We start from the raw sequence: 115343 nt of genomic DNA, 5'->3' as shown, positions 1-115343 counted from the left end.
ATTAGACGCAGACCATTTACTTCTTTGACATCTTTGAAAACATCCCCTGCTTGCTGATTTGCTAACTTGCTGGCAAGAGCTTCGTTTTCTTTTTGCAATTCACGTAGCTGCGCTTGCAGTTGTTCTGTTTTGGCAACGACTTCTTTTAATTGGGCAGATTTAACAATTCCTGCGATTGCTTTTAATTGCGTTTCTTCTTCATGCAATAACGTATAGGCCTCTTGACTAGTCACGGCTTCGATCCGACGAACACCAGCACCGATCCCTGATTCAGAAACGATTTTGAAAATACCGATATCCTCCGTATTTGCCACATGGGTTCCCCCACATAATTCGATCGACCAATCGGCAACATTGACGACGCGAACGTCATGCCCATATTTTTCACCAAAGAGTGCCATCGCTCCCATGCCTTTTGCGGTATCGATATCCGTTTCGATCGTCACAACAGGGAGGGCTTCCCAAATTTTTTGGTTGACGATTTGTTCCATTTGGCTCAGTTCTTCGCTGGTCACTTGCCCGAAATGACTAAAGTCAAAGCGCAAATGTCCTGGAGCAACTAATGAACCTGCTTGGTTCGCATGGCTACCTAATACTTCTTTTAACGCTTTATGCAATAAGTGAGTCGCCGTATGATTTTTGATAATCTTATTGCGACGATGCTGATCCACTTGTAAGAAATAGTTCACGCCTTCTTGTAGTGGCGCTTTGACTGTAGCAGTATGCAAGAACTGACCGTTCGGTGCTTTTTTGACATCCGTCACTTCCGCTACGATCGTACCATCTTCTGCTACGATCGTGCCTGTATCCGCAACTTGTCCACCCATTTCTGCGTAAAATGGTGTTTCAGCAAAAATCAGTTTTGCTTCACCTGTCGAAACAGAATCGTGTAACGCTTCGTCTTGGATGATCACTAATAATTCACTGTTAGCTTCAAGTGAATCATAGCCAACGAAACGGCTGTCTACTTTGATATCCGTCAATAAAGCGGATTGTACGCCCATTGAAAGCTCCGTTTGTCGAGCCGCACGAGCGCGGGCACGTTGTGCATCCATTTCTTGTTCAAACCCTTGATGGTCCACTTTCAACCCTTCGTCTTCCGCCACTTCTTCTGTCAATTCAACTGGGAAGCCGTAAGTATCATACAATTTGAAAATATCTTGACCAGCTAACGTATCTTGGTTGTCTGCTTTTACTTGGGCGATCACTTGATTTAAAATATCTAACCCTTCATTGATGGTTTCATGGAAACGTTCTTCCTCGTTGCGGATCACTTTTTCAATAAATTCTTGCTGCTCTAGTACTTCAGGATAGTAGCTTTCCATGATCTCGCCAACGATCGGTACTAATTTGTATAAGAAGGCAGCATCGATCCCTAATTTTTTCCCATGCATGACTGCACGACGTAATAAACGACGTAAAACATAGCCACGGCCTTCATTTGAAGGAAGTGCCCCATCGCCGATCGCAAAAGAAAGCGCGCGGATATGGTCTGCAATCACTTTAAAGGAGATATCTGTCGTTTTGCTGTCGCCGTAGTTCACACGACCGCTTAAATCTGCCACTGCATTGATGATCGGCAGAAACAAGTCTGTTTCAAAATTGGTTGGTGCATTTTGAACGATGGAAACCATTCGTTCCAGCCCCATCCCCGTATCAATGTTTTTATGTGGTAGTGGTTCATAGGAGCCATCTGGTTGATGATTGAATTCTGAAAAGACCAGATTCCAGATTTCCAAATAGCGTTCATTTTCGCCACCAGGATAGTTTTCGGGATCATCTTCCGCTACGTCATTAAACTCAGGACCACGGTCATAGAAAATCTCCGAATCCGGTCCACATGGTCCTGCACCGATGTCCCAAAAGTTGTCTTCAATCTCAACGATATGCTCTGGTGTCAAGCCGACTTCTTCTGCCCAGATCCGTTTTGCTTCTGTGTCTTTTGGATAAACCGTGACATATAACTTTTCTGGATCAAAAGCCATCCATTCTGGGGAAGTCAAAAACTCCCATGCCCAATGAATCGCTTCATTTTTGAAATAATCGCCGATCGAAAAGTTTCCTAGCATTTCAAACATCGTATGGTGTCTTGCTGTTTTCCCAACGTTTTCGATGTCGTTGGTCCGAATTGATTTTTGCGCATTGGTCATTCTTGGGTTTTCAGGAACAACACTGCCGTCAAAATATTTTTTTAGCGTTGCCACCCCTGAATTGATCCATAATAGGGTTGGATCGTTGACTGGGACAAGGGACGCACTTGGTTCAATTGAATGACCTTTTGATTGAAAGAAGTCCAAAAACATTTGGCGTACTTCTGCACTGGATAATTGTTTCACGTTATTCTCCTACTTTCTTCTGTGTTCGCTTAAGATACAGGGGCTGACAAAATTGCTGGTAAGGCGCTCTTATGCCTGTAGAGTCATTTTGACGATAAAAAAACACCATTGCAGAGCAAGGACGTCGATACGCGGTACCACCTTGCTTGCAATGATGTGACTCATTACCTCTTAGACTCGTTAACGCGGAGTGGACGGCAACATTTCTGCTGCAGTTGAGCACCAAAGGGAGCAATCCGTCTGAATTCATGTTTTTCTCTCAGCAGTGAAAAACTTTCTGTAATGAATCATCAAACCGACCATATCCTTCGTCATTCAAAGTATAAGGAAATGTGTCGAAAAAGTCAATCCTCAAATCCGGTCTTTATTGATCAGAATCGCTTTGCGGTAACGATAGCTCTGCGGAGAAAGCTTTTGATCTGGCTGTAGCATTTTCCGTGAACGGTAATAACTGGCATAAGGCAAGGCATCGAATAAGGGATGCCCACAAATTTGCCAGTTCTCCATTTTTAAAGACAAGCCATCTGTCAGCTCCCACGCATCCGCAAGCCCATAGGTGCAGCCAAATAAATTCGGTTCAAGCAATTCAGCGGTTGGCAAAGAAACCCCATCGTCGCAAGACTTTTCATTGCCCCAGCGAAAAAGTCGCCGAGTAGCAGCACCGCAGACATATTCCCATTGATCCTCTGAAAGCAGCTGAAAGCCTTGTTTATCTAACTGCTGTTTCAATTCTGTTTGATTGACGGATTCGTGGGTAAATAACTGATAGGTTTCCGATAACGGCTCTAGTGCAGCAAAATAGCGATTCTCTTCGTGATAAAAAGCGGGTAATTCCCAACGCAAGCTTTCCTCAAAGGACGCTGGTGCTGTGAATTGTGCCTTTAGCTCTTTTTCGAAAACACTGAATTGATCGACTAACCCGTGAAACTCCCCAGTGATCGTATTTAACTGCCCGATATACCTTGCGCCAGCAGGCAGAGAACTTTTTTGGACTAGCATGGGATCAATCACAGCTTTACGCAAAGGGCTCGTCGACTCATTGACAAAAATCCCCCAATCCTGGCTGGTTTCTAACTCATAGATTGTTTCCAGTTGGCGAATGATCTCATTGGGTGGTGACTGCCAATTTTTACTCCAGCAAGTAGCCGGTAACCCTTGCACACCGAGATCCCAACCTAAGATCGCCTCAGAATTCCCTGGTATAAAGACAAAGTCTTCGCCATCGATCGTTAATTCAAAGGTAGCACATTTCAATCCTGCATACGTCAACTGACTAAAATGGACATCGGTGATCTCCTTTAAAGGACTGACAAAATACATTAAAATTTGCTGGATCAGCTGTTCTTTGATTTCAAAGGACAGTGTCTTCCAATTTGACCATTGTAACGCCTCAAAAAAATCCACGTCATTTCTCCTCTCATCTGCTACAATTACTATATAACGAGTATACCACGAAAAAGGAGGAAAACGGCTGATGCTTTATTTTGGACGCAGTCCGTGGATGCTACAAGCGGTTTTCGCCTTGCGGCAAGCCGTTTTTGTAGAAGAACAGCACATTCCGGCAGAATGGGAATTTGATGAAAAAGACCAAACCTGTCCATACTTTCTTTGGCTTGATGGAAACACACCGATCGCTACCATTCGCTATCAATTCTCTACACCGAACACTCTGCAACCTGATCGCTTTTGCGTAGCTAAGGCCTTTCGGCACCAAGGATACGGCACCAAATTATTGCATTATCTCGAAATGCGTGGTGTCCAAGAGGGTGCCCTCCAATCAGTGTTATCCGCAGAGATCGACGCTTGTGCGTTTTATGAATCCTGTGGGTATCAAAAAACATCTGAACCCTATGCTGAAGATGGCGTATTGTGTGTAGAAATGACCAAACAATTAAAAACAGCAGTCAAGGAAGAGTAGTTCTCTTCCTTGACTGCTGTTTTGGTAAGCATTAGCTATTCGAATTTTTCTTGTTTTTGCGGGCGGTTCGAGTCGTTTGACGACGTTCGATCTTCCGTTTTTCTTTGTTCTTCTTATCAACGGCCCATTGAATTTTTTTCTTGTAGCCAGGCTTGATTTTTTTCTTCTTTTTCTTGACTAAGCCAATCAAGGTTGGGTCTAATTCGTCACGAGATTTTTCCCGCTTTTGCCGACGATTCCGATCGTAAGTCGCAACGATCTCGCCATTTTTGATTTCCTTCGGTTGGAAAACAACCCCTAGATCTTCGATGGCTTGGATTGCCCCTTCATCGCTTGGATCATATAAAGTGATCGCGGTCCCATCCATTTGATTTCGACCGGTCCGACCAACACGGTGGATAAAGAAATCCAAATCAGCTGGAATCTCGGCATTGATGACATGAGAAACCCCTTCAATATCAATTCCTCGCGCAGCTAAATCTGTTGCGACAACATATTGGTAGTCCAAATTTTGCACTTGGCGCATGATCCGTTTTCTTTCACGAGGACTGATGTCGCCGTGGATCTTCGCTACTTTTAAGCCTTGTTCCTTTAAGTAATCCGTAATTTCATCCACACGGCTCTTCGTGTTGGCAAAAACGATGGCAAGATAGGGATGGCCTGTAGTCAATAATTGATAGATCAATTTATTGGTATTTTTCCCTTTGGTAGAAATCAACCAATTCTCGATCGTATCAGAGATGACTGCTTTCGATTTGATTTCTTCGATCAATGGATTGGCCATGTATTTTTTCAAGAATGGGCGCAATTTCTCTGGAATCGTTGCGGAGAAAACCAGCATTTGTAGTTTCTCAGGCAAACGCCCCGCAATTTGATCGACTTCTTCCAAAAAGCCCATATCCAAGGTCATGTCTGCTTCATCCACGACAAATACATTGGCAGTGTGAACCCCTAAGGCTTGTTCGTTGATCATATCCAAGATACGACCAGGTGTCCCAATCACGACATGGGGCTGTTGATTTTGCAGACGGCTCAATTGGCGCTGTTTATCCGTTCCTCCAACAAAATTTGACACACGAATCTCCGGATCATGAAACCCGCCGATCTGTTTTGCGGCTTGATAAATTTGTGTGGCTAATTCACGACTCGGTGCAGTAATCACGACTTGCACTTCATCTTTTTCGGCATCAATTTTATCCATCAATGGCAGTAAAAATGTATGGGTCTTACCACTCCCAGTCTGAGATTGTCCAACAACACTACGGCCTTTTTGGATAACAGGTATCAATTTTTCTTGCACTTCTGTTGGATTAGAGAACTTTTTATCAGCAAGTGCTTCATAAATAAATGGTTGAAATTTAAATGACTCAAAAGACATTCAAACACCTTCTTTCTTTTAGCATCCTTTGGATTATAGCATATGTTGCCTTGATTTCCTAACTTTCTTTTGTCACGGGTTTTGGATCAATCGTGCTAATTGTATACGTTGCACTGCGGCGTTCATAGAAAAAGCGGCTTTCTTTTTTTATTGCAGCCCAAAAGAGATTCATGTAAAAGCCAAACTGGATCAAGCCAAAAATGACCACCATCAATAAACTGACGACCAGAAGCAGCGTATTATCCGAATCAAGAAACGGTGCAAAAAAGATGTTGACCCGACTGATGCTGGCATAAATCAGATAAAACAAACCATAACGTTTCAATAACGCAACCAAGCTGACCCTCTGACGGGCTTCTTGCATGATTTTGATTCGTACGAGTTTTTTTCCAATCGTTTGTCCTTTGGCAAGATAAGCAAACAACACAAAGTACAGTAATACTTCAAGAGCAAAGTACCAATAGTCCCCACTAAAGTCTCGTACCGTCTGTTGAGTAAGCAAACGAACAGCGATCACCACAATGAAACTGACCACATTCAGTATTCCCCAATCGATCAACCAAGCAAATATCCTTCGGGTTACGGTTACCCGAGTACCTTTGGCGTATGAATCGGCATCCATCTCTTCTCTTGATGGCAATAAGAACGTAAATAGCGGGGCAATGCTCCACCCCAACAATCCTCCTAGTGTATTGACAAAGAGATCATTAACATCAAATAAGCGATAAGGACGGGGATAAATAAAATAAAGTCCTGTCAGCTGAGTCAATTCAAAAAACAACGTCAGACAAAACGTAATCGCCAGCGTTTTCAGAAAAGAACACTTGAAGTAATAACGTAAGTAAACGCCGAAAGGCAAGGTCAACAATAAATTAAAGAGTGGTTCGAGAAAGACCCCCTGCTTCATGGCAGGAAGATAGGTTTGCGGGTCGTGGATATTTAAGACCGTCTGTTGGACAAAATGGTGCCAGGATGCTCCTAGCTGCAATTCCATCTTAGGACCAGTCATATGAGCTACCTCTTCAATCGAGGGCAATGGCAGAATAACTAAAAAATAGGCGCATAATAAATAGAAGACAAACGAATAAAGAACCAGTGCACGAGAAAAGATAAAACGACCGTATTTTCGATATTGGATAACAAAAAAAATCATTGATATCGCCAATGCTAGAAATGGAAAAACCAGCAGAGCAACCTTTATTGGGGTAATATAAGCGGACATAAAGAACTCCTTCACGTTTTCTTTTTATCTTACACGCTATTTCCCAAAACGTAAATTTTGGAGTATCATAAAAGAAAAGGAGGTTAAAAAACCATGTTAAATCCCTATTTTGCCTTTGGCGTACCGGCATTCCTTTTGGTTTTATATGTACCTTTTGCTCTTTTTCGCCGGTCTTCCGATATACCCTACTTAGGATTTGCCCTATTCATCATTGCTGGTTTTCTGACTGGATTTAGTTTACAAGTCATTCAACAAGCCATCAATGAAGTGGAGAAAACTTCTCTTGAACACGTGCAAGAAACCCACCTTTACTCGCCCTACTTATTAGCGATTCCATTGATTGTGGGCATTCTTTTACTTATTCTCAACTTGATTCGCGGCTATCTAAAAGTCAAAAACGTTCGTCTGCGGACAAAATAAAAGCAACCTACCTAGAAATACGAAATGATCCTGTTCCTCTTAATGGGAAATGAGATCGCTTCGTATTTTTTTTGGTAAGCTGCCTAGATTGCTAAACCCCTTCAAAAGATCCAACCACCACTCCCGTAGTAAAACAGTTTATCAACCACAAAAAGCGTTTATTCGTCGGCTAGTTCTTCATCCAGGTCTGTCTCTGACGTATCAGCAAAAGATTCTTTTACATCATCATTGACTTGTTCCAATAAATATTGCCAGTCACTATTCGACACAACCACCACATCGATATTCTTTTCTTCATCGATCAGCTCGAGATTCGAAACATCCTCTCCTAACTGCTGGAATAGGTCAATCAATGTTTTGTCTTGGAGTGTTACGTATTCAGTCCGTTTCATTCTTCTTCCCCCCATGAATCAAAAAATTCATAAAACAAGATATCGAAACTAGTAAGATCGGTCATCTTTTGTAAAGTAGATAGATCTAAACGAATAAACGCTTTTTCCACTAATAAATAATGGTTTTCTTCCAACGCTTCTTCGATAAATGGTAAAATCTCTTCCTCGTCCCCTAATGTCTCACTAGAGATTTGTTCGATTTGATCAAACAAGCGATCATCTTGCAACAAAAAGAATTGATCGTCGTAAAGATAGACTGCGATTTGATATTGCCGGATGGGTAGCTCAGCCCGAATGACAAAAAAGCATTCCCCTGAATTGGAAATCGCTGGCAATAGTTCACTCGGTTGTAATGCCTGTTGGTAGTACATTTCCATCCCTCCTTTGTACTTACTATTATAAAGAACAATAAAGGAAAAAGGAAATAATCGAATTGCAGTTTAAAAAACTCTAAACAAAGTTAGACATCCCATTCTGCATAGAATTCTTCTAAAAAATCCTTCATGAAAGCCACGCGTCGCTGAGCTTCTTTTTTGCCATAATCCGTGGTCATCTTTTCAGGGAGCAAAAATAGTTTCTCATAAAAATGATTGATCACCGTCGTCCCTTTTCGGTAATCCTCATGATTTTGAAACGTCTTTGGGGCTAAGTCACTGACATGGATCGGGTGTTGATGACTGCCACCAAAATAGCTCGTCCGTAAAATACCGATCGCACCTAAAGCATCGAGACGATCTGCATCACGAACGACGCGGCCTTCTACTGAGACAACTTGTGCGCCTTGCAAAAGTTCTTTTGAAAAAGACAGATTTTCGATAATAGAAAAAATTTCTTTCGTTTGTGCTTCACTTGCCCCTGCTGCAGTCAAACAAACTCGCACTTCGGCATAAGCCGCTGTGACATCCGCCACAATTTTGTCATCCACCGTATCATGCAAGTAAGCTGCTGCCTGTACGACAAAACGATCAACCGCCAATTCGTCGGCATCGATGATAGCTTGACTTAAGCCCGCCACCCGTTTGACATGATCAAACCCATGTCCTGTGTAATCATTCCCCAAAATACTTTCGGCATAGGCAATTACTTTGCTAAGATCGGTAACATTGTTTTCTTCCTTCATCTTTCTCCTTCTTTCGATACGAAAGCAGCAAGCCTTCCTTTTTTCAGTGGTTATCGATACAAAAGGAAAAGAAGTTTAACAAAACGAGCACCCCACGAAACAGTTAGGGCGGCAACGTCTTGCGAAGCTTCTTTTCACTCGTTTCTTTTAAGCGAAATCTTGCGTCTCGCTGATTTTATAGACACTAAAATAGATCTTACGTAAATAGTCTAATAGATATTGAGGATTCAATAATTCATCCGTTGCATCTAAAATCAATTCATTTGGTTTCTTTGATGCCCCATATTGATGGATATTTTCAGTCAGCCATTTACGAATCGGTGAATAATCATCTGAAGCCAACACTTCATCGACATTGATTTCTTTTTCCATCGCATGCAGTAATTGCGCGGCATACATATACCCTAACGCATAGGATGGGAAGTAACCAAAGCTGGAACCTGACCAATGAACATCTTGTAAGATTCCTTCAAGGTCATTCTCTGGACGAATCCCTAAATATTCCTCGTATTTGTCATTCCAGATTTTCGGCAGTTCATCGATCGATACTGTTTCGTTAAAGATCATTTTTTCGATCTCGTAACGAATAATGATATGGATTACGTAGGTCAAACTGTCAGCTTCAATACGGATCAAGCTGGCTTTAGAATGCTTCAAAGAATCATAGAAGGTGTCAAAAGACACATCATCAAACGAGCCTTCCGCACATTCTTGGAAAAATGGGTATTGCTTGGCCCAGAAATTGCGATTACTGCCGATAATGATTTCATTAAAAAGCGATTGAGATTCGTGGATCCCCATAGACGCTCCTTCATGAACCGGTGTTCCTTCGTATTTTTCGTCAATATTTTGCTCGTACATTCCATGTCCGGCTTCATGAATTACACCGAATAGTCCCATTGAAAAATCGTTTTCGCTCCAACGAGTAGTCAAACGCACATCGTTGTGATTGATCCCCGTAGCAAATGGGTGGACCGTATTATCCAAGCGGCCGCGAGAAAAGTCATAGCCTAAGTCGGCAATCACTTTTGAGATAAATTTACGTTGCTGCGCTTCGGTCATCTTACGTGACAGGATCGAAGTATCTGGTGCTGTTCCTTTTTCAGCCAATTGACGACGAATATCCATGATACCGTCTCTCACTTGTGAGAAAACATTATCCAAGATCTCAACCGTCATATTTGGTTCGTATTGGTTTAACAACACATCATAGTTTGTCAGCTCATTCTTCTTCCAATAAGGAATCAATTCTTTCGTCAAGCGAATATTTTCAGAAAGTGCGTCTTTAAATAAAGAAAAATCTTTTTCTTTACGGGCTTTGAGCCAAGCAGTATGTGCTTTTGACGTTGCTGCGGAAGCCGCCATCGCCAACTCATTTGGTACATCTTTTTGCAATTCATACTCTTCTTTGACTAGCTGATAAGCCGCTTTCCCAACCTCTGATAATTCTTCTGGGTGTTTCCCAAAATAGCTGATTGCTTCTTGGATCGGCTCTCCAATTTTTTTGTCAAAATAGAGGCCATATAAATAGCTGTCAACTTCCGCCCGGTAATCACTGGCTTTTTCTGGCATCCCCGTTTGATTGTCCCAGCCTAAGATCCCCATTGCTTGTTGTAATAGATCGATTTCTTTTAATTCTTTCAGAAATTCTTGTTCTTTCATTCAGCAAACTCCTTTTTGCGTGGCGGACGTTGCCCCCAGTATTGGAAGAGATCGGTCCGAATCGCACCGTTGTATAATTTGCGTTTTTTTGTCGCTTTTTCGCCGTAATGGGTCTCAAAAGTCAAGTCACTGGTCAAAAAGTATTTACTCCAGGTTTTAAGCGGTCGAAACACTTGGCCCATTTCTTGATACAGTCGCTGAACAGACTCTTCTTCTCCTAAGCGTTCGCCATAAGGAGGGTTAGCCACAACGACACCATACTCTTTTTCTGTTTTAAAGTCTTTAACAGCTTGTTGTTTGAAGGTGATCGAGTCTCCAAGACCTATTTCTTCCGCATTCCGGCGGGCGATCTCAATCATTCGACCATTGATATCCGAACCGGTAATATCTAATTCGACATCATAATCTGCTGCTTCATCTGCTTCTTTCCGTACTTTTTCAAATACTTCTGCTGAGAACCAATCCCACGTTTCGCAAACAAATTCCCGATTAAATCCAGGGGCGATATTATGGCCGATCAAAGCTGCTTCAATACACAATGTGCCTGATCCACAAACGGGATCGACAAAAGGCTTGTCTTTGTACCAATTTGTCAGCATCACTAAAGCCGCAGCCATGTTTTCTTTCAGAGGTGCGCCCCCTTTTTCTAAACGATAGCCGCGTTTAAACAAACTAGGGCCAGTCGTATCCAATGTGATCATCGCATGGTCTTTCAATAAAGCGACTTCTAATTGGAAAAAAGCGCCAGTTTCAGTCAGCGGCACACTTGCCGGACGATGATATACTTCTCTTAAGCGATTGACGATTGCTTTTTTGGTAATCGCTTGGCAGTCAGGTACACTATACAATTTTGATTTGATTGATTTTCCGGCTACTGGAAATTCAGCGTCTAACGGTAAAAAGTCTTCCCACGGTAACGCTTTAACTTCTTCAAACAGCTGATCGAAAGTCAATACGTCAAATTCCCCAACGACGATTTTGATACGGTCGGCTGTACGGAGCCACAAGTTCGCGGTAGCAATGGTCTCCATTGTCCCTTTAAAGCGCGCTCGGCCGTTTTCAACCTCACACTCGATCCCTAAATCCCGTAATTCTTTGCCCACTAGTGCTTCTAAACCGCTCGCAGCGGTGGCAATACAATTAAATGTTTTTTCAGTCATAACGCTCTCCTTCTTGGTATAAAAAAACCTTCCGTTGCTGGAAGGATTCCCTGATAGGTTGTGATTTTCTATAAGCCATGTTTTGTCCGTATTTTCCTCAGGGAGAAGAAAACACTGGGTAATTATCTATCTGCAATTACTTGCCTTCTTGCTCCGTTCATTTCCGTGCAAAAAGTGCCCCTACCATTGTTTGGGTTGCTCGCTCGAGGGGTTTACCGCGTTCCACCAAGACGGTTTCCCGGCTTGCTTCGTCACTGTGGCACTTTCAAGGATACTTTGGCATAGCTTGCACCTTAGCCATTTTTCCTGCCGTTACTTTCTCAAGTACCCTAGCTTATGGTTTCGCTAGGCACGAACACTACAAGCGTCTCAGCTTGTGCGAGCATGGACTTTCCTCAGCATAATCGAGTTATGCCGCAATTACCCGAAAACCACAACTATCTTTTCTACATTAGAATTGACGGGTTTTTTCGTTGTCATCTTCAAAATCAGCATTTGTATAGTTGCTGTTGTATGAAGAAGAACGAGTGACAGGTTCTGATTCACGATCAAGCTTTTTGCCAAAAACTTCTTTTTCAAGATTAGACAAACGTTTTAAAATATCAAAATTTGTGACTGTTTGGCTTTTCGGTGCTTCTTGTTGAACACGAGAAGCGATTGCTTGGTTTTTCGACAATTGATCGATTTTCGCTGTCAGACGATCGTTTTCTTCTTGCAGGGCTAAGATCTCTTTATTGTAGCTTTCGTAGTCTTTAATGATATTATCTAAAAACTCGTCCACTTCCACTGGATCATATCCACGCATTTTTGTTTTGAATTCTTGTTGCAGAATATCTTTTGGACTATAAATTAAATTTGCCATTATTTACACCTCATTGTTTATTCCAAATGGTTTTCACTTTCTAGACCATTCTATCAAAAAATATACGAAAATCAAAGTAAATTACTATCAAATGTTGCGTTTTGTAAATCATCCATTGTTATTTGATGAATAAAGTAGGGATTTTGCTCACTATAGGCTTTCGCATCTCTTAAGAAATAATTAGGTTTTCCTGGAAATTCGTCATCATATAACACAAGTGCGCCTTCAGTATGCTCCAGTAAAAACGCTGTATGATTTCTTAATTGACTGGGGTCTTGGTAAGGCTTATGGCTGGTGGCATTGACATAATCGGCAAATGACTTCGCTGTTTGCAGTGCCTGCTGATTTGTTTCGTTCCAATTTTCACCAAACCCTTCAAAAGGAAAAATAATTCCTAGTTTCAGTTCCGGGTATGTTTGTTTTAATTGTTCAATGACTTCGGCACACCACAGCTCTGCTCCAAGATTCCCGCTGATCAAGAGCCATTCTAGCCCTTCTTCGACATAATTGGTCAATGCCGACATTATTACTTTCTTAATAACTGCAATCTTGGGATCTTTTGCTTGAAAGACACCTAATTCATAATTACGATAGCCAGTAAAGTATAAGGTTTTCATTGTTTCTCTGGTCATCTCTTTTCTTTCCAAACGACTTTTTGGTATAATGTTGCCTAGGAGTGTGAACAACATGGTTATTCGTTACCCGAATGGACAATCTACTACCTATGATGACGGCAAAAAACAAAAAATGCAAGAAAAACTAATAAAGCCAAAAACGTATGCCAATCGTGGGATGCGTTTTGAAGAAGCGATCAATGAAAGCAACCTTTATTATTTAAATCGCAAACTTGCGGTCATTCATAAGAAACCGACACCAGTTCAAATCGTCAAGGTAGATTATCCGAGAAGAAGCGCCGCAGTAATTAAAGAAGCCTACTTTCGAGAGGCCTCTACCACCGATTACAATGGGGTTTATCAAGGGCAATATATCGACTTTGAAGCGAAAGAGACTCAAAACAAAACGTCATTTCCCTTTAAAAATTTTCATCCACACCAAATCAAGCATATGGAAGACTGTTTGGAACAAGCGGGATTATGTTTTGTTCTTTTATGGTTTTCTAGTCTACAACGCTGCTTTTTTCTAGATAGCAAGTGCTTAGTTTCTCAGTGGCACCTGCAAAAGGAAACGGGAAAAAAATCAATGACACTGGCCTATATTGAAACGAATGGGATTGAAATTATCCCTTCAATTGCGCCGCGTATTCCCTATTTAAAAGCAGTTGATCAATTTTTAACGATGAAGGAGAATGATGAGTATGGCAAATGAATCACAATCGAGGACCTCTCGGCATGATTCTAAGAAAGGCACTGCTAAAAAAGCACCAAAGCCCCCTAAAGCCAAAGGCAAACGAAGTATTGGGAGTATTATTTTAAAAGTGTTTATGGGCCTATTTTTCTTAGGCTGTATCGGGATTTTATCAGGAATGGGGCTGTTTTGGTGGTACGCCAAAGATGCACCAGCACTTGATGAAACACGTTTGGATTCGACTGTTTCTTCGCGCTTTTATGCCTCCAACGGTGAATTGATCACTGAATTCGGAAGTGAAACGAGAGAAAAAATCACCGCAAGTGAGATTCCCCAACTGCTGGAAGATGCGATCGTCTCTGTCGAAGATCGTCGGTTCTATCAGCATATCGGGGTCGATCCGATCCGAATCGTTGGTTCTGCATTATCCAATGCCACAACCGGCGGTATGCAAGGCGGAAGTACGTTGACTCAGCAATTGATCAAGCTGTCCTTCTTTTCTACCAGCGCCGAAGATCAAACGTTACGAAGAAAAGCACAAGAAGCTTGGATGGCGGTTCGGCTTGAACAAACCAAATCAAAGCAGGAAATTTTGACTTACTATATTAATAAGGTATATATGTCCAACGGGGTTTATGGAATGCAAACAGCTGCTATGAAGTTTTACGGCAAACCTTTGGCTGAACTAGACCTAGCGCAAACCGCTTTGATTGCTGGTTTACCAAATGCCCCTTCTGCGTTTGATCCATTCGCTCATCCTGATAATGCGAAAAGTCGTCGAGATGTGGTTTTAGGCGCAATGCTTGAAAACGAGAAAATCACGCAAGCAGAATATGATGCCGCCGTTGCCGAGGATATTCAAGAAGGCTTGCAGAAAAACCCACGAGAAAATCAAGAGTGGAAATACTTTGATAATTACTTCAACGAAGTGATCGCAGAAGTCAAAGAAAAAACCGGCAAAGATGTTTATACCGATGGCTTAGATATTTACACCAATGTCGATATCGATGCGCAAAAACGGTTATATGACATCGTCAACAGCGATGATTATGTTAATTATCCAGACGACAAGATGCAAGTTGCCGCTACCTTAGTTGATGTCAATACGGGCAAAGTCACGGCTCAAATCGGTGCCCGCAACGTTGATGACGTTCTCGCAAACAACCTGGCTGTCAACGTCGCTCGGGACTTTGGATCGACCGTTAAACCGATCACAGACTACGGCCCTGCCTTCCAATTTCTACAAGACTCTACCGGTAGAATGATTTTAGATGAACCTTATACTTATAAAGGAACCGATATTCCTGTGTACAACTGGGATCGCCAATATATGGGCAATATCACGCTTCGAACTGCTTTAGCAGAATCCAGAAATGTACCAGCAGTGAAATTGTTTGATGAAGTTGGAGCGGATAATATCGCCGACTTTCTTAGCGGGTTGGGTATCGAATACCACACGATTACTCAATCTAATGCGATTTCTAGCAATACGGATAAATTAGATGGCACAAAATATGGGATCTCCAGCCTGAAAATGGCCGCTGCTTATGCTGCGTTTTCAAACGGTGGCACCTATTATGAACCTCAGTACGTCAACAAAATCGTCATGCAAGATGGGACCGAAGATGAAGAATCCTTTAAAGTTGATGGTCAAGAAGCAATGGATGATACGACGGCTTATATGGTGACCGATATTTTGAAAGATGTTATTTCTGTCGGTACTGGGACCAATGCGCAAATCGATGGGTTATACCAAGCAGGGAAAACGGGAACTTCCAATTACACCGATGACCAGCTAGCACAACTGGATACATCAAACGGTGCTTATCCGGATATAACTTTTGCCGGCTATACTCCCTCCTACTCATTGGCGGTATGGACCGGATACAACGACAAAATGACACCAATCACTGATAGTAGTACCCATGTGGCTTCAGATGTCTATCGTGAATTGATGCGCTATGTTTCTGCTTCTGTAGAAAACACGGACTGGACAATGCCTGACGGATTGACACGGATCGGAAGAGAGCTTTATCTTGAAGGGACATACACGCAGCCAAGCTATTCAGCACCAAGTTCTTCCAGCAGTAGTTCGTACGTTGAACCGACGACACCTTCTACAGAAAGTAGTGAAGCAACACCATCAAGTACAACAGAATCATCAAGCGAAGTGACACCCCCAGTGACAACACCTGATGAGGATGATTCATCTTCGGTCGTTACACCTCCTGCTTCTAGTCAGGATCCTGGCTCAACAACGCCTTCCAGCAGTGAAGAAAATCCTTCTTCACCGCCGGATCCACCAGAACCAAATGATGGTAACTCCGAATAACTGAGAATAGTGAAAAACAGTAGATCAGATTTTGATCTACTGTTTTTTTAATAACGACCATATAAATGTAGAAGCTTACTTTTCAAGCTCTTCAAAAAGCAATTTTTTATCTGAAAGCTGATAAACTTGATTATGCAGATCGTCAAACAAATGAATCACATTTTCTTTCGTCTCGTTCACTTCAAAAAGAATCTCCTTGGCACGATCATGAATGCCATCGATTCGCATTTCTGTCGTACGGATCATTCGTTCAGATTCGATCTTCGCTTCTTGAATCGTGCGATTTGCTTTTCTTCTAGCAAAGACTAAAACCTCACTGATTTCTGTTTGGAACTGCTCGTTTTCGATTTGTAGGGTTGCATTTTCTTCCCTTAGTGCTTCGATCTTCGCCTGAAGCTCTGCGACTTCTTCATTTGATTCGCTAGCTGAAACTTTTGCTGCAAGCTCTTCTTTTTCTGCCAATTGCTGTTTCAAATCAGCAATTACTTCTTGCAACTGCTGGATTTCTTGCCGCTTCAACGTCCATTCAGCGCGTTCCTTTTCGTAATTTTGTTTCTCTTTTTGCTCTTTTTCTTGCTGAACAGCTAACTTAGCTTCTAATTGCTGGATCTTTGCTTCAAGTTTTTCTGTATCTACTTTTGTAAGCTGTTCTTCTAGGTCTTTGACTTTCTTATTCGCTTCTACTAGCGAAGCTTTTAATTCTTTTGCCTCTGCTTCTTGTTGAGCCACTATCTTCTGCTGTTTTTTTAACTGTTTTTTTTCTTCCTGTAGTTGCTCATTTTCTAAAATCAATTCTTTAATTTCAAAAGATAAATTTTCAATCATATGATCCTTTTCTTGTTCTTCTGACTCTTGCTTATGTGTCTGGTTTATACTCAATTCTTTCTCCATACGTTCTCCTTTGTCTTCAACGAGTTGACTATCTTTGGCGTGGTTATCACGGTTACCAGAGGATTTTTGCTGCACTGCTATCTTTTTGACACTTTGATCTGTCTGTTGATCAACAGGCACTCTTTGGTGAGAAATCGGTTTTGCTAAAGTCTGTGCGACAGGTTTCGCTGTTTCTTTCTGGGTTTTAGGGGGTTCATTGTCCGCTTGTCGATTGGTTCCTTTCTCTTTTTTTTCAGGCGTAGCCTTTGCGGACCCTTGATCCTCAATGATTCCCTCTTCTTGATTTGTCTCCTCAAATTCATTCAGCTCTCCTATGGATAATTGATTTACTTCATCCATTAGCTTTTGGACAGAAAACAAACCTTTGTTTTTCTTTTTCATCATTAATTTTTCACACTGCCTTTTTGTTCATTTGTATTGATCGTTTCACTTTGATCCGTTTGAGGAGTAGAGGATATGCTTTCGCTCCCCTCGTTATTAGCTACTTCTTGAGCGTCAGTGTTTGGAAAGCTGCGTTCTAAAAGGGTCCAAACTCCATTCTCATCACGAATGATCGTCTGCTCAAAGGACTGATCAGAATCCTTGGAAAATTGAACAGAGAAGGTTCCTTGGGTGATCAAGGGAACGTTCTGCATATCATGTAGTAGACGAGAAAAATTTTCTTCCCATCCGTTTAAGTCATCAATTGATGGTAATTTGCTAGATAGAACAATCGAGATTTCTTGCAAGGGCTGATCAACAAAAATCATCGCTACGGTGCGACCTAGATATGGTGATAACTGATAGGCCAACTCATATTCAGCTGCAAACTGTGCTTCACGATCATTGGATACGAGTAAATGCTCCCAATCAATCGCTTCAAAAGCAAAGCCGTTCTCAGGATAAGCAAAAATCGGCATACGCATCCATTCCGTTTGCTCAGTTCTTAGCGCGAAGACTTCCTCTTTCAATTGACTGGTTTCTTCTTGCAGCTTTTGCAAATGAATGCCGCCTGTCAGTTGAAAAACTGTTAATAGCAAGACACTTACGATTATGGCACTACTGCATCCCAATACAATTAGCAAGTGCCCACTACGCAGGTTGTGCTTAAATAAACGCAGTTTCCTTTTGGCTAAAGCATCTGACGACAGCTGCTTTTCAACTTTTCTTAATAAATATTCTCGATACAATCGCCAACCGATGATACTACCTGCTCCAATGGCAAGTAGTATCATCCCAATATAAATAAAAATCACAGTCTCTTCCTTCCATCAAAACTAAAATTCGTTTTATTCATCCCTTTTGATACAAACTTAGTCTCGTTGATATGTTGCAAGAAATGAATCATCGCAAGCTTCCTTTCAAGAAGCTGATGTGTCAGAAGAACGTGATCACCACACCATAAAAGGTTTTACTTGAAATGATTCCAAATTCTCTACTATCACTTGAAGTGAGCAGTGCATCGCCAACGACATAGTACTCATCTTCTTTGAGGTACCCCCGAATCGGCAACGCCTCAAAGGCTTCATCCTTCACAGTGATCATAAATGAAAAATCAAAGTCAGTATCCTCCGCCCCAATCAATAAACGCTCCTGTGTACGAACGAAGGAATCTCCCGGCACACCAATCACTCTCTTGACCAAAAATTTCCCTTCCTGTTCGAAAGCGATCAGCTGATAGCGATTTGGCTGGCGCTTTTTATGGATCAGCACAACTTGTCGATCCTCGATCGTCGGCAGCATGGACGCTCCTCTGACTAACGCCAGTCGATACGGCTGAAGAAACGCAATAAGCAAAAGGACCATCAAAAAGATACCGCTGATAGGAAGACCTATTTGTCTATGCCTTTTACTCATATTGCCAGCCCTCCATCCTTATTTTGGCATAATATATGAAACACTTGATGAGTGCGCCAATTCATTGCTGATCACGCGATAAGAGATTGTGGTTCCACCATAGACATTTCCTTCTGAAACCAAAATACCATTTGGACCAACGGCTTCAACAAAAGCGACATGACCATAACGAGGATCAGATCCAGCTGTTCCAGGTGCAAAAGAGATCATACTGCCTGCTTTAGGTGTTTGACTGACGTTGTAACCTAAACGTCGTCCGGTATTGCCCCATTGACCACCATTTCCCATGTAGTCATCTACTTGACCGCCTAATTGACTCACGCGATTGAACACATACCAAGTACATTGTCCAACAGGATACGAACCAGAAAGATTGTAGTCACGACCGTTGTATTCTCGAAATGTCATGAGGGAGCGATACTCTTCTGGAATTTGTTCTTTTCGTTGGATAAACAAGCCTGTTTCTGTTGCGATCACTTGGTCATATTGCGTCAATCCATAGACCGCAATCAGTGAATTGATTTTTTTACTATAATTAACATCGGTCGCATAAGTGCCCGTCAAAGCATCTGCTGCCCGAAGATAGTTTTTTGATTCAGAGCGCCACACGTCTTGATAAAAGGTTGGATTTCCAGTGATTCCTCCGCGAATCAATTTGACATAATCAGCCATGGAATCTCGATAACTTGAATAGGAACGAAAGGCGGCTTGAATTTGGAATAGTTCTCCGTTGCCTTTATCTTCCATTGTTGGTAAAGTCACGCTGTTTCCTTGATAACTGCCTTTGATCCCAAAAAGGTTATAATGGGGACTGCTGGAAAGCCCGCTGTCGCCACTGCCGCTTTCAAGGATCGCTTGCGCGATCAATACAGAAGCAAAGACATCGTATTCTTGCCCTAAGCTTTGGGCTTCTTGTGCCAATGTTTCAATAAACGTCTAGGTCTTTTGATTCACTGTAAATTCGTAAGGGGCTGGATATTCAGTAACTAGCTTTTCGCCATATGTAGCCAATTCAGGATTTGATAGCCGTCTGATCGATAGCAGCTCTTCGATAGAAACCCGCTGAACTTCGATGGCAGTTTTCGTTGGCTCTTCTTGATTTGTCACTAAACTTGCTTGGTAACCATCTGCGAGGTAGATACCGATTAACTTATTTGCGTCATATAAAAGATCCCCCGGTTGTAATTGTTCAACCTGCTGTTCTTTTTCTATCCAGCTAGCTTCTCCTTTTATAACCGCTTTGATCCGTTCATTGATCCATTCGTCCATCGTCAATGGTTCTTCTAGTTCACCAATTTGCCCGATGATCTCGTAGACGAATGCCGCTTGCCATTGCGCATCATAATCAGCTAATATCGGCAAGGTGAAATCTAACAGATTCGAATCTGCGATCTTTGCTGCCCGAAAACTCTCTGGTATATCAATGGTACGTCCATCATAAAAAGAATTTTTCAAGTGAGAAGTAGCATCTGGTGATTGAACGACAGGGTTTATTACTTGCTCAGGTGCAATAATCGGAGGTGTTTTCGGCTCCTCTTTTTTTGCATTTTCAGTATTTTCGTTGCTCTCAGTTGAAATTTCATTTTCTTTTGGTGCCAATGACTCATCAATCAAGTCGGTCTCTTTTGGCTTGTTCTCTGTTTCTACTTCTAGATCGTCCGTTTCAGCATCTATTTTTTCCTCTTCCTCGGAAGGTTCCGCGGACTCTGATTCCTCTAGTTCGGTCGTTTCCGATGACTCGGTCGTTTGCGTTGAGTCTGCTTCTTCAGACGAATCAAGAGATTCTACAACGGTATCTGCTGTTTCTGAATCCATAAGCGGCTCATTTGATTCGGAGGATAACTCGGTCGAGCCCTCCGTTTGCTCTTTGCTGACGTCTTCTTGACTCTCTTGGGCTTCTGCTGCCGATGAATCTTGGTCATCAAGTTGCTGTTCGACATTTGTATTTTCTGAATAGTTATCAGGCTGAGGGCTTTCTTTCGCCAGTAATACGGGAGAAACAAAAAGTTGGCTTGCTAAAATCCCAGCACTGAATAATGTTAAATATGACTTCTTTTTTCTACTCTTCATACAGTTTCCTTTCTCTTGTTTCAGCCGGCATCATTGGTTTTGATCAAAACCTGACGAACTGATTCAAAGTTGCTTGAATAGTTTTTGCACGAGTTTAGGTGAACTCTGTATCTTCGCGATTATTTTTGAAGCAAACGATTGATTTAGCTAGCTTAAGCAGATTTTGCTCAGCAGCGTGATCTACCATAAAAAAGCGTTAAAATCCACTGCTTTTCAACCGATTTATTCACTGTCTTCCTATCAAGAATGGAAGCTGTCATAGGCGTCAACAGCTTCCATTTGATAAGATTGAGCATCGATCATTCGGTAGATGGGACAAAACTTAACTCCCATTCAATCGTTGCTTGATAGGTCATGTTACGCGGATTTGATCCAATGGGTACTTCAAGTTTGACACTATCCCCCATCGTCCCCATATCCCCGTAGCGCTGAATCCAGGTACCGCTTCCTTCATTTGCATCCGCTTCAGCGATCAAAGCGGGTACCCCAGGATCAAGGATCATTGATTCACTATAAGTGGGAGGAATTGCTGAATTGGCGGCATTCGTCAGCATAACTGCATTTTCTAAAATAATTCGTGCACCCCGAAGTTCTTCTCCTCGATCATTACGAAATCCTGCAGCGGATAATGTCGCGTTTAATTCCCAGCCGGTAAATTGAGCGCGCCGGTCAGAAATCTGCACGTAATTTGGTCGTTCCTCAGTTACTGAGCCATCAGCACTGCTAAGACGTTGTGGCAATGCCTTGTACTGTTTGGTATCTGCACTTATTGATACATCTCCAAAGCTATACTGGGAGATGAAATCGATACTGATAAACCCTAAATGTTCTGGTATATCCGGTTTATTTTCTGGATTCACTTCAATATCTGGCGCGATCGGATCTCGTGGATTCATTGTGGCAATCTCTTGAACAACTGTTTCAGCTGTATCAAATTTTCCATTTAAGAAAGCGTAAGCCGTCACCGTATTATGTTTTGTAAACCGCTCCCCCTCGGCTAAGGTCAAGCTGAAATCACCATTGGCATCTGCTTGAAGATGAAACAAGCTGTTATCATCAAAAGAGGGTGATTGCAGTTGCGGTGCGGGAATCGCTGGATCTCCGTCAAAACGAATCACACTATATGGTGTGGCTTTTCCCCTAATGATTCTTGAGCCTTCCAGTGCCGGATCTTCCGTTAATGGTTCTAAATGAACCTCGACATCTGGAATATATTCAAATAGAATACGTTGTGCTCTTGTGGTAAAATTCGCGCGAAAATGATCAACGATCTCTTGTGAGATGGAAGAAACATTCGAAATCGATGACAAGGTAGAGGCAAAATTCACTTTTAAATTGAAGATTGGACTCCAACTGAAGTCTGGTTCCTCCGTCAAGTTTCCATGCCGCCATTGCTTCGCTGCTTGAATATCCACATCTAATAGCCCGCCGCTGCCGGAAATCGAAATAAGGCTGCTATTTGCTGCATTTCCGGTAACCGCCCTTGTTTTCTCTAAATTGATGCGTTGTGCATCCGCAAAAGTGAAGGTTGAGGCCGAGCTCAAAAATGTCATCAAGGAATGAGAGGGATTGGTTCCGTCCGACTTAATATCCAAGACTCCTTCTTTAGCAACAATAAATGTGGCGGCACCGGCTACATGGATCACTCCGGAGGTGGTGGTCCCTTGATTCACTGCATCAATTTCGACACTGCTTTTATTTCCAATAAGCATCGTGCTTCCAGCACCCATGTAGATAATGTTATAGCCCCATCCATTGAGGCTTGTGGTACGTCCGTCAGCTCTGATTACCACTTTGCTATCCTCAGACATTTCAAAGTGGGCGCCGCTAGCATACATACTGATTGCGGGGGAGTTGGCTCGAGCGTTCAAATGAAGCTCTGATCGATTACCGATATCGATCCGACCATTTTGAATGTAAATATTTGCCCCAAAGGCTTCTCCTCCTGTACCAGCTGTTCGCAAGGTCATTTTCACATCATCGCCAATAATCATTCGCCCCGTTGCATAGTACAAATAAATATTTCCCGCATTAATCGTTGACATGTCAACTACTGCGTTATCGAGAACTTCTAATTGGGTTATTTCCATATTTACCTGATTCGTTGCGTTGATCGTTTGTACTCGTCCTGATCGGGACGTATACGTCGGTGATTGATGCGATGTTACCTCGCCAGACATAACGACAGGTGTTGCGTGCGAGTGAATCAATTGATTTCCCGCATTGGTCAAATTATGGTAGCGCATTCTGGATAGATTCTGTTGGGGAATGCTCATATTCGTAAAATTCATGAAGCCATAATAGTTGCCATGAACGATATCGATATTTTGGTACGTGATGTCCCACGGCGTTGCACTATTGACGGTACTATCATAAAATCCGACAGCAACAGCTCTAAAGTCGATTTGATACCCATTGCCTTCGATCACAAGCGTTCTTGAAATTCCAGAAGCATTGGTCCAAATATAGGCTAATCCATTTGTTGGGTTGGAAGTTGCACTTCCCGCAGCGACTCCAGAAACTCCTTGAGTAGGATTGTTTGATGATTCAAAGTCATTTACGATATTGATATAATTTACTTCTCTATTCACGATTGCCGCCATAAACTCTTGCCAGTTGGAAACATCCCGGTGACTGATTTCGTCTAACGGTGTGACTGGTTCTGTCAATTGGGCAATTGCTTCTGCTTGGTCAGCTTCTGTGTCTTGCTGATTCTCATTTAGGTTCGCGTCATTAGAAGGTTGCGTGGTTCGTTCCCCTTCCTGCGGCGTGTCTGATGGTGAGACCTCTGTCTCGATCGTTTCATTATCTGCATCATCATCCAAGTCCTCTTCCCCGTCATCTTCTGCCTGTACTTCGATCGTTAGTTCCGCTTCACCTATAAAAAGTCGATAATCGCCTATTTTATTAAAGACGATAGGAATCTCGAACTCCATTAGCTCTTCATCAAAGGTGAGCGTCCATTCCTGTTCTTCTTCAGACAGCTTCTTATTCTTCAATTCTGCAGCAAATTCTTCTTCCACGATCGCTGCTTCTTTCGCTACAACTAGCGTAATCTCATTTAAAGGTTGGCTTGATACGACGAAAACGTCGATCGGTTGATCCACGACACCTTCAATCACACTAACTGGAAACTGAAAAAAAGGTTGATGGATGTCAAATTCTTTTGTTTGGATCGGTTGTGTTGCTTTATCAAGCAAGGACATATTCTGCGTTTCGTCCAACGGTTCAATCGTGTGATCGATGGCGTGGATTTCCGGCAATAGGATACTGCTCAGACTTGGAAAAAAAGTTTGCACACTTAGTAATCCAATAATGATCGCAATTATTACCTTGTGCGGGGTATTCTTCATTTCAACTTTTCCCACCTTCCTTTGCATTTTTTTTCTTATGAACAATTAGGATGATCGCAATAATTAGAAGCAAGCTGATTAGACCAGCCGTGGCGATCATCCACCAATTGAGTGACGTATCTACAGTGACATCGAGTTCATTTAAGCGGCGAGCATCTTCTGCCTCTACGCTAAATGTCTGTTCCCAAGACCACTCTTCCTCTCCTGACCGAGCAGTAAGATTCAATACATACTCCCCATTACGAAAACGATCACCGTTCAAGGGAATTGGGAAATGCATATGTGAATTAGGAGCCATTTGCATAGATGATTGACTTGTTTCATATAAGATCGTCTCACCACCAACAGAACGAATTTCAGCTGTTACTTCCAATTGATTGACAAATGTTGAAGTATAATTTTGGATAACAGCGCTAAATACGTTTCGGAAGTTTACTTGATCGGCAAAAACATCAAGCAGTTCCAATCCCGGATCCGTTGCGGACCGATTGTTGCTTACTACCACACCAATGACATAGGAAAATGCATTCCGAATGCCTAATCCTTCTTCAGCAGATTGTGTTTGCTCCTCTTCAGAAATAACCTCTTTGATTCGAATGCCACCTGCCAAAACCCCTTTAAATTCCTCTTCTGGCATCGTAATCGGTAAAGAAATGATTCGTTTTTCTAATGGATCGAACGATACGGTTTCAGGCACCTCTACCAGTTCATCAATTGATGCAGGTAAAGTCGGATCAGGGGATTCTGCATCCCTGCCATATTCCACAACACCATTCACATTCGTAAATGCCGTATGGGCAGAAATTTCTATTTCGATCGCTTGATCAGAACCATTTTCGATCTCTAAAGCCAATTCATCACGTTCTCCTGCCCCAAGATTTAAATCGAAATACCCCAACGCCCCTCCTTCCAGCTGACTTTCCGGTAAGATAGGCGTCACATAAAAGTTTAATTCTGATTCTGTCTGAGCATAGCTCATTCTTGGTGAAAAAAAGAATGATAGTAGGATGACCGCACAGGTAACCGTTTTTATCCATTTCATTCTCATACGTTGTTCAGTCAAAAGTGGTTCTCCTTCCAAAAAAGGCAGGAATAATTTACTATTCCTGCCAGTTGTTTCTTGTTGCAAGCTATGATCCTTCTTACGGATTTACTGTTTCGCCGCCACTATCAACAGAAGCAGTTAGCGTCCATGTCATTTCCGCAGTATAGTTAGTTGCTAGCTGCGTGGTAGAGCCTGGTACAAATAGTTGAATATCATCATTTCTGATAATTTCGCCTTCTTGTTTATTAAGGTTTTGTTCCGTCAATTTTTCTTGATCTCCCCAGTAAATCGATGAAGCGCCCGCACCTTGACCGACCGAAGCACGCATGACAGGAATGTCTTGATCGTTGACATCTAGGATCAACGCATTTTGTTCTTCATTATTGATAACGGCACTTGGCTGTAAGTCTCGATTACCCTCGCCTTTGTTGAACACGATTTCAGGGTTTGCCAACTTGATTTTTGCCCCAGTCAAGACATCTCCTGATTCGGAAGTAAAATCAGTTAGACTAACATTTAATGTCCAACCAGCATGCGTTCCTCGGGTATCTTGCACTTGGGCAAACGATACATACGGTGTCGTACCTGATTGATCAGCCAAATTACGCTCATCAGCAACGATTGAATACCAACGATCACTGGTAGAAATAGCATTCTGACCAAAATCGAAAGTTTGTGGTGCATAAGCAATGGTAAATGGCCCAGTTTGTCCTGGCGGTGTTGGTTCGATTGTATCTACTTCTGGGTACACGACTGGCGGTTGTACCACTGTTAGATCGCTTCCGTCTGAGGTAAACCCTACAACGTTATCGGTAGTCGTTTCTAATGAAGATTGGGCAAAGGCTTGAACGCCTCCTGCTAGTAAAGTGGTGGATAATACAGCGACCGTAGCTAAACGAATCTTTTTCATTTCTAGTTCCCTCTTTCTTTTTTTATTCAGTACAAAACCAAGTTACTGAACCGTTTCTCCGTCCGGTCCAGCTGTTGCAGCCAAAGTCCAAGTAAGAGTTGCTTCATAAAGAGCAGCGTCTTTTGCTGTTGATCCAGGAACAAGTAACTCGATTCCAGCATTTTCAACAACCTCTGCACCTGCTTCTACTTGTCGATTGATTTCTTCCTGATCGCCCCAAACGACTGACGATACGCCAGCACCTTTTGTTTGAGCAGCGGTCAGAACCGAACGTTCACTATTTGTAGCATCTAAAATCAATCCATCCGCATGAATTTGTGGCTCATTTTCTTGGTTGCTTCCGTTATATTCCAATTTTGGCGAATTAAAACGAATTCTTGCTCCAGTCAGTTCATTATTCTGTGTTCCTGATTCAAAAGCACTTAAGGAAACTTTTAAATCCCAACCAGCATTTGTCCCACGCGTATCTTGGACTTGGGCAAATGAAACATAAGGAACTCTTTCTTCACTATCTTCCGCGTCTTTTAGCTTGTGTAATTCAGCCACTAGCTTATATTCTTGATCGGTATTAGAAATCACTTGCTCACCGAAATTAAGCGTAGGTGCGTAAGCAATGGTCAATGGTCCCGTTTGTCCTTCCGGGCCGACTGGATTGATCTCTACATCTGGACCATTAGGACCAGGATTTGGTGGTTGAACTACTGTCGCTTCGCTATCGTTTGGTACAAAGAGAACTTTCCCTTCTGTATCATGGTTTGTTACACTTTCAGTAGCGAAGGCTTCCGCGCTAATAGTAAATAAAGTTGCAGCTAAAACAGCTGCCGATGCAAATCGTACGAATTTCAAATTCATCCCTGCTTTCAAATTATTTGTCTTTTCTTTTTAACCATCACAAATTTTGATCGATGTTTGGTATATTGCACAAACAATACAACCAGTACAAGCAGTAATCCAAGAAAGATTACGCCGTAAGTTCTTGTCTCGTTGGTCTTTGGTAAAATACCACCTGGTTTTGCTACCTTGTTTGGTGGCGAGATATTCTTTGTAGGGCCTGCTGGCGGTGCTGGTTCGGGTTGCCCAATAGGCTCATAAACACCGGTAAAGAGCACAGAGCTTTCTGTTTCAACCGACTGCACTTCCTGAGCATTCACCGCTACCGTAGAAATAGTTATCCCATAAAAAAGAGTGCAAAACAGAACCATACGAACTAATTTCCATACCTTTTCTCCTTTCATTCTCCCTCCTCCTCTATACTTGCCACGTCTTATAAGTGATCTTTTCAAAACAGCGTTTGCCTAAGACCCGTTAACAAAAATGATTTTGAGATCGCTTCAGAATCATTTGAACTGTGCAACGCTTTTTCTGTCATTCGTAAAATAGCAGAGAAAGACTTATAACCTTTGACAAAGATCACTATACTGATGATTTTCACAGATTTGAAATATTATTTTTCACCAATGGGTGAATTTTATTATTAATTTTACGTTTTATTGACCAATAATAAGCATTTTTATAAAAAGAAAGGGTAAAAATTTTGCGAAAGAAGCCCATCATACTAAGCTTACAAATAGTTTCAAAAAAAAGGCGTATTGGAAGGTTCATTTCGCATCGAGCATCACCCCTCACACGATCTATTTGTGAAAAAACACCTGATTTTGAGTGGTGTAATCAAAAAAATTCAGTAAGCTTATGTTTTTCCAGTTACTTGAAAGGGCTTTAATAAAGGGTATTACGTTAATTACCTGTTTTTTTATCAATTTGTGCAAAAAAAAAAAAAACGCTAAGCGATTTCGCTTAGCGTCTTGATCCTAGTTACTTTTGGTTTATGTTCACCATTAGATGGTTTTCTTCCCCTTCATGCGAAGTTTTCCTTCTTGGCACATCGCCAACAACGGGCAAATCTCACACTTTGGCGCCCTCGCGGTACAATGATAACGGCCAAAGAAAATCATCGTATGGTGGGTTTTGACCCATAATGGTTCGGGAATCTTTTTCATCAACGTTTGTTCAACTTCTAGTACATTGGCATCTAATTTACAAATGCGCAATCTTTTTGACACCCGTTCGACGTGGGTATCGACAGCGATTGCCGGTATCCCATAGGCATCACCAAGTACCACATTCGCAGTTTTTCTGCCGACACCTGGCAAAGAAACCAAATCTTCTCTTGTTTTCGGCACTTCACCACCAAAACGTAGCAATAGTTCCGAAGCACAAGCTTTGATATTTTTTGCCTTGTTTCGATACAGACCGATCGACTTGATTTTTGCAATCACATCTTCTAAAGGTGCTTCGCTCAAAGCTTGCGGTGTAGGATAAGCCTCAAAAAGTGCCGGGGTGACTTTATTTACCGAGACATCTGTTGCTTGCGCACTTAAAATGACTGCGATCAATAATTCAAATGCATTTTTGGATACCAATTCACCATGCGCTTCGGGAAACATCTCGTACATTGTTTCGATGGCGATCATTGTTTTTTCTTTGCTGATCATAGGACTATTTGAACTCCTTGTCTGTTACTCTCCTTCTAACCAATTATGCATAGGGATTTTGGGCATTGGCCCTTCTTCCTGTGAAATATTCTCATTTTGAAGAAATTGTTTTTTTCTTCTTTTTTGTTCTTCCTCAACTTGCGCTTTCGACGTGATATTCTTACGTTCCCAAGAAAGTAAGATACGATCGATGTAATTTAAGCTATAAGCCTGATTCAAAACCGCTTCTCGCAAAGCAAACTGAATCAGTTCCGGATCGTAATGGTCCTCATCCAACCACTGCCCGATCCGCTGGTATTCGATTGCTGACAATGGCCGACCAAACTCGCCTTCAAACAAGCGATATAACCCACGGATTTTTTCTTCATTTGATTCTACTGCCTCATTTTTCGATTGCTGTGTCAAGAGAAATTCTAAACGGTCATAGATTCCTGTGAAATCATAATAATCAACCATTTTTCCGGCAGCATCTTTTTTTGATTCCATTCGCAGTACATCTTTTTTAAGTAATTGATTTAACCAATGATAAATTTCTTTTTGATCACTCCCCATCACAGAGGCAATCTCACGTAAATCAGGGAAATCATTTCCTTGCTCATGACTGCGATACAACTGCAGCCATAACAAAAATTCGTCATTTGTCAATCCAAGATGATGGTAATTTTCTAAAAGCAAATTTGATATCGTTGTTTGCCCTTTTGCTAAATAGTCCTTTAACGAAACCATACTGTATCCTCTTCTCCTTGATTCACCTGAAACTCTATGATCCTTTGGTCCAGGATCGATCCAATAAAAAGGGGACGACGCAAAGGCGGACGTCCCACGATTCATTCTTGGTTACGCTTTTTCTTTGACTGCTGCGATGATCTCAACTTCAACCAAAACATCTTTTGGCAAGCGGGCAACTTCTACAGCAGAACGTGCAGGTAACTCTTCATTGAACAATGTGCTATAGGTATTATTGAAAGGAACGAAATCATTCATATTTTTTAAAAAACATGTCGTCTTAACGATGTCATCTGGCGTAAGTTCCGCCGCTTCAAGAATCGCGTTGATATTTTTCAATACTTGCTGAGTCTGTACTTCAATCGTCGTACCGACAACTTCCCCCGAAACAGGATCTAATGGAACTTGACCAGAAGCAAACAAAAAGCCGTTTGCGATTTTTGCTTGAACATAAGGACCGATTGCTTGTGGTGCTTGATCTGTAGAAATTATCTTCATTTTGTTTCCTCCTCTTTCACTTGGCATTCGGGACATAGACCATAAACTTCTAGTCGATGGTTATTTATTTGATACCCAGTTAATTTCGAAGCCGCCATTTCGACATCTTCCAATCCTGGATAGTAAAAATCAGCGATCTTTCCACACTTTTGGCAGATAGCATGATAATGAGGCTCCGTTGTAAAATCAAAACGACTGGAGGCATCTCCATAATTCATTTCTTTTACAAAGCCAATTTCTGTGAACAAACGTAAGTTATTGTATACCGTTGCGACACTAATACCAGGAAAATGAACTTCAATCGCTCGATAAATCTCTTCAGCGGTCGGATGGGCATCGTGACTGGCTAAAAACTCTAATATCGCTACTCGCTGCGGTGTAATACGAATATTTTCATGTTTTAATCGTTTGATCGCTTCATCGTAGATCGTACTCACAGGAGTTCCTCCATTTCTCTTATCTCACCTATCATACTATGTAAAACCTAAAAATTCAAACAGCTTTCCTTATTTTTTCAAAGGCAAAACGCTTTTTTCAGCCCGCTTCCGTCCCCTTTTTTCGAGAAAGAAAAGCAGACATTTCAATGCCTGCTTTCTCTCGATTGTTAGTCTTCAAACTGATACAGTGCTGTGGACAAATAACGTTCGCCATTGTCAGGCACGATTGCTAAAACTTTTTTGCCTTTGCCTAGTTCTTTTGCTACCTGTAAAGCAGCTTGGATCGCAGCCCCTGAAGAGATTCCAACTAAAATCCCTTCTTTCATCCCAACTTGCCGTGCAGTTTTCATCGCATCGTCACTGGCAATTGCAATGACTTGATCATAAATTTCGGTATCTAATACTTTAGGGACAAATCCAGTACCGATCCCTTGAATCTTATGCGGTCCTGGCTTACCACCTTCTAAAATCGCAGATTCAGCAGGCTCAACACCAACTATTTTCAAATTAGGATAGACGCGCTTCAGTTCTTTGCCCGCTCCAGTGATCGTTCCACCAGTGCCGATTCCAGCGACAAAAGCATCTAAACCTTTTGATTCAAATGCATCCTCAATTTCTTTTCCTGTCGTTTTTTCATGAATTTCTGGGTTAGCTGGATTTTCAAATTGTAATGGCATATAGTAGCCGTCTTGCTCCGCTAATTCTTTTGCTTTGTTAATGGATCCTGTGATCCCTTCAGACCCAGGCGTCAAAATCAACTCTGCACCATAAGCTTGTACGATTTTCCGTCTTTCGATACTCATCGTTTCTGGCATAACCAACACAACCCGATAGCCTTTTGCCGTACCGATCATGGCTAAACCGATCCCCGTATTTCCTGAGGTTGGCTCGATAATCGTATCGCCGGCTTTCAATAAGCCGCTTTTTTCGGCTTTTTCAATCATGGCTAAAGCAATTCTGTCCTTTACGCTACCCCCAGGATTGAAAAACTCTAATTTCACATACACATCAGCAGAACCTTCTTCTACGATATGATTTAATTTGACGATTGGCGTATGACCAACTAATTCATTGACCGATTGATAGATTTTTGTCATTGAAAATCCCTCCCGTTCTTATTCTTCCATTCTACCTAAAATACCTCGGAGTTGCGAATAAAAAGTAAGCAATTTCAAATTTTTTTTCATATAGTTTTATACTTTGTTCTATTTCCACTGACCAGAGTTTGATTGCCACGTCAAAAAAACCTTAAGATTGGCTGCAATTGTAGCAATCCATCTTAAGGTTTTTAACTTACTTATACGATCAACTCTTGTCCGATAACGATGATCTCACTGGATAATCCATTCGATGCCATCAACGCATCAACGGTTGTTCCAAATCGGTTGGCGATATCCCAAAGCGTATCCCCAGAAGCAACTTGATAGCTCTGTGCTGAAGATGTACTACCTGAATACGTGGTCGTCGTTGTTTCGCTGGTCGTTGTGCTAGTTGTGTTTGTCCAGGCTGTATTTTGTGTCGTTCCTGTATCGAACCGTGTAAGCTGATAGGTTTCGATCAACCAGTTCAGTTTTTGTGCGTAACCTGGATCGGTAGCATAACGTCCCGTCAAGTAATTCGTTGCATCATAAAATGAGGTTGTTTGGCTTTTCCAGACACCACTGTAATGAGCAGTCCCTGTCGCGAAACTTGTACTTCGCAAGACGTTCGCATGATCCTGAAACGATTCCCAATAAGAGTTATATTGACGAAACGGTTCATTCATCTCTACCCACTGACCATTCAAATACTCTTGGGTAGGCATATACACACTTTGTCCGTTGTAACTGCCTTTGACCCCAAATAAATTGTAATAGGGGGCATTGGATAATGCGGAAGAACCATAGCCGCTTTCCAAAATCGCTTGAGCGATCATCACAGAAGCATATAGATCATTGTTGGCAGCAACATCTTGTGCTGACCAGCCAATTTGTTCGATGAACCCTGAGATGTCCTGCGTCGCATATTGATTCTCAGCAGCTTGTACCTGTTGAGGAACGAAAGTGACCGTCATTGGCGCTAACATCATTCCTGCACCCATCAAAGAGACCACCACCTTTTTACTAGGTCTTTTCATCGTCTTCTTTGGTTGATGATGTCTTTCACTTCTTGTTTGATAACTTCCCATCTTTTTCCTCCAGTAACTGTACGTTTTTTCAAATAAATCAATACAGCTATTATACGGAAAAATGCCTAGCAGTGCAAACAATGTTCACTTCCGACCCGACAAAAGACTTTTAAAAAACTTTCTGGACATCCCTCTCAGTTTGTTAATTACTGAGAAGTTTTTAAAAAAACTATTAGAATGGAATTGTATTGCTTCTCTCTTACTATTAAAAGAGTCTATATCTTGTGGTGAAACCATTTTTCAGAAATCTTAGCCACTACTACCTTAAATAAGTCACTCTGGCACTTTCAGAGTGAGCAGTACTCGAAAAAAACACGCTCGAAAATCGAAAAGATTCTCGAACGTGCTAGCTTTGATTGATTGTCGATCAATTAATCGATTGATTTAAAAGTATTCACAACATTTTCAACACTAAAGCCGAATTCTGCTAATACTTTGTCGCCAGGTGCTGATGCACCGAAGTGATCGATCGCGATCACTTTTCCATGGCAACCGGTGTAACGTTCCCAACCAAATGGGGAAGCCGCTTCAATCGCTACCCGTTTCTTCACTGCTTTTGGCAAGACGCTTTCTTTGTATTCTGAGCTTTGCGCTTCAAACAGATCAAAGCTTGGTAAGGAGACCACCGATACATCGATGCCTTCTTCTGCCAATTTAGCTTGTGCTTGAACCGCAAGATTCACTTCAGAACCTGTGGCGATCAAAATCCCCGCTGGTGTTTCACCAGCTTGTTTTGAAATCACGTAGCCACCTTTTGCGACATTTTCATCCGCACCGGTTTGCGTGCCTTCGATCACTGGTAGATTTTGTCGGCTTAAGACTAAGACCGTTGGTTTATCCGTTGTCGTCATGGCCAATTTCCAGGCAGCACGGGTTTCATTGCCGTCTGCTGGACGAATCACTTGGACATTTGGCATGCACCGGACGCTGGCTAATTGCTCGATTGGCTCATGCGTCGGTCCATCTTCTCCCACCGCCACGGAGTCATGCGTCAAGACATAGATCACAGGTGCATGCTGGATCGCAGACAAGCGCACCGCTGGACGCAAGTAATCAACGAAGACGAAGAAGGTTCCGCCATAGATTCGCGTACCGCCATGCAATTGGATGCCGTTCATCGCTGCCGCCATCGCAAATTCTCGGACACCAAACCAAATGTTGCGGCCTTCGTATTGGCCAGGTTCAAAGTCTTTTTCTGCTGCCACCATCGTGTTGTTGGATCCAGAAAGGTCAGCCGATCCACCCCAGAGACTAGGGACGGCTTTGGATAAGGCTTGGATCATCTCTTTGCTGGATACTCGACTAGCTTGTGAGCTGCCAACTTCGTAGCTTGGTAATGCTGCATCCCAATCTGCTGGCAATTCACCCGCAAAGGCTTGTTTGAATTGCGCCGCAAGTTCTGGGTAGGCTGCTTCATAGGCATGGAAAGTTTCGTTCCAAGCGGCTTCAGCTTTTTGTCCTTCATCGATCATGGTTTCTTTGAAGCGCGCGGCAACTTCTTCAGGTACGGTAAATTCTGGGTATTCCCAACCATAAATCGCTTTGGCTGCAGAAATGCCTTCGGCACCGATCGGCGCACCATGAACGGCAGAGGTGCCTTGATTTGGCGCACCGTATCCGATCACAGTCTTGATTTCGATCAAGGTTGGTTTGTCGCTTTCAGCTTTTGCTTCGTCGATCGCTTTCGAGATCGCTTCTAAATCATTGCCGTCTTCAACGAGAATGTGTTGCCAGCCATACGCTTCAAAACGCGCACCGACATTTTCTGTAAAGGCTTTTGAAGTTGGGCCATCTAGGGAGATGTCATTTGAATCGTACAAGACGATCAGTTTGTCTAATTTCATGTGACCAGCCATGGATGCAGCTTCTTGCGAAACACCTTCCATCAAGTCGCCATCGCCACATAAAGCGTAGGTATAGTGATCGATGACTTGATACTTTTCGCGATTATAGGTTGCAGCCAAGTGGGCTTCGGCCATTGCCATACCGACTGCCATGGCGATCCCTTGTCCTAAAGGTCCAGTGGTTGCTTCCACGCCGTCTGTGTGATCGACTTCTGGATGTCCTGGCGTGCGGCTATCCCATTGACGGAAGTTTTTTAGATCCTCAATGGTCACATCGTAACCAGACACATGCAACAAGCTGTACAATAGCGCCGAACCGTGTCCAGCAGACAAAACAAAGCGGTCACGATCCACCCAGTTGCGAGAAGTCGTTGGATTGACTTTCAAGTGTTTCGTCCACAAGGCATAGGCCATGGGTGCTGCCCCCATCGGTAATCCTGGATGTCCTGAATTGGCTTTTTGTACGGCTTCGATACTTAATGTACGAAGGGTGTTCACTCCTAATTGATCGATTTTATCAAACAATGGTAGTTCCTCCTAATTTAGGTTTTTTTTACCTTTATTACATCTTTTATTATACGTGATTCAGATGCTTATTTCAATAGCAATGAAAAGGAATTCACAATTATCTGCCGTGGAGACCTTTTTTCTTTTGAATCTCTTTTAATTTCTCTGGTGTCACATCAGCACCTTCAGGATCAACGATCTTCATTCCTTCGATATGGTGACGCATTCCTCCACGAAAGGCGGTTAAATACTCGTCACGTAGAACTTTTTGTTCGTTCGTTTCTGCCTCAGTCAAACCCTCTGTTTTTTTCTTGTTGGCAAGTTCATTGATTCGAGCTAATTTTTCTTGAGATAGCATATTCGTTCCTCCTTTTCCCTCTTGATTTTACTACAAACTAGCGAATAAAAACAATAGTGTAAAAAGCGAACATTTGTTTGAATATTCGATATACCTATGGTACACTAATGTTATCAAATGAAAGAAGGTGTCAGTTTTGGCAAAACGAACAGAAAATCGACAAATCGAAATTCTTAAGTTCATTCATACCCGTGTCACTGAAAAAGGCTATCCGCCGACTGTTCGCGAAATTGGCGAAGCCGTTCAGTTATCTTCTACCTCAACTGTTCATGGCCATTTGTCCCGACTTGAAAAAAAGGGGTTGATCTTGCGAGATCCTACAAAACCCAGAGCCATTGAATTAACTTCTTCCGGTCTTGAAAAAATCGATGTTCAGCCAGCATCCATTCCGATGCTTGGTGTCGTAACTGCGGGAGAACCGATTTTAGCAGTGGAAGATGCATCCGATTTCTTTCCGATTCCGCCAGATTTAGCAAATAGTACCGGTAGTTTGTTTATGTTGACGATCCGAGGAGAAAGTATGATCAATGCTGGCATCCTTGACGGCGATCAAGTGATCGTTCGCAAACAACAAAGTGCGCAAAATGGTGATATTGTGATCGCTATGACAGATGAAGATGAAGCTACTTGCAAACGATTCTATAAAGAAAAGAATTACATTCGTTTACAACCGGAAAATGATTACTTAGAACCAATCATTTTGCCTGACGTAACGATTTTAGGATTGGTTGTTGGGTTGTATCGACATCTGCTTTGATGCTCAACGAGCTGACTAGGAAATCTTCGTTTTTACGAAGATTTTTTTTCTTTCCTCTTTACAAACCGAACAAACATTCGTATAATAAGCATACAAACATAAGTTCGTATTATTTAAGGAGTGAATGAGATGAAAGCAGTTCGTCGATTTGGTTTTATGTTATGGGTTTTATTGATGGGTATTGTTATTGGCTATTTTGGCGTTCTAAGTGCTGTTCTGATTTTTTGTCCTCTAATGATGCTTTGGTTCATGCTATGGGATGAAAAGAAATTCCGCCAAGCAGAGCGCAAACGTAACCGCCATTATTATCACGATCATGATTTTTATCGTTACGAACCATGATCCTTCCCCTACATACGCCATAAGGCAGAAGAAACAAAAAAGGACTCCTGCGAGTCCTTTTTTGTTTCTTCTTTTTTAGTATTCCATTAACGTCTTGATTTCAACACCTTGGATTTTATCTCTTCCATGTAAATCCATTAGTTCGATCAAAAAGGCACAGCCCACAACGATACCGCCTAGTTTTTCTACGAGTTCAATCGTTGCTTTGATCGTTCCGCCAGTTGCTAGTAGATCGTCACAAATCAAGACACGTTGTCCTGGTTTGATAGCATCGGCATGCAACGTCAAAACATCCACGCCATACTCTTTTTCATACTCTGCTTCAATGGTTTCCCGTGGCAATTTGCCTTTTTTACGTACTGGGGCAAAGCCGACACCTAACTGGTACGCAACTGGGCAACCAACGATAAATCCGCGGGCTTCTGGTCCTACCACCATATCGATGCCTTTTTCTTGTGCATACTCAACGATCTGCTGTGTCGCATAACGATACGCTTCTCCATCAGCCATTAGCGGCGAGATGTCCCGAAAAATAATTCCCTCTTGGGGATAATCCGGAATACTAGCAATATACTCTTTTAAATCCATTTTTTTTCCTCCTAGACTGTCAACCACTGACGTAGGGTTGATAAATCACTCATTAATAAAAATTCTTCTGTTTTGATCATTTTTTGTCGTTGCTGATACAAATGACTCTCTGTCAGCGGACGAGAAACAGGATCAGCCGTTTTATTCAAAACACCATCTTGTATTGTAACAAATTCCAGCTCAGAAAACACCTGAATCATAAAAATAAGTAATTTTTCTGGAATTTTTAGATAGTTAGCGACCATCTTTAATTTGTAGCGAATATCCAAACGAGGCTGCTGCTTGATCAATTGAAAAAGCCGACCATATTGCTCTCTGGTTCCTACCCCGTCTAAATAGGCATCTTCCGTCGAGTAAAACACAAACGCAATTCTTGAAGCATGAAGCGCTTGAACGACCTCTTTGATCACAGCAATATCAGCAGGACAATCTAAAAACGCGATCTCTTGGAACGGACCAGCACAAAATGTATCTTTCACAGCAGCCACCGAGTCGAATAAGATCGTTTGTCCACAAAATCCTTGCAGCTCTCGAGGCAGTTTCTTATTGAAAACGACCCCTAATGTTTCATTTCCCAGAGAGACACCTTGCCGACTCCTTTTCGAACGATAATCAAACAACTGCAGCCCTTCCACTGCAAAGTCATCCAACATCAGCTGCGGTTTTTTGTTGCCATTCCATTCATTGATTGAAAGCTGACCGACGATCGATAGTCGATCATTTTCAAACTCTACTGAGTCTTTTCCAAAACCAAAGCCAATCACATCTAGCTGTAGATTGGACTCATCTGTCATCACTAACTTCAAGTGCTGGTTTTCGGTACCAATCTGGCGGGCATTTTGAGTCGATAAATTGGAAAACAGAAATTTCGGTAACGGATTGTCCGTTCCGAAAGGCGCTAAAACGTTTAAAGACTCAATAAAGTTGATCGATACTTCCGCCAATGGCAGTTCCTCATCGATCGCTAAGGGGATTCCCTGACTAAGATCAATTCCATTTTCTTCCACATAGCGATTCATCTGAGCTTGTAGCATGTCCAAATGATCAATCGGGATACTTAAGCCAACCGCCGCATGATGACCACCAAAACTGGTAAACATGTCTTTCATCGTAGCCAACATTTCAAATAGATTCAACGCAGCGACACTTCTACCTGACCCTTTTGCTAACCCATTTTCTTTTTTGGTCAAAACAATCACGGGCTGTCCGGTACTTTGCATGATACGTCCAGCTACGATTCCTAAAACCCCTTCGTGCCAGTTATCACCTACGACCAGATGAACATGATTGGCAGGGTCGATTTTTTCTTGCGCTTCTTTCATGATTTCTTCAACGAAAGTTTTTCGCTGCTGATTGATCGTATCTAATGTCTTGGCTAAGGTTACTGCTTCTTCTTCATCAAATGTGGTTAACAAACGAACAGCAGGATTAGGATCTTCCAACCGACCAATTGCATTGAGGCGGGGGCCAACAGCAAAACCAATATCGATTTCGTTGACTGTTCGTTTTTTCAATCCACTGACCGTCAACAACTCATTCAAACCAAGCCGATCAGTTTGTTGGATCATTTTCAGGCCATTGCTGACTAGTAGTCGATTCTCATCTGTCAAAGAAACCATATCAGCAATCGTCCCAATTGCAACAAGGTCCAGCAGTTCGACGGGCACTTCTTCTAATAGGGCACAAGCCACTTTAAATGCGACACCGACTCCCGCTAAATCACCAAACGGATAGTTTCCTTCAGGGTGACGGGGATGAACGATGGCAAAGGCTTCTGGGAGTTCTGCAGGAAGTTCATGGTGATCCGTCACGATCACATCGACCCCTTGCCCTTGAGCATAAGCAATTGCCTCATGTCCAGATACCCCATTATCAACGGTGATGATCAATTGAGTCCCTGCCGCAATTTTATCTTGATAGACAGTTATGTTGGGACCATACCCATCTGAAAAGCGATTGGGCAGATAATATTCAGCTTCAGCCCCTAGCAACTCCAGTGTTTCTTTTAATACGGTGGTGCTCGTAATCCCATCTGCGTCATAGTCGCCATAAATCAAGATCCGCTCACCATTTAAAATGGCTTCATGGATCCGTTCCACGGCCTTATCCATATCATGAAAGAGAAACGGATCATGAAGGTATTGCAGATCCGTTGATAAAAAAGCGGCTAGCGCTTCTGCTGTTCGAATATTTCTTTGCCATAGCAACGCGCCGATGCGCTCAGGAATCTTTCTTGCTTGGATCAATTCTTTAAATACAGGGGTAGCTTCGCTATCTTGCGGTCGCACCCAATGAAAATTTGCACGTTTCACCAAATCACTCCTAACTAGGTTATTATAGCAAAGTTTATGTAAAAAGGAAAAACAACGAAAGAAACAATTTATTTTTTCATATCACAAAAAAGAGCTTGCAGCGAACGATGCGCCGGCAAACTCTTTTCTTAATTGCTCTCATGTATTCTAGGCTTGCGATTCAAAAGACTTCATTTCTTCATCAATCGTTGGCGGCGTTGAGGCGCCTGCAGCACGTGACGAAAGTTGCGCTTCTTGATCGTCGAGTTGTTGCTGCCTAGCTGCTAACTCCGCCTGCTTGTTGGTATATTCTCGTTCCAAGGCTTCTCGTTCATCTTGCAGAACTTTCTCGTTATTCGTGCGATAATCCGAGAGCTCTTTTCTCAATTGTTTTAGTTCTTTTTTTTGACGGAACATTGCACTTGTGGAAACCAGCAACAAAATCAATGCGCCTAACAAAGCAGAACCAATAATGACTAAGATCAGTGGCGATTGAATCGTTGTGAAGCCAAAATTGATCGGAACAGTCATATTGTTTGCAACCGCAAATAAAACGATCACTAAAATCAGTAAAATACCAACGATAACACGCCATTGATTTTTCATGGGTTTCAACTCCTATTTTTTGTTGAACATCGTTCCTGCCATATAATCCCCGATTGCAGGAAACAGTGTATACAGTTTTGCTGCCGCCCCTAAAATATGTGGGCGATTGATTTCTCGTTTTGGATGAATCATGGCTTTGACGATCGTTTGTGCCAATTTGTTTGGTTCAAGGACAAGGCTGCCCACCGATGATAAGTAACTACCGCTAGGATCTGCTTGGTCAAAGAATGCCGTTTCGATCGGCCCTGGGTTGACCGTTGTTACGTTGATCCCCAGTGGTTTTAGTTCTAAACGTAAGGCGTTAGAAAAACCAAGTACAGCAAATTTCGTTGCAGAGTAAACTGCGGTCTTCGGCGTAGCGATCTTACCCGCAATTGAAGCAACGTTTATGATATGACCATGCTTTTGTTCAGCCATTTGAATCGCAACTTGCTGAGTCAAAACCATCATCCCAAGTACATTGACTTCAAACATATTACGGATGACCGCAGGATCCATCTCTGTAAACTCTTGAAAGATCCCATAGCCAGCATTATTGACAAAGACATCGATCTTTCCGACTTTCTCACTGATTTTTTCTAATAAGCGCTCCACGCTTTCAGGATTTGCTACGTCCAATTGAAACGCATACGCTTCTTTGCCGCTTAATTCCATACATTGCTCTTTGACTTTCCCAATCAAATTCGTCCTCCGGGCACAAGTCACGACGATCGCACCACGTTTTGCGGCTTCATAACAGATTTGTTCTCCAAGTCCGGCAGAACCTCCTGTTACAACGACAACTTTATTCTCCAAGTTCATCTGATTCTTCCTCTCCGGCAAAAGGGATCTCGACAACATCAAAATCTTTGACGATCAACGTATTCGGAAATACTTCTTTTGCTTCATTTACTAAATTTGTAATATCTTTGCCAACATAGCGCGCGCTGATATGGGTCAATAGCAAACGCTTGGCGTGAGCTTCTTGGGCAACTTCAGCAGCTTGTCGCGTCGTCGAATGAAAATAAGCGCGAGCCAACTTGGCTTCTTCTTTGTTGAAGGTACTTTCATGTACCAAAACATCCGCATCTTTCGCTAAAAGCACGGCGTTTTGACATTTACGGGTGTCACCTAATATTGTCACGATCCGTCCTTTTTTGGCTTGACCTAAAAAATCAGCCCCATTGATTTGACGACCATCATCGAGGGTAACTACTTCACCTTTTTTCAAACGTCCGAAGACAGGACCAGGTTTCAGCCCAAGTTCAAGCAATGCTTGCACTTGCAACTCCCCTTGATGGCTTGCTTCGACAATACGATAGCCAAAACTATCAATCCCGTGATCAAGGCGCAGACAAGATACTTCAAATTGCTGATCTTTAAAAAGAATCCCTTCTTCTTCAATCTCAAAAAAATGCAATGGATAGCTGACTTTCGTCTGAGAAATCCGCAAAACGGTTTGAATGTATGCTTTGATCCCCTTGGGTCCATAAATCTCTAGAGGTGTGTCTCCGCCTTGAAAGGAGCGGCTGCTGATCAATCCTGGCAATCCATAAATATGATCACCATGAAGATGGGTAATAAAGATTTTTTCAATCTTTCTCGGTCTAATCGTAGAATGCAAGATCTGCATTTGTGTCCCTTCGCCACAATCAAAAAGCCAAACGGCATTACGTTCATCTAATAATCGTAACGCAGTGCTGGTCACGTTTCGATGTTTCGCAGGCACTCCAGCACCTGTTCCTAAAAATTCTAATTCCATAAGCTTCTTTCCTTTCATCTCTTTCCAATTTTAGCGGAAAAGAAATCAAGTTGCAATTGAAGCTTGCGGTTTTTATTTCTCGGATTGGCTATCGGATTCATCGTTATGGGAATTTTTCCAATCCTCTTGAACACGTGCCTTGGTGGATTCTTCGACTTTTTTGGCCGTCTCGATCTCTGCCTCGACATCATCGTAGTCAAAACGAGTGATGTCACCGCCTAATTCATTCATGATCAGTTGGTTCAAAGGACGATTGTCCTCTTCATCGGCAATCAATAATAACCCCGTATCGCCTACACCAATTTGGTTTCCGACGTGTTCGAAGAGCATTTGCGCATTTTGGATCTCTTTTGCGTCACGAGTAGCACCGATCATACTACCGCCAAACCAGCCCAGCATGATTCCCAAAGGCCCACCTAACACACCAACGAGCATCCCGATCAAACCACCAGTTGATGTCTTATTGTTTCCAGTAAAATCAAGAAAATCCTCGACTTTAAATTGATGTACGCCTTCATTGGTATGGGTAAGAACCGCCATTTGCTCTCCTTTGATCTTTCGTTCCATATGCATCCGTTTCACTTCAGAAAAGGCTTGATACGCTTTGGCACTAGCATCAAAGTTCATTACAATGACTCGTTTTGACATAAAAATCGCTCCCTTTGGTTTATTTGTTCTTTTCTTTATTTTAACAGTAAATCATTTAAATGAAAAAAGAAACCAAAAAGACTGCTGATCATTGATTTCTTAGAGAAAATCAATGATCAGCAGTCAAAACCAATTCAACTATGAAGGATTTTTTTAAAAAAATGATGTTCTTTTAAACGCTTATTCGACAAACTCAAATTCAAAATTACCGATACGCACAATATCACCGTCTTTGGCACCTCTCGCACGCAATGCTTCATCGACACCCAATCCACGTAATTGACGAGCAAAACGCATCACAGTCTCATCGTGATCAAAGTTCGTCATTTGGAATAGTTTTTCGATTTTCTCACCGCTCAAGATCCAAGTTGCATCAGGATCGCGATCGATTGCAAACTCCGGTTCATCCGATTGGAAGCCGTAATGAACCACATCTTCTTCGATTTCTTCATCGTACAAGAGGAACTCAGGAGTGACTTCCAATAGATCCGCTGTCGCATTCAGCAAGGCATCGATTCCCTTACGAGTGACACCAGAGATTGGGAAAATCATTGGTTCATCCGCGAACTCATCCGTTTTTTCTTTTGCCAGCTGCTCTTTGAAAAGGGCTAGGTTTTCTTCAGCATCCGGCATATCCATCTTATTGGCAACGATGATCTGTGGGCGCTCTAGTAAGCGCAAGTTATGGGTCGACAATTCATTGTTGATGGATAAATAGTCTTCATATGGATCGCGCCCTTCCATGCCGCTCATATCGATCACATGTAAAATGACCCGCGTCCGTTCGATATGACGTAAAAACTGAGTCCCTAAACCAACGCCTTGCGAAGCACCTTCGATCAAGCCAGGCAGATCGGCTACTGCAAAACTACGACCATCAGTGGTCGTTACCATGCCTAAATTTGGCACCAGTGTTGTAAAATGATACGCGCCGATTTTTGGCCGAGCAGAGGAAATCACAGAGAGTAATGTGGACTTCCCAACCGAAGGGAAACCAACTAAACCAACATCTGCTAAGACTTTTAATTCGAGCTCGATTTTTCTTTCTTGACCGGGTTCACCGTTCTCAGCTAATTCTGGTGCTGGGTTTTTAGGAGAGGCAAACCGAATGTTCCCACGGCCGCCCCGCCCGCCTTTTGCGATTACTAATGTTTGACCTTGCTCAATCAAATCACCTAATAAGGCACCTGTTTCAGCATCACGAACGGTGGTGCCTTGAGGTACTTTGATGTAAGTATCATCTGAGCCACGGCCGTGCATTCCTTTACTCATGCCATTTTCCCCGGGTTGCGCTTTAAAATGACGATTAAAGCGGAAATCCATTAATGTACGCAAACCTTCGTCTACGACTAAAATGACATCACCGCCACGTCCCCCGTCCCCACCTGCGGGTCCGCCGTCTGGGACATATTTCTCTCGGCGAAAAGCAACCATTCCGTCGCCGCCTTTTCCTGCTTTGACATCGATTGTCACTTGATCTAAAAACATGGACATTATTTGTCCTCCATTCTTTTTTTACTACCTTCTATACTTTTTGATTATCAGTTATCTCACTTTAAGTGGTTACTATTTCTCTAATAAGAAAGTCTATTTTATTGTAACGACCGAAACGCCTTTTGTCTATCTTTTCTCATGGGTTTCCGTAAGAAATCGCGAATTCTTAAGGGTTATTCTTTGACAGTCACAGGAAATCGTAGCAAACTTTTAAGTGTACCAGTACACAATCAAAGGAGGAAACAAGAAATGACAGTAAAAGTTGGAATCAATGGTTTTGGACGAATTGGACGTTTAGCTTTTCGTAGGATCAGAGAAGTTTCTGCCGATATTGAAGTTGTGGCAATCAATGATTTAACAAGCCCCGTAATGTTAGCACATCTATTGCAATTTGACTCGACCCACGGCACGTACCCTGGAACTGTTACTGCAACGGATAATGCTATCGTTGTCGATGGCAAAGAGACCCGAGTGTACGCTGAACCAGACGCAAGCAAAATCCCCTGGGCAAAAGAAAATGGCGTCGATATCGTATTAGAATGTACGGGTTTTTACACTTCCGCAGAAAAAGCCCAGGCCCATCTTGATGCAGGTGTCAAACGAGTCGTTATCTCCGCACCAGCTGGTAATATGAAAACGATCGTTTACAATGTCAACTCAGACACGTTAACACCGGATGATACTATCATATCCGCAGGTTCTTGTACGACCAACTGCTTAGCTCCAATGGCCTACTTTTTAAATGAGGAATTCGGGATCGAAGTTGGCACGATGACGACGGTTCATGCGTATACTTCTACTCAAATGCTATTGGATGGTCCTGTAAAAGGCGGAAACTTAAGAGCCGCTCGTTCCGCTGCTGACAACACGATCCCTCACTCAACGGGTGCCGCCAAAGCAATCGGTTTGGTTATCCCAGAATTAAATGGCAAATTACAAGGCCACGCCCAACGGGTTCCTGTCGTCGATGGTTCTTTAACAGAATTAGTCTCAATTTTGAAAACCAAAGTAACCGCCGATGAAGTCAATGAAGCGATCAGAAAACACACCGTCGATAATCCGTCATTCGGTTACGATGACCGTGAAATCGTCTCTGGAGATGTGATTGGTACCACTCAAGGGTCTATCTTTGATCCGACACAAACAGAAGTAACCACTGCTGGCGATTTCCAACTGGTGAAAACCGTCGCTTGGTATGATAATGAATACGGCTTTACTTGCCAAATGATTCGCTTGCTAGAAGAATTTGCTCGTTTATAAGCTAAAGGTCAAGCAAAAAGTGCCGGTTCTTTTTTAGAACCGGCACTTTTTTATTCATTTGCTGGATGATCGTATTTGTCCAAAAAAGCTGCAATTTTTTCTTTATAAAGGTCTGGATCTGTTTTGTAGCTTTTCGCATGCTCGGCACCTGAAACAACCCACTTTTCTTTTGGTGCATCGGTCGCGTTATACAAAATATCCAGCATCGAATAAGGAACAAACGTATCCGCATCGCCATGGATAAAAAAGATCGGACGCGTATTCTTTTGCAGTTGTTTGACTGCATCTGCTTCACCGAAGAAATACCCCGCTCGGATTTTTGTGACAAGACTAGTGACATTCATCAATGGAAAGGCCGGTAGACCAAACAATTGATCGAGTTGATAACCCAATTCTTCATTGACGTTGGTATACCCACAATCTTCAATAATAGAAGTGACATTTTTCGGTAAGTCTTCCCCACTGGTCATCATTACCGTGGCAGCCCCCATACTGATGCCATACAAAGTGATCGTTTCTTCAGAACCATTTTTTGCGAGTACCTCATCGATCCATTGCAAATAATCCTTACGTTCGTGCCACCCAAAACCAATATAATCTCCTTCGCTTTGACCATGCCCTCGAGCGTCTGGAACCAAGACATTATAGCCTAAATCATGATACATCTTAGCGTAGTCCGCCATCGTTTCTGCGTTCCCCATATAGCCATGCGCGATGATCGCCGTTTTCCCACGATTCTTCTCCTCCGCCGGTAGATGAATGGCGGATAATTTTAAATCATCTTCAGAAGTTAGCTGCCACATCTCACGATTTGCTGGATCTGTAAACCAATTTTGCGATTCATTTCCCGTCTGATTTTCATCAGTACCAGGGGTATCTCCTTCCAAGAAATCTTTTTCTGAAGGAACCACCGCATAATCATAAAAATAGTTTCCTGCATACCCTAACCCCGCAATTGCTAATACAGCCACTCCGATGGCAATCTTCCAGCGCAATTTCACACTTGTCACGTCCTCTTGTTATATAGTTTACATAATATTATTATGGTTTCATCATTCCTCAAGGAAAGAACCCACTACATAAATTACCGTTTTTTGCTCATGTTTGTCAATCGCAAGCGCCCAAAAAGAAAACCATTGCCAACAATCTTTGTTGGCAATGGTTGATTTTCGTGGTAATTAGTTATTTTCGACCAATTTAAAACTTGACCAAGGTTTCAAAAATTCTAATAAGAATAGTTCCTCATCAGCGATCTTACCAACGACATTGACTCGACCATCATTTTTCATTGCTTTCAAGGCGATTTGCGTCTCCCCTTTGTATTGTCCATAGCCAGCATTATCGATCAAGACATCCCCTCTTACCATATCACGGGTATCATGAGGTGGAAATTCCTTGTCTTTATAATAGATCCGCGTCATCGTTGAACGCAAGATGTATTCCGAACGATCTCCTCGATAGCTGTGCAGATTATCGAAGAGACAAATTCGTTCATCTTCAGTGATTCCGTCAACGACATCGACTCTTAATGTCGGATAATCCGCGTGAAACGCTTCAGCCATTGCTGCCAATTCTGCTTCTGAAGCATAGGCATTTCCAACAGAGATATCATCGATCAAACCCGTCAACACTAAATGTTTGACTTGCGTAGCTAGTGGCAGATCACGATGATCTTCCAAAGAGCATAAACCATCTTGTGTTGGCCATGGACCGAAATCAGCTTCGTGAGAATTCACGAAAGCCATCGTATTTAAATTGTATTTGCGGAATTTTTCCGAACAAAAAACGAAATGGTCGTAGCCTAACCCTGAATAGCGATGAGGATAGAAGTTATGCGAGCCTAGTAAATTTTCAGTATTAGGTGAATAACTCATGATGTTATCCACGTAGCTCGTACCACTGCTCATATTGATTTCGATTTTGATCCCGTAAGGATTACGCGTCATTTTGGCTTCTTCTGAACCAGTAAAACCAATATCTAACCGAACACCGTAAGCCCCCATCTCATCAAAGAAGGATAAATCATCATAAGAAATACCTAGCTGTTCGAATAAACCAGGATTGATATCTACCATGACTTCCATTTCTAACTGATTGGCATAATCCACGACTTGTTTAAAGTCTGCCAAGACTTTTTCTTTGTCATCGTTGATTTGCAGCAAACTGGTAAATACCCGTTTAAAGCCGTATTTGTGTGCCAAGTCTAAATACGCTTTGTCCTTTTCAAACGTTGAGCGCTCTGGATAAATCGATATCCCTAATTTTCCCATCAAAAAAACCTCCTGTAAATTCTATCCGTTTATTATAATGAATCCTCTTTCATTATAGCAAACATCTAAAAAGTGGTCTACACCTTTCCACCTGTTTCTTTCTCATTCCACAAAATCTGCGCTTTCTTCTATGTCTCTTTTTTGTTATGATTATCATTAAGAAAACTGGAAGGAATGAAAGAATGAAAAAAATCCTATTCACACTGACAGCAGCTGCTAGCCTTTTATTATTAGCTGCTTGTACAGGTTCAAGTACCACCGATCCCTCATCAAGCAATTCGGCAGAAAGCACGTCAAACTCAGAATCCGTTGACTTGAATGCCCTGGAATTGCCGCAATTATCAACGGATGTGCAAGAGAATGAAGCCTTAGTTGAAATGGTGACGGAAGAAGGCTCGATCAAAATCAAACTTTTCCCAGAGATCGCGCCCAAAGCAGTCGAAAACTTTTTGACCCATGCCAAAGATGGTTATTATGACGGCTTGACTTTCCATCGTGTCGTAGAAGAGTTTATGATCCAAGGGGGCGACCCTAATGGTGATGGGACTGGCGGAGAAAGCATTTGGGGTGAAGGATTCGGCGAAGAATACTCGAACCAGCTTTATCACTTGCGAGGCGCATTGGCAATGGCAAAATCAAGTGCGCCAAACAGCCAAGGCAGTCAATTCTACATCGTTCAAAATGATCAAGATGTATCCGACGGTCTAGCGATCCAACACTATCCTGAAAAAATCATCGAAGCCTACAAAAATGGTGGAACACCACGATTGGACGGTAGCTATACCGTATTTGGTCAAGTGATCGAAGGCATGGATGTCGTAGATAAAATTGCGCAAGCAGAAACCCAAGACTCTGGCAATGGTGAGAATTCTCAACCGGTTGAGCCAGTGAAGATCGAAACGATCAAGGTCTTACAAGAAGCCAAAGAATAAATAAAAAAAACCGCTGAAGTCTCCGATACTCGGGAATTTCAGCGGTTTTCTTTTACATTTGGTCGCCTACGATAAAGGTAAATTCGCACTCAGCAGCTTTTTTGCCATCCACTGTCGCTACCGCATCAGCAGTTCCAACGGAGCCTTTGATTTTGGTGATCTCAAAAACAAGTTTCATAGTATCTCCCGGAACAACTTTTTGACGGAATTTGGCTTTGTTTATGCCGCCGATATACGCCGTTCTACCTTGGAATTCCTCGGATTTCAAGATCAGGATCGATCCTGCTTGTGCCAATGTTTCTAAAATCAAGGCACCCGGCATTACTGGATTTCCCGGAAAATGACCTTGGAAAAAGTCTTCGTTGATGGTAACATTTTTCGTTGCGATAATCTTTTTGCCAGACTCGATTTCATCGACATAATCAATATATATAATTGGGTAGCGATTTGGAATCAAATCCATGACTTCTGTTTCAGTCAATAGTTTTTTCATGGTTTCCCTTCCTTGCTTAAGAATTTATTATAGTTTGATTATCAAAGTATCATAGTTCAACGGAATTCGCAACTAAATATTTATTAAGAAAAAAATAGTTTGACAATCAAACAATTATGCTTAATAATTAGAAATCAAGATAGTTTGATTTACTATTTGTCATTATACGTATTTTATTATTGTTGAATTAATTAAGGAGTGGAATTATGAGTTTTTTAACCGGTAAAAAAGTTGTCGTCATGGGCGTTGCCAACAAACGCAGTATCGCTTGGGGCTGTGCACAAGCATTAAAAGCACAAGGAGCCGAAGTGATCTACACGTATCAAAACGACCGCATGAAGAAGCCTTTAGAGCGCTTATTGGAATCTGATGAATTTGTAGTGGAGTGTGACGTCGCTAATGACGAAAGCATTGCTGCCGCCTTTGATACAATCAAAGAATATGCTGGAGAGATCCATGGTGTCGTCCATGCCGTCGCTTATGCTAATAAAGAAGATCTTTCTGGCGACATTTTGAATATTTCTCGTGACGGTTATGCTTTGGCGCAAGACATCAGCAGTTATTCATTGATTGCCGTCACTAAATATGCCAAACCAATCTTAGCTGAAAATGCTGGAATCGTTACCCTTTCCTACTTAGGTGCCGAACGGGCAGTACCAAACTACAACATGATGGGTATTGCGAAAGCTGCTTTGGAATCAAGTGTTCGCTATTTAGCTGCCGAACTTTCACCGCAAAAGATCCGTGTCAATGCGATTTCAGCTGGCGCCATCAAGACGCTGGCAGTAACTGGTGTAAAAGACTATCAAAAACTGATCCAATTGTCAGAGGATCGAACACCAGATCATATTGGTGTAACGATCGAAGAAGTCGGCAATGCTTGTGCCTTCTTGATCAGTCCTTTATCAAGCGGGATTATCGGCGAAGTGATTTTTGTTGATAAAGGCGTTCATTTATCTTAATCAATGATAGTCATAGAAAAGTCTGCTATTTGCCTACCCGTTGGCTGAGCAGGCTTTTTCTGAAAAAAACAGGTATTTCAGAAAACCTCCTTTGCATTTCTATTTTATCTTCGTTAAAATAGATGCAGTAAGACTTGGAGGGATTTTATGAAACAACTGCTACTCGCAGCTAGCACGACCGATTCAAGTGGTTCCAGCATTACTGAACCAGCAGCTGCTCAGCTCAATGCATTGCAAAAATGGTGGGCGTCCATCGACTGGGAATCGATCATTGGCCTACTGATTCAAAAAGCATTGATGTTGCTTTTTTTATGTATCCTATTCGGTATTTTATTGAAAATAAGCAATATGATCATCGATCGGATCTATCGTTCCTATGAAAAAAAAGCCAGTTTCAATGTGAGTCGAATCAACACGATCCATACCCTGATCCGCAATACGGTTCATTACACATTAGGCTTCTTTTTTGTCTATGCACTCCTTTCAACCATCGGCGTACCTGTAGGCTCTCTATTAGCAGGTGCCGGAGTCGTCGGTGTCGCACTTGGTTTAGGCGCCCAAGGTTTTATGAACGACTTGATTACTGGCTTCTTTATTATTACCGAGCAACAAATCAATGTTGGTGATTACGTCCGCTTGACCAATCTGACGCTTGAAGGTACGGTGACGGCAGTCGGTATTCGGACTGTTCAATTAAAATCCGTTGATGGAACCGTTCATTATATCCCAAATCGTAACATCACGACCATCAGTAATACATCAAGAGCCAATATGCAAGTCGTGGTCGACGTACGTATCTTACCATCTGAAGGCTTAGATGAAATACGTGCCATCATTGAAGAAGTCAATGAACAGATTGCTCAGCAGCATGAAGAAGAGATTCAAACGGCCCCTACGGTCTTCGGTTTAGTGGATCTGGGGAACAACAACTTTGCAATTCGTACGACCATGTATGTGACCAACGGTACGCAATGGAAAATCAAAGAGGAATTTTTGGCCGCATCGATCGATGCTTTAACTGCCAAAGGCTATACGATCCCCAATGCGCCGATCGTCGGTATTTAAAAAAGGTTATCCCGAAGCTGGGATAACCTTTTTTCTATACCACATGCAGTTCATCTGTCATCTTTGGGGCATCCTCTTTAGAAATCAGCAAATAGCGTCTTTCAATTTCGTGCGCCAAATGATTGACGGATTTTAAAATCTCTTTGCGGGTGATAATCCCAACAAAGACATTGTCATCATCAACGATCGGCAAGAATGCTTGATCTACTAACAAATGCAGCATACTTTCCAACTCATCGCTTTCTTTGATGCAATTCACATTGACTTCCATGACATCTGCCACAGTCAGCCCTTCAATATTTTCCATACTGAAGCCAGTGAGATCCATCATGCGTTCTACGATGTTTGAGAGGCTGATTAAGCCGACTAAATGGTCCTCACTATCTAGTACAGGGATCTTTGAATAGCCCACTTTTGATAAAACAAGCAATGCGTGACTCAAAGGGTGGTTATAAAATACCGATGCCACATTTTCTGCCGGCACCAAGAAATTTTCTTGGTTCTCGAGTAATATTTTTTCTACGGTCTGTCCTATCAATCTAATTGCCTCCATTTCACAGCTACTCTTCTATTTTACTTGAAAATGAGAATAGAAAGTTGAAACCTGCAAAATTATAATGAAATTTTTACTTTTTGATTCCGCTTACTTAGCGTGTGAAAACAAAAGCTAGCTCAGGGACTTTATGAAAGGAACGATCATAGTATTGGATTGCCCATTGTTCTGGCGTACTTTCGATAATCGCAAAGCTTTTGATTTGAATTTGCCCTCGCGGTTGGGAAATACTGCCGGGATTCAAGAAAAGCCGATTCCCAACTTTCTCACAAGCAATTTGATGCGTGTGACCAAACAGTGCGATCGAGGCATCGGCTTGTTGCGCTTGCAGCCCTAATTTCGTTACACCAAAACGGACATCTGCTAAGTGGCCATGAGTCATATAGATGGTGTCCAGCGGCGTTTTGATGATACGCTCATTGGGAAAACCACCGCCATAATCGCAATTGCCGCAAACGACTTGAAAAGTATCCCACAAAGGGTCTGTGTCAGGTAGTTCGGAGTCCCCACAGTGCAGGAATAAATCGACTTGATTTTCGAATTCATTTTTAAGATCAACAAGAATCTCACGATCTGAATGATTGTCACTGACAACTAAATATTTCATGCATTTTCTCCTTCTAACCACTCCTGCCACTGTTCCTGCAGCTTTTTGATTGCTAGACCACGGTGGCTGACTCGGTTCTTTTCTTCTTGACTCATTTGGGCTGCGCTTTGCTCTGAACCATCAGGAATAAACAATGGATCGTAACCGAACCCATTTTCTCCACGAGGGATACGGCCGATTCTTCCCGGCCATTGAGCTTCAACCACCAAACTCTCTTTTCCTGGCGCTGCGAAAACTAACGTACAGTGAAATTGAGCACTGCGCTTGTCATCTTCGACATCCGTCAATTCGTAAAGTAATTTTGCATTATTAGCAGCGTCACTTTTTTGCTCACCAGCAAATCGAGCAGAGTACACCCCTGGTCGACCCCCTAATGCATCGACTTTCAGTCCTGAGTCATCAGCTAACACCGGTCTTCCCAAAATTCTGGCGATGGTTTCCGCTTTAAGGCGGGCATTTTCTTCAAAGGTGGTGCCGGTTTCTTCAACATCCGGCAAGGAAGGATAGTCTTTTAAGGTGCGGACATCGTAACCTGCTGCGCCAAATACGGCTTTAAACTCCTTGGCTTTTCCTGGATTGCCTGTAGCAATGACAATCGTTTTTTCGGGAATCTCATAAGGGGGTTCATCTGGTAAAAACAGTGCCTCTTTTTGATAGGCAATCAATTCTTCGATAGCTGTTTTTCCGTAGAACAGCATCTCATTCAACTGCTGGCCATCAAAGGTTGCTTCTTCCCCAGTTCCTTGCAATTCGACAAATCGACCAGATTCCGTCATCACCAAATTCATGTCAACAGCAGCTGAAGAATCTTCTTGATAATCGAGATCAGTCACACAGGTACCATCTGGTAAGATTCCGACACTAATTGCTGCCAAATGCTCCTTGATTGGATCTTCCGTCAATGCTTTGTCACGCAACAAGGTATCGATAGCTAAACGCAACGCGACAAAAGCGCCGGTAATACTGGCTGTTCTGGTACCGCCATCCGCTTGGACGACATCACAATCGACGACGATACTACGTTCCCCTAATTTTTCTAAATCGACTACGGCTCGTAAGGAACGAGCGATCAGCCGTTGGATCTCCATCGTACGACCAGAAAGCTTGCCTTTGGCACTTTCTCGACGATTACGAGTGTTGGTCGCTCGTGGGAGCATACTGTATTCGGCTGTGACCCAGCCTTTTCCCGTATCTCGTAAAAACGGAGGGACCCGATCTTCAATCGTTGCCGAACAAATCACGGTTGTGTCACCAAAAGAGATCACAACCGATCCTTCGGGGTGTTTGTAGACGTTGGTTTGAATGTTGACTGGTCTTAACATTGTTTCTTTTCTGCCATCATGTCGCATTTAAAAGCCTCCTAAATCAGTGTGAATCGATGAGATCGTGTCTAAATCAAGCCAATCATTGGCAATCTCATCAAATATTTTCGGTGAACCAGTAGTAAAAAATGCATGTTGCGGATGCGGATCGTCCTGACTCGTTGCTGCAATGGAAAAATAGTCCAACAAGGTACTGACTTCCCCCACCGTTTCTGCCCCTGAATCAATCAGCTGGATATGGGCGCCTAATTCATTTTGGATCAAAGGGCGCAATAGAGGATAATGAGTACAGCCCAGAATCACTGTATCTAACCGCTTGTTTTTCAATGGACGCAACGTTTCTGCCACGATTTTCTTGGCGACCGAGCTATGGTATTGTTTGCTTTCTACGATCGGCACAAACTTTGGGCAAGCCAAACTGACGACTGACGCATGGGGCGCTTTGCCATGAAGAGCGCGCTTGTAAGAGTCGCTTTTGATCGTTCCATTTGTTCCGATGACACCGATTCGCTGGTTTTTGCTTGCTTTGACTGCTGCTCGACTACCGGGCAGGATCACGCCAATCACCGGGATCGCTAGTTTTTCTTTGATTTCTTCAAGGGCGACCGCTGTCGCTGTATTACAAGCGATCACCAACATTTTAATGTTTTTTTCTAATAAAAAACGGGTCATTTGCCACGTATACGCGATAACTTGCTCAGCAGGTCTCGGACCATACGGGCATCTGGCTGTATCTCCCAGATAAAGAATCGATTCGTTGGGTAATTGCTTGATTGCTTCTTTGACGACCGTCAACCCACCAACACCAGAATCGATAAAACCAATTGGTCTGTTGTTTGTCATAGTTTCCATCCTTTACATGAAAAAAAGAGTTTGGTGCGTTTTTCTCTCTTATTCATTTTGGACTTTTTTTGTCTATTTTTCAAGTATTCCTTTCGTTTGCTAAAAAAGCTTTCCCAAAAAATACGAAACGGTCAAAAAGAAAAAAGCCCCAACGATTGGCTTACACCCCACAAGTTGCACTTGCATGGGTAAAAGACCGATCGTGGGGATGTTTTTGTCGATTATTCTTTTTAGTAATCGTACTGACGTTTTTCCAAAAAGCCAGAAAGCAATGACAATGCATAACAAACCAAAAAGTATAAAACAGTCATTGCCAAAAACATAGGCAAAACATAGTTTGTATTTTGACCATAAATGATTCGAGCATGATGAGTCAGCTCTGGTAAAGAAATAATCACGGCTAATGACGTATCTTTGATCAAAGAGATCAACTGACTGACGATCGCTGGCAACATCGCTTTAAATGCCTGTGGCACGACGATACTCCGCAATACTTCGACATAGCTTAGCCCTGTTGACAAACCAGCTTCCATCTGCCCTTTTGGCACAGCATTCAAACCAGCACGAAAGATTTCAGAGAGCATCGCTGATTCAAAAATCGTCAACGCCACAACCGCTGACCAAAAAATATTAAAGCGGATACCGATCTGCGGCAATGCAAAGTAAGTGAAAAAGATGATCAAGAGCAAAGGCAAGTTACGAATAACATCGATCACGACACCTAATACTTTAGAAAAGACCGGGATCGAGCTGAAGCGCAAAATGCCGGCGATCCCTCCGATAATAAAGCTAAATAAAATCGATAGGATCGACACTTCAACTGTTACCCGCAAGCCATCGATCAAGAAGCGAATGTTAATCGCTGAAAAAGCTTCAAAAAAATCCATAGTTCGTTAGCTCCTTTCTATGAGCGGACAGCCCAACGCCGTTCCAAGTAAACCATCAAATAAGACAATGGTAGGGTAATGATCAAATAGAAAAGACCAACAATGATATACGTATCGAATGTATTGAAGGTCTCACTTGCGATCAAATCCCCTTGATACATAATATCTAATCCTGCGACCATCGCCAAAATTGATGAGTTTTTAACAAGATTGATAAATTGATTGCCTAACGGCGGTACGACGATCTTAAAAGCCTGAGGCAAAATAATGTAACGCATCGCTTGGCTGTACGTAAAACCAGAAGACAAGGAAGCTTCCATCTGGCCTTTAGGAACCGTTTGAATCCCTGACCGGATCGTCTCAGCGATAAATGCCGATGTATAGATCGTTAAGCCAATCGTTCCCGCTTGAAAACCGTCAAAAGAAACCCAATACATTGGCACAACGACATAAAAGAACATCACGATGATCAATAAGGGAATATTTCTAAAAAACTCAACATACGCTTTGGCAATCCCTTTGATGAGGCGATTGTCTGACAACTGAAAAATTGCCATTAAGGTTCCGATCAAAAGACTAAAAAACAGTGCGATCAAACTCGCCATGACTGTGTATTTAAAGCCTTCAATAAACTGACCGGTATACGTTTGAAATAATTCAACCATTCAGTTTCCTCCTACTCTACTTTTCCTGATTCGTCTTCAGGGAACCACTTGTTGTATATCTCATCATAGGTTCCATCTTCACGCATTTCCCGCAAGGCTTGATTCACTGCATCAAGAAACGGCTTTTGTCCTTTATTGATGGCAATCCCATAAGGTTCTTCTGTAAAAGTTTCGCCAACTAAATGGTAATTGGGATTTTCACTCGCCATCCCTAATAAGATCGCATTATCCGTGGTCATAGCATCCCCTTGACCAGATTGTAAAGCAGTAAAGGCTTCCGCATAATTCTCAAGTTCTAAAATTTGCGCTTCTGGTGCTGCTTCACGGATGTTCACAGCTGAGGTAGAGCCTTTAACGACCAATACAGTGGTGTCTGCGGTCAAATCTTCGATCCCTTGAATAGGACTGTCTTTGGCAACTAATAAAGATTGACCTGCATCAAAGTAGACATCGGAAAAATCGACCTGTTTTTTACGTTCTTCTGTGATAGTCATCGTGGCGATGATTGCATCGATGTTGCCGTTTTTCAAAAGAGGAATCCGGGTTTTTGAGGTAACTTCAACAAAGATGGCATTGCCATCACGACCTAAAATTTTCTCAGTGATTGCACGAGCGATATCAATATCGAATCCCCGTACTTCTCTAGTCGCGATATCCATCAATCCAAAAAGACGGGTATCGTTTTTTACGCCCCAAACGATCTGATTCGTCTCTTTGCTGTTTTCTAAAATATCGATATCTGCGGCACTTTGTCCTTTACAACCTGAGAAAGTCACAAGGGCAAAGGCTAAGACTAGAAAGGAAAATATTTTCTTTCTCATAAGGGTTCCTCCTATTGCTTAATGATTTGTGACTTTACTCAAGAATTGTTTTGCACGTTCGTCTCTTGGTGCATCAAAGAATCCATCGACATCGCGCCGGTCTTCTAAGACTTGTCCTTCCGCCATAAAGACGATTCGATCTGCTACTTCACGGGCAAAGCTCATTTCATGGGTAACAACGATCATGGACATACCTTCACTGGCAATTTTTTTCATGACATCCAATACATCACCAATCATTTCTGGATCCAATGCTGACGTTGGCTCATCAAAAAGCAGCATCTCTGGTTTCATCGCAAGCCCTCTGGCAATTGCGACCCGCTGCTGTTGTCCGCCGGATAACATGGAAGGATAGGAATCTTTTTTATCTAACATCCCTACCCGATCAAGAAGTTTTTCCGCCAAATTGATGGCTTCTTGCTCATTTTGTTTTAATACTTTAATCGGTGCCAACGTAATATTTTCTAACACGGTTTTATTTGGATACAAGTTGAAATGTTGAAACACCATGCCGATGTTTTTTCTAATTTCTGTCATTTTGACATCTTTGTCAAACAAGTTCTTACCATTGACCAATAATTGACCACCTGAAATGGTTTCTAGACCATTAATCGTACGGAGCATTGTACTTTTACCAGATCCTGAAGGCCCGATAACAACAACGACCTCACCTTTTTCAAATTCAAGGTTGATGTTTTTTAATGCATGGAACTTTCCGTAATATTTCTCTACGTTCTTAAATTCGATCATTGCCATTGATTCACACTCCTAGTTTTTTTTAAAATTAAATGAGTAATTGGAAAGATTTGATTCATATTATAGCTCAATCTTTTTTCATTTGTAAAGGTTCTTTTCCAATGTTCCCCCCTTATTTCTGAAAAGACAAGTGCTATTTTACTTTGATGTGAGGTTTTTGTCCATGAAAATTTTTCTCACCCCATCAGATCACAAGGAGAACCGGTTGTTTCTTTTGCTAAAAAAAGGTAAGATAAACCATATAACAAAGGAAAAGGTGGAAAAAAAGTGAATACGATTTTAACTGGCGACCGCCCAACTGGCAAATTGCATCTTGGCCATTATGTGGGGTCTTTAAAAAAACGGGTCGAAATGCAAGCTGACCCTGAAAATCAGCTTTATATCATGGTCGCTGACATGCAGGCACTAACAGATAATGCGAAAACACCTGAGAAGGTCTCAGCGAATATTTTAGAAGTTGCTTTGGATTATTTAGCCGTTGGATTGGATCCAGCAAAAACAACGATGTTTATTCAATCGCAAATCCCTCAGCTCTCTGAATTGACGATGTATTATCTCAATCTAGTCAGTGTTGCTCGAGTACGACGCAATCCAACCGTTAAAGCCGAAATTGAACAAAAAAAATTTGGTGAAGGCGTTCCTTCTGGTTTCTTCATCTATCCTGTCTCTCAAGCAGCGGATATCACCGCTTTTAAAGCAAATTTAGTCCCAGTCGGCGAAGATCAAAAACCAATGCTGGAACAAACGCAAGAAATCGTGCATAGTTTTAATTCTACGTATAGTGAAGTATTAGTCGAACCAAAAGCGGTTTTACCGCCAAAAGGCATGGGACGTTTAGCGGGGATCGATGGGAACGGGAAAATGAGCAAATCATTGAACAACGGCATTTACTTAGCTGATCCAGCCGATGTATTACAAAAGAAAGTGATGAGCATGTACACGGACCCAAATCACATTCATGTCAACGACCCCGGACAAGTTGAAGGCAATATGGTCTTCACTTATCTTGATGTATTTGGTACCGAAAAAGAAAAAATTGCTGAATTAAAAGAACATTACACCCGTGGTGGATTAGGCGATGTCAAAATCAAACGCTATTTGATCGATGTTCTAGAAGCCGAATTTGCACCGATTCGTGAACGCCGTGAAGCTTTTGCAAAAGATCCCGGTGAAGTGATGAACTTACTAAAACTTGGTAGTGAAAAAGCTGAACAAGTTGCCGCTCAGACGTTAGCTGAAGTCAAAAATGCAATGGGCATCAATTACTTTGCTTAAAAAAACAAGCCTTTACGGCTTGTTTTTTTGTTTACAAATCGGAATGAATTCTTTCATGCAAAACCTATGTACAAACTCTGTGTTAGATTTCACGAGAACACTTCCTCCCCAGACTGACACTTTGTGTATTTTGATTTGATGCTGTTTCTTGCGCAAAAATCGAGGAGCTGTCCTAAAAAATAACTTCATAAAACGCTGATTAGAAAATGCATTTTTTCAGCCTAGCCAGTGTTTAAAAAAGGTTGTACCAAAAAAGCTGGAATGCCTTCTATAGAGAAATCTTTTAAGCCTTTCACTCAACTCCTAACATTCTTGTGTCATCTGAGCATCTATTATAATAGTAGAAAACGTTCCCCACCCAACTTCTTTGTATGGTGGAGAACGTTTTTCTACTTATTTGATTAGCGGATTTCTGCTTGAACGTTTTCTTCTAAGTTACGAGTAATTTTCGCTATTGCTTGATTGATCTCTTCATCCGTCAGGGTAGCTTCCGGATTGCTAAAGGTCAGACTGTACCCTAGAGATTTTTTACCTGATTCAATGTTTTTCCCTTGATAAACATCGAATAAACGAATATCACTTAAGAAGCGACCTGCACTTTCACGAATGATTTCCATCACGGATTGGTTATCGATCGTTTCATCGAGCAAGAGTGCCATATCTCGGGTCACTGATGGGAACTTAGAAACTGGTTGATAGACCAATTGTTCTGTTTTAGCTGCTAACAACTGATCTAAGTTCAATTCAGCAACATAGGTTTCACTCACTTCGTAGGCTTTGGCGATCGATGGGTGGACTTGTCCCAAGAAGCCGATTTCTAGGTCATCTAGCAAGATCATTGCCGTACGCCCAGGATGCATCTCTTTGATATCTGCCGTTTTTTGATAACGAATACGGTCGGTTAATGCCAACGAATCAAAAAGATTTTCTAAAATGCCTTTCAAATGGAAGAAATCAACTTTTTGAGCTTGAGTTTGCCAGTCTTTCTCATGGATATTTCCTGTCAATGCTAGCCCTAAGTGATTGACTTCTGTTGGCAGTTCGTGTTTACTGTCGCCCGTTTGATAGAAGACGCGACCAATTTCATATAAAGCAACACGATTGTTTTTACGTGCCAAATTGTACGCAACGTCGTCTAACAAACCTGAAATCAGATTCAAGCGCAAGACGGCACGCTCTTCGGTCATTGGCCAATCCAATCGAGTCACTTGGCTCGATTTATCCGTAAATTGTTGCGCCTTCTCTTCCGTTGTCAAAGCATAGCTGATGGCTTCACTGACCCCGTTGCCTTCCAAAAGAGTCCGAACTTCTCTAGTCAGACGTTGCGCTTTGGTTAAATGACCGGCAACCGTTTCTCCTTGCGGTAAAGTCGATGGCAAACGATCATAACCGTAAATACGCGCCACTTCTTCAATGATATCTGCTTCGATCGTAATATCCCAACGACGAGGTGGGACTGAAACAATATAGCTGTCTGCTTCTTGACGATGACCAAAGCCTAATGCATCAAAGATTTCTTGCACTTCTTCATCAGTGATTTCTGTGCCTAAATAGCTATTGATCCGTGCTAAAGTAATCGCAACCTCCACAGGTTCTACTGCTACTTGGGAACCTATTACTGCCTCTTTTAAGACCGTTCCGCCAGCAAGTTCCGCAATCAGTGCTGCTGCTGCATCACAAGCTTTTGCAACCGTTGCTTGGTTGATCCCTTTTTCAAAACGAGCGGATGATTCGCTTCTTAAATTGAATTTTTTCGAAGTCAAACGAATCGCTAATGGATCGAACAAGGCCGCTTCTAAAGCGACTGTGGTCGTCGTTTCCGTGATTTCAGAATCAAGACCTCCCATGACGCCTGCGAGCGCAACTGGTGTCGTTCCGTTGGTGATAACGATGTCTTCTGGGGAAAGCTGACGAGTTTCTCCATCTAAGGTAACCAGGCTTTCATTTTCTTTGCCGCGACGTACCAGTATTTCCTTGCTGTCTAGCTTTTGATAATCAAAAGCATGCAATGGTTGACCAAATAACAGTAAGATATAATTCGTCACGTCCACGACATTATTGATTGGACGAATGCCTTCATTCATCAAGCGATTTTGCAGCCATTGTGGACTTGGGGCGATCGTTACGCCATCAATGATTCGAATTTGGTAGGCGGGTGCATCCGTTACTTCAGTGACCTTCACCTGAATTTTATCGGCAGCAGCTACTTCACTTTCGGTAAGCGCAATTTCAGGAAACTTCGGTGTTTGCCGATAGATTGCACCGACTTCATAAGCAACCCCCCGCATGCTCAACGCATCCGCACGATTCGGAGTGATCGATAATTCGATAATGTGATCATCCATATCAAGATAAGGAAAAACCGGTGATCCTGGTTCTGCTTCTGCTGGTAAATAATAAATTCCTTCTGCGTATTCTTTGGGAATCACGCTATCGGCATATCCCAACTCTTGCAACGAACAAATCATGCCGTTGGAAACTTCTCCCCGCATCTTGCCCTTTTTGATTTTTACGTTGCCCGCGATTCGAGAGCCTGGTAATGCCACGATGACTTTGATGCCGCTTTTGACATTCGGCGCACCACAAACGATCTGTGAGTCTTCATCCTCGCCAATATTTACTTGGCAAATTGATAGATGATCAGAATCTGGATGTGGTCGGCAGTCGGTCACTTCTCCGACAACGATTTTTTTTAAACCCTCTTCAGGCACGTCAATACCTTCGACTTCGATCCCCGTCACTGACATTTTATCCGCCAGCTCTTTGGGTGTGATCTCAGACAGATCAAGGTATTCATTTAACCATTTGTATGATACTAACATTTATTGTTCCCCCTTGAACTGGCGAATGAAACGCACATCATTTTGATAGAATTGGCGAATGTCGTTCACGCCGTAGCGCAGCATTGCCACTCGATCAGGACCTAAACCAAAAGCAAATCCTGAATATTGGGTTGGATCGATCCCTGACATTTCTAAGACGTTAGGATGCACCATTCCAGCACCGAGGATCTCGATCCAGCCAGTTTGTTTACAAACATTACAACCGGCACCACCGCACTTGAAGCAGCTGACATCGACTTCGACCGATGGTTCTGTGAAAGGGAAATAGCTTGGTCGCAAGCGAATTTGGCGATCTTCCCCAAACATTTTTTGCATCATGACTTCTAAGGTTCCTTTTAAGTCACCCATCGTAATATTCTTATCGATTACCAAACCTTCAATTTGATGGAATTGGTGGCTATGGGTCGCATCATCTGTGTCACGACGGAAAACTTTCCCGGGTGAGATCATCCGCAGCGGCCCTTTAGAAAAATCATGAGTCTCCATTGTTCTCGCTTGCACTGGTGACGTATGGGTTCGAATCAGCACTTCCTCTGAAATATAAAAAGTATCTTGCATGTCTCTGGCTGGATGATCCTTTGGCAGATTCATCCGTTCGAAGTTGTAATGATCTTTTTCCACTTCGTAACCTTCGACTACTTGGTAGCCCATACCAACAAAGATATCTTCGATTTCTTCCATGATTTGCGTTAGCACATGGCGTGTTCCTCGGTTCATCTTTTTACCAGGCAACGTCACGTCGATGGATTCTTCAGCAAGAGCTTTTTCCAAGTTTGCTGCTTCGATAGACGTCTTGGCTTCTTCGATCGCTTCTGTCAAGATATCACGAATCTCGTTGGCATAGCTCCCCACCTTCGGCCGTTCTTCCGCAGAAAGATCTTTCATTCCCCGCAGAACTTCTGTGATAGGGCCTTTTTTCCCAAGCACTTCCACTCGAATTTGATTCAAGTCATTCATGGTTGGACTTTCTTTGATTTTAAGCAATGTCGTTTCCTTCAATGCTTCTAATTTCTCTTGTAAAGACATGTGTTTCCTCCTTCTATGCTGTGAATAGTGTAAGAATAAAAAGACTGGATTGACTGAATAAAGTGAGTATCATTCATATAAAGACAAAAAAAGACATCATCCCTTAAAAAAGGAACGACGTCTCGTGTTACCATCCTCATTCGCGAAAAAAACCGCGCACTCACTTCGGCTAACGACAGCAAAACTGCCGACTGACTGTAATCAGCAAGCTCCAGAAGTGAAATTCATTTTTCGAATACAGGACTTGCTTTCAGTCTGTGACAAGTCTCCCTTTTTCTGATTCAGCCAAATTACTAGTTTCTATCAACGCTTTTTATCTATTCATTTAAGCTTAGTTTACCTAATTTCCGGTGAGAAATCAACTGCATTCTTCCTCACGCACCCAGGTTTCTGCCCAACGCTTCACACTCATCATACTCTTTTCAAGAGCAATACCTCTTGGCGTCAAGCAGTAAAGATTGTTTTCTTTGCAGACAATTTCTTCCCGCTCTAATTCTTTCAAGCGTTCGACTAACACCCGATCACTCACTTGAGGAATCTTGTTTGCTAACTCAACAAATCTTTGTTTGCCGTCTTCAAGAAGGACATCAATGATCAAGCCGTTCCACTTTTTGCCTAAAATAGAAAAAGCTTTTTCAAATTTAGGACAAAGGGCATAATCCGATTCTACTTTTATCATTCTCCATCACCTCTTTTACCTATTATAGCATATGACTTACGAATTGTAAGAAACTAGGATCGATCAGCTAGAATGCCACGATCATTTTAGGTTTTAACAGCACTAAATAGGTCTGTTTCACTGGTTTGCTCAATGCTTTCTCCAATGCTTGGCAGTAGAGTTTCAATTGACCATAATATCGTTCGCGCATTTTCTTTTCAATCTGAGCCTGACTGCCGAAAACATCATCTGTTTTAAAGTCATATAAAATGATTTCATCCGCCAATTCAATATAGCCGTCGATAATACCATGGATCAAAAGCGGCGCATCTGGTTCGTCAAACCCTTCAAAGATCGTATCAGCCTCTTTTAGCATCGAAAACGGCTGCTCCCGCTTCACCACATCAGAGGATCGGTTCAGCAGTTCACCTAGTTCAGTTTGATAAAACCACAAAATGCTCGATCGGTCAATTTTTTTGGCGATTTCTTCAGAAAAAAATTGCTTTTTCACGAGTTCAGCAATCAGGAGCTCCAAAGTATCTTGTGTTGGCGTCATTCCTAATGGAATCATTTGCAAAACCGTATGTGTTGCTGTCCCGATACTGCTGGCGAGAGGCTTCGTTTCCTGCAGAAATTTTGGTTTCGCCAATTCATCCTGTACGTAGCGATATTGCTGAGGATTCGTCTTCTCGGAAACCGACCGCCATTCCAACAAAGTGGTCTGTTGATCATCGGGATCGTTATAGAGTCTTTTCAATTCTGATACAGATTGATAACTAGTCGTTTGGGTCGCTTTTTGATAAGGATAGCGATATGCTAGGCGTTTCAAAAGATCATCGATATTGCTATCTGGCGCAAGCAATCGTTTAGACTCCTCGACTGGCACAAGGGTCTCTTGGACTTGTTGCGTGATCGTTTCTTGATTCCACCATGACAGACGAAAATGAGCAGGATGATCGATCGTCCGCTTGCGCTCTGACGCTTCAGAGAATACTGCTTCCATATCTGGATGGCGCATCAGGGTCCGTCCGACCCAATCCATCAAGCTCCCCCGGGCAACAAGCCGTAATGCAGGATCAAGAACCATCTCGGCTTGTGTCAGGCCAGATTGCCAAGTCTTAAAGGCATCCGCTTGATTTTTATAGGAGCCCACTAAGAAAAGCTTCTGCTCTGCTCGTGTCAATGCTACGTATAATTTTCGCATTTCTTCTGACAAGGCTTTTTTCAAACGAACTTGCTTGATGGCTTGAAACGGCAGTGTCTCAAATTTAAGGTTTTCTGCTGGATTCACATATTGGATCCCAGCTCCCAGCTGTTCTTCAAAGATATAGCGTTTTTGAAAATCTTGGTAGTTAAAGAATTTTGTTGTATCCAGTAAGAACACAACAGGGAATTCCAAGCCTTTACTTGCATGAACGGTCATCACTCGAACGGCATCTTCTACAGGAGTAGCCACAGGCTCCGCCAAATCTTTGTTTTTTTCTTGCATTTTTTCGATGAAGCGAATGAATTGGTACAAACCACGGAAACTGCTCTTTTCGTATTTTTCAGCTCTGTGTATCAATGCCACTAAATTTGCATAACGCTGCTGTCCTGCAGGAAGTCCCACAACATAATCCAAGTAAGCAGTATCTTCATAGATTTGCCATAATAAGGTTGGGATCGGTAATCTGCGTGCTTCTTCGCGCCATTGATTTAGTTTGGCTAAAAACCCATCCAACGTTTGCCACAAGGGTGACTCTTCTTGTTGAACATGATAATCCAATACTGCATCATAGTAGTCGCTGGAACGATTCGCTAAACGGATCTCAGCCAATTGATCTTCTGTTAGGCCGACGATTGGCGAACGCAAGACCGCCACAAGGGGGATATCTTGGTACGGATTGTCAATGATTTGCAGCAAAGAAACGACGGTTTGGATTTCCGTTGCCTGAAAATAGTTTTGAGCATCATTGACCGCCATCGGAATCCCAAACTGCTTAAAGACATCCAAAATGACAAGATTGTTTTTACGTGTAGGGGTCAATAAGACGATATCGTTGTAAGTGATTGGTCGATTTGTTTTGGCTTTTTTGTCATAGATCATGAATTTTGATTCAATCAACTCTCGAATCTTCAATGCAGTAATCTGCATTTCACCCTCTGTTTTGTCATCGATCAATTGTTCTTCGGATTCATGCTCTTTTTCATATAACAAGAGCTCTGTGGCAAAGGCGTCGCTTTCTGGAAAATGAGGAAAACCGGTAATCAAGGCTGCCGCCTCATCATAAGGGATTTGTCCAACCCGTTCATCCATCAGCTGTTGAAAAACTAGATTCGTAAAATCCAATACGTCGGAGCGAGAACGGAAATTTTCTGCTAAGACGATTCTCCGCCCACCATTCTCCGTTTCAAATGCCAAGTATTTTTCGATAAATAGCGTCGGATCTGCTAGTCGAAACGAATAGATCGACTGCTTTACATCCCCCACCATAAACATATTGCCGGGGTTATGATCGACTTGTCTCACCCAATATAAAATTGCCTCTTGCAGCCGATTGACGTCTTGATATTCATCGACTAAAACTTCTTCAAAGCGATCACGATAATAGGTCGACGCTTCACTTCCGCTACCGTCTCCTTGTAAAATCTGCAAGGTGAAATGTTCCAAATCATTAAAGTCTAAACGGCCTTTTGAAAGTTTCCTTTCTTGGAATGCTTTCATAAACGCTTCGGTCATAGCTGCCATTTTTTCAACGACAGGTGCGGACCGATGAAGCAGCTCCATCATTTCAGCCGGTGGGTATGGAAAGGCCGCTTTCAATTGCTCAACCAATTTTTTCGCATCATCTCGCAAAGGTTTAATTTCTTGAGAGAGTTCCTTTTGTTCTGGTTTGCGAAAAGCTGGGTAGCGAGCAAAACGCAACACTTGGATTTGCTCATAGAAGCCATCAACATCGTCTGAATCAAGCAGAGCCTTTAAGGTTTCCACCATTCCTAATTCGGTATCGATCAATAGTGCCGCTTTTTCCATCGCTTCATCAGAACGGGCATAGTCTTGCGCCGCCTGCAGCAAATGCGCCGCTGTCTTCAAGTTTTCTTGCAAAGTCGGCTTGATTTGCGATTGGTACAGGGTATTTTCAGCAAAGGTTTCTTTGCCGATATAGTGATCACTTAGATGAGCTAACCAGTTTACTGGATCCGGATTTGCTCGGGCAAAGTCATAAAGAGACAGGATCAGATCCCCGACGCCTTCATCGGAACGATCACTAGAAAAATTTTCCGTCAAACGAAAGAACGCTTCATCATTGGCTTCATATTGTTGATCTCTCAGCTGTGTCCAGATTTCTTCTTTCATCAATAAAATTTCGGTTTCATCAGTCATCATGCGGAAATTTGGATCTAAATCGATCAAATAATAAAAACGCCGAATCACAGTTAAACAAAACGCATGCAAGGTAGAAATGTTAGCTGTCGGCAATAGCTGCAGCTGACGGACGAAGTGCTGGCGCTTTTGCTCGTCACTTTCTTGATTGATGGCCTGCTGCAATGCCGCTTGAATCCGTTCTTTCATTTCTCGAGCAGCTGCTTCGGTAAAGGTCACGATCAGTAAAGAATCGATCGTCGTTCCTGCTTTTAGCTTTTCAATCACTCGCCGAACCAAAACGGTGGTTTTGCCTGAACCCGCTGAAGCGGAAACGAGGATATTATCCCCTTTATCAAAAATGGCTTGCCATTGGGTATCCGTAAAGGTTTCATTTTGCGGTTTTAAAGGGATCTTACTCATCTTCTTCCTCCCTTAAGCGATGGATAATCTCATCTTTAGATAAGTTTTCTAAACGGTGGTACTCATTTTCTTTCAACAATACATCAAAGTCACAGATGCTGCGAAACGGACAAAACTCACACGCCCTTTTTTTGTCTTTTAATTTATAAGACGGGTTTAAGGCGATTTCACCGCTCAACAGCTTCTCACCACTTTGTTGCATATTTTTCCGATTGTGTTTTCTTAATAGTTCAAGCTCTTCTTCTGTATAAAACTTGTTTTTCGCCTGTGTTGTTTTTTGATAATTGCCGTTTTTGTCTTTCCGAACAGGAAATACCGGCGAATTTTTGCTGGCTTCAACTTCCTCATCGAGTAACGGGAAAACAGCCGGTTCGTCAATAAACAACCCGTCATACTTGAAACGTTTTAAACGTTCTTCTTCACTGGCTTCTTGTCCGTCCAAAAGCGGATTATGCACATGCAGATAATATGCCCCCGCTGGTCGAACCTTTGGCGAACCAACCAGTTGGACAGCATCCGTCAATGCGACGTCGAGATACGTGATCAACTGCATCGCAAGTCCGTAGTAGGCTTCAGAAAGGTCAAAATCTCGGCTGCTAGATTTATAGTCAACAACGGAAAGCCATTGTTCTTCTTCCGTTTTCGCCGTATCGACACGATCAATCTTCCCCCGCACATGTAGTTTCCCGCCAGAACTTAATGGTAATTCGATCCCGTTAATCCCATTTGAGCCAGCGATCTGGCCGAACAGCACCTCCGTCTTTTCAGGACTAAAATGCATTTTTTGTCCTTGTTTCGCTAATGCCCACGCTACTCGCTGAATCGTCTTGCCTAATTGATACCGAATAAAATTCATCCGAGCAGAACTCGTCAGTAAGCGATAACGGCTTTCGCCAAAAATTTCCTGCAAAACGACTTCCACAAATTGCACGCGTTGGTCAGCAGTTAACTGGGTCAAGGAAATATTTTCAGCAATTAGGACTTTGACAAAGCGGTCCAACGCATCATGGAAAAACTCACCGGTCATTGCTGGATTTAAGCCATAAACTTCCCGTTCTTTTAACCGTAATCCGTAGCTGACGAAATACTTGTATTCACACTGATAGAACGTCTCCATCTGAGAAATGGAGCTGTAGATCGACGGGCCATATAGCGCCGCAGCTTGTGCTTGAGACAAAGGAATCGGAATATTTTGATGGGTTTGGCTTTCAAATACTTGGGCAGCTAAATCTGTCCATTCCGAACGTAACAGCGCTTGTTTCAGTTGCTCCCACACTCGAGGCAAATTCTCTTTGTTTTTTTGCGCTTGCTGACTGAGATTATTGATTTGGTAGATCAGGCCACGATAACTGCCAACATAGTCTCTCGGGTCACTGACTAGCGTCAAGATCCCCCGCTCTTGCAGTGGTACATCCAAATGCTTGACCACGCGGTCTAAATAAGGCGACATCTTGATGTTTTGCTGTGTATCAAAATTAACGGCATAGGACAGTGATAAGTGCTCTGTCGCTGAAAGCAAGACAGAATAAAAGGCAAATGGTTCTTTGACACTGCCTTCCACCACTGTATCTCTAAGGTATTTTTCACCATTAAATAACTGATTGAAATGCTGACGTTCTTCATTCGTCAACAATGTTTTATTTTCCATTTTTCTTGGCAAAGCCGTTTCATTCAATCCCGGTGCAAATGTGATCTTCGCTTGTTTCGGACGTGCCAAATCAAGGCGGTTGATGTTGACTTGGTCGATCGCTGTTGGGATCTTTCCGAATGTGACATTTTCTAAGCCAGTCAATAAGACATCTTCAAAGAGCGCAAAATCAAAGGGCTCATCTCCATAGATCGTGGCATACTCATCCAGCAGATCCATTAAAGCTTGCCATGCTTGTTCATGATTGCGGGCTTGATCTAATTTTCCTTGTTGGATTGCCTGGTCTCGCCAATGCCTCAGCTGTTGCTCGACACCCGCATTCAGTAAAAAGCGATACAGCAGTTCTACGGCATCTCGATTTGTTCTAGCTGCTGTCAGCCAATCGAGTGTATCCACGACATCTTGCTTGAAAGCCCTGCGAAGCTGATTGGTGTACGCCGTCAAATCCACTTTGTCCACTGCTTCTTCTTCCGATTGTAAATACTCGATCAGTTCCCAATCTTCGTTTCTCGTCCAACTCGCTCCTTGGAAATCATGAGCCAGCGCTTTGTTCTCGGTAATATCCACCAACTTACGAAACTGGTCACGCCCAACAAGCCAATCTGCTTCGGAGCGATAGGCTGCCGGTAAGTAAAGTTCCGTTCTAAGCAACCGTAAAATATCATTTAAGCGAAAGCCATAGGATTGACAAGCAAAAAAAGCATTCAAAAACTCAACCAATGGATGTTGCGCCATCATCTGCTCTTCATCGATATAAAAAGGAATCTCAAACTCAGTAAAAATTTTAGGAATATACTGATGATAGACTTCTGGTTCGGCGATCAGTAATTGGATATCACGATACCGTAATGTTGGGTACCGTTTCTTATCACTCATCCTCCCGCGGATCGACGCTGCGATTTGACGAATCTCTTCTTCGGGATTCCCAACTTTCCAGACAGCCAAGAAGTCTTTGACGGACGTCTGCTGATGATAATTGGCTTGTGATTGGGTCTGCCGCCAAAAAGTTTCTACTTCCTTGTATGCCTGCGGGATCGATCCCTCGTCTTCTTTGTCCACTTCTTGGTTGACGGAAAGTTTCTGATCTAAGTAAATGTTCACTTGATTGTCACGAGCAGAACTGATCAACTGATAATAGGTCCGTCCTGCTTCGTAAAATAAATTCAATGGCGTGGGCATCTCTTGTGGGTACCCGCGATCCAAAATAAGATCAATCACTACATGACTTCTCTTCATCAGTACTTGAATCAACTGTTGCTCTTGTGTTGAAAAAGCGGAGAAACCGCTGATAATAAATAAGGCGTGGGAAAGATCTGGCGCTTTGTTCAAAGAAACAGTGGTTGGCATTGCATGATCCACCGAGGAATCGCCCAGCAAGGAACCTTCCAGAAAGCGTGTCAGTAAGGTGATCGGTTGTTCGACTTGCAAGGCACGCTCTAGAAGTTCTAGTTCAAATCGTTGAAAAATTATCGCTAATTCACTGTATTTTTTTTCTTCGTCTTGGGTTGCGCTTGGTGCAGCACCACCTGCTAATAAATCTTCGATCCCCAATCGACTTGTATGCATTTCTTGATAGAAAGCCAACAATTGTTGGATAAAACCCGCTTTGTTGATCTCACCACGGTATAAGACGAGTTCTTCTTCTAGTTCCAAAAGCAGCTTACGCATGATCATGGAGGCACCATTTTCAGTGATGGCATTTTGAGAAAGCAAGCCGGTTTGCTGCAGATAAAACCAAGCCAAACGGTGAAAACTATACACTTGCGCGCGAATAGAAGCAAAATCTTCTACGCGATCCTCTTTCAGTAATTGAAGGATCTCGCGCTCTCGTTCAAATTTGTTGTAGTTAGGTACCAGGAAAAATACTTCTTGATGGTCTTTTTCTAACCAGCTTTTTGCATTTTCTATCACTGCTTGATCATGACGACAACGGCCATCGCCAAGAATAAATCGTAAACTCATGAAAGGACTCCTTCTCTCCATCGTCTTTTAAAAAAATCCACTAAAAAATCAGCGACACGCTTTTTCGAATGCGTCTTTATTTTTAAGAGACTCTCCTTAAAAACAAAATAACAATCGCAGAATTTCATTCTTTGCCTACCATACCAAAATCGGCAATTGGCCAGAAAACAAATTTTACATCCCCCAAAATTGTTGATTCATCGATCAGACCTAATTGACGACTATCTTTGGAAATTCGACGGTTATCCCCTAACACTAAAATTTGACCTTCAGGAATGACTTCAACACCAAATAACCCCATATCAAAATCACTAGTCAACGGAAAGCCATCTGCGACAGCTGCTTTGAATTCATCCAAGTAGGGTTCATCATATGCTTGTCCATTGATATAAAGGGTATCGTTTTGATAGGAAACCTGGTCGCCAGGTAATCCGATTACGCGTTTGATATAGTTTTTGCCTGCTTCATCCGGTGCTTCAAACGTTATGATATCGAAACGTTCGATCTCGGTATTTTTCAAAGCAATCACCCGCTCACCATCATGTAATGTGGGGTCCATCGAATCTCCTTTTACGATCACAGGGGTAAAGACATACTGTCTTAATAACAATAGGAATAAAGTAAAGATCACGACAAATCCTACTGTTTTTAAAAGCTCTTTTACTTGTTGCACGCGTCCCTCACTCCTTGAATGTTTTAACTATATTTTCCAAGAATCGAACAAACATTCTTATTTTTCTATTCTACCATAAAATGAAAGGAGCAGGACATCTCCTCTCTGGTTCTTTATGAAAATTTGGGGAATCATTGGACTTGCGTATGAATTGTCATCTTATCTAATCCGTGCTCCGGTTGAAATAGAACCCATTATTGAAAGGAAGTGCCAAAATGAACCAACAGTTACCACAAGTGCCCACGAAGTTATTGATTGACGGAAAATGGCTTGAAGGAACAAAAGAGTCGGTTTCGGTTACCAATCCTGCCACTAATGAAGAACTGGTAAAAGTCAGCCAAGGAGGCATCGATGAAACAAAGCAAGCGATCGATGCCGCCGCGAAAGCCTTCACAGATTGGTCAAAACGTTCGCCTCGAGAACGAGCCGATTTGATGAACAAGATTGCTGATTTAATGGAACAAGAAAGCGACCGTTTGGCAAAAATTATGAGCATGGAACAAGGAAAACCATTAAAGGAGGCAGAGGCAGAAATCCAATCCAACGTAGACAATTTCCGTTGGAATGCCGCCGAAGCACAACGGGTCTACGGCGAAGTGATTCCAGCTCCTGCACACAATCATTGGCTGGTGCGAAAAGAAGCCATCGGTGTTGTTGGTGCGATCACGCCTTGGAACTTTCCTTCCAATATGATTGCTCGAAAAATCGCTCCTGCCATGGCAGTTGGCTGTACCCTTGTTATGAAACCATCTAAAGAAACACCCCTATCAGCATTGGCTTTAGGTGAACTTTTTCAACAAGCGGGCCTTCCTGACGGAGTCGTCAATATCGTCTTAGGGGATTCTTCTGAAATCGGGAAAGAATTGACTGAGAACAAACAAGTCAAAAAAATCACCTTTACCGGCTCCACGAAAGTTGGGATGAAATTATACGAACAAGCTGCACCAACTCTGAAAAAAGTTTCATTGGAGTTAGGCGGCCATGCCCCGTTTCTTGTTTTTGCTGATGCTGATTTAGATTTAGCTGCTGAAAAATTAATTGCAGCAAAATTCCGCAACAACGGTCAGGTCTGTACATCCCCCAATCGAATTTTTGTCGAAGAATCCATCAAAGAAGCCTTTACTAAAAAGCTATTAGGGCAAATGGAAGCCGTAACTGTTGGTAATGGTTTAGAGAACCCCACCGTTGGTCCTTTGATCAATCAAGCAAGCGTTAAAAAAATCATCGACCAGCTGGAAGACGCGGTAAATAAAGGGGCTAAAGTCTTATTCGGTGGGAAGAAGCTTACTGAAGGTGAATACGAAAAAGGCAACTTCTTTGCACCAACGGTCATCGACGGCATCACTCCTGACATGACTATTTACTATGAAGAAACCTTTGGACCCGTGATTCCATTGATCTCATTTACGGATCGACAAGCAGTCATCGCTGCGGCAAATGATACGGAATTTGGATTAGCCTCTTACTTCTTTTCAACGAATCTGCAAACAATCTCGGATGTAGCCCAAAACCTCCAATATGGGATGGTTGGGGTCAATGACATTGCGATCTCAAACCCGGCGGCTCCCTTCGGCGGCGTCAAACATTCCGGTTTTGGTCGTGAAAACGGCAAATATGGTCCTGAAGAATACGTGACTGTCAAATTTATCGCCATTGATGCCCAGTAAGAAAAAAAGTCAGGCGCGTTTGCCTGACTTTTTTCTTACAAAGCATTTTGTTTTACTAACATTAAGTAAGAATGTATACTTCATTCTATGACAATAGAAAAGGTAGAATACTATGACAAAATTTCTTGATACGATCAAACAGCGCCGTTCAATCTATGGATTAGGCAAAGATGTTTCACTCTCAGATACAGAAATCGAAGCCATCGTGAAAGAAGCAGTAAAAAACAGTCCAACTGCTTTTAACGCACAATCGCCACGTGCCGTGATTTTATTTGGCGATGCCCACGAAAAATTATGGACGTTAACGGAGGTTGCTTTAGAACCATTGACACCACCGGAGGCGTTTGAAGCAACGAAACAAAAACTTGCTGGCTTTAAAGCAGGTTATGGAACCGTTCTATTCTTTATTCACACAGATACCGTTAAGAACTTGCAAGACCAATTTGCCCTTTATGCAGATAACTTCCCGGTCTGGGCAGAACAATCGAATGGGATTGCCCAAGCGAATGTTTGGGTAGCTTTAGAAGAAGCCGGATTAGGCGCCAACTTACAACATTATAATCCAGTAATTGATGATGCTGTTGTAGCTGAATGGTCAATTCCTGAAAATTGGCAGCTGCGGGCCCAATTAGTTTTTGGTTCAAAACAAAGCGAACCAAATGAAAAAGAATTTTTAAATGATGACGAACGTTTCCGCGTTTTCCATTAAAAACGATTCCCGATTTTAAAAAAAAGACCCTTGATTACGGCCACATACGGCAGCAATCAAGGGTCTTTTAGTCATTTTTTCCTTGATCATGATCGACCAGAATATCGATCGGTGTTCCTTCATTCAAGTGCTCCGACAAAAAAACCACCAATTCAGCTAACGGTTGTTTGAATTTCATTAATGGTCCCCGCATCCCTTTTCGAAAATAGTTCATCTTGATGGGCTGCCCTTCCTTTTCTTGAAATAATACGACCCGATCAATGTCTTGGTACAGTACCCCTTTAATACTCATTGGATGGACAATAATTCGATCTAGGGCTAACCCGCGGCTGTCTAGCACAAAGCTTAAAAAGACAAAACCTGAAACGATTCCTCGCACCTGATTATCCAATTGGTCATCCATCATCAACATGGATAGGATAATCATTACTGAAAAGATCGTAATAGCGATTTTGCTTAGTTTGCGCTCAACAGCAATAAAGTGAATCTCTTTGCGTACCACCAATAAATAGAGGTACAAAACGATCGTAAAGGCACACATCAATAGCGTTAACCCACTCATAAAACTCTCCGTTCTGTTTTCTTTTCCCTATTTTACCAAAAAATGATCTGTTACAAAAGGCTTAGCCTATTTCCTAGGTTTTTTGATATCTATTTTCACCAGAATTCGGTACAATAAGAAAAAAAGGAGGAATTATCATGAATGCATTTTTTGATAAATTACAACGCTATGACTTGCTTCGTGCCGTCGTATATATCGTCTTCGGCTTCATTATCTTGATTGCACCACGATCTGTTTTCAACACGATCGTTTATCTCGTTGCCGGATACATCGCATGTCTAGGGATCATCAGCTTGTATACGAGCTACAAAGAAAAACAAAAGGGCTATCGCAATGTGCAGTCGGTCTCTGGTATCTTACTGTTGATTGCTGCAGCTGCGATTTTAGTTTTTGCCAAAGGATTACTTGCCATCGTGCCATTTTTCTTAGGGATCATGATCACCATCAGCGGATGCACCCGCTTAATGGCAAGCTTTAACCAAAAACGCATTGGTTTACCTTACATCACGAGCTTAATCATCAGTCTTTTGATTATTGCTGCTGGACTCGTTCTCGTATTGAATCCATTCGCCACTTGGCTACTGTTCTTCCAAATTTTTGGCGGTATCTTGATTTTCATGGGGGCATCCGACGCTATTAATCATTTTCAACGAAAAAGAGCCTAATAAATGAGAATGTTTTAAAATTTTCTACGAATCTAACATCTACATGTAGACTTTTCCCGCTATTCCTTTTAAAATAGGAGATATCAAACAGTCAGTCCATTGAGAGGCGGGAGGTGCGACATGAAGAAAATTAAGCAAGAAGCAAAACATCCAAATGATGTGCCGGTAATTTTTTTGACCGATGCAACTGGCAAAGTCGTACGAAAAATCTCGATCAATGAGTGGCGTGCGTTAAAAGCGAATCCAGAACAAATCGAAGAACTCGATATCAAATTGTATCGTGAAGCGATCAGTTTCTATCTTCAAGAAGACTATGCGAAAGCAAAAGATCTCTTGCACTTCTTGATCAATAAAACGGACTATAGTCATTACGAATATGTTGAACGATTAGCCAATATCTATCGCATCGAAAATCGTCCTGCTAAAGAAAAAGTCCTATTGCTGACTGCTTATCATGCAATCAAACCGTTAGAATCCTCTGAAGGAATTCTAAGAAGGATCGAAAATCGATTACAAAAAATCGATGCCTTTGATTTTCCAACTTCGACACAATTCAGTCATTAAAAAAGCAGCTATCTTTCGATAGCCGCTTTTTTTATGCTTCTGGCAGTTTACGCAAAAGACGTAACCCGTTAAACAATACGATCAATGTACTGCCTTCATGGGCAAATACCCCCAACCCAATGTTCATCATGCCGAATAGATTCAAGCCGACTAATAACGCGACGATAAACATGGAGAAAAAAATATTTTGCCAAATGATCCGATCCATCTTCTTCGCTAAGCGATAGGCATATGCAAAACGCGAAAGATCATTCTTCATGATCACTGCGTCTCCTACTTCAATCGCAACATCTGACCCTTCCCCCATCGCAAAGCCGATGTCTGCTTGAACAAGTGCAGGGGCATCATTGATACCATCACCCACCATGGCGGTTTGTCCGTATGCTTCTTGGAGTGCTCGTACCGCTTCCGCTTTGTTCTCAGGCAAAACATTGGCAGCCACTTGGTCAACCTTTAAGCGCTGACCGATTGCTTCACCAGCAGAAGCACTGTCTCCGGTGATCATAACAGTATGGATACCTTCATTTTTCAAATAATGAATCACAGAAGCTGCCTGTTCGTTCGGCTCATCCATCAATGCGATGATCGCCGTAACCTCTTCGTTGATGGAAAACACGACCATTGTTTTTCCTTGCGCTTCCAATTGACGGTACTGTTGCTCCATCAAACCTGTTAACTGGGTGTTTTCGGTTCTTTTTCCTAATCGATAGGTTTTTGTTCCTGCGACGGCACCTAAACCGGAACCAATCTCGTTTGTGACAGTCAACTGTTCGATTTCTCGTATTTTCTCTGTCTTCTCGAAATAAGTAACGATCGCATCTGCTAATGGGTGGTTGGCTTGCTTTTCCATCGAAACGATGACCGCTGCTGCCTCTGCTCGATCGATCGTATCAACGAAAACGGCTTCCGTGACTGTAGGTTTTCCGACGGTCAAAGTTCCCGTTTTGTCAAAAGCCACCGCTTTGATCTGAGCGAAATTGGTCAAGTAATTGCTCCCTTTAAAAAGAATCCCTTTTTTCGCTAGATTCGAGATCGCCGATAAACTAGCAGGGACGGCGCTTGCCGCTAAAGCACAAGGAGAAGCCGCAATCATCATTACGATCCCACGATAAAAACTTGTATACCAATCCCAACCAAAGAGAAACGGTGCAGTCAAAATGAACAAAGGAACTGCAATGAAAACAACTGTTACATAGATTGGTTCGATTTTTTTGATTCGTGTTTCGGTCGGTGATTGATTTGATTGCGCCGCTTCCACCACTGAAAGAATTTTTGCGAAGACTGTTTCAGAGCTGTCTTTCGTGACTTCCATCAAAAATGTGCCGTTTCCATTAATCGTACTCCCATAGACTTCGTCTCCTGTAGTCTTTTCTCGAGGAATACTTTCCCCATTGATCGAAGCTTCATTGATGGCACTCGTTCCAGAAAGGATTACGCCATCTGTTGCTAACTGATCACCAGGTAGCACTTGCAAAATATCTCCTTTTTTTATCTCAGAAGCGGCAATTTTTTGGGTTTTCCCATCCGGACCCATCAAACGGGCTTCCGTGGGATTCAATTTGAGAAGATTGGTGATTTCTCTTCGACTTTGTCCCTCGGCGTATTCTTCTAAGAAGTGAGCGCCTGCAAAAATCAAAATCAACAAAGCTGCTTCATTAAAATTTCCTATGACCATGGAACCAATCGCTGCCAACAACATCAAAAGATGTACATTCGGTGTGAATCGCCGATTGGCTCTGGTACTCTTTATGGTATCCTCGATTCCTTCCCACGAAATGTGATAACCTGCTAATAAAACCGCAGCAAAATAAAACCCATCTTTCACCCATTGGTTCGGAACAAAAAGTGCCAGTATAAAGAGCAGTAAGCCTACAAAATAAATGTTACGTGGGAGAGTCCCATGATCGTGAGTATGAGAATGCCCCTCCGTTTTTGTGTGATCATGTTGACAAGTATGTTCAGCCATCATTAAAACCTCCTCTAGTCCATCTGTCATATGAACGATCAATCATATTTATAGACTTATTATATATGAATAAACAATCATATGTCAACCGAAAGAAGTTTTTCTTGTGAAATGTAAGCGTTTTGGGTTTTGTGATTCCTTATGGCATGCTAGAATAAACTTAGGAGAGAAAGGAGTGTTGGTTATGAGAACATTTACTGGCGGTATTTCACTAAGTCCCCCATTAAAAATGTTAAAAGAAAAATTAATGATCGAACAAGATGAAATTCTTACCTTTTCACCCACGATGGTCTTTATCCCTTTAGCACAACATATTGGTGCTCCGGTGGAACCGATTGTTTCCGTTGGTGATTACGTCAAGCAAGGGCAAGTGATCGCTGAGTCTGATGCGTTTGTATCTGCCAAAATTCATGCATCTGTTTCGGGTAAAATCGTCGACATGGTCGATTGGCCGAATCAAAACAATGAAGAAGGAAAAACCATCATCATTGAAAATGATTATGCTTATCAAAATGATTTTTTGTCAGCCCCCTTCGACTGGCAATCTGCTGCTAACGAAACCATCCTCAACAAAATCCGTCAAGGCGGCGTCGCCGGCAAAGGCGGTGCAACGTTTCCCACCCATGTCAAATTCAGTATTGATGAAACCAAAAAAATCCATACTTTGATCTTAAATGGTTCTGAATGTGAACCGTTCTTACGCAGTGATGCTTTCTTAATGCAAAAAGAAGCCCAGAAAATCATTCACGGTGCAAAGATTGCCCAAAAGTTACTGGATGGTCCAAAAATCATAATAGGCATCGAAGATGACAAACCAAGAGCCATTTCAGCCATGCAAGCCGCAAGTGCAGAGGATGACACGATAGAAGTCGTTACTGTCCCAACTGTTTATCCAACCGGTGGTGAAAAGCAGTTAGTAGAGTTATTGACCGATCAAGAGGTGCCGTTAGGTGGTTTGACTGCCGATATCGGTATCGTCTTGATCAATGTTGCCACCAGCTTTGCCATCGGCGAAGCGGTCTGTTATGACAAACCGTTGATTGAACGCTATACAACCGTTACCGGCGATGTTCAAAATCCCTGCATCGTCAAAAATCCGTTAGGAACACTCGCAGGAGAATTGATCGACTTTGCCGGCGGCTTTCAAGGAGCCCCCAGCAAATTGATTCTTGGTGGACCAATGATGGGAAAATCCGTCAAAACCTTGAAAGTTCCGGTCACCAAAGGCAGCAACGGCATCGTTGTTTTTAATGAAGAAACCGATTGGCTCTATGCCGAAAACCCCTGTATTCGCTGCAACAAATGTGTCGAAGCTTGTCCAATGCGCCTCATGCCAATGGAGATCGATCAGTTTTATCGAGCGGGGGATTATCAAAAGTGTGAAGAATTATTGGCAGAAGCATGTATCAATTGTGGTGCCTGTACCTTCGTCTGCCCAGCTAAACGTTCCTTAGCTGCCAATATCACTGCCGCAAAAGGCAAAGTTGCCCAGTTGCAAAAGGAGGCGAAGGAAAGTGCCTGATTATTACAAGGATTCCGATAGCGAACGTCTCTTTCAGCAAAGGAAAAATCAAGAAACACCCCCAAGCCCCCATATTCGCAGCAATGACGAGACCATTAAAATCATGGGGTGTGTGGTATTAGCCTTGCTGCCAGCAGTTTTATTCTCTGGCTACCTTTTTGGATTGAAAGTTTATGGCTTGTTTTTCATTGCACTAGCCACGGCGTTTGCTGCCGACGGACTTTGGTCCTATCTTGTCAAACGGCCGTTTCGCTTCGATTTAAGCATCGTCGTGACGGCCTTGCTTTTAACGATGAACCTCCCACCAACCGCACCTTGGTATTTTCCCGTGATTGGGGTGGCGTTTGCCGTAATCATCGTCAAAGAATTTTTTGGCGGTATTGGTTATAATTTTCTAAATCCAGCCCTCGGCGGTCGAGCCCTGTTGATTGGCTTGTTTTATAACCAAATGTTTCTAATCAGTTGGCCTGATCCACCTTTTGGCAGCATCGCACCTGATGTCGTTTCGCAGGCTACAGCGAACGATGTTGTTTCTGGTGCCACACCATTAGCTGTCATGAAAGCAGGAGAAACGTTGAGTGGCTCTGAACTAGTGGATGCCTTTTTAGGATTTACCGGAGGACGAATCGGTGAAACCAGTGCCTTACTTTTACTGTTGGGTGGGATTTTTCTCGTTTACAAGAAAATCATCTCCCCTCGTATCCCACTGATTATCTTTGCGACGATCGGGCTCTTTGCTTTTATCCTTGGTCCAGAAGGACTTTTTACTGGCAGTTGGCAAACGGTCATCGGTCATATCATCAGTGGTGGTGCCATGTTGGGTGCGATTTATATGGCGACTGATTATTCTTCGACACCAGGAACAAAAGCAGGAGAAAATCTTTTTGCCTTAGGCGTTGGCCTCCTCGTTGTGCTCTTCCGTTTCTTTGGTTTTACAAATGAAGGCATGAGCTATGCCATCTTGATCATGAATTGTTTCACCCCACTTATTGATCGCTTCTTACGCCTTCGCATATTAGGGGAAGGAAAAAAGACCCCGTTCAACCTTAAAATCATGAGCTAAATCGTAAAAAAGGAGGGTTCCTTATGATGATCGCCAATCGGCTAGTGGTCTTTCTAGTCATTCTACTCACAAATTACGCCTGTCAAAATTTGGCACCGACCGTCAAAGAGAAAAAACCGAACGTGACGACACGGGTGGTTTTCCTCTCAGGGATCATTGCGGTCGCTTACTTGTTCAGTGGGTTAAGCTTTTATCTTTTACTTCAAAATCGTTTCGTCTATGGCAATCAAGTGGTCACCAACTTGGTAAGTGCTGCCATCATCGCCTTGATTGCGGGGGGCTTGTGTTTACTGATCGTTCCTGCAAAAAAACGTTTCTTGACGACTGATCTAAAAAAAACGCTCCTAGTCAATGTTCTCTTGCTGACGATCGCCACCGTGACCCAATTTCCCTATACCGATTATTTAACCAATTTATTTGTTGCTGTAGGCATGTATTTCCTCTTTTCTTGTGCTTTGTCAGGGGTTCATACACGGAATCAAATTGCCACGATTCCGCCAATTCTAAAAGGTTTACCGCTGGATATCGTAACACTTTTTCTATTCTATCTAAGCTTTTCCTTTCTCAATGGTGTCTTCTTCAATTATTTATTCTAAACAAAAAGCAAGTCCCGCTTTGGCAGCGGAACTTGCTTATTTTTTGCGGAATAACTCTCTGAAGGAACCGATCAAAAAACCAGTCGAAAAAGCATTTTGTGCTTTTTGCTCTTTTTCAGCAGCGATTTTTTGTCGGGTTCGCAGCCCCTTATTGGCATTTTTGGACTTCTTCCCTTCACGGAGTTCTTTCGAAACCTTTTGAAACTCATTTGAGAAACGATTATACCCAACCATGTCGTTTCCCTCCTTTCTTTGTGCTTGACCTATAATAACGAGGATTTATTATAGGAATTGCCTTTCTGATGCAAATCAGGTAACATAACAGACAGAAAGATGATTTATCCCAGGTTTATCAGAAAGGAAGATCCCATGAACGAAACCCACACTGGATTGTTAGTCAATAGCCGCGTTTTTCAAGAAACGCCAATGATGCTGACAGGTATCCAACTTTTAGAAGACCACAAAATCGTAAATTGCATTATTAAGGATCGCTACTTAGCCAGCTATGTCTTACGCCTTCCATTAAATAAATACCAATTAGAAGTTGAAGGAAAATGGAACAAGCGGGAACAGTTAGTGATCAAACATATGAAGATCAAGAATATCGATGAATTTATTAAAATCGTCGGTACGCCAGAATAACAGGACTCACGAAAAGCAAGTGCAGACAACTGCCCTTGCTTTTTTTCTGAAAAAATCCAGCTGATTTTTCCCGCGTGTTCCTCCGATGTTTATCGCGACATTCTGGTAAACCGATCGATCAAGGCTTTTTGCTCCTCTTTGATACCGATCGCCAACGGTTTGATCATTAATTTGACAGTGGACGAAGGTGTCTGAATCTGAACTTTTTTATTTACCACACCGCCTAGTTGTAATTTTGTGATCTCATGGATCATAATTGTCTGCATCCCTTTTTCATGAAATTGCAGATCTAACTGAATCAAGTGGATTTTTTCTTCGTCAACCACCACGATAAAATACTTTGGTGTTGGCAGGGCAATCATTTTGGCTTCCTCGGCATAACCAGCCAGTTTTCCATGGAACTTCGCACGGTAGCTTTCTAAATCATCTTTTTTCACGATCCATTTCATCAAAAGCCACATCCTTCCTTAGATACCTTAAGGATACCTGCAGAAAACGCTTTTGCACAACAATATGCCTGCTTGTTTCCTCACATAGCCCCATTCAACACGTTTGATCATCAAAGACTTTTCCTCTAGACATAGACGTTTTTGTCACCACGACTGCTGAGTCAAGCAAAAAGACAGCGAGGCGCTTAGTGCCCTTCGCTGTCTTTATTTGGATAGTAGTGTTGGAAAAGTCGCAGAAAAATCGGTGCCAGCATCAAATAAAAGATGCCATTCCCCGCTGCATGCAACGCATCAAAGCTCACTCCTTGAAAATAGTAAGCCCCAAAGCTAGGAAACCCATAAAGCTTGACACTGATCCAAGATATCACAAAGCCATACGCAAAACCTGCAAATACACTATAAATGACTTGTAAATACAACTTTTTCATAAACAGTTTGCTTTTTGATAATAGATACATTCCAAAAATTACGACGGCATAGCTAATCAATTGGGCAATCGTCCATACCCCCATTCCCATGTAAAAATTGGTAATCAGCATCGAGAGCAGACAAACGATCAATCCACGACTAAGACCTAAATGGATGGTTACTAATAAAAAGATCACCGTCATTGGTTGAACATTGGGTAAAGGTTGAAAAAGTGTCCTGCCGACGACGGCTGCTGCTACAAGCAACCCTAAATAAGCAATTTCTTTTCCAGCAAATACAAGTGGTTTATTCGAATTTTTCATAGGTGAAAACCACTTTATCGTTGTTTCCTAAAAAGGTATCATCTGCCCCAGTCGTAATCATTTCATCATTGATCGTATATGTCCAATAATAGCCAGCTTTTTCATCTTGGGCTAAACCGTCGATGCTGGTGATCATCCCTTGATTTTCTTCCAAGTCAAAGTTCTCTTTCATGATAGTCATCAAAGAAACCCCTTCTTTAAAAGTGACCGTTTTGGTTTCGATCTCCTGGTCTTGCTCTTCACTTTTATTATTGAAGCTGATTTGGGCAGTGCGCTCTTCGGCATTTTGTTGGACTGACGAAGAGTCACTAGAGGAGTTACCCGCATCCATCGATGGTTTGGCACATCCGGCAAAAACCAGACTTAGTAAAAAAATATAACTAAAAATTACTGTTTTCTTCATAATAATGGCTCCTTTGATTTTTTTTACAACACCTTATTGTACTAAAAATAAATAAAAAAGGCGAAATTTTTTTGTTCCCCTCTATAGAAAGCATTGTAAATCCATGTGACTATGGGTATACTAGCTTCAATCATTCGTAAGAAGAAATGAAGGAGTGTTGGAAAGATGGATAGAAAAAAAGCGTCCTGTACCACTTTACTAGTAGGAAAAAAAGCATCGATTGACGGCTCGACCATGATTGCCCGTAATGAAGATTCAGGGAGCGGTTCGGAACCGCAAAAATTCGTCGTTATCACTCCAGAACAGCAAGGAAATGAATTTTACGCCGTTTTAAGCGGCTGTCGAATCCGTTTACCTAAGGATCCCTTACGTTATACTTCGACACCTGAAGCAGATGAATCCCAAGGAGTCTGGGCAGCTTCAGGAATCAATGAAGTAAATATCGCCATGACTGCGACAGAAACGATTACGACCAATTCACGCGTTTTGGCCATTGATCCATATGTGGAAGATGGTATCGGGGAAGCTGATTTCGTCAGCATTGTACTGCCTTACATTCATTCCGCTAAAGAAGGTGTTCTTCGCCTAGGGGAACTCTTAGAAACCTATGGGACCTACGAAGCCAACGGGATCGCGTTTTCTGATGCCGAGGAAATTTGGTATATGGAAACCATCGGTGGACATCACTGGGCAGCTGTTCGCATACCAGATGATGCCTATGTCGTGGCACCCAATCGCTTAAACATTGATCACTTCGATTTCGCCTCAGAAATGACGTTGTGTTCGCAGGATCTCGAACAGTTGATTGAAGACTATCAATTAAATCCTGATTTTGAAGGCATTAATCTACGCCATATTTTTGGCAGCTCCTCAGAAAAAGATACCCGTTACAACAACCCGCGGGCATGGTACATTCAAAAACACTTTAGCGGAACAGTTGCTGAACCGATCGATCAAGAGCTCCCGTTTGTATGCTACCCAAAACAAAAGCTATCCGTGGAAGATGTAAAATGGGCATTGAGCTCCCACTTCCAAAATACGCCTTTTGACCCTTACGGTACAGGGACCGAGACACAAAAAACACAATTTCGATCGATTGCTCTTAATCGCAACCAGCAAGTCCATATTTTGCAGATCCGCAACCACGTGCCTGCAGCAATCGCTGGCATTCATTGGCTCGCCTTTGGCCCCAATACCTTCAACGGCGTTGTGCCCTTTTATGCAGCTATCACTAAGACCCCACTTGGCTATTGTGATACGACAAAGACCTACGATCCAACAAATAGCTATTGGTTAGGACGCACCTTGGCGTTGATTGGGGACAGCGACTACGATCGCTATAGTGATCTTGCCAACCGTTTTGAAATGGAAACGATGGCGGCTTGTCGCCGCATCCAACAAGAAACTGATCGTAAAGCTTCCGCTGAAAAGGAGCCTACTCGTCTGCTTGAAGAAGCCAACGCTGAGATGGCCGAACTGTATTTAAAAAATGCAACAACGTTACTAGGAAAAATGGTGGAGTCTGGCAGTAATAAAATGGCCTTGCGTTTTTCTTTAGCCGATTAGTCAATCGTTGAAAATAAAAGGATTAACAAAAACTTTACATGGAATTGCAGCAATCTAAACATTGCTCTCCTATACTAAAGATACCAATTCGTTTTCTTTTTCCTTGCTGGTACAAATCAAGCAATTGATTTGTACTGGTCCCCCTATTGAAGACCAGTTGGGAAAAAACGTTGGGAGGAATGAGCATGACTGCAAGTATTTATCGGACTGTCACCAACGAAATTGTTAAAGGTGAAATCATCAAAAGCCAGAGTCAGCAAGATATGCTGATCATTCAAGACAAAAAAGGCTATTTCCATGTCGTTGAACCAATCCCCGCTACTACTACATCAACTCCCCACAGGACGAAAGACTAAAAAATCCACTGGCGATCAGAAAGAATACAGGATCTTTCTGATTGCTCAGTGGGTTCTTTTTTGTTATGTCAAACTCAATGTGAATCGGTTCAATCCATCAATGAGTTTTTCTCGCGAACAGCCAACGTTTAGGCGTAAAAAATTTCTCCCTTCATTCCCATAGATTTCCCCTGACATAATCGCGACTTTTCCCTTACGAATCATTCGTTGCTGCAATTCCACCATCGTTAAATCCAGTGCTGTACAATCAATCCACATAAGATACGTGGCTTCGCTTTTCGTGACCACGAGTTCTGGATGATATTCCTGTAAATAAGCAATCACATAAGCAATGTTATCATCCAGATAGTCATTGAGCTGATCCACCCACTTACTTTCATTATCGTAGGCAGCAATCGTTGCGGTCATGCCAAAAATACTGGTGGAGCTCAACCCATCGGCTTCTTTTAACTGAGTTAAGAAGCGATCACGCAATTTGGAGTCAGGAATGATTCCATAAGAATAAATCAACCCTGGGAAATTAAACGTTTTGCTACCCGAAGTAACAAGGGCTACTTTTTTTTGCAACAAATCAATGATTGGTTGATGCCTTTGTCCTTTTCTTACAATATCCATATGAATCTCATCAGAGATGATAAATACATCATGGGTTTTCGCCAATTCGATCATTCGTTGCAACTCATCTTTTTGCCAGACTCTCCCAGTTGGGTTATGAGGACTACATAAGAGAAGAACTTTGTTTTCAGGCTGTGCCATCAATCTTGTTAGCTCTTCAAAATCAATGCGATACGAGTTGGCATCATAGATGAGTGCATTAGGTACGATTTTTCTTTTGTTCTCTTTGATCATTTTATAAAACGCATCATACGCAGGTGTTTGAATAATGATCCCATCTCCTGGATTGCTGAGTAAGGTGACGAGTAGTTTGATGCTATACATGACGGAAGGACTGTAGACCAGCCAATCGCTGTCGATCCTACTTGTAAAGCGTTCAGAATACCATTTGCAGACTGCTTGCTTGAATTCATTGTGATTCCAACGTGTATACCCAAATACCGGGTGCTGCATCCGCTTGATAAGTGCCGCTTCAACTGCAGCTGGCACCTTGAAATCCGTATCGGAAATCGTAAATGGCAACAAGTTTTTTTCACCAAAACGGTCTTCCACATAATCCCACTGGGTACAATGGGTTCCTTTACGATTGATTGGCTCATCAAAAAACATTTTCTTCACTCCTACTACTTGACAATTTTGCTAAAGAATCGCATCAAGTTGATTTCTGACTGTTGTTACTTTCGTTCCAATGATTACTTGAACGTTCGTATCATCTAAGTGAACGACCCCAAGCGCACCTAGTTTTTTTAGCCGTTCATCATCAACCAATGTACCATCGTTTAGAACGAGGCGTAGCCGTGTAATGCAATTGTCTAAAGAATCAATATTACTTGCTCCCCCTAAAGCTGCCAAAATACCATGGGCATCGTAGCCACTCTTTCCAGAATAGGTCATTTCCTCTTCCAACTCATTCGTTTGATCGTTGTTCTCTTCTCTACCAGGTGTCTTCAAGTTCTTGCGAAGGATTACTGTTTTAAAAACAAAGTAATACAGGGCAAACCAGCAAGCTCCTACGATCAGAACGAGCCACCATTTTGTATATGCGCCTTGCATCACGCCAAAGATAAGAAAATCAAGCACGCCCCCATCGGTATTTCCAATCGTGACACCCAATAGACTCATTACCATAAATCCAGCACCTGTCATGATGACATGAAAAATCCATAATAAAGGGCTGATGAATAAGAATAAAAATTCGATTGGTTCAGTAATTCCTGTCACAAAAGTTGCAATGACGCCTGAAATCAACAAGCCTTTTATCTTTGAACGATTCTCAGGTTTTGCTGTCTGGTACATAGCTAATGCTGCTGCCGGTAAGCCAAACATAAAGGTTGGCATTTTCCCTTGAGACAAGAACGCCGTTGCACTTGGTGAGATGCTTAAACCGTTTTGTAATTCCGCATAAAAAATATTTAACGCCCCAAAGACTTGCTGACCATCGATCAGCTGACTTCCCCCTGCTTCCGTAAAGCGAATCATGGAAACCAAAATATGGTGTAACCCAAATGGCAGTAATAAGCGCTCACCTGAACCAAATAAGAACGGACCGAAAGGACCAGCTTGTTGGATCAAATGTCCGATTCCTGTGATGATCATAGCAAACAATGGCCAAATCATCGGAATGATCACCCCGACCACAGCTAAAGTAAGCGAGGTGATGATTGGAACAAACCGGGCTCCTGAAAAGAAGGCAAAACTATCTGGCAATTGAAAATGGTAGAAGCGCGTATGCAATTTATAAACGATCAATCCTGCGATAATACCACCTAGAACACCCATTGATAATGTTTGAATGCCAAAAACGATCTCTTGTCCTGCTTCTCGAAGTTGATCTGCAGTAGCTAATTGATTCGTTTCTTGTAAATAAAAATTGATGGATAAATGCATCACGACATAGCCCACAAAGCCTGAAAATGCCGCAACTCCCTTCTCTTTTCGTGCTAGACCTAAAGGAATCGCCATCGCAAACATGACGGGTAAGTAACTAAAGGCAAACCCACCGATCGTTGACATGAAACGAAAAACCACTTGAAGCCAAGAGGCACCTAAAAATGGGAAAACGTCGATCGTTGAAGAAGATGAAAATGAACTACCAATCCCTAAAAATAAACCCATGAATGCGAGTAAAGCGACTGGCAACATAAATGTTTTCCCAAGTCCTTGAAAAATTTCCATCCAGCTTGCTTTCTTTCCTTTTTGCATATCATTTCCTCCTAACACTTTTATCTCTTAAAATGTAAACGATATCAAGAAGGCTTACAATACAGTTACCAAAACAAGAATGACCATTCACAAAATGGAATGGTCATTCAGGATCAAGTCCTGGTTCGATTTGATTGGCGTATTGAATAATTAAAATATCCAGTAACGCTGCTAAAGAGATCCGTGGGCTCAAATCGACTTCATGATGATAAATCGTTGTCATTTCAACAGAAAAAGAGAAGGTGGCAAGCTTTTCCAACGTGCTTGTTGATTGACCAATACAGGCTAAAATCGGCACACCTCTTTGTTTCAACCGGTTAGCATAATTTAGCATCCCGATTGTTTCCCCACTATGACTAATAAAAATAGCCATATCTTTTTTTGATAGTTGATTAGCGATGGTTGTCAATTCATCCCAATCCGTTGAAGCGCCAACCGTTTTTCCTAAGAACCGCAACTTTCGACTCGCAGATAATGCAACCGCCGCACTTTGCCCTAAAGCAAAAAATTCGATTCGTTGTGCTTGCTGAAGCATTTCCACGGCACGCTGAAAGTCGGCTTCTTCGATCATTGATAAGGATGCCGCCAGCTGGTCAATCATTTGCTTGATCAGTGGGGATAAACCAAGAGAAGCTTGAGTAGATGATTTTTTTTCAAGAGTTTGATAATTCTTCAGTGAAAATTTGAATTCTTGAAAACCGGTAAAGCCAAGCTTTTTTGCCATTCTGCTGATCGTCGCTTGACTGGTGTACGTTTGGGAAGCTAACTCATCGGCCGTCATTTCTGAAACTTTCTCGGGCGCCCTTAAACAATAGTTAAGGACCGTTCTTTCTACTCGGTTCAGCTCTGGAATTTTGTATTGGATTCGTTTATATAAATGATTCATCACCTGCTTCTCCTCCCTACTATTGCTTCATTCTTCCGTCTCCACTATGCTTCATTTACTCATTATACCTTCCCTCAACAAAAGTACAAACTGATGATGAATGGCTTGAAATAAAAAAAAGGACTCACCCTTTGAGGAGTGAGCCATCTTTGTTATTTTCTTTGCATCGGTCATCTGTAGACAGTCACTTCAGTAAACTCTTGCCCGTTGCCGTAATCATTTTCTTTCGTTTGACGCTTTCCATCAATTCGTTGTTTGCAACTGGCAAGTCCATTTTCGACATAGTTCACTGTATTTGCAACGATCCTTATTATAGTTGCTAGACCTTTCATCAAGGGATCATTTGATTCCATCCTCTATTCCCCCATTTCTATCACGCTTAAGCCGCTACTGGCTTTTTCTTATAACAAGTATAAAAGAAGTACCTTAAACGAAACTAAAAGAGAAGAACTTCGACAAAAAGAAAAGCAGACTAGTTTCTCTTTTTGGTAAAATATGGTAAATGTAATAGGAAAGGATGATCAGTCTCATGATAAAAACTTTAGTGGTAGCCAGCCATCCGGATTTCCACAATTCGCTTTCCCAACGATTCTTTAGTGAAAGTGCCAAGCTTCCTAACGTCACCATGCATTTCCTTGATGATCTTTCTGATTTTTCTCTCGCCAATGAACGGATGCTGTTGCAAACATGCGATCGTTTGATTCTACAATTCCCCCTATATTGGTACAGCGTTCCAGCAAAAATGAAAGCTTGGATCGATACGGTTTGGGAAAAATGTGCCCCTGCATTGGTGGGCAAGGAAATTAGTTTCGCCGTTTCTACCGGCGTTGCCGCCAAAGAATTTCAGCTAGGCGGCCGAGAAAATACGACCTTCAATGAAATTTTGCACCCACTGGTACTCATGGCAAAAAAACATCAAATGACGGTACTCCCCATCGTTGTCCTCGATCAACTGATGTATAAATCAGAACAAGAGAAACGAGCCTTTGTCATTGCCTATCAGCAACTGTTATCAATGCCGGCTCCCTTTACATTTGATCAAAAGCAACAATGGTTTAGCGAAAAGCTGGCGCGTTTGGTTTCTGAAAAACCGCAGCTTGCTCCTTTGCTATCCTTGTTGCAGGAAAACCATGAAACGTTGATCGAATTAGATGACGCTTTAACTGAATTGGAGGTGCTGTGATGGATCACGAATGGCTGAAGCCACTGATAGAGCAGTCAATAAAAGAAACAGCTGACTATCACGAAAAAGCATTTTTGCAAGAACTAGAGAAGTTGCTTCATCAGCAAGAAATTCGAATCGAATTGAAACAAGGAGAACTTGACGGAAAATTGTGGAATCCTAGTGAATGGTAAAATCTGCACTTGTATCCAAGAAAAAACTTTGTTCCACCTAGCTATAAAACATGCTGGGTGGGCCAAAGTTTTTTTGAATCGTTTCTTTTGCTTGTTAACTAGGATTCGCACATACTCTTTGTAGCAGCGATATAGGCTGCTTGCAAACGTTTCGTGATCGAACCCAATGTACCATTGCCAACTGATTTCCCATCTACTTTGACGATAGGCACAATTTCCCAGACAGAATTGGTCAAAAAACATTCTTGCGCGTTGTTTAGTGCCTCAACAGGGACAGGTTCTTCTCGATAAGGAATTTCTAATTGCTGACACAACTGTAGCACCTTCATTTTCGTGATACCTGGTAATACCAAGCGTCCATCCGGATGTGTATAGACGATACCATCAATGACAAACCAGAGATTTGATGCCGAAGCTTCCGTGAAACATCCATCTCGTTGCAGGAGTGCATCATCGAACCCCGCTTCGATCGCTTGATCTAGCGCTAACAGATTTCCTAACAAGCTCAATGATTTGATATCACAATGCAACCAACGCTCATCTGGAAGAACGGTCGCAGATAGCCCTGCATGCTGCATTTCCAGAGGTCGTTCAAAGGGGATCACATTTGCGGTCACGACTCCTTTGACTGCTCCAGCAGACGGAAACTCGTGATTGCGGGGAGAGGCGATTCCTCTGGTGATTTGAAGATAGATCTCTCCTTCTGTGATTCCTTCGGTTTTAACCAGTAACTTAAGGTTTTCAGTTAATTGGGGAATTGTATAAGGCAATGTCAGTTTAATTTTTTGCGCACTACTTTCTAAGCGAGTCATATGCTCCCCTAACATAAAGCAGCGACCATTATAGATTCGAATCACTTCATAGATTCCGTCACCATACTGATAACCGCGATCTTCAATGTCAATTTTCACCGCTTCTCGATCAACGATTTGATCGTTCCATAAAACCTTCATTTCCTCACTCCTATCGTCCTTCTCGTTTCAATAAGTATAGCATTTGTCTTTAGGCCTTGCTACGTAGTGCTTAAAAACAAAAAAACCTGCTGATGGAGACCGCTCCAACAGCAAGGTAGAACATTTTCGTTATAATGAATCTTTATCAATTACAGATCGTTCTAATTTTCGTTCTTGAAAAAAACGCAACAATGTACCAGACATTGCCATCACGATCGAATACACTGGCAGTGCCACAATCATGCCTACAAATCCAAGCAAGTTGCCGGCAATCAATAATAAGAAAACCGCAATGATTGGATGGATATGCAATACTTTTTTCATCACTAATGGTGAAACAAGATATGATTCACCTAACTGAATGATCGTGATTCCGACAATCAGAAAAATAGCTGTTCGAATGTCTTGACTTAACGCAAATAAAAAGGCTGGTGCTGCTCCGATAAAGGGGCCGAAATAAGGAATAATGTCCAGAACGCCGCAAATTAATCCTAATAGTAAGGCATTTTGTAAGCCTAGCAAAGAAAAAATGAAATAGCTTGAAACCGCAACATAAGAACAAACCAGCAATTTCCCACCGATGTACGCTGACGCTGCTTGATGAAAATCACTACAAAGTTGTCGCATTAAGCCTTGATAGTTTTTCGGTGTCTTACTTGCCAAAAAATCAGGAACTTTCTCACCGTCTTTAAACATATACACTAATAACAGTGGGATCGTAAACAAGACGATCGCTGAATGAGAAACGATGGAGATCAAACTCGTCAGACTATTGGTTGCCCCGGTAATAAACTGTAAGGCAAAGTTGCTAGCTTGGGAAATATCAATCGAATCAATAAAAGGACCAAATAATTCTTCTAAATAAGAATGATCAATAGTATCGATCACCAAATTGATGATGATGGGAATTTGATTGATAAAACGCCCCATCTCATAGGCTAATGCTGGTCCAATCACCTGAACGATCAAATACGCTGCAAAAACGATCAGCAGCAATGTCGAATATAGCGCAATGCTTTTCTTTTTCGTTCTTTTTTTTACCCAATTAAAGAAAGGTAAAAAGATGTAAAAAATAAAAATTGAAATCAATACTGGTAAAAAGACACTAGAAAAGATGGCTTCCAGCGGTCGAAAGACAAACAGTATATTTGAATAGATCCAGACCGCGATCCCTAAGAGACAGACGATCACTAGACCTGCAAAAATTTTTGATTTTTTAAGAAACTCCAATAATAAATCCTCCTGATTCTAGAAAGTAATTCAACTTCTTTCAGTTTAGCATAATTTTAAAAACGAAGGATGATTTCAAGAAGAATTTTTCAAAAATCCATGTTTTTCATAGCAAACTTTCAATTAATTTAATTTTTTTCATCTCTATATCTCGAATCTAATCAATTTTGATGAGCTGAAAACGGCAACGGAATATGCAACCGTCTGACAAAGTAGACTGCTGAAGCAAACTGGAGCAACCCTAGCAAAAAGAAAATCACATGCAAGACATTCCATTCTTGTAATAAGATGACCTGCACGATGATCCAGACAACTAAACTCATGCCTAAAAGCATTACCCCGTGGTACCCTTTGTTAAGCCGCAAGAGGAAAACAACAATCAGATTACCCAAACCTAAGATAGCGAACAAAAACAAGCCGGGAATTAAGAAGGTCGTGAAGGGTGTTCCTTGCAGCATGGCCGCTTCCAAACCAGCAAATGTCTCCCCTTTGCTTAACGGCTCAATGCTTTTAAACGCCAATAGACTTCCTCCACAAGCGCCAACACCAATAAAGAGACACAAAAAAAGTAACGCAAAGCGCATCTTCATTTTTCTCCACTCCTTCTTAAAACCCAACGCAACTAAAAAAATATTCTCAGTGACACATCGATTTTCTTATTCCTTATTCGCTTTTTGCTGAATAGATAAATGCGGCAATTTGCTGCTCTTCCACAGAGGAAAAGCCACACGCCTCATAAAAATGACGCGTTTTTTCTGTGTTGTCCGTAATCAAAACCTTTTGCCGTATTGATGGATGATTCGCCAGCATTTTTTTGAGTAATCGCTGACCAATTTTTTGACCTTGGAACTCGGATGCTACTAATAGATCTTGAATATAAAGAATGGTTTGTCCATCGGTTATGCAACGGATAAGCCCCACCAGCTGCTCTTCAACATAGGCCGTGATCACCTCTGAGTGGGCTAACGCATTTAAAAGACGCTCGGGATCTTTAGTATAGGCGCTCCAGCCAACTCCCTCATACAAAGCGAGTACTTGATTTGAATCAGATGGTAATTGGTCTTTAAAGACGATCTTCATACTTTTCCTCCTTGTAATAACTTAGCGACAGGGTGGAACAATAGAAATAGAGTTGACAGCTCTTTTCCAAACAAACTCTTGTTATCAAGCCGTAATGCATTGCTTGACTAAAGAGTATCCTGAGGAAAAGCGGCTGTCAACTCTAATTACGAAATACTTGAAGAACAAAATTGAACTGGTTCTGTTTCTAAGCCAGGACGTTAATCAATCAACAACTCATTTTTTAAACGTTGGCTCGTCGTCTGTTGCTCTTCAGGCGTTACTTCTTGATAGGAAATTCCATATTCTCCTCTGAAGCCATCGCCGGTGAACCCACTGCCAGCCATTTGGTAAGACTCGACAGTCCCTAATGCTGATTGATATTGGATAAATAATTGACTCATTTGCGAAAAAGTTAGATCGGTTTCACCATTTTCTCCAATGATCGTTAGCAGATCCTGAATCCGCATCACGCTGGAAAGTGAAACTAACTCTTTTGCCAGAATCTCAGTCACTTCTCTCTGACGGCGCTGACGGCCATAGTCACCTTCTGGATCATCCTTTCGCATACGAGTATACTGAAGCGCCTCCCAGCCATCTAAATCGAGGATCCCCTCTGGGTAATCGATTTTCTCAGCAGTAAAAGCAAATTCATTTTCAACCGTGATGCCACCAATTGCATCAACAAGATCTGCCATCCCATCCATGTTTAAGGAGAAATAATGATGGATCGGTATATCAAGATATTGTTCGACGGTTTCAATCATCATCTTTGCCCCACCAAAAGAATGGGCATGATTGATTTTATCATGGTACCCTTGTCCCACGATTTCCACATAAGCATCTCTAGGAATACTCGTGAGGGTGGTTTTTCTTGTGGCAGGGTTCAACGTTGCTACCATGATGGTGTTGGCGCGAAAATCGGTTTTGCGACGAGAGTCATTGGCGATCCCTAACAAAAGAAGGCTTAGAGGCTCGGCATTTTCGATGACTTCCGCCTCTTCTCGTCCTTCGATTGGACGATGGATCGAGTGGGCAACATCCTCTACTTGAAAATACACCCTAACCGCATAGACAGTTCCTGCTGAGATAATTCCGGTCAGCAATACCAGGAAAATGATTATTAGTTTTTTTGCTGTACTCAATTTATCTCCCCCTAAGTACATATTTTTTGATTGAAAAGACGAAAGCATAGGTGATATAACTGATCCCACTTGCCAATAAAATACTTGCTAGCAAGTCGCTGGGATAGTGAACCCCAAGTAACAACCGACTCATCATAATCAGCAACAAATAGATCAATCCTAGAAATAGGGCCATGTTTTGGATAAAGTGACGCTTGCCTCTTTTGGCAGGAACTGTTTGCCCCAAGAAAAAGAGGAGAGAAATAATCAACGTGGTCGCTAATAATGTATGTCCACTCGGAAAACTTGCTGATGCCCGTTCCATACTGTCAGCAAAATCCGGTCTCGGTCGATCAACTACTTTCTTGATCACTTGACCAACACCACTGATCACAATCATATTCCCCATCAACCAAAGACTTTCTAACCGCTGCTTGCGCATAAATAAAATACTTGCTAACAGGAAATGAACGACAGCTATGGGAATGATCGTAGCCGTACTGGCAAGTGGGAGAAAAAGCGATTCCACAGCAGGTGTCCGCCATTGAGGCAACTGGGAAAACAGGTTGTCGATGCTTTGGAACCAGCGCGGTTCTAATGCAACGAGGAAAAACAGCCATGCAAAACAGCTGCAGAGTATTCCGCCTACCACTCCTTTTTTTGCTGTTTTACTCATGTTAAGCCCCTACTTTCTTTTAATGTATACGACCTATTTTTGGCTTTTATCGGAAATTTGTCTAACCCAAAGATAATTCCCATAGCAATGCTGATCGCAATCAGAGAGGTTCCTCCTTGACTTAAGAATGGTAAGGGAATGCCGGTTAAAGGCAGCAAACCGATCGCCGCTCCGATGTTTTCAAAAATTTGAAAAACCAAACCAAACACATAGGTAATCGCAATATAGACCGATGCTTTGTTATTTGTTTTTAAAGCAGCAAAAATGATTTGATAGATCAGATAGAAATAAAGGAAGATGACTAAAGTACTTCCTAAAAAGCCATACGTTTCTCCAATGACTGTAAAGATCATATCTGACTCCCGAACCGGCACATACACCGTTGTATGGGTATCAGGTGCCCCCAATAAGCCGCCAGAACCAATCGCCCACATACTGCGGACTTGTTGGAAAGCGATGGAATCTTGGTACGCGAGTGGATCTGCCCAGGCTCTCACCCGATCCAATTGATATTGTGAAAAGTGAAGGCGAAACAACACACGATTGCCCCATTCCGTGAATACGAGTAGCAACAAAATAGCACCAAGAGCGGCAATCAAACCGATCACGACGGTCAGTATTTTCCAATGAACACCGGAAATGATGAATAAGGCACCTAACATCACGATAAACACCAAACTCGTTCCAAAGTCCCGCTGCATAAACATCAATAAAAATGTGGGTAAGCTGTATAGCAGGATCTTAGTAACATAGATCAAATCGGATTTGATTGTTCGTTCTGCTTTACGTTTCTCATAGACTAAAGTGAGATAGACCATAAAGAGCATAAAGGCCACTTTCATAAACTCAGAAGGCTGAATCGTAAACGCACCAAATCTGATCCACCGTTTGGTGTGCGTTTGTTCAAACATCGTTTGATCGTAAAACCAATGAAGAGAGGCCATCAAACCAAGTGATAGTAAGTACAAAAGACCAGAAAAGCGGAGGAGTAAATTCGTAGGAATCAAACTCGTTACAAAAAGAGCAATCGCCGAAAGGATACAAAAGAGGATCTGCCGAAAAACAATCCCTGAAGGATCATTGCCATCCATCACAGAAGCCTGATGTTGTACCCAGATACTTAACAAAAACAGCAGGAAAATCGGCAGCAATAAAGCATAGTTTGCTTCATGTCGTTTGAGGAACTTCATTAAGTATACCCTCCTCTCGTTCTAGTTTCAGGCATAAACTGAAGGCAAATGAAAGAATAAAGTAACTGGAGCCACCATAACTAATGAATGGCAAAGGTACCCCCGTCATCGGCATCAACCCTAAAATACTGGCAATATTGATACTTGTTTGTAATAACAGCAACGTGCTGGTTCCCAATAATATTAAGCCAATCTGAGGATTTGCGATTGCCGCTGATCGTATAAACAGACGTAAAATGATTACGAATAATAAAGCGATGACAAAAATGCCGAAAATCAACCCTAATTCCTCTACTAAAACGGAGAAAATAAAATCAGTCTCTGCTACTGGTAAAAAGCCTTTCTTGGTGATGCTATTTCCTAAACCAAGGCCCGTAAGACCACCATTGAACAAAGCATAGTAGGAATGGATCATTTGGAATCCTTGATTATATGGGTCGGAAAACGGATCTCCCACTAATCGAATTCGGTTATACACATGCATAAACATGTGGGGCAATAAATCATTGTTTCCTAAAAAGAGGATCAACATAGCAACCAAGAACAGACTGATTAATAACCCGCCAAACAAAAGAGCCGTGAGTTTAACGGGTACCTGAACCGTGGTAATCATGATAAAAGCCAAGAAAAGTAAAATCATCACGCCGGCTACTTTTGGTTGAATGAGGATCAACACACAGCACAAAAATAAAACGAAAAGCGGACGTTTCATTTCCTGCAAGGTAGTTTTTGCTGATTGAAAGTAATGAGCAAGGTATAAGACCATGCCCACATTCACGATCTCTGAGGGCTGAAATTGTATCCCTACAATCGAGACCCATCGTTGCGCTCCATTGACAGAAACACCGAAAAACGGCAAACGTGCCAATAGTAAAGTAAAGACGCCAAATGCCAACAGACCGATCGCTAAATATTTACTGAGCAGAATCTCACGCCGTGTTCGCTGAATAATGAAAAGGAGCACCCAGCTGAGTAACAGAAAGACAAGCTGACGCATAAATAAGCTTGCTGGCGGCTGATCTCTCGTTAATAAACGATAAGAACTTGCACTATAAATCATTAAAAGACCGATAAGGCTCAATAGCAAATAAGCTATGATCAGCAGCCAATCGATCTTCTTTTTTTCTATCATTGCTTCCACTCCTCTTGCCTTGGAGTAGGTGTTCAGACGGTACCAGTTATTATGCCCTTTGAGCTTAGTCATCCATCAAAGAGAAAAGCAAAAAAGTCTCACTTCTCTTAGGACGTCAGACTTTGCTAGCAATCTCATCGTCCGAGTTTTAGCACTATACAACGTAAAGAAAGTTGTTCCCTTTCTTAGCTATTTTATGAAAAGCCTTAATCCGACAATTCCTGTTTTACACATTGGCGTCTTTCGACGTTTCTGCGCAATAGCTTATGTTTGTATAGGAGCCTCACCTAACAAGGTTATATGTTATTTTCAATCCACTATGAATGGTACCCTTCCTCGTATAAAGATACAACCCATTCTTTGTTATTTTTATTTTTCTTTAACTTTTCTTAAAGAATTTAGATATTTCGAGTAATTTCCGGTATTTAAAGAAAAATCAATGGAAATCATTCGACCATCACTGGATTCCCTTCGATCATACACGTTATTAAAAAACGGTCATTTTCAAAAAAAGACAGCTCTTTTTCTAAAACTCGAAAAAGAGCTGCTTTCTTGATTTTATACTCCCGCTCTAAATATATCTGTGCCGATCAATCCAATGATCGTTTGGCCTGACGCTCTTGCGCTGCTTTTCGTAACTGCTTTTGCGCTTTTTTAGACCCACGTTCAATATCTCGGGTAAATTTACGTTGGGCAAAATCGGAAAATAATTGATCTAGATCATAGCCGGCTGGATAGAGTGCTTCTCGTTTGGTGAGCAGTTGCAATCGCCGAGCAGCAACAACGAAACATTGTTTCTCAATATAAATCTTCGCTTGTCCCTGTTCCAAGTATTCATAAAAAACTCCCCGTTTTTCATGCTCTGCTGAAAAGACCTGGTCTCCCTTTTGAAAAATGTGCTCAGACTTTGTTTCCTGAGGATCGGTTCGTTTTCTGGATGTCTCAAAAGGCTGCTTCTCAAAAGAATAAGATTTATTCTTTAAATAGTCCTTTGCCGTTTGCACGACCTCAGCAGGAATCGCCATTTTTTCGGCGATCCAAAACGCATTACTTTCACCGACCGCATTGGTCAACAAGCGGTATTTCGGCGTCAGGGTCTTGGCATCAAAAGCCATCGCCGCTGTTTCAAAATCTTGGTGATCAAGAGCAAACTGCTTGATTTCACCATAATGAGTCGTGGCGATCATTAACGCCCCCGATCGATAGATCGATTCCATAATGGCGATCGCTAAAGCTGCCCCTTCATTTGGTTCAGTCCCGCTGCCAATTTCATCTAACAAAACGATACTGTTCCGGCTGGCATTCGTCATGATCTGTGCAATATTCGACATGTGTCCAGAAAAGGTACTTAAAGAATTTTCTAGACTTTGCTGATCCCCGATATCCATCCAAAGACTTTTTAAAAACGGCACGCTGCTGTTGCCATTATGCGCTGGAAACAAGCCGTAATGTGCCATCGCACAAACGAGTCCGACGGTTTTTAAGACAACCGTCTTACCACCAGCATTCGGACCTGTGATGACCATACATCGGTTCTCTTCTCCTAGTTTTAAAGATAGAGGAACAGCATCAGTGCCCAGTAAAGGATGCCGGACTTGATCAAGAAGCAAAACTTCTTCTTCAGTAATTGCTATCGGTTGACCATTGATTTCCCGACAATACTTTCCACGAGCAAAAATAATATCTAGTACCACTAAAATATCAAGACAGGCAAATACTGCATTCATTTGTTCGGCGATTGCCCCGGTCAATTCTGATAAAACTTGGTATTGGGCGGCCGTTTCTTCCGCCTGTGCCAAAATCAATCGATCATTCAGACGGGCAGCTGCCTCTGGTTCAATAAAAACAGTCGCGCGTTTATTAGAACGTTCAATGATCGTCCCTTTAATTTGCTGTTGAAATTCAGCACGTACCGGCAGCGTATAACGGTCGTTCTTTTTGATCACACGGTTTTCTTGCAGATAGCGACTTTCTTTAAAAAACTTTGCAAAAACTTTTTTTAAATCGGCCTCATATTTCTCGATTGTGCCACGAATTTTCCGTAATTCTCGGCTGGCGTTACTATCTACCTGACCATTGCGAATTTTTTGGAAAATCATTTCGGCGATTTCAGAAAAGTCGGCCAACCCCTGAGCATAGTGATGCAATCTTGGGGCAATTGATTGATTTTTTTCAAACAATTGACGGATGATTCGAAAAGACCGTAAAAAGTCTCCGTATTCAATCAATTCCTGTGGCTCCAATACAAAGCCTTTTTCAATCTTCTCCGTATGATGTAAGACATGCTGCAGCCCCATGAAAGGGACTTGACGTCCGGCGTCTAATAGCGCCATCGCTTCAGTTGTCTCAGACACTCGTTTTTGGGCGGAATGGATCGTAGCTGCTGGTTTTTCATTGGCAAAACGTGCTTTACCATAATCGCTGATTATTTTTTTACTTACTTGTTCTTTAATTTGTTCAAATTCAGTTGCTTGAGGTATCTTCATGAGTGATCCTTTCTTGTGCCTGAGGATCCCGGTAACATCCCCGTCCAAAAAAGTGTACAAAAAAAGCGATAGTCTCCCATCACCTGATTCATCAATAACGATTTTTATCGGTATCTACAGGCACAACAAATAAACAGTCTGTTTTTGCTTATTTGTTTTAATTAGCTGATTAGATACCTACGACACTCATTAATATACCTCTTTCTTTTTTGAACGAGTTTTTTTCATTGTAATATAGAAACTGTCCTTCTGTCAACTTCCCTCAAATCTCCTTCCCCTCAAAGAAAAAACGTCTCAGAAGCTGCTAGAAGCTCCTGAGACGTTTCTGATCTAGATCAAATAATAAGCTACTTACCTACTTACGAGCGAATCAGGTAATCAAACGCACCTAACGCAGCAGTAGCACCTGAACCCATTGAAGTGATGATCTGTTTGTATACACTATCGGTACAATCTCCCGCTGCAAAGACGCCTTCAATGTTGGTTGCTCCATGTTTGTCTACCACGATCTCATTACGCTCGTTTAAAACGATGCGGTCTTTTAACCATTCAGTATTCGGCATTAAGCCAATCAAAATGAAGACACCCTCCACAGCTAATGTGAATTCGCCATTCGTTTCGCGATCAACGTAGGTCAATTGTTCGACATGATCGGATCCAGCAATTTCCTTCGTTGCGGCATTCGTAATAACAGTCACATTTTCTAACGTGTTCAAACGGTTTTGTAGCACAAGGTCCGCTTTTAGTTCTGGTAAAAATTCAAGAACGTAGACATGTTTTGCCATGCCAGCTAAATCGATCGCTGCTTCGATCCCAGAGTTTCCGCCGCCAATGACAGCAACCTCTTTCCCAGCAAATAACGGGCCGTCACAATGTGGACAATAGGCAACACCTTTATTTTTGAATTCTTTTTCTCCCGGAACATTGATGTTGCGCCAGCGAGCACCGGTTGCTAAAATAGCCGTTTTGGTTTTTAATACTGCGCCATTTTCTAATTCAACTTCGATGACATCATTGCGACGAATATCCTTGGCACGCTGCCCTTTCATGACATCGACTTTATATTCGTTGATGTGCTCTTCTACCTGACGCATTAATTTTGGTCCTTCGGTATAAGGAGTACCGATCATGTTTTCGATACCAAGGGTTTCCATCACTTGGCCACCCATTGTTTCGACAACCATCCCAGTATTGATACCTTTACGCGCCGCATAAATCGCTGCACTTCCACCTGCAGGTCCGCCACCGACGACCAAAACATCGAAAAGCTCTTTTTCAGCAAAATCATCTTTACTCGTTGGACCAGCTGCTTTTTCCAATAATTGTTCGATCGTTTGACGGCCGCTTGCAAATTCTTCCCCATCTAGAAAGACTGTTGGCACAGCCATAATTTTTTTCTTGTCAATTTCTTCTTTGAACATCCCACCTTCGATCATGGTGTGGCTGATGGAAGGATTTAGCACTGCCATGATATTTAACGCTTGAACAACATCAGGACAGTTATGGCAGGTCAAACTGACATAGGTTTCAAAATGTAATGGCTTATCGATCGCTTTGATACGCTTTTGTAGTGCTTCGTCAATTTTCGGCGGACGACCGCTTACTTGAAGCAACGCTAAAATAAATGAAGTGAACTCATGTCCTAACGGTAAACCAGCAAAAGCGATGCCGCTTTCTTCACCGGGACGATTGATCGAAAAGCTTGGTGTCCGTTCACTTGCTACAGCTTGAATCGTGATTTTTGACGACATTTCTGCGATTTCTTCTAAGAATTCACGTACTTTCGTTGAAGAATCATCCTCACCTAAAGTCGCCGCAAAAACAACCTCTGATTCTAGCATCGCTAGATATTGCGTCAGTTGGTCTTTGATTGCCTTATCTAATGCCATGAGCGCCTCCTAAATCTTGCCTACAAGGTCTAAGCTTGGCGTTAAAGTTTCTTCGCCTTCTTTCCATTTTGCAGGACATACTTCACCTGGATGGGTACGGACATATTGTGCGGCACGGATTTTATCGATCAAACCACTAGCATCACGACCGATACCATCCGCATTGATTTCAACCGTTTGTACCACACCATCCGGATCGATGATAAATGTACCACGTTGAGACAAACCTGATGCTTCGTCTAATACATCAAAGATTTCTGAGATCACATGAGAAGGATCAGCAATCATGATATATTCGATTTTATTGATTGCATCAGAGTGGTCATGCCACGCTTTATGTGTGTAGTGGGTATCAGTTGATACAGAATAAACTTCTGCGCCTAATTCTTTTAATGATGCATATTGGTCTTGCAAATCCTCAAGTTCTGTCGGACAAACAAATGAGAAATCTGCAGGATAAAAACAAACAACGTTCCATTTTCCTTTAAAATCTTCTGATGAAACATCGATAAATTTTCCATTGTGGTAAGCTTTCGCTTCGAATGAACCAATCTCTTTTCCAATTAATGACATATCATTTCCTCCAATTAGAATAATTATTTGAGAATAATCTCTATTAATTATTAGTATATCTAACTACAAAATGCAATAGTTTATTCAGAAATAGTCAAAAAAAATGTTATCATCCTCAGAAATGAGCATATTTATTTTTTATCGAAAGCAAATGGAGTATAGTAATAAGTTTGACTAATCATTTCTAAGCAAAGTTCCTACCTGTTAGATTCTCAATTACATCTCCTATTCTCAATTAAACAAAAAAAGATTGCCTCTTCCTATGATTCCTCGCAAAGTAAGGTGAGTCATAGAAAAAGACAATTTTTTTATTTAGTATTGAAATAGTTGAACAATCCACCGATCGTTCGCTCCCTCAACGTGATCCGCTTGCCGTCTAGAAAAACTTCTTCGACTGGGTAATGGTCTTGAAAAGGTGGGACTTCCAAGTATTGGCTCGCAAGAAAGCGCTCCGGGGATTCAACTGTTGTTACTTCTTTGCTGCCATTTTTCAGATAATGAATTTCTAACATATCCATTGCCTCTTTTCTTGTATTCTGAACTTTTAAAAAAGCAATGAGAACATCTCATTTCTCGCCGTTCTTTTTTGCTTAATTCAGTTACAAGGCGTATTATAGTCTTCCTTTTTTTAAAAGTAAAGAAAGCACTCTCGGTTGAAATGTCTCTTATTTTTTGGCTTTTGTCTGACCGATAAAGTAGTCTTCTAAAACACCACCAATAACAAAAATGACCCAAGAGTAAGCCCAGGCATGAAACATGAAGGACCAAAGCATGTAAACGACCAAAATCACTGGCCAGTAGACTGTTCGAAAAAAGGTAACTCTACCAGCGGATTCGCCATATTTATGACGTGTTGCTCGATCACCAAGATTCTCTTCGTCACGAATAAAATACGTCTCAGTTGCCAGCTTCGCAAAGCCTGTACGAATAATACTTACATAAATAATAAAGAACACACCCACTGCAACTGTCAAGAAAAACAAGGAAATACCAAACTCAACAGAATAATAAAACAATTCACTTAAAAGTACAGGCGCAATTGATAAAATACAGGCACCAATTCCTAAAACAAGACCAATACGAAAACTTTTTTCATAATTTGCTAGTTGCTGAGCGGCTTCTCGTTTGGCATCCCTTTTGATTGGTCGATCATCTAACTGCTTACGAGCACCGGAAAAGTGCAAACTGCTAGAGATGATAAAACCAACCCCGATGGCGATGAAAAGAAACATCACCATTATTCCAAAGGTCTCAGCATAAACACTAACAAAGAGCATTAGGGCTGCTAGGGAGGCGATACAAAAGCCGATTCCTATCGACAACGAAAAAGCAAAGTGCCGCACAGTTCCCCAATAATCAAACGCATCGTCTTCTGTGATGGCATCGGACCAATCATCAATCGGCTCTTCTTCTTTTGAAACATCTAACTCTTGCAGCAGTTCATCCACCGAACCAAACTCGCTGATCACCGCACCGATGGCTTCATGCTCACTTTTCCCTTGGTGAATCAGTTCCAAGTAATGGTCTTCCATAATCGCTAAAAGATCTTCTTTTGCCTTCTTCGTTTCCGGTGTGATGGGTACTGATAAAAATAAGCTGTCTAGATAGTCATGAATGGTTTTCATTTGTCTCCTCCTTGTAAGAACTGGTCAACGACGATCTTCGTCTGCTGCCACTCCAATAGTTTCTCCGAAAGGCTTGCTTTTCCGTCTGCAGTTATCTGGTAATAGGTCCGCTTTTTGCCATGTGTCACTTCTCCGGGATACGAACGGATCAATCCTTGTTTTTCTAACCGAGTAAAAGCGGAATACAACGTCGTTTCTTTGATCACATATAAAGCATCTGTTCCTTCACGAATACGCTTGGATATTTCATATCCATAAGAGTCTTCTTTCGAAAGAATGGATAAAATGATTGCGTCGTTATAGCCGCGAATTCCGTCACTCGAGATCACGCAATCGCCTCCTAAATTACTTCATCTGTCGTACTAATTATAAATCAATTACTACGACAGGTAAAGTAAAGCTGGATAACTTGTCAAAAATCAGTCGCAGGTCCTAGAAACAGTTCGAATAAAAAGACACGCTTTCTCAGTAAACTGATAAGCGTGTCCCTTATTACTTAATTTTTTTCACCTATTTATTCAACGGCTGGCTTGACATCATCCATCATCAATTGGATCGACTCCAATCCGGAACCAGCTAAATACCAAACCGCAGCATCCAATTCAATCACTTGATCGTTTTGCCCTGCATTTGTTTCTTGAACAATTTCATTTGCAACAAATTCACTTTCGCTTTCATTGCCACCGATCGCTTTTGTCCGATCGATCACGAAAATGACATCAGGATTTTTTTCAAGCAAGTACTCATAAGAAATACTTTGTCCATGTGTCGACGCCTCTAATTCCTCATCTACTGCTGGGAAACCAAACGTGTCATACAAGATACTGTAACGAGAACCTGGACCAAAAGCAGAAAGATTGCCTTCATTTACCATAACAACCAAGGCTTTCTCGTCAGCATTTTGCGCTTGCTCCTTCAAGGTATCAATCTGACCTTGTAACGATGCTAGTTGTTCTTGCGCTTCCTCTTCCTTACCAAAAATTTGACCAATGGTCGTAATGTTGGCTTCGATCGATGCCCAAGTATCACTATTGTCAACGCTTAAGAAAACGGTTGGCGCGATTGCAGACAATTCCTCTTGGAAATCACGTTGTCGACCAGAAATAATGATTAGGTCTGGCTGCAGTTGATTGATTTTTTCTAAATCTGGCTCTTTGATTCCCCCTGCTGATTCAACATCCGCATACGCTGATAAATAATCTGGCAAATTGCTGGTTGCGGCAGCAACGATTCGATCCCCAAGGCCAAGTGCATCCATCGTATCTAATGCACTGTTGTCAAAGACAACAACTTTTTCCGGCGCATAAGGAACAGTGACAGTCCCATTGCTGTCCGTAATCTCGACTTCTGTCGGCGTTTGTGTACTTTCTTCTACTTGGGTTTGAGCTGTACCCGTTGAATCTGTTGTCCCTGTATTATTCGAGCCGCAAGCGGTCAACCCCGCTAATACGAAAATACTCATAAAACTTACTGCTATTTTTTTCATTTTTTCCTCCTTTGAAACATATTTTTTATTGGAAGGTGTAGCAAAATTGCCGCCCATCCACTTGTACCAGTTTGATTGGAATCTCATACAATGATTCTAATAATTGTTCTTGAATCACTGCCTCTGTGTCAGCCGCTTTAAAAATCTGACCATCTTTCATCGCGACGATGTGATCGGCATACCGTGCTGCAAAATTAATGTCGTGCAAAACGATCACAACAGTTTTCTGATAGTCTTCCACCAAGGTTGTCAATAGCTTCATCAGCTGGTTGGCGTGTTTTAAATCTAAATTGTTTAACGGTTCGTCCAAGAGTAGATAATCTGTATCTTGGGCTAAAATCATCGCCAAGTAAACTCGTTGTAACTGACCACCAGAAAGTTCATGAATCGATTGATCACTATATTCGGTTAGAGATAACTTAGACAAAGCGTCATCAATGATCCCATCATCTGCTGCCGATTGTCGCCCCCGGTTATACGGATAGCGACCAAATGCCACCAGCTCTCTTACAGTCAGATTGACGGCATAGCGATTGCTTTGCTGCAAAAAAGCCATTTTTTTTGCTAGCTCTTTGGACTTCCATTGACGAATCTCCGTTCCATCCAGATAAATATCACCGGTGCGTTGATCCAACATCCGACTGACTAAAGAAAGCAAGGTACTTTTTCCGGCACCATTGGGCCCGATGAAGGCAATCATTTTCTGTTCCGGCAACGCTATAGAACATTCCGTCAAAACTTGTGTTTTTGCATAATTCTTGGATACATTTTTGGTTTCGATCATGATTTTTTCCTTTCCAGCAGCAATTTGCTTATAAAGAAGATACCGCCTAATAATTGGATCACGGTGCCGATGGTCGTTTGCCATTGAAAGACCTGTTCCACTAGGAATTGACCTCCTACCAACAGGAGAAAACCAATCAAACTCCCACCGAAAAACAACCAGCCGTGACGATAAGTTGGGAAAAGCTGATAGGTGATCGTCGCCACCACAAAGCCTAGAAAAACTGCTGGACCAACTAAAGCAGTGGCGGTGCCTGTCAGTAAAGCAATCAAAAATAAAACACCTTTATGAAGCCATTGAACAGATGCACCTAAACTTTTGGCTTGCCCACTTCCTAAATGGAGCAAATTCAATTCTGGAATCAGCAGAACCAGACAAAAACTCCCTAGCAAAATGATCGCGGCAGCAATCAGTAGATGCTGGGTATTGATATTGCCAAAGCTGGCAAACAAACGACCTTGTAGTAAATCATATTCATTTGGATCCATCAACACTTGCAGAAAGGTGCTGAGACTACCGAACATCGTGCCACAGACCATCCCTGCCATCAATAACAAAAACAACCCAGTGACTGCTTTTTGATAGAAAAAGCCAATTAAGAAGCTACCTAGAACGGCAGTTAAGCCGACAGAAAACAAAAACATCGTTGCTGTTTCTTGGCTCAGCATCTGAATTCCGCCGATAAAAAAGAAACAAAGGGTTTGAACAAGAACATACAGTTGGTCCAAGCCTAAAATTCCAGGGGTCAGATAGCGATTGCTTGTCAGTGTCTGTAAGGTGATGGTACTAAAGGAGATGGCGATTGCAACTAAGGCAAAAGCCAAGATTCGGCGTCCCCTTAATGCAAAAGCAAATGACCAGTTTCCATAGGTGTTATAGGTCAGATAGGCACCACATGCACAAAGGATCAGAAACAACAAAAGAAAGAGTTTTTTCTTCATCGAAATTTCCTCCCCAGAAGCAAAATCAAGAAACAGCAGCCACCCAGTACGCCGGCAACTACACTGACCGGCATTTCATAAGGTGCGATGACGATTCTCGCCAATACATCACACAATAGCAAGAACGCGCTTCCGGCAAAGCTGATCAAAAGCAGATTGTTTTTCAAATGATCCCCAAAAACCATGCCGATCATATTTGGGATAACGATCCCTAAAAAAGGAATTTGCCCCACAGTCAATAAAACGATACTGCTAGCAAACGCCACCAGCGCAAATACAGCAAAACGCAAGAACAAGTAATTGATTCCCAGACTCTTAGCCGCACTTTCTCCTAAACCGGCGATCGTGATCTCATAAGCCAAGAAATACAATAGACCGAAAACGGGAATCGTCAAATACAAAAGTTCATACTGTCCAACCATAATGGTGGCAAAATTTCCTTGCAGCCAAGAAGAAACGTTTTGAACCAATTGGAAGCGATAGGCTAAGAAGCTACTGATAGCCCCGATGATATTACCGAACATCACCCCTGTTAAAGGCAGCATCATTGGATCTTTCTTTGGTAGAAATTGGCTTAAAAATAAAAAGAACAACACACCTGCGTAGGCAAACACAAATGCTGCTGTAGTGCGAATCAAATTTGAGGCATTTGGTAGAAAGAACATAACGAGCAAAATTCCTAAACGGGCGCTATCCGTCAGTCCAATCGACTCCGAGGCCACAAATTTATTTTGCATCATGTGTTGCATAATTTTTCCACAGATACTAATGATCCCACCTGCAATGATCAAACTAATCGTCCGTGGAAGCCTAACTTTTACCAAAACAAGCCAATGATTCGGATCACCCTGCTGTAAACCTGATAAAGACAATTCATGGGTGCCTGCCAACAAGGAGCAACCCACTAGAAGAACAAAGATCAACAGTAATCCGATTTTTTTAAACATGCCCCGCCCTCCTTATTGAGAATGATTCTCACTCTCTTTAATAGGGTAACGTATTTCACTTAAAATCACAAGAATTTTTTTGAAAAAATCCCTTTCCTATCGCAATTTCGAAAAAATGAGTGTGTAAAGAAAAGGATTATGTGATGTTTTTCTCTTATATCCTTGCGAGAAAACTTATTTTTATCTCAATATTGTCTATTTTATTGCTTTAATTATAAAATGCTCGCTCATACTATATTCATTTTATGAGGATCATTCAATAACAGATCACTTAGATTTGCAATTATTTTCATCTATTGAAACCCTTGTAAAGCCAGCACTTACTGATGCAATGGTGATGTAACTTTTCAGATAAAAGCAAATGACGCGCCGTCTCCTCCACCTAAACACCATTCGTCTATCGATAAGAATTTGTGAGTAAAAACAGTTTAGTCGTGGAACGAGTTTTATAGTTTTCGTTTTGAGTTTCTTCTTCCAAAAAATCATGATACCAGTTGAATTCAATCTCCGACAAAAGCCTACCTGTTTTCAATACGCGATACCAGTCACTGATTGTAATCGATAGTCTTTCCCGATTATCTGTAATAAAAAAAATAAACCTACAATCATCGCAGGTTTATCAAGAGTTATTATTTTACTTTAACAAGCCATCAAGGGCTAATTGATTCAAAAAGTGCAAAGGGAAAGAAATGGTTGGATTGAAAAAGTAATCCATTGTCGCTAGTTGGTGCAAGGTCGTCTTGCTATTGATCAAGGTTGAGATCGTATTGATGATCTCCAAACTTCCACGATCACTCGTAATGATTTGTCCCCCCATAATCACTTTCGTTTGCTGATCAAAAATCAGTTTTAACGTTACTTCAAAATCCTCATCTGTCGCGAAAAATGTCCGAGAATGAAATGTCTGCGTCACTGAATCTACTTCAAAGCCGTAATACGGTGCCTCGGTCTCATTAATACCTGAACTGCTGACGAAATAGCCAAACAGTTTACTAACGACGGTCCGTTGCATTTTTGGAAAAGGAATTTTCGTCGTTCCCCGTTCATTTGCCAATAAATTGGTGGCAGCTACGATCCCCGTCCGATAAGCATTAGTCACTAAAGGGATATACAAAGAGCTATCCGAATGATTGAAAGGAATCGAAACCAGGTCACCAATTGCATAAATCGCTGGGTCAGACGTTTGTAAATATTCATTTGTAAATACCGTGCCATCGAGATTTAGTTTTAAAAAGTCTTCAACCAATGCGACATTCGGTCGCGGATTTACGGCATAAACGACCACGTCAGCTCGAATCTTGGTTCCGTTTGAAAGCTCGATTCCCTGATATTCACCCTTCTCGTCTTTGATCGTATGGGCGACATTGCTGTTAAGATAGATTTGTAAGTTCTCTGGAAAGCGCGCCATCAAAATTTCAGCAATTTCTTGATCAAAATAACGGAACAAAAGGGTATCCATTCGATCAATCAAATGAACGGCTTTTTGCTGGCCACTTAGAGATTCCGCCAATTCAAACCCAATCAGACCCGCGCCAACGATCGCCATGGTTTGCGCACTTTCGATTTTTTCTAATGCTTGCTTTGATTGACCAATGGTTTTGTAGGTCGTTATATGTGCTTCGACATCTGAGGCAAACTCCGAACGGAAAGTACTCGATCCCATCGCCAAAATCAAGCCATCATAACTCACTTCGTCTTCTTGCTGATAAGATTCCGTTGATGTGACAAAATGAACCGTTTGTTCTTGCGGAAAGATTTTTGTGACTTCACTGTTTAACATCACATTGATTCCTTCAGAAAGAAGCTCACTCGCAGTTGCCGTTCGGGAATCTTCCAATCGTTGAATGTAGCCTTCCAGCACTAAATTCAAACTGCTAGCAACATAACCCAGAACGCTTGATTTTTCAATAATTATCACATCGACTTTTGGGTCAACTTTTTTTAAATGACGGGCAGCAGCAATTCCTGCATGAGAGCCTCCAATAATCACTATTCTCATATCTTTTCCAACTCGCTTTCAAGGTTCTCATTGCGTATTTCATCCACGATTTGATGAAGCCGCTCTTCTTCAAATGGGGTTGCCCCACCTGTTAAAATCAATCGTTTTTTATAACGATAGCCTTCCGAGATCTCAGAATGATCAACGATCAATAAATCATAATCCTTCTCCTTCGTCCCCTCAAAATGAATATTCGGATAGCCAGCCAATTCTTTGATCAAAAAACGCCGCAAAAAGCCACTGCGTAATCGTGATTGAGTCAACAAAATGCCGACCGTAAATGCTTTTTCCTGGTTTACTTGAATCCATTGACGGATCAAAAGCAATTCATTGGTCAAATGCTGCTTTTTCTCAAGAGAAAAGGACTGGTTTACGTTTTTCTCCAACTGTTCGATTGCTTGCTGTGCCACTTCAATCAAGCTCTCATTCGCAACACTTTGCGGCTGAAATTCAGCAAAGGCAATAATACCGCCATGAATATACAACGCTTGGATCGTCACACTCGTCAAGAAGACGCATAATTCCGTAGAAGTTTCTGTAGTCTTTCTCTCACTATCACCAATTGCCTGCAGCAGCTCCCCATTTAACGCATCGATCTCTTGGAAGAAAAGTGATTTTTGCAAGGAGTCATCCAGTGAAGGGCGAATCAAGCCTTCAGCTAATAAAAATAAATAGAAATAAACCGTTTCATAATCGCTCCAGGATACGGCAAAACGACTGAGATAGCGTCCTAATATATTCCGCAAAAGCTGGAACATCGCTTCATTTTCCAATGACTTCAACAATGGATACGATGCTTCATGCTGCTGCGAGCCACGATAATCAAAACGGGCTTCCATAATACCTAACCACAGCCCGACTTTCCAGCGTTCGGATTGACTAAACGTTGTCTGTAGCTGTTTTTCGATTACTCGAATCAAATTGTTGATGGCTGGTGCATTCAAGCGAGCGATCAATTCTTCATTGGGATAACTTTGTGAAAAAAACTGATAATAGAAAAAGCGAATCTGTTTTTCATCCCCAAGCAATTTTTTATTTTTTAATTGGATGTCGAATTCTTTCAATAACTGATTGATGGCTTTGAATCGACGAAACAATGAAGCTTCACTCAACATCAGTTCTAACATCATTTTCGTCGTTGACTCATCTCGATGAAAAAACAAATACGACAATATCTGAAAATCGATTGCTTCTGAAAGATACGCATAAAAGAATTTTTTTAGTGAGAAATCAAGCGGAAGTGTTAACTGTACTTGATCATTTTCTAAATAAGTCAATGCCGCATCCTCATGGAAAGCGACTAAATTTTGATGAAGATTTTGAAGTTCTTTTTGCAAAGTGGGTGCGGAAATGGATAATGTTTTTGCAAGTTTCTTGTAAGAGATTTCTGAGCCGTTCTGAAAAAAAACAGCTAAAATTTGAAAATGAACCTGCTGATTTTTTTCAAGCAGCTGCATAACATTCATTTTTGAACCTCCTTCACCTTTCACATACTAATTTCCCAATTAATGGGTCGTTTGTCAACTATAAAAATTGCCTGAATGCCTTTGAGTTATATGGAAAAAGCGTTATTTATTGTTCCTAAAGCGCGGGAATGGTAAAATTCTTGAGAAGAAAGGTGGTGAACTATGGGAAAACGAATGTTAGCATTTTTTCGAACGGATCGATTATTTTCGATTTCCCTGTTACTAGCACTCATTGCGTGTTTTTTCGGCACCTTCCGTTGGTCATTTATTGACTTTAAAGTGATTTTATCACTGTTTGGGTTGATGTTAGTAATCAATGGGTTAGAAGAAGCTGGTCTTTTACGAGCATTTGGACAAAAATTAGTGGAAAAAAGTCGCAATCTGCGTGACTTGATCCGTTCAATCGTCTTGCTAAGCTTCTTCAGTTCGATGTTTTTAACAAACGACGTGGCTATCTTAACATTATTGCCCATCTACTTACTCTTAACGAGGAAAGAACAACAGCGCACCAGTGTCTTATTAGGCGCTGTCTATTTGATCGTGGCAGCCAATTTAGGAAGCAGCCTGTTTCCATTTGGAAATCCGCAAAATCTATTTTTATTTTCTTACTATCAGATTTCGCTGCCACAATTCATGTGGACTACCGGCACCTTTGTGGGACTTTCTTTGCTATTACTCCTTGTTTCGATCCAGCTCATCCCAAAGACTCCATTGGAAATCGCCCTGCAAGAAGAGCCCTTTGAAAAAAAGCCAGCGCTGCTCAATGCAGGATTATTTATCCTTATGATTCTTGGTATTTTTAGTGTTCTCCCTATTTCAATCGGCGTGCTTGTCGTCGCAGCCGTGGTTTGGTTTAGCAACAAACGATTATTCGCAAAAGTTGATTATCGGTTACTACTTACCTTCCTCTGCTTCTTCTTGATCGTTGGGAATATTCAAGACCAACCTCTGGTCACCGATCACATTCGACCATATTTTCAAGAAACACATCGCGCTTTTTTAGGTAGTATTTTACTCTCCCAAGGAATATCTAACGTTCCTGCAGCGATTTTGATTGCTCCTTTCACCGATTTAGAAAAAGCCGTTCTTTTGGGCGTCAATGTGGGTGGTTTGGGTACATTGATTGCTTCTTTGGCGAATTTGATTGGGTACAAATTACTGAAACAAGCCAGACCCAAAGAAGCGGGAATGTTTCAAAAGCTATTTTTTATCGTTAACGTCGTTTTTTTACTGTTATTAGGCAGTATCGTCTACCTTTTATTGTAGTAAATTCACTGTAAAACGAGATACCAGCATAAGATGTTTCCAGTCAGCAGTCAACAGAACCCTACTTGCTGTACCTGTTTCTTGATCTTATGTCAGAATCTCGTTTTTTGATGTCTATTGTGTGATTTCTCCTAGGCTAAGAGAAGCTCAAAGGTGATTTTCGTTTGGCTTTCGACAGTCAATGCCTCACCAAAGACATGTTGAACCATTTCTTGCCGCTGTTCCAATGAATACTCCTCCTCAAAATAAAGATGAAATAATTCTTGATCGATCTCTTCCTTCAAAATATACTCGAATTGCCGACTCTGCCAATCGATCGCTTCTTCTGTAAACCACTTCTTGTAACAAGTATTTAGGTTCAGATCGTTCTTCGCTGAATGATTTTTTTCATAAGGCTGAAACACGTTCTCTTCTTCTGCGATCATTCTTAGAATAATTAATTGATGGGCCTTTCTTTGAAACTGAAGCAAGGTTTCTTTGTCTCTGACTGCTGGATTCATTGCCATAAAAATACAGGGCCAGTGCTGGTCTGCAGATAAAAAGTCTTTTTGGCTCTGCTGAACCAGATGGAGCTTGCTCATCGGATCTTCCATCGTTTCTTCGATGATTTTTAACATTTCTTTTGAAAAATCAATTGCGTAATACTCATCTACAAAAGGATAAAAAGCTGAAATGTAGCGACCAGTGCCCGCAGCAAAGTCAACGAAGGTCGATATCGGAAACACTTTCTGCTCCACCAAAAAAGCTGCTGCCTCTTCGGCGATTTTCAATTGGGATTCTCTTTGAATTTGCGCATATTCTTGCGCGAATTCATCCCAAAACAGCATCGCTTCCTCTTCTTCCATTTAGCGGACGCCTCCAGTGATCACTGTCTTTCCTTTCGTTCCTTGCTCAACCGCTTTTGTAGCGTGCTTTAAGGTCTCGATGGTAATTCCTCCATCAAACGTTTGGACCGCAGTCGTATGGATCTTTTTGTCAGCGAGCAACGAGGCGATCCGTTGCAAAATGCCCCCTTGTGTTTCAATCATCAACTGAGCATCTGTTTTTGTGAACATATACTCCCAATAAAAATCGATGCCGAGGTTTTTAAATGGATTTAAATCTAGCGCTTCTTTCGTATTCACGATCATTCCGACTTTGCCAAATGGCAAGATTGCTTTTGTTAATTGTGGCAAATAGGCAGATGCGTCATAAAAAAGTGCAACGGCTGAAAAAGGTTCAGTGATTTGTTCAGCTAACGGCAAGCGGTGATTCAGTACCTGATCCACTTGATTGTCTTTAAGCCACTGATCGTTCTTAGGACTCGCAGTGCCATAGACTGTCAATCCTGCCCATTTTGCTAGTTGCGCCGCAATCGAGCCAACACCACCGCTGGCATTGACCAATAAAATTGATCCTTCATTCGCGTTCTCTTCAGGCACATACCCAAATTTTTCAAAAAGCAATTCCCATGCCGTAATACTCGTTAATGGCATAGCTGCAAGATCACCGTCAGAAAAGCCGGCTGGCGCCTTTGCTGCGATTCGAAAATCAACGACTTGAAACCTTTGATTCGCACCAGGTCGTTGTGTGGTTCCAGCATAAAACACCCGATCACCAACGGCAAAGCCATTAACTGCTGAGCCGATTTCATGTACTATACCTACTGCATCATATCCCTGGATATGGAATTTCTCACTTAAAGTGGTTGTTTGGCGGCGTTTCGTGTCAATTGGATTCACAGAAACAGCTTGCACTTCCACCAATAGATCGTTTGCCTGACAAGTTGGCATTGGAAATTCCTTTTCAATAAATACTTCTGGATCATCTAAAGATCGTCCTTCATAAAAACCTAGTGCTTTATTTATCATCATACTGCTCCTTCCAAAAAAAGTGCTGAATAGTTATAAAAACCATTCTAGCACTTTTAACCAATTTAGAACATTTATTCTTCACCTTGAACGACAAGCGGAACCAAAAACGGATAACTTGTGAAGAAATCCAATAAAGATCGCTTCCATTGATCCGAGTCAATCGTGAGTAACGTTGATTCTGTGTACAAATGAATCGTCAAACGCTGATTTTTATCAAGCAGAACAAGGATCTCGCCTTTGTTTTCTGTGATAAAATCATACGACTGATTCTCCATCGTGATGATGAAAATTTGGTCAAGGACTTCCGCTGCAACAGGAAAATCTGTTTCCATATCGACAGCTAAGGTTTGGGTATTGTCGATCAAACTTGGCGAGACAGTAAAATCCAATTCTTTTAAATGAGCCAGTATCAAATTTACATCGTAATTAAACAGTGAAAGTTGATTGACTGAGAAAATATTATCGGCATGCCATTGACTGATCAGATGTAAAATCTGTTCATCGTTGACCACCACAGACTGGGAATTTGAATTGATTGTCAACAACGGCAAATAGTTTGATTGGTAACTTGAATTGACCGGATTTAACTTAAAACTAAACTCTAGTTCTTTTGTTTCTGTTAAACGAAAGCGGACATTGAAGTGCTTTGTCTTCCAGGTATCGTAATTGTCGGTAGCTGTTAAATGAATCACTTTTAATGGTTTCAAGAATTCATAGGCATAGTACTCAAGCAAGGTTTTTTTTGCAATGACAGAGATTTCTTGTTCTGTTAAGATCAAATGACGATAATGGTTGAGCAACCCGGAGAAATCAGCCTCCATGATTGATTTTCGCAATTTTAAATCAGCTAGTTCATTTTCGGCTTGTTCAATAAGGGACTCGATGCGCTGATGATCTTGTGCTTTTACAGCATAGTAATCATCTTCATATTCCGCTTCCTCTTCCTCTAATTTGAAAGAATCATCCTCTACATTGTCTTCTACTAAAGAGCGATCATCAACTGTGGTAGACGCATTGGTTGCTGAATTTTCGTCGACCTCATTGACTTCTTCTGGTTGAACTTCTAGAGTCTCTTCCTGATCCATCAGTTGTGGTTCAAGAGGATTTTTCTGTGTTTCTTTCGTCAATTTCAATCAGCTCCTTTCCCGT

At 41.9% G+C, this 115343-nt stretch carries 109 protein-coding genes, 1 other RNA gene, 1 pseudogene and 1 riboswitch (2 of these 112 running past the window's edge); of the genes and pseudogenes, 24 read left to right on the top strand and 87 right to left on the bottom strand.

Features of this window, described 5'->3' with window-relative positions; all coding sequences use genetic code 11:
* Together alaS and IGJ42_RS08090 are read right to left on the bottom strand one after the other, a co-directional pair.
* Positions 1-2336: the 5' portion of an alanine--tRNA ligase gene (gene alaS, locus IGJ42_RS08095; RefSeq protein ID WP_005236010.1), read on the bottom strand. 307 nt of this gene lie to the left of the window's left edge; the window shows 2336 of its 2643 coding nt (coding positions 1-2336); the start codon lies at positions 2334-2336; its stop codon lies off the left edge, out of view.
* A 351-nt stretch (positions 2337-2687) separates the two neighbouring features.
* Entirely contained in the window at positions 2688-3740 is a 1053-nt protein-coding gene (locus IGJ42_RS08090) for a DUF7278 family profilin-like fold-containing protein (protein ID WP_086332376.1), read from the bottom strand.
* A gap of 70 nt (positions 3741-3810) precedes the next feature.
* Between IGJ42_RS08090 and IGJ42_RS08085 the strand changes: the two genes are divergently transcribed.
* The gene (locus IGJ42_RS08085) at positions 3811-4254 is read left to right on the top strand and encodes a GNAT family N-acetyltransferase (RefSeq protein WP_008379848.1); all 444 of its coding nucleotides are present in this window, start codon (positions 3811-3813) and stop codon (positions 4252-4254) included.
* A gap of 31 nt (positions 4255-4285) precedes the next feature.
* Here IGJ42_RS08085 and IGJ42_RS08080 read toward each other — a convergent pair whose 3' ends face one another.
* Together IGJ42_RS08080 and IGJ42_RS08075 are read right to left on the bottom strand one after the other, a co-directional pair.
* Positions 4286-5632, bottom strand: coding sequence for a DEAD/DEAH box helicase (locus IGJ42_RS08080; RefSeq protein WP_005236016.1), 1347 nt, complete (start codon positions 5630-5632; stop codon positions 4286-4288).
* A gap of 58 nt (positions 5633-5690) precedes the next feature.
* Positions 5691-6854 (bottom strand): VanZ family protein, encoded by a 1164-nt coding sequence (locus IGJ42_RS08075; RefSeq protein ID WP_430616102.1) that lies wholly within the window; start codon positions 6852-6854, stop codon positions 5691-5693.
* 93 nt (positions 6855-6947) lie between these two features.
* On the opposite strand from IGJ42_RS08075, the gene IGJ42_RS08070 reads away from it, so the two are divergent.
* Positions 6948-7274: a hypothetical protein gene (locus IGJ42_RS08070; RefSeq protein ID WP_086332375.1), complete on the top strand. Its 327-nt coding sequence runs from the start codon at positions 6948-6950 to the stop codon at positions 7272-7274.
* Positions 7275-7432: 158 nt separating this feature from the next.
* On the opposite strand, the gene IGJ42_RS08065 is transcribed toward IGJ42_RS08070, so the two are convergent.
* The 8 genes from IGJ42_RS08065 to IGJ42_RS08030 form a co-directional block, all read right to left on the bottom strand.
* A complete protein-coding gene (locus IGJ42_RS08065; RefSeq protein ID WP_005236021.1) occupies positions 7433-7666 on the bottom strand; it encodes a hypothetical protein in 234 nt (77 codons plus the stop codon).
* Entirely contained in the window at positions 7663-8043 is a 381-nt protein-coding gene (locus IGJ42_RS08060; RefSeq protein WP_005236023.1) for a hypothetical protein, read from the bottom strand. The genes IGJ42_RS08065 and IGJ42_RS08060 overlap by 4 nt, the downstream gene beginning before the upstream one ends.
* Before the next feature lie 83 nt (positions 8044-8126).
* Positions 8127-8786: an HD domain-containing protein gene (locus IGJ42_RS08055; protein ID WP_086332374.1), complete on the bottom strand. Its 660-nt coding sequence runs from the start codon at positions 8784-8786 to the stop codon at positions 8127-8129.
* A 147-nt stretch (positions 8787-8933) separates the two neighbouring features.
* Positions 8934-10448 (bottom strand): carboxypeptidase M32, encoded by a 1515-nt coding sequence (locus tag IGJ42_RS08050; protein WP_005236028.1) that lies wholly within the window; start codon positions 10446-10448, stop codon positions 8934-8936.
* Positions 10445-11608 carry a THUMP domain-containing class I SAM-dependent RNA methyltransferase gene (locus tag IGJ42_RS08045; protein ID WP_086332373.1) on the bottom strand — a complete coding sequence of 388 codons (1164 nt, stop codon included), beginning with the start codon at positions 11606-11608 and terminating at the stop codon, positions 10445-10447. The genes IGJ42_RS08050 and IGJ42_RS08045 overlap by 4 nt, the downstream gene beginning before the upstream one ends.
* A 66-nt stretch (positions 11609-11674) precedes the next feature.
* An RNA gene (gene rnpB / locus IGJ42_RS08040) (RNase P RNA component class B) lies at positions 11675-12040 on the bottom strand.
* 19 nt (positions 12041-12059) lie between these two features.
* Positions 12060-12470 carry a cell division regulator GpsB gene (gene gpsB / locus IGJ42_RS08035; RefSeq protein ID WP_005226142.1) on the bottom strand — a complete coding sequence of 137 codons (411 nt, stop codon included), beginning with the start codon at positions 12468-12470 and terminating at the stop codon, positions 12060-12062.
* A 71-nt stretch (positions 12471-12541) separates the two neighbouring features.
* Positions 12542-13087: a DUF1273 domain-containing protein gene (locus tag IGJ42_RS08030; RefSeq protein ID WP_042890769.1), complete on the bottom strand. Its 546-nt coding sequence runs from the start codon at positions 13085-13087 to the stop codon at positions 12542-12544.
* A 70-nt stretch (positions 13088-13157) separates the two neighbouring features.
* Between IGJ42_RS08030 and recU the strand changes: the two genes are divergently transcribed.
* Both recU and IGJ42_RS08020 read left to right on the top strand, forming a co-directional pair.
* On the top strand, positions 13158-13796 hold the full coding sequence (gene recU, locus IGJ42_RS08025; protein WP_005236038.1) for a Holliday junction resolvase RecU: 639 nt from the start codon (positions 13158-13160) through the stop codon (positions 13794-13796).
* Positions 13786-16107 (top strand): PBP1A family penicillin-binding protein, encoded by a 2322-nt coding sequence (locus tag IGJ42_RS08020; protein WP_223347094.1) that lies wholly within the window; start codon positions 13786-13788, stop codon positions 16105-16107. Before recU ends, IGJ42_RS08020 begins: the two co-directional genes overlap by 11 nt.
* 75 nt (positions 16108-16182) lie before the next feature.
* Here the strand turns inward: IGJ42_RS08020 and IGJ42_RS08015 are convergent, their stop codons facing one another.
* The 17 genes and pseudogenes from IGJ42_RS08015 to IGJ42_RS07935 all read right to left on the bottom strand — a co-directional run bounded on the left by IGJ42_RS08015 (position 16183) and on the right by IGJ42_RS07935 (position 35241).
* Positions 16183-17382, bottom strand: coding sequence for a hypothetical protein (locus tag IGJ42_RS08015; protein ID WP_086332370.1), 1200 nt, complete (start codon positions 17380-17382; stop codon positions 16183-16185).
* A complete protein-coding gene (locus IGJ42_RS08010) occupies positions 17382-18233 on the bottom strand; it encodes a hypothetical protein (RefSeq protein WP_422705965.1) in 852 nt (283 codons plus the stop codon). Before IGJ42_RS08010 ends, IGJ42_RS08015 begins: the two co-directional genes overlap by 1 nt.
* A 121-nt stretch (positions 18234-18354) precedes the next feature.
* A complete protein-coding gene (lepB, locus tag IGJ42_RS08005) occupies positions 18355-18834 on the bottom strand; it encodes a signal peptidase I (protein ID WP_430616099.1) in 480 nt (159 codons plus the stop codon).
* Between the two features lie 18 nt (positions 18835-18852).
* A pseudogene (locus IGJ42_RS08000) lies at positions 18853-20904 on the bottom strand (glucosaminidase domain-containing protein).
* A 299-nt stretch (positions 20905-21203) separates the two neighbouring features.
* The gene (locus IGJ42_RS07995) at positions 21204-24257 is read right to left on the bottom strand and encodes a pectate lyase-like adhesive domain-containing protein (protein ID WP_430616097.1); all 3054 of its coding nucleotides are present in this window, start codon (positions 24255-24257) and stop codon (positions 21204-21206) included.
* 1 nt (position 24258) lies between these two features.
* Entirely contained in the window at positions 24259-25386 is a 1128-nt protein-coding gene (locus IGJ42_RS07990) for a DUF916 and DUF3324 domain-containing protein (RefSeq protein WP_086332367.1), read from the bottom strand.
* Positions 25387-25399: 13 nt separating this feature from the next.
* On the bottom strand, positions 25400-26212 hold the full coding sequence (locus IGJ42_RS07985) for a WxL domain-containing protein (protein ID WP_430616094.1): 813 nt from the start codon (positions 26210-26212) through the stop codon (positions 25400-25402).
* Positions 26213-26254: 42 nt separating this feature from the next.
* Positions 26255-27058, bottom strand: a complete 804-nt coding sequence (locus tag IGJ42_RS07980; protein ID WP_008379814.1) for a WxL domain-containing protein — start codon at positions 27056-27058, stop codon at positions 26255-26257.
* A gap of 14 nt (positions 27059-27072) precedes the next feature.
* Positions 27073-27447 (bottom strand): LPXTG cell wall anchor domain-containing protein, encoded by a 375-nt coding sequence (locus IGJ42_RS07975; RefSeq protein ID WP_086332365.1) that lies wholly within the window; start codon positions 27445-27447, stop codon positions 27073-27075.
* Between the two features lie 600 nt (positions 27448-28047).
* Positions 28048-28704 carry an endonuclease III gene (nth, locus tag IGJ42_RS07970; RefSeq protein ID WP_005236053.1) on the bottom strand — a complete coding sequence of 219 codons (657 nt, stop codon included), beginning with the start codon at positions 28702-28704 and terminating at the stop codon, positions 28048-28050.
* 24 nt (positions 28705-28728) lie between these two features.
* A complete protein-coding gene (locus tag IGJ42_RS07965; protein ID WP_005236055.1) occupies positions 28729-29430 on the bottom strand; it encodes a DnaD domain protein in 702 nt (233 codons plus the stop codon).
* Between the two features lie 111 nt (positions 29431-29541).
* A complete protein-coding gene (locus tag IGJ42_RS07960) occupies positions 29542-29928 on the bottom strand; it encodes a RidA family protein (RefSeq protein ID WP_005236057.1) in 387 nt (128 codons plus the stop codon).
* On the bottom strand, positions 29925-30365 hold the full coding sequence (locus tag IGJ42_RS07955; RefSeq protein WP_005226158.1) for a Fur family transcriptional regulator: 441 nt from the start codon (positions 30363-30365) through the stop codon (positions 29925-29927). Before IGJ42_RS07955 ends, IGJ42_RS07960 begins: the two co-directional genes overlap by 4 nt.
* A gap of 167 nt (positions 30366-30532) precedes the next feature.
* Complete coding sequence (gene cysK / locus IGJ42_RS07950) at positions 30533-31462, bottom strand: cysteine synthase A (protein WP_005236064.1); 930 nt, start codon at positions 31460-31462, stop codon at positions 30533-30535.
* Between the two features lie 200 nt (positions 31463-31662).
* The gene (locus IGJ42_RS07945; RefSeq protein WP_301388730.1) at positions 31663-32532 is read right to left on the bottom strand and encodes a glucosaminidase domain-containing protein; all 870 of its coding nucleotides are present in this window, start codon (positions 32530-32532) and stop codon (positions 31663-31665) included.
* Between the two features lie 371 nt (positions 32533-32903).
* Positions 32904-34901 (bottom strand): transketolase, encoded by a 1998-nt coding sequence (gene tkt, locus IGJ42_RS07940; RefSeq protein ID WP_430616092.1) that lies wholly within the window; start codon positions 34899-34901, stop codon positions 32904-32906.
* A gap of 100 nt (positions 34902-35001) precedes the next feature.
* On the bottom strand, positions 35002-35241 hold the full coding sequence (locus IGJ42_RS07935; RefSeq protein WP_005236078.1) for a DUF896 family protein: 240 nt from the start codon (positions 35239-35241) through the stop codon (positions 35002-35004).
* Positions 35242-35377: 136 nt separating this feature from the next.
* Here IGJ42_RS07935 and lexA point away from each other — a divergent pair, with 136 nt between their 5' ends.
* Together lexA and IGJ42_RS07925 are read left to right on the top strand one after the other, a co-directional pair.
* Positions 35378-35998: a transcriptional repressor LexA gene (gene lexA / locus IGJ42_RS07930; protein WP_008381880.1), complete on the top strand. Its 621-nt coding sequence runs from the start codon at positions 35378-35380 to the stop codon at positions 35996-35998.
* A gap of 129 nt (positions 35999-36127) precedes the next feature.
* Entirely contained in the window at positions 36128-36340 is a 213-nt protein-coding gene (locus IGJ42_RS07925) for a hypothetical protein (protein ID WP_005236082.1), read from the top strand.
* 75 nt (positions 36341-36415) lie between these two features.
* Here IGJ42_RS07925 and IGJ42_RS07920 read toward each other — a convergent pair whose 3' ends face one another.
* From IGJ42_RS07920 to obgE, 7 genes are all read right to left on the bottom strand, one after another.
* Positions 36416-36928 (bottom strand): adenine phosphoribosyltransferase, encoded by a 513-nt coding sequence (locus IGJ42_RS07920; protein ID WP_005226167.1) that lies wholly within the window; start codon positions 36926-36928, stop codon positions 36416-36418.
* 11 nt (positions 36929-36939) lie between these two features.
* Positions 36940-39240, bottom strand: a complete 2301-nt coding sequence (gene recJ, locus IGJ42_RS07915) for a single-stranded-DNA-specific exonuclease RecJ (RefSeq protein WP_430616090.1) — start codon at positions 39238-39240, stop codon at positions 36940-36942.
* 147 nt (positions 39241-39387) lie between these two features.
* A complete protein-coding gene (locus IGJ42_RS07910) occupies positions 39388-39825 on the bottom strand; it encodes a lipopolysaccharide assembly protein LapA domain-containing protein (RefSeq protein ID WP_086299461.1) in 438 nt (145 codons plus the stop codon).
* Positions 39826-39837: 12 nt separating this feature from the next.
* Positions 39838-40626, bottom strand: coding sequence for an SDR family NAD(P)-dependent oxidoreductase (locus IGJ42_RS07905; protein ID WP_016612306.1), 789 nt, complete (start codon positions 40624-40626; stop codon positions 39838-39840).
* Positions 40610-41566, bottom strand: a complete 957-nt coding sequence (gene rnz / locus IGJ42_RS07900; protein ID WP_008381890.1) for a ribonuclease Z — start codon at positions 41564-41566, stop codon at positions 40610-40612. The genes IGJ42_RS07905 and rnz overlap by 17 nt, the downstream gene beginning before the upstream one ends.
* 72 nt (positions 41567-41638) lie before the next feature.
* Positions 41639-42214 carry a DUF456 domain-containing protein gene (locus IGJ42_RS07895; RefSeq protein ID WP_005236092.1) on the bottom strand — a complete coding sequence of 192 codons (576 nt, stop codon included), beginning with the start codon at positions 42212-42214 and terminating at the stop codon, positions 41639-41641.
* 180 nt (positions 42215-42394) lie between these two features.
* Positions 42395-43708, bottom strand: a complete 1314-nt coding sequence (obgE, locus tag IGJ42_RS07890; RefSeq protein ID WP_042890376.1) for a GTPase ObgE — start codon at positions 43706-43708, stop codon at positions 42395-42397.
* 249 nt (positions 43709-43957) lie between these two features.
* Here obgE and gap point away from each other — a divergent pair, with 249 nt between their 5' ends.
* The gene (gene gap, locus IGJ42_RS07885; RefSeq protein WP_042890377.1) at positions 43958-44968 is read left to right on the top strand and encodes a type I glyceraldehyde-3-phosphate dehydrogenase; all 1011 of its coding nucleotides are present in this window, start codon (positions 43958-43960) and stop codon (positions 44966-44968) included.
* A gap of 50 nt (positions 44969-45018) precedes the next feature.
* Here gap and IGJ42_RS07880 read toward each other — a convergent pair whose 3' ends face one another.
* Positions 45019-45969, bottom strand: a complete 951-nt coding sequence (locus tag IGJ42_RS07880) for an alpha/beta hydrolase (RefSeq protein WP_194199951.1) — start codon at positions 45967-45969, stop codon at positions 45019-45021.
* A 177-nt stretch (positions 45970-46146) separates the two neighbouring features.
* Positions 46147-47238, bottom strand: a complete 1092-nt coding sequence (locus IGJ42_RS07875) for a DUF871 domain-containing protein (protein ID WP_061054147.1) — start codon at positions 47236-47238, stop codon at positions 46147-46149.
* Positions 47239-47420: 182 nt separating this feature from the next.
* Between IGJ42_RS07875 and IGJ42_RS07870 the strand changes: the two genes are divergently transcribed.
* Positions 47421-48170, top strand: a complete 750-nt coding sequence (locus IGJ42_RS07870) for a peptidylprolyl isomerase (protein ID WP_061054146.1) — start codon at positions 47421-47423, stop codon at positions 48168-48170.
* 52 nt (positions 48171-48222) lie between these two features.
* Here the strand turns inward: IGJ42_RS07870 and fabZ are convergent, their stop codons facing one another.
* Positions 48223-48663, bottom strand: coding sequence for a 3-hydroxyacyl-ACP dehydratase FabZ (fabZ, locus tag IGJ42_RS07865; protein ID WP_429947581.1), 441 nt, complete (start codon positions 48661-48663; stop codon positions 48223-48225).
* Positions 48664-48869: 206 nt separating this feature from the next.
* Here fabZ and fabI point away from each other — a divergent pair, with 206 nt between their 5' ends.
* Both fabI and IGJ42_RS07855 read left to right on the top strand, forming a co-directional pair.
* Entirely contained in the window at positions 48870-49625 is a 756-nt protein-coding gene (fabI, locus tag IGJ42_RS07860; RefSeq protein WP_005236100.1) for an enoyl-ACP reductase FabI, read from the top strand.
* A 147-nt stretch (positions 49626-49772) separates the two neighbouring features.
* A complete protein-coding gene (locus IGJ42_RS07855) occupies positions 49773-50690 on the top strand; it encodes a mechanosensitive ion channel family protein (RefSeq protein ID WP_005236101.1) in 918 nt (305 codons plus the stop codon).
* 34 nt (positions 50691-50724) lie between these two features.
* On the opposite strand, the gene cbpB is transcribed toward IGJ42_RS07855, so the two are convergent.
* The 8 genes from cbpB to IGJ42_RS07815 all read right to left on the bottom strand — a co-directional run bounded on the left by cbpB (position 50725) and on the right by IGJ42_RS07815 (position 57144).
* On the bottom strand, positions 50725-51228 hold the full coding sequence (cbpB, locus tag IGJ42_RS07850) for a cyclic-di-AMP-binding protein CbpB (RefSeq protein WP_301389409.1): 504 nt from the start codon (positions 51226-51228) through the stop codon (positions 50725-50727).
* 109 nt (positions 51229-51337) lie between these two features.
* A complete protein-coding gene (locus tag IGJ42_RS07845; RefSeq protein ID WP_005236103.1) occupies positions 51338-51850 on the bottom strand; it encodes a metallophosphoesterase in 513 nt (170 codons plus the stop codon).
* Positions 51847-53199 carry a ribonuclease PH gene (gene rph, locus IGJ42_RS07840; protein WP_430616087.1) on the bottom strand — a complete coding sequence of 451 codons (1353 nt, stop codon included), beginning with the start codon at positions 53197-53199 and terminating at the stop codon, positions 51847-51849. The genes IGJ42_RS07845 and rph overlap by 4 nt, the downstream gene beginning before the upstream one ends.
* The gene (racE, locus tag IGJ42_RS07835; RefSeq protein ID WP_008381904.1) at positions 53200-54015 is read right to left on the bottom strand and encodes a glutamate racemase; all 816 of its coding nucleotides are present in this window, start codon (positions 54013-54015) and stop codon (positions 53200-53202) included.
* A 230-nt stretch (positions 54016-54245) separates the two neighbouring features.
* Positions 54246-54902 carry an amino acid ABC transporter permease gene (locus IGJ42_RS07830; protein WP_005236107.1) on the bottom strand — a complete coding sequence of 219 codons (657 nt, stop codon included), beginning with the start codon at positions 54900-54902 and terminating at the stop codon, positions 54246-54248.
* 17 nt (positions 54903-54919) lie between these two features.
* Positions 54920-55567: an amino acid ABC transporter permease gene (locus IGJ42_RS07825; protein WP_005226186.1), complete on the bottom strand. Its 648-nt coding sequence runs from the start codon at positions 55565-55567 to the stop codon at positions 54920-54922.
* 11 nt (positions 55568-55578) lie between these two features.
* Positions 55579-56388, bottom strand: a complete 810-nt coding sequence (locus IGJ42_RS07820; RefSeq protein ID WP_008381907.1) for a transporter substrate-binding domain-containing protein — start codon at positions 56386-56388, stop codon at positions 55579-55581.
* Positions 56389-56406: 18 nt separating this feature from the next.
* Entirely contained in the window at positions 56407-57144 is a 738-nt protein-coding gene (locus IGJ42_RS07815; protein ID WP_008381909.1) for an amino acid ABC transporter ATP-binding protein, read from the bottom strand.
* 267 nt (positions 57145-57411) lie between these two features.
* On the opposite strand from IGJ42_RS07815, the gene trpS reads away from it, so the two are divergent.
* Positions 57412-58419 carry a tryptophan--tRNA ligase gene (gene trpS / locus IGJ42_RS07810; RefSeq protein ID WP_005236112.1) on the top strand — a complete coding sequence of 336 codons (1008 nt, stop codon included), beginning with the start codon at positions 57412-57414 and terminating at the stop codon, positions 58417-58419.
* 401 nt (positions 58420-58820) lie between these two features.
* On the opposite strand, the gene pheT is transcribed toward trpS, so the two are convergent.
* The 6 genes from pheT to lepB (IGJ42_RS07780) form a co-directional block, all read right to left on the bottom strand.
* The gene (pheT, locus tag IGJ42_RS07805) at positions 58821-61241 is read right to left on the bottom strand and encodes a phenylalanine--tRNA ligase subunit beta (protein WP_086317394.1); all 2421 of its coding nucleotides are present in this window, start codon (positions 61239-61241) and stop codon (positions 58821-58823) included.
* Entirely contained in the window at positions 61242-62288 is a 1047-nt protein-coding gene (gene pheS / locus IGJ42_RS07800; RefSeq protein WP_008381915.1) for a phenylalanine--tRNA ligase subunit alpha, read from the bottom strand.
* Between the two features lie 358 nt (positions 62289-62646).
* The gene (locus IGJ42_RS07795) at positions 62647-62967 is read right to left on the bottom strand and encodes a winged helix-turn-helix transcriptional regulator (protein ID WP_005226192.1); all 321 of its coding nucleotides are present in this window, start codon (positions 62965-62967) and stop codon (positions 62647-62649) included.
* A gap of 67 nt (positions 62968-63034) precedes the next feature.
* Entirely contained in the window at positions 63035-66712 is a 3678-nt protein-coding gene (gene addA / locus IGJ42_RS07790; RefSeq protein WP_430616085.1) for a helicase-exonuclease AddAB subunit AddA, read from the bottom strand.
* Positions 66705-70322, bottom strand: a complete 3618-nt coding sequence (locus IGJ42_RS07785) for a PD-(D/E)XK nuclease family protein (protein ID WP_086332355.1) — start codon at positions 70320-70322, stop codon at positions 66705-66707. The genes addA and IGJ42_RS07785 overlap by 8 nt, the downstream gene beginning before the upstream one ends.
* 124 nt (positions 70323-70446) lie before the next feature.
* Entirely contained in the window at positions 70447-70995 is a 549-nt protein-coding gene (gene lepB / locus IGJ42_RS07780) for a signal peptidase I (protein WP_005236123.1), read from the bottom strand.
* A 215-nt stretch (positions 70996-71210) separates the two neighbouring features.
* Here lepB (IGJ42_RS07780) and IGJ42_RS07775 point away from each other — a divergent pair, with 215 nt between their 5' ends.
* Together IGJ42_RS07775 and IGJ42_RS07770 are read left to right on the top strand one after the other, a co-directional pair.
* Positions 71211-72662: an NAD-dependent succinate-semialdehyde dehydrogenase gene (locus IGJ42_RS07775; RefSeq protein WP_008381925.1), complete on the top strand. Its 1452-nt coding sequence runs from the start codon at positions 71211-71213 to the stop codon at positions 72660-72662.
* A gap of 112 nt (positions 72663-72774) precedes the next feature.
* The gene (locus tag IGJ42_RS07770; RefSeq protein WP_008381927.1) at positions 72775-73371 is read left to right on the top strand and encodes a nitroreductase family protein; all 597 of its coding nucleotides are present in this window, start codon (positions 72775-72777) and stop codon (positions 73369-73371) included.
* Between the two features lie 67 nt (positions 73372-73438).
* On the opposite strand, the gene IGJ42_RS07765 is transcribed toward IGJ42_RS07770, so the two are convergent.
* Positions 73439-73933 carry a hypothetical protein gene (locus IGJ42_RS07765; protein WP_005236128.1) on the bottom strand — a complete coding sequence of 165 codons (495 nt, stop codon included), beginning with the start codon at positions 73931-73933 and terminating at the stop codon, positions 73439-73441.
* 137 nt (positions 73934-74070) lie between these two features.
* Here IGJ42_RS07765 and IGJ42_RS07760 point away from each other — a divergent pair, with 137 nt between their 5' ends.
* Both IGJ42_RS07760 and IGJ42_RS07755 read left to right on the top strand, forming a co-directional pair.
* Positions 74071-74598: an HdeD family acid-resistance protein gene (locus tag IGJ42_RS07760; protein ID WP_008381929.1), complete on the top strand. Its 528-nt coding sequence runs from the start codon at positions 74071-74073 to the stop codon at positions 74596-74598.
* Between the two features lie 120 nt (positions 74599-74718).
* A complete protein-coding gene (locus IGJ42_RS07755) occupies positions 74719-75162 on the top strand; it encodes a hypothetical protein (RefSeq protein WP_008381931.1) in 444 nt (147 codons plus the stop codon).
* A 31-nt stretch (positions 75163-75193) separates the two neighbouring features.
* Here the strand turns inward: IGJ42_RS07755 and IGJ42_RS07750 are convergent, their stop codons facing one another.
* Positions 75194-77128, bottom strand: coding sequence for a heavy metal translocating P-type ATPase (locus IGJ42_RS07750; RefSeq protein ID WP_061054084.1), 1935 nt, complete (start codon positions 77126-77128; stop codon positions 75194-75196).
* Positions 77129-77312: 184 nt separating this feature from the next.
* On the opposite strand from IGJ42_RS07750, the gene rsxC reads away from it, so the two are divergent.
* The 3 genes from rsxC to IGJ42_RS07735 are packed head-to-tail and all read left to right on the top strand — an operon-like array spanning position 77313 to position 80309.
* Positions 77313-78650 (top strand): electron transport complex subunit RsxC, encoded by a 1338-nt coding sequence (rsxC, locus tag IGJ42_RS07745; RefSeq protein ID WP_008381935.1) that lies wholly within the window; start codon positions 77313-77315, stop codon positions 78648-78650.
* Entirely contained in the window at positions 78643-79713 is a 1071-nt protein-coding gene (locus tag IGJ42_RS07740) for an RnfABCDGE type electron transport complex subunit D (RefSeq protein WP_005236139.1), read from the top strand. Before rsxC ends, IGJ42_RS07740 begins: the two co-directional genes overlap by 8 nt.
* A 23-nt stretch (positions 79714-79736) precedes the next feature.
* A complete protein-coding gene (locus tag IGJ42_RS07735) occupies positions 79737-80309 on the top strand; it encodes a hypothetical protein (protein WP_008381938.1) in 573 nt (190 codons plus the stop codon).
* Between the two features lie 36 nt (positions 80310-80345).
* Here IGJ42_RS07735 and IGJ42_RS07730 read toward each other — a convergent pair whose 3' ends face one another.
* Positions 80346-80543 (bottom strand): hypothetical protein, encoded by a 198-nt coding sequence (locus IGJ42_RS07730; RefSeq protein WP_061054082.1) that lies wholly within the window; start codon positions 80541-80543, stop codon positions 80346-80348.
* Positions 80544-80678: 135 nt separating this feature from the next.
* On the opposite strand from IGJ42_RS07730, the gene IGJ42_RS07725 reads away from it, so the two are divergent.
* A complete protein-coding gene (locus IGJ42_RS07725; protein WP_005226206.1) occupies positions 80679-80951 on the top strand; it encodes a hypothetical protein in 273 nt (90 codons plus the stop codon).
* An 89-nt stretch (positions 80952-81040) separates the two neighbouring features.
* Here the strand turns inward: IGJ42_RS07725 and IGJ42_RS07720 are convergent, their stop codons facing one another.
* The 3 genes from IGJ42_RS07720 to IGJ42_RS07710 all read right to left on the bottom strand — a co-directional run bounded on the left by IGJ42_RS07720 (position 81041) and on the right by IGJ42_RS07710 (position 82534).
* Positions 81041-81412, bottom strand: coding sequence for a hypothetical protein (locus IGJ42_RS07720; protein WP_005236147.1), 372 nt, complete (start codon positions 81410-81412; stop codon positions 81041-81043).
* Between the two features lie 173 nt (positions 81413-81585).
* Positions 81586-82131 (bottom strand): hypothetical protein, encoded by a 546-nt coding sequence (locus IGJ42_RS07715; protein ID WP_005236149.1) that lies wholly within the window; start codon positions 82129-82131, stop codon positions 81586-81588.
* Positions 82115-82534, bottom strand: a complete 420-nt coding sequence (locus IGJ42_RS07710) for a DUF4430 domain-containing protein (protein WP_016612115.1) — start codon at positions 82532-82534, stop codon at positions 82115-82117. Before IGJ42_RS07710 ends, IGJ42_RS07715 begins: the two co-directional genes overlap by 17 nt.
* Positions 82535-82699: 165 nt before the next feature.
* Between IGJ42_RS07710 and IGJ42_RS07705 the strand changes: the two genes are divergently transcribed.
* On the top strand, positions 82700-84100 hold the full coding sequence (locus tag IGJ42_RS07705) for a C69 family dipeptidase (protein WP_005236152.1): 1401 nt from the start codon (positions 82700-82702) through the stop codon (positions 84098-84100).
* A 185-nt stretch (positions 84101-84285) separates the two neighbouring features.
* The gene (locus IGJ42_RS07700) at positions 84286-84456 is read left to right on the top strand and encodes a hypothetical protein (protein ID WP_005236154.1); all 171 of its coding nucleotides are present in this window, start codon (positions 84286-84288) and stop codon (positions 84454-84456) included.
* Positions 84457-84519: 63 nt separating this feature from the next.
* Here the strand turns inward: IGJ42_RS07700 and IGJ42_RS07695 are convergent, their stop codons facing one another.
* The 4 genes from IGJ42_RS07695 to IGJ42_RS07680 all read right to left on the bottom strand — a co-directional run bounded on the left by IGJ42_RS07695 (position 84520) and on the right by IGJ42_RS07680 (position 88512).
* Complete coding sequence (locus IGJ42_RS07695; RefSeq protein WP_061054081.1) at positions 84520-85680, bottom strand: MalY/PatB family protein; 1161 nt, start codon at positions 85678-85680, stop codon at positions 84520-84522.
* 30 nt (positions 85681-85710) lie between these two features.
* Positions 85711-87273, bottom strand: coding sequence for a maltose/glucose-specific PTS transporter subunit IIBC (gene malX / locus IGJ42_RS07690; protein WP_008381946.1), 1563 nt, complete (start codon positions 87271-87273; stop codon positions 85711-85713).
* Positions 87274-87376: 103 nt separating this feature from the next.
* Complete coding sequence (locus tag IGJ42_RS07685) at positions 87377-88159, bottom strand: MurR/RpiR family transcriptional regulator (protein ID WP_061054080.1); 783 nt, start codon at positions 88157-88159, stop codon at positions 87377-87379.
* A 170-nt stretch (positions 88160-88329) separates the two neighbouring features.
* The gene (locus IGJ42_RS07680; RefSeq protein WP_008381949.1) at positions 88330-88512 is read right to left on the bottom strand and encodes a hypothetical protein; all 183 of its coding nucleotides are present in this window, start codon (positions 88510-88512) and stop codon (positions 88330-88332) included.
* Between the two features lie 164 nt (positions 88513-88676).
* On the opposite strand from IGJ42_RS07680, the gene IGJ42_RS07675 reads away from it, so the two are divergent.
* Together IGJ42_RS07675 and IGJ42_RS07670 are read left to right on the top strand one after the other, a co-directional pair.
* On the top strand, positions 88677-89342 hold the full coding sequence (locus IGJ42_RS07675; protein WP_016612106.1) for an NAD(P)H-dependent oxidoreductase: 666 nt from the start codon (positions 88677-88679) through the stop codon (positions 89340-89342).
* A complete protein-coding gene (locus IGJ42_RS07670) occupies positions 89342-89515 on the top strand; it encodes a hypothetical protein (protein WP_005236169.1) in 174 nt (57 codons plus the stop codon). The genes IGJ42_RS07675 and IGJ42_RS07670 overlap by 1 nt, the downstream gene beginning before the upstream one ends.
* A 98-nt stretch (positions 89516-89613) precedes the next feature.
* Here IGJ42_RS07670 and dat read toward each other — a convergent pair whose 3' ends face one another.
* The 20 genes from dat to IGJ42_RS07570 all read right to left on the bottom strand — a co-directional run bounded on the left by dat (position 89614) and on the right by IGJ42_RS07570 (position 111075).
* Positions 89614-90468 carry a D-amino-acid transaminase gene (gene dat, locus IGJ42_RS07665; RefSeq protein ID WP_008381954.1) on the bottom strand — a complete coding sequence of 285 codons (855 nt, stop codon included), beginning with the start codon at positions 90466-90468 and terminating at the stop codon, positions 89614-89616.
* 129 nt (positions 90469-90597) lie between these two features.
* The gene (locus IGJ42_RS07660; RefSeq protein ID WP_008381956.1) at positions 90598-91698 is read right to left on the bottom strand and encodes an AI-2E family transporter; all 1101 of its coding nucleotides are present in this window, start codon (positions 91696-91698) and stop codon (positions 90598-90600) included.
* A 161-nt stretch (positions 91699-91859) separates the two neighbouring features.
* Entirely contained in the window at positions 91860-92288 is a 429-nt protein-coding gene (locus tag IGJ42_RS07655) for a hypothetical protein (protein ID WP_008381958.1), read from the bottom strand.
* Positions 92289-92361: 73 nt separating this feature from the next.
* Positions 92362-92778, bottom strand: a complete 417-nt coding sequence (locus IGJ42_RS07650; RefSeq protein WP_061054078.1) for a GNAT family N-acetyltransferase — start codon at positions 92776-92778, stop codon at positions 92362-92364.
* A gap of 200 nt (positions 92779-92978) precedes the next feature.
* On the bottom strand, positions 92979-93902 hold the full coding sequence (locus tag IGJ42_RS07645; RefSeq protein ID WP_034878590.1) for an LCP family protein: 924 nt from the start codon (positions 93900-93902) through the stop codon (positions 92979-92981).
* 1 nt (position 93903) lies between these two features.
* A complete protein-coding gene (locus IGJ42_RS07640; RefSeq protein ID WP_061054077.1) occupies positions 93904-94557 on the bottom strand; it encodes a phosphatase PAP2 family protein in 654 nt (217 codons plus the stop codon).
* On the bottom strand, positions 94554-95747 hold the full coding sequence (locus tag IGJ42_RS07635; protein WP_008381962.1) for an FtsW/RodA/SpoVE family cell cycle protein: 1194 nt from the start codon (positions 95745-95747) through the stop codon (positions 94554-94556). The genes IGJ42_RS07640 and IGJ42_RS07635 overlap by 4 nt, the downstream gene beginning before the upstream one ends.
* Positions 95725-96879: an FtsW/RodA/SpoVE family cell cycle protein gene (locus tag IGJ42_RS07630; protein ID WP_008381965.1), complete on the bottom strand. Its 1155-nt coding sequence runs from the start codon at positions 96877-96879 to the stop codon at positions 95725-95727. Before IGJ42_RS07630 ends, IGJ42_RS07635 begins: the two co-directional genes overlap by 23 nt.
* Positions 96880-97005: 126 nt before the next feature.
* Positions 97006-97181: riboswitch (M-box (ykoK) riboswitch) on the bottom strand.
* 288 nt (positions 97182-97469) lie between these two features.
* The gene (locus IGJ42_RS07625) at positions 97470-99365 is read right to left on the bottom strand and encodes an endonuclease MutS2 (RefSeq protein WP_061054075.1); all 1896 of its coding nucleotides are present in this window, start codon (positions 99363-99365) and stop codon (positions 97470-97472) included.
* Between the two features lie 359 nt (positions 99366-99724).
* Entirely contained in the window at positions 99725-101254 is a 1530-nt protein-coding gene (gene ahpF / locus IGJ42_RS07620; protein ID WP_061054074.1) for an alkyl hydroperoxide reductase subunit F, read from the bottom strand.
* A gap of 9 nt (positions 101255-101263) precedes the next feature.
* Positions 101264-101827 carry an alkyl hydroperoxide reductase subunit C gene (gene ahpC / locus IGJ42_RS07615; protein WP_005226227.1) on the bottom strand — a complete coding sequence of 188 codons (564 nt, stop codon included), beginning with the start codon at positions 101825-101827 and terminating at the stop codon, positions 101264-101266.
* A 308-nt stretch (positions 101828-102135) separates the two neighbouring features.
* Positions 102136-102339 carry a hypothetical protein gene (locus tag IGJ42_RS07610; protein WP_034871989.1) on the bottom strand — a complete coding sequence of 68 codons (204 nt, stop codon included), beginning with the start codon at positions 102337-102339 and terminating at the stop codon, positions 102136-102138.
* A 153-nt stretch (positions 102340-102492) separates the two neighbouring features.
* Positions 102493-103452, bottom strand: coding sequence for a permease prefix domain 1-containing protein (locus IGJ42_RS07605; protein ID WP_008381974.1), 960 nt, complete (start codon positions 103450-103452; stop codon positions 102493-102495).
* Entirely contained in the window at positions 103449-103781 is a 333-nt protein-coding gene (locus IGJ42_RS07600; protein ID WP_016612097.1) for a PadR family transcriptional regulator, read from the bottom strand. The genes IGJ42_RS07605 and IGJ42_RS07600 overlap by 4 nt, the downstream gene beginning before the upstream one ends.
* A gap of 185 nt (positions 103782-103966) precedes the next feature.
* Positions 103967-104938, bottom strand: coding sequence for a siderophore ABC transporter substrate-binding protein (locus IGJ42_RS07595; protein WP_008381977.1), 972 nt, complete (start codon positions 104936-104938; stop codon positions 103967-103969).
* A gap of 25 nt (positions 104939-104963) precedes the next feature.
* Positions 104964-105722: an ABC transporter ATP-binding protein gene (locus tag IGJ42_RS07590; protein WP_008381979.1), complete on the bottom strand. Its 759-nt coding sequence runs from the start codon at positions 105720-105722 to the stop codon at positions 104964-104966.
* A complete protein-coding gene (locus tag IGJ42_RS07585; RefSeq protein ID WP_430616080.1) occupies positions 105719-106663 on the bottom strand; it encodes an iron chelate uptake ABC transporter family permease subunit in 945 nt (314 codons plus the stop codon). The genes IGJ42_RS07590 and IGJ42_RS07585 overlap by 4 nt, the downstream gene beginning before the upstream one ends.
* Complete coding sequence (locus tag IGJ42_RS07580) at positions 106660-107610, bottom strand: ABC transporter permease (protein ID WP_086332349.1); 951 nt, start codon at positions 107608-107610, stop codon at positions 106660-106662. Before IGJ42_RS07580 ends, IGJ42_RS07585 begins: the two co-directional genes overlap by 4 nt.
* A gap of 634 nt (positions 107611-108244) precedes the next feature.
* A complete protein-coding gene (locus tag IGJ42_RS07575) occupies positions 108245-109609 on the bottom strand; it encodes an FAD-dependent oxidoreductase (protein WP_430616077.1) in 1365 nt (454 codons plus the stop codon).
* Positions 109606-111075: a helix-turn-helix domain-containing protein gene (locus IGJ42_RS07570; protein ID WP_034871985.1), complete on the bottom strand. Its 1470-nt coding sequence runs from the start codon at positions 111073-111075 to the stop codon at positions 109606-109608. Before IGJ42_RS07570 ends, IGJ42_RS07575 begins: the two co-directional genes overlap by 4 nt.
* Before the next feature lie 162 nt (positions 111076-111237).
* Here IGJ42_RS07570 and IGJ42_RS07565 point away from each other — a divergent pair, with 162 nt between their 5' ends.
* Positions 111238-112341 (top strand): SLC13 family permease, encoded by a 1104-nt coding sequence (locus IGJ42_RS07565; protein WP_422705970.1) that lies wholly within the window; start codon positions 111238-111240, stop codon positions 112339-112341.
* 131 nt (positions 112342-112472) lie between these two features.
* On the opposite strand, the gene IGJ42_RS07560 is transcribed toward IGJ42_RS07565, so the two are convergent.
* The 4 genes from IGJ42_RS07560 to IGJ42_RS07545 form a co-directional block, all read right to left on the bottom strand.
* A complete protein-coding gene (locus IGJ42_RS07560; protein ID WP_086299484.1) occupies positions 112473-113186 on the bottom strand; it encodes a class I SAM-dependent methyltransferase in 714 nt (237 codons plus the stop codon).
* Positions 113187-114194 carry a zinc-binding alcohol dehydrogenase family protein gene (locus tag IGJ42_RS07555; RefSeq protein WP_016619978.1) on the bottom strand — a complete coding sequence of 336 codons (1008 nt, stop codon included), beginning with the start codon at positions 114192-114194 and terminating at the stop codon, positions 113187-113189.
* A 71-nt stretch (positions 114195-114265) separates the two neighbouring features.
* The gene (locus IGJ42_RS07550; protein ID WP_176256994.1) at positions 114266-115321 is read right to left on the bottom strand and encodes a hypothetical protein; all 1056 of its coding nucleotides are present in this window, start codon (positions 115319-115321) and stop codon (positions 114266-114268) included.
* Positions 115290-115343, bottom strand: the 3' portion of a protein-coding gene (locus IGJ42_RS07545) for a hypothetical protein (RefSeq protein ID WP_008381990.1). The gene runs 861 nt beyond the window's last position; only the last 54 of its 915 coding nucleotides appear in the window; the start codon falls outside the window, past its right edge; it ends in the stop codon at positions 115290-115292. The genes IGJ42_RS07550 and IGJ42_RS07545 overlap by 32 nt, the downstream gene beginning before the upstream one ends.

Source organism: Enterococcus sp. DIV1067f, from assembly GCF_050543505.1.
In the GTDB taxonomy this organism is placed as follows: domain Bacteria; phylum Bacillota; class Bacilli; order Lactobacillales; family Enterococcaceae; genus Enterococcus_D; species Enterococcus_D entomosocium.
This window is presented reverse-complemented; position numbering and strand designations above follow the sequence as displayed.

Bases quoted from the DNA above. Each gene is read 5' to 3' on its own strand.
- IGJ42_RS07585 (WP_430616080.1), bottom strand. From the start codon at position 106,663: ATGAAGAAAAAACTCTTTCTTTTGTTGTTTCTGATCCTTTGTGCATGT.
- IGJ42_RS07895 (WP_005236092.1), bottom strand. From the start codon at position 42,214: ATGTCAAAACGAGTCATTGTAATGAACTTTGATGCTAGTGCCAAAGCG.
- fabI (WP_005236100.1), top strand. From the start codon at position 48,870: ATGAGTTTTTTAACCGGTAAAAAAGTTGTCGTCATGGGCGTTGCCAAC.
- IGJ42_RS07575 (WP_430616077.1), bottom strand. From the start codon at position 109,609: ATGAGAATAGTGATTATTGGAGGCTCTCATGCAGGAATTGCTGCTGCC.
- IGJ42_RS07650 (WP_061054078.1), bottom strand. From the start codon at position 92,778: ATGAAGATCGTCTTTAAAGACCAATTACCATCTGATTCAAATCAAGTA.
- IGJ42_RS07975 (WP_086332365.1), bottom strand. From the start codon at position 27,447: ATGAAAGGAGAAAAGGTATGGAAATTAGTTCGTATGGTTCTGTTTTGC.
- IGJ42_RS07720 (WP_005236147.1), bottom strand. From the start codon at position 81,412: ATGTGGCTTTTGATGAAATGGATCGTGAAAAAAGATGATTTAGAAAGC.
- IGJ42_RS07565 (WP_422705970.1), top strand. From the start codon at position 111,238: ATGGGAAAACGAATGTTAGCATTTTTTCGAACGGATCGATTATTTTCG.
- IGJ42_RS08050 (WP_005236028.1), bottom strand. From the start codon at position 10,448: ATGAAAGAACAAGAATTTCTGAAAGAATTAAAAGAAATCGATCTATTA.
- malX (WP_008381946.1), bottom strand. From the start codon at position 87,273: ATGCAAAAAGGAAAGAAAGCAAGCTGGATGGAAATTTTTCAAGGACTT.
- rsxC (WP_008381935.1), top strand. From the start codon at position 77,313: ATGAGAACATTTACTGGCGGTATTTCACTAAGTCCCCCATTAAAAATG.
- nth (WP_005236053.1), bottom strand. From the start codon at position 28,704: ATGATCAGCAAAGAAAAAACAATGATCGCCATCGAAACAATGTACGAG.
- rnz (WP_008381890.1), bottom strand. From the start codon at position 41,566: ATGGAATTAGAATTTTTAGGAACAGGTGCTGGAGTGCCTGCGAAACAT.
- IGJ42_RS08085 (WP_008379848.1), top strand. From the start codon at position 3,811: ATGCTTTATTTTGGACGCAGTCCGTGGATGCTACAAGCGGTTTTCGCC.
- gap (WP_042890377.1), top strand. From the start codon at position 43,958: ATGACAGTAAAAGTTGGAATCAATGGTTTTGGACGAATTGGACGTTTA.
- gpsB (WP_005226142.1), bottom strand. From the start codon at position 12,470: ATGGCAAATTTAATTTATAGTCCAAAAGATATTCTGCAACAAGAATTC.
- IGJ42_RS07685 (WP_061054080.1), bottom strand. From the start codon at position 88,159: ATGAATCATTTATATAAACGAATCCAATACAAAATTCCAGAGCTGAAC.
- IGJ42_RS07725 (WP_005226206.1), top strand. From the start codon at position 80,679: ATGAACGAAACCCACACTGGATTGTTAGTCAATAGCCGCGTTTTTCAA.
- IGJ42_RS07580 (WP_086332349.1), bottom strand. From the start codon at position 107,610: ATGTTTAAAAAAATCGGATTACTGTTGATCTTTGTTCTTCTAGTGGGT.
- IGJ42_RS07755 (WP_008381931.1), top strand. From the start codon at position 74,719: ATGAAGAAAATTAAGCAAGAAGCAAAACATCCAAATGATGTGCCGGTA.
- IGJ42_RS07820 (WP_008381907.1), bottom strand. From the start codon at position 56,388: ATGAGAAAGAAAATATTTTCCTTTCTAGTCTTAGCCTTTGCCCTTGTG.
- ahpC (WP_005226227.1), bottom strand. From the start codon at position 101,827: ATGTCATTAATTGGAAAAGAGATTGGTTCATTCGAAGCGAAAGCTTAC.
- IGJ42_RS07995 (WP_430616097.1), bottom strand. From the start codon at position 24,257: ATGAAGAATACCCCGCACAAGGTAATAATTGCGATCATTATTGGATTA.
- IGJ42_RS07655 (WP_008381958.1), bottom strand. From the start codon at position 92,288: ATGAAGATGCGCTTTGCGTTACTTTTTTTGTGTCTCTTTATTGGTGTT.
- addA (WP_430616085.1), bottom strand. From the start codon at position 66,712: ATGAGTAAGATCCCTTTAAAACCGCAAAATGAAACCTTTACGGATACC.
- IGJ42_RS07855 (WP_005236101.1), top strand. From the start codon at position 49,773: ATGAAACAACTGCTACTCGCAGCTAGCACGACCGATTCAAGTGGTTCC.
- IGJ42_RS07935 (WP_005236078.1), bottom strand. From the start codon at position 35,241: ATGCTATCTCAAGAAAAATTAGCTCGAATCAATGAACTTGCCAACAAG.
- IGJ42_RS07730 (WP_061054082.1), bottom strand. From the start codon at position 80,543: ATGGTTGGGTATAATCGTTTCTCAAATGAGTTTCAAAAGGTTTCGAAA.
- IGJ42_RS07825 (WP_005226186.1), bottom strand. From the start codon at position 55,567: ATGGTTGAATTATTTCAAACGTATACCGGTCAGTTTATTGAAGGCTTT.
- obgE (WP_042890376.1), bottom strand. From the start codon at position 43,708: ATGTCCATGTTTTTAGATCAAGTGACAATCGATGTCAAAGCAGGAAAA.
- dat (WP_008381954.1), bottom strand. From the start codon at position 90,468: ATGAAGGTTTTATGGAACGATCAAATCGTTGATCGAGAAGCGGTGAAA.
- IGJ42_RS07590 (WP_008381979.1), bottom strand. From the start codon at position 105,722: ATGATCGAAACCAAAAATGTATCCAAGAATTATGCAAAAACACAAGTT.
- IGJ42_RS07830 (WP_005236107.1), bottom strand. From the start codon at position 54,902: ATGGATTTTTTTGAAGCTTTTTCAGCGATTAACATTCGCTTCTTGATC.
- IGJ42_RS07570 (WP_034871985.1), bottom strand. From the start codon at position 111,075: ATGAATGTTATGCAGCTGCTTGAAAAAAATCAGCAGGTTCATTTTCAA.
- recU (WP_005236038.1), top strand. From the start codon at position 13,158: ATGGTTATTCGTTACCCGAATGGACAATCTACTACCTATGATGACGGC.
- IGJ42_RS07750 (WP_061054084.1), bottom strand. From the start codon at position 77,128: ATGGCTGAACATACTTGTCAACATGATCACACAAAAACGGAGGGGCAT.
- IGJ42_RS07965 (WP_005236055.1), bottom strand. From the start codon at position 29,430: ATGGTTTCGTTAAAGGACTATTTAGCAAAAGGGCAAACAACGATATCA.
- IGJ42_RS07560 (WP_086299484.1), bottom strand. From the start codon at position 113,186: ATGGAAGAAGAGGAAGCGATGCTGTTTTGGGATGAATTCGCGCAAGAA.
- IGJ42_RS07635 (WP_008381962.1), bottom strand. From the start codon at position 95,747: ATGAAGTTCCTCAAACGACATGAAGCAAACTATGCTTTATTGCTGCCG.
- IGJ42_RS08060 (WP_005236023.1), bottom strand. From the start codon at position 8,043: ATGGAAATGTACTACCAACAGGCATTACAACCGAGTGAACTATTGCCA.
- pheS (WP_008381915.1), bottom strand. From the start codon at position 62,288: ATGTCTTTACAAGAGAAATTAGAAGCATTGAAGGAAACGACATTGCTT.
- IGJ42_RS08020 (WP_223347094.1), top strand. From the start codon at position 13,786: ATGGCAAATGAATCACAATCGAGGACCTCTCGGCATGATTCTAAGAAA.
- IGJ42_RS07695 (WP_061054081.1), bottom strand. From the start codon at position 85,680: ATGTTTTTTGATGAGCCAATCAATCGTAAAGGAACCCATTGTACCCAG.
- IGJ42_RS07845 (WP_005236103.1), bottom strand. From the start codon at position 51,850: ATGAAATATTTAGTTGTCAGTGACAATCATTCAGATCGTGAGATTCTT.
- IGJ42_RS07785 (WP_086332355.1), bottom strand. From the start codon at position 70,322: ATGAGTTTACGATTTATTCTTGGCGATGGCCGTTGTCGTCATGATCAA.
- IGJ42_RS07670 (WP_005236169.1), top strand. From the start codon at position 89,342: ATGGATCACGAATGGCTGAAGCCACTGATAGAGCAGTCAATAAAAGAA.
- IGJ42_RS08065 (WP_005236021.1), bottom strand. From the start codon at position 7,666: ATGAAACGGACTGAATACGTAACACTCCAAGACAAAACATTGATTGAC.
- IGJ42_RS07735 (WP_008381938.1), top strand. From the start codon at position 79,737: ATGATGATCGCCAATCGGCTAGTGGTCTTTCTAGTCATTCTACTCACA.
- IGJ42_RS07815 (WP_008381909.1), bottom strand. From the start codon at position 57,144: ATGGCAATGATCGAATTTAAGAACGTAGAGAAATATTACGGAAAGTTC.
- IGJ42_RS07605 (WP_008381974.1), bottom strand. From the start codon at position 103,452: ATGAAAACCATTCATGACTATCTAGACAGCTTATTTTTATCAGTACCC.
- IGJ42_RS07770 (WP_008381927.1), top strand. From the start codon at position 72,775: ATGACAAAATTTCTTGATACGATCAAACAGCGCCGTTCAATCTATGGA.
- IGJ42_RS07640 (WP_061054077.1), bottom strand. From the start codon at position 94,557: ATGAGTAAAACAGCAAAAAAAGGAGTGGTAGGCGGAATACTCTGCAGC.
- IGJ42_RS07705 (WP_005236152.1), top strand. From the start codon at position 82,700: ATGGATAGAAAAAAAGCGTCCTGTACCACTTTACTAGTAGGAAAAAAA.
- IGJ42_RS07675 (WP_016612106.1), top strand. From the start codon at position 88,677: ATGATCAGTCTCATGATAAAAACTTTAGTGGTAGCCAGCCATCCGGAT.
- IGJ42_RS08015 (WP_086332370.1), bottom strand. From the start codon at position 17,382: ATGATGAAAAAGAAAAACAAAGGTTTGTTTTCTGTCCAAAAGCTAATG.
- IGJ42_RS07710 (WP_016612115.1), bottom strand. From the start codon at position 82,534: ATGAAGAAAACAGTAATTTTTAGTTATATTTTTTTACTAAGTCTGGTT.
- IGJ42_RS08080 (WP_005236016.1), bottom strand. From the start codon at position 5,632: ATGTCTTTTGAGTCATTTAAATTTCAACCATTTATTTATGAAGCACTT.
- IGJ42_RS07920 (WP_005226167.1), bottom strand. From the start codon at position 36,928: ATGGATTTAAAAGAGTATATTGCTAGTATTCCGGATTATCCCCAAGAG.
- IGJ42_RS07960 (WP_005236057.1), bottom strand. From the start codon at position 29,928: ATGAAGATAATTTCTACAGATCAAGCACCACAAGCAATCGGTCCTTAT.
- IGJ42_RS07625 (WP_061054075.1), bottom strand. From the start codon at position 99,365: ATGAAGATACCTCAAGCAACTGAATTTGAACAAATTAAAGAACAAGTA.
- IGJ42_RS07680 (WP_008381949.1), bottom strand. From the start codon at position 88,512: ATGGAATCAAATGATCCCTTGATGAAAGGTCTAGCAACTATAATAAGG.
- IGJ42_RS07795 (WP_005226192.1), bottom strand. From the start codon at position 62,967: ATGATAAAAGTAGAATCGGATTATGCCCTTTGTCCTAAATTTGAAAAA.
- IGJ42_RS07875 (WP_061054147.1), bottom strand. From the start codon at position 47,238: ATGGGAAAATTAGGGATATCGATTTATCCAGAGCGCTCAACGTTTGAA.
- IGJ42_RS08030 (WP_042890769.1), bottom strand. From the start codon at position 13,087: ATGAAAACCTTATACTTTACTGGCTATCGTAATTATGAATTAGGTGTC.
- lepB (WP_430616099.1), bottom strand. From the start codon at position 18,834: ATGAGTAAAAGGCATAGACAAATAGGTCTTCCTATCAGCGGTATCTTT.
- IGJ42_RS08070 (WP_086332375.1), top strand. From the start codon at position 6,948: ATGTTAAATCCCTATTTTGCCTTTGGCGTACCGGCATTCCTTTTGGTT.
- IGJ42_RS07700 (WP_005236154.1), top strand. From the start codon at position 84,286: ATGACTGCAAGTATTTATCGGACTGTCACCAACGAAATTGTTAAAGGT.
- IGJ42_RS07610 (WP_034871989.1), bottom strand. From the start codon at position 102,339: ATGTTAGAAATTCATTATCTGAAAAATGGCAGCAAAGAAGTAACAACA.
- IGJ42_RS07910 (WP_086299461.1), bottom strand. From the start codon at position 39,825: ATGAAAAATCAATGGCGTGTTATCGTTGGTATTTTACTGATTTTAGTG.
- IGJ42_RS07760 (WP_008381929.1), top strand. From the start codon at position 74,071: ATGAATGCATTTTTTGATAAATTACAACGCTATGACTTGCTTCGTGCC.
- IGJ42_RS08045 (WP_086332373.1), bottom strand. From the start codon at position 11,608: ATGACTGAAAAAACATTTAATTGTATTGCCACCGCTGCGAGCGGTTTA.
- IGJ42_RS07630 (WP_008381965.1), bottom strand. From the start codon at position 96,879: ATGATAGAAAAAAAGAAGATCGATTGGCTGCTGATCATAGCTTATTTG.
- rph (WP_430616087.1), bottom strand. From the start codon at position 53,199: ATGCGACATGATGGCAGAAAAGAAACAATGTTAAGACCAGTCAACATT.
- IGJ42_RS07715 (WP_005236149.1), bottom strand. From the start codon at position 82,131: ATGAAAAATTCGAATAAACCACTTGTATTTGCTGGAAAAGAAATTGCT.
- IGJ42_RS07905 (WP_016612306.1), bottom strand. From the start codon at position 40,626: ATGAACTTGGAGAATAAAGTTGTCGTTGTAACAGGAGGTTCTGCCGGA.
- IGJ42_RS07765 (WP_005236128.1), bottom strand. From the start codon at position 73,933: ATGAGTGGGTTAACGCTATTGATGTGTGCCTTTACGATCGTTTTGTAC.
- IGJ42_RS08075 (WP_430616102.1), bottom strand. From the start codon at position 6,854: ATGTCCGCTTATATTACCCCAATAAAGGTTGCTCTGCTGGTTTTTCCA.
- IGJ42_RS07555 (WP_016619978.1), bottom strand. From the start codon at position 114,194: ATGATGATAAATAAAGCACTAGGTTTTTATGAAGGACGATCTTTAGAT.
- IGJ42_RS07870 (WP_061054146.1), top strand. From the start codon at position 47,421: ATGAAAAAAATCCTATTCACACTGACAGCAGCTGCTAGCCTTTTATTA.
- racE (WP_008381904.1), bottom strand. From the start codon at position 54,015: ATGACAAACAACAGACCAATTGGTTTTATCGATTCTGGTGTTGGTGGG.
- IGJ42_RS07985 (WP_430616094.1), bottom strand. From the start codon at position 26,212: ATGAAAAAGATTCGTTTAGCTACGGTCGCTGTATTATCCACCACTTTA.
- IGJ42_RS08055 (WP_086332374.1), bottom strand. From the start codon at position 8,786: ATGAAGGAAGAAAACAATGTTACCGATCTTAGCAAAGTAATTGCCTAT.
- IGJ42_RS07595 (WP_008381977.1), bottom strand. From the start codon at position 104,938: ATGAAAAAAATAGCAGTAAGTTTTATGAGTATTTTCGTATTAGCGGGG.
- IGJ42_RS07925 (WP_005236082.1), top strand. From the start codon at position 36,128: ATGAAAGCAGTTCGTCGATTTGGTTTTATGTTATGGGTTTTATTGATG.
- cysK (WP_005236064.1), bottom strand. From the start codon at position 31,462: ATGACAAAAATCTATCAATCGGTCAATGAATTAGTTGGTCATACGCCA.
- IGJ42_RS07775 (WP_008381925.1), top strand. From the start codon at position 71,211: ATGAACCAACAGTTACCACAAGTGCCCACGAAGTTATTGATTGACGGA.
- fabZ (WP_429947581.1), bottom strand. From the start codon at position 48,663: ATGAAAAAACTATTGACTGAAACAGAAGTCATGGATTTGATTCCAAAT.
- IGJ42_RS07945 (WP_301388730.1), bottom strand. From the start codon at position 32,532: ATGGGAAGTTATCAAACAAGAAGTGAAAGACATCATCAACCAAAGAAG.
- pheT (WP_086317394.1), bottom strand. From the start codon at position 61,241: ATGTTAGTATCATACAAATGGTTAAATGAATACCTTGATCTGTCTGAG.
- ahpF (WP_061054074.1), bottom strand. From the start codon at position 101,254: ATGGCATTAGATAAGGCAATCAAAGACCAACTGACGCAATATCTAGCG.